Source organism: Chryseobacterium sediminis (genome assembly GCF_008386505.1).
Classification (GTDB): domain Bacteria; phylum Bacteroidota; class Bacteroidia; order Flavobacteriales; family Weeksellaceae; genus Chryseobacterium; species Chryseobacterium sediminis.
On the sequence record NZ_VUNZ01000004.1, the window covers coordinates 57,672 to 173,014 of the forward strand.

At 36.0% G+C, this 115,343-nt stretch carries 106 protein-coding genes and 17 tRNA genes (2 of these 123 cut by a window edge); 80 read left to right on the top strand and 43 right to left on the bottom strand.

What is annotated here, in order from left to right; genetic code table 11:
* Together mazG and FW780_RS18285 are read left to right on the top strand one after the other, a co-directional pair.
* Window positions 1-539, top strand: the 3' portion of a protein-coding gene (gene mazG, locus FW780_RS18280) for a nucleoside triphosphate pyrophosphohydrolase (protein WP_149835107.1). Its footprint begins 229 nt before the window's first position; only the last 539 of its 768 coding nucleotides appear in the window; its start codon lies beyond the left edge, outside the window; the stop codon is at window positions 537-539.
* 54 nt (window positions 540-593) lie between these two features.
* Window positions 594-1,466, top strand: coding sequence for a hypothetical protein (locus FW780_RS18285; RefSeq protein ID WP_149835108.1), 873 nt, complete (start codon window positions 594-596; stop codon window positions 1,464-1,466).
* 90 nt (window positions 1,467-1,556) lie between these two features.
* On the opposite strand, the gene FW780_RS18290 is transcribed toward FW780_RS18285, so the two are convergent.
* On the bottom strand, window positions 1,557-2,276 hold the full coding sequence (locus FW780_RS18290; RefSeq protein WP_149835109.1) for a hypothetical protein: 720 nt from the start codon (window positions 2,274-2,276) through the stop codon (window positions 1,557-1,559).
* 300 nt (window positions 2,277-2,576) lie between these two features.
* A complete protein-coding gene (locus tag FW780_RS18295; protein WP_149835110.1) occupies window positions 2,577-6,293 on the bottom strand; it encodes a metallophosphoesterase in 3,717 nt (1,238 codons plus the stop codon).
* A 26-nt stretch (window positions 6,294-6,319) separates the two neighbouring features.
* On the opposite strand from FW780_RS18295, the gene FW780_RS18300 reads away from it, so the two are divergent.
* Window positions 6,320-7,495, top strand: coding sequence for a Pycsar system effector family protein (locus FW780_RS18300; RefSeq protein ID WP_149835111.1), 1,176 nt, complete (start codon window positions 6,320-6,322; stop codon window positions 7,493-7,495).
* 165 nt (window positions 7,496-7,660) lie between these two features.
* Here the strand turns inward: FW780_RS18300 and FW780_RS18305 are convergent, their stop codons facing one another.
* The 18 genes from FW780_RS18305 to FW780_RS18385 form a co-directional block, all read right to left on the bottom strand.
* Complete coding sequence (locus FW780_RS18305; RefSeq protein WP_149835112.1) at window positions 7,661-9,973, bottom strand: GAF domain-containing protein; 2,313 nt, start codon at window positions 9,971-9,973, stop codon at window positions 7,661-7,663.
* Between the two features lie 284 nt (window positions 9,974-10,257).
* Window positions 10,258-11,637 carry an NADH-quinone oxidoreductase subunit N gene (locus FW780_RS18310; RefSeq protein ID WP_149835113.1) on the bottom strand — a complete coding sequence of 460 codons (1,380 nt, stop codon included), beginning with the start codon at window positions 11,635-11,637 and terminating at the stop codon, window positions 10,258-10,260.
* A 151-nt stretch (window positions 11,638-11,788) separates the two neighbouring features.
* The gene (locus FW780_RS18315) at window positions 11,789-13,282 is read right to left on the bottom strand and encodes a complex I subunit 4 family protein (protein WP_047423980.1); all 1,494 of its coding nucleotides are present in this window, start codon (window positions 13,280-13,282) and stop codon (window positions 11,789-11,791) included.
* 2 nt (window positions 13,283-13,284) lie between these two features.
* Window positions 13,285-15,198, bottom strand: coding sequence for an NADH-quinone oxidoreductase subunit L (gene nuoL / locus FW780_RS18320; protein ID WP_149835114.1), 1,914 nt, complete (start codon window positions 15,196-15,198; stop codon window positions 13,285-13,287).
* A 2-nt stretch (window positions 15,199-15,200) separates the two neighbouring features.
* A complete protein-coding gene (nuoK, locus tag FW780_RS18325) occupies window positions 15,201-15,530 on the bottom strand; it encodes an NADH-quinone oxidoreductase subunit NuoK (RefSeq protein WP_002983557.1) in 330 nt (109 codons plus the stop codon).
* A 4-nt stretch (window positions 15,531-15,534) separates the two neighbouring features.
* Window positions 15,535-16,032, bottom strand: coding sequence for an NADH-quinone oxidoreductase subunit J family protein (locus tag FW780_RS18330; RefSeq protein WP_149835115.1), 498 nt, complete (start codon window positions 16,030-16,032; stop codon window positions 15,535-15,537).
* Window positions 16,032-16,589, bottom strand: a complete 558-nt coding sequence (locus tag FW780_RS18335; RefSeq protein ID WP_047382163.1) for a NuoI/complex I 23 kDa subunit family protein — start codon at window positions 16,587-16,589, stop codon at window positions 16,032-16,034. Before FW780_RS18335 ends, FW780_RS18330 begins: the two co-directional genes overlap by 1 nt.
* Window positions 16,590-16,740: 151 nt before the next feature.
* Entirely contained in the window at window positions 16,741-17,805 is a 1,065-nt protein-coding gene (gene nuoH, locus FW780_RS18340; protein ID WP_142719848.1) for an NADH-quinone oxidoreductase subunit NuoH, read from the bottom strand.
* A 179-nt stretch (window positions 17,806-17,984) separates the two neighbouring features.
* Complete coding sequence (locus tag FW780_RS18345; protein ID WP_047382170.1) at window positions 17,985-18,983, bottom strand: 2Fe-2S iron-sulfur cluster-binding protein; 999 nt, start codon at window positions 18,981-18,983, stop codon at window positions 17,985-17,987.
* 41 nt (window positions 18,984-19,024) lie between these two features.
* Window positions 19,025-19,936 carry a hypothetical protein gene (locus FW780_RS18350; RefSeq protein WP_174774476.1) on the bottom strand — a complete coding sequence of 304 codons (912 nt, stop codon included), beginning with the start codon at window positions 19,934-19,936 and terminating at the stop codon, window positions 19,025-19,027.
* Window positions 19,937-19,941: 5 nt separating this feature from the next.
* Window positions 19,942-21,300, bottom strand: coding sequence for an NADH-quinone oxidoreductase subunit NuoF (nuoF, locus tag FW780_RS18355; protein WP_047423995.1), 1,359 nt, complete (start codon window positions 21,298-21,300; stop codon window positions 19,942-19,944).
* A 95-nt stretch (window positions 21,301-21,395) separates the two neighbouring features.
* Window positions 21,396-21,905, bottom strand: coding sequence for an NADH-quinone oxidoreductase subunit NuoE family protein (locus FW780_RS18360; RefSeq protein WP_047423997.1), 510 nt, complete (start codon window positions 21,903-21,905; stop codon window positions 21,396-21,398).
* 91 nt (window positions 21,906-21,996) lie between these two features.
* Window positions 21,997-23,220, bottom strand: a complete 1,224-nt coding sequence (gene nuoD, locus FW780_RS18365; RefSeq protein ID WP_047096007.1) for an NADH dehydrogenase (quinone) subunit D — start codon at window positions 23,218-23,220, stop codon at window positions 21,997-21,999.
* A 74-nt stretch (window positions 23,221-23,294) separates the two neighbouring features.
* Window positions 23,295-23,789 (bottom strand): NADH-quinone oxidoreductase subunit C, encoded by a 495-nt coding sequence (locus tag FW780_RS18370; RefSeq protein WP_047424001.1) that lies wholly within the window; start codon window positions 23,787-23,789, stop codon window positions 23,295-23,297.
* A 6-nt stretch (window positions 23,790-23,795) separates the two neighbouring features.
* Window positions 23,796-24,356: an NADH-quinone oxidoreductase subunit B gene (locus FW780_RS18375; RefSeq protein ID WP_002983540.1), complete on the bottom strand. Its 561-nt coding sequence runs from the start codon at window positions 24,354-24,356 to the stop codon at window positions 23,796-23,798.
* A 92-nt stretch (window positions 24,357-24,448) separates the two neighbouring features.
* Window positions 24,449-24,820: an NADH-quinone oxidoreductase subunit A gene (locus FW780_RS18380; RefSeq protein ID WP_047377762.1), complete on the bottom strand. Its 372-nt coding sequence runs from the start codon at window positions 24,818-24,820 to the stop codon at window positions 24,449-24,451.
* A 252-nt stretch (window positions 24,821-25,072) separates the two neighbouring features.
* Window positions 25,073-25,249, bottom strand: coding sequence for a hypothetical protein (locus FW780_RS22500; protein WP_167510753.1), 177 nt, complete (start codon window positions 25,247-25,249; stop codon window positions 25,073-25,075).
* A gap of 56 nt (window positions 25,250-25,305) precedes the next feature.
* Window positions 25,306-26,436 (bottom strand): GNAT family N-acetyltransferase, encoded by a 1,131-nt coding sequence (locus FW780_RS18385; protein WP_149835116.1) that lies wholly within the window; start codon window positions 26,434-26,436, stop codon window positions 25,306-25,308.
* Window positions 26,437-26,541: 105 nt separating this feature from the next.
* Between FW780_RS18385 and FW780_RS18390 the strand changes: the two genes are divergently transcribed.
* Window positions 26,542-27,252 (top strand): zinc metallopeptidase, encoded by a 711-nt coding sequence (locus FW780_RS18390; protein WP_142719845.1) that lies wholly within the window; start codon window positions 26,542-26,544, stop codon window positions 27,250-27,252.
* Here FW780_RS18390 and FW780_RS18395 read toward each other — a convergent pair.
* From FW780_RS18395 to rbfA, 9 genes are all read right to left on the bottom strand, one after another.
* Window positions 27,249-27,854, bottom strand: a complete 606-nt coding sequence (locus FW780_RS18395) for an IMPACT family protein (protein WP_149835117.1) — start codon at window positions 27,852-27,854, stop codon at window positions 27,249-27,251. The genes FW780_RS18390 and FW780_RS18395 overlap by 4 nt on opposite strands.
* A 120-nt stretch (window positions 27,855-27,974) precedes the next feature.
* Complete coding sequence (locus FW780_RS18400) at window positions 27,975-28,157, bottom strand: bacteriocin-like protein (RefSeq protein ID WP_149835118.1); 183 nt, start codon at window positions 28,155-28,157, stop codon at window positions 27,975-27,977.
* Between the two features lie 34 nt (window positions 28,158-28,191).
* Window positions 28,192-28,356 carry a bacteriocin-like protein gene (locus tag FW780_RS22505; protein ID WP_167510754.1) on the bottom strand — a complete coding sequence of 55 codons (165 nt, stop codon included), beginning with the start codon at window positions 28,354-28,356 and terminating at the stop codon, window positions 28,192-28,194.
* Window positions 28,357-28,418: 62 nt separating this feature from the next.
* Window positions 28,419-29,444, bottom strand: coding sequence for a bifunctional diaminohydroxyphosphoribosylaminopyrimidine deaminase/5-amino-6-(5-phosphoribosylamino)uracil reductase RibD (gene ribD, locus FW780_RS18410; RefSeq protein ID WP_149835119.1), 1,026 nt, complete (start codon window positions 29,442-29,444; stop codon window positions 28,419-28,421).
* 63 nt (window positions 29,445-29,507) lie between these two features.
* On the bottom strand, window positions 29,508-31,310 hold the full coding sequence (locus FW780_RS18415) for a DUF349 domain-containing protein (RefSeq protein ID WP_149835120.1): 1,803 nt from the start codon (window positions 31,308-31,310) through the stop codon (window positions 29,508-29,510).
* A 74-nt stretch (window positions 31,311-31,384) separates the two neighbouring features.
* Window positions 31,385-32,122 carry a shikimate dehydrogenase family protein gene (locus FW780_RS18420; protein WP_149835121.1) on the bottom strand — a complete coding sequence of 246 codons (738 nt, stop codon included), beginning with the start codon at window positions 32,120-32,122 and terminating at the stop codon, window positions 31,385-31,387.
* 62 nt (window positions 32,123-32,184) lie between these two features.
* Window positions 32,185-33,975 carry an endonuclease gene (locus tag FW780_RS18425; RefSeq protein WP_149835122.1) on the bottom strand — a complete coding sequence of 597 codons (1,791 nt, stop codon included), beginning with the start codon at window positions 33,973-33,975 and terminating at the stop codon, window positions 32,185-32,187.
* A 79-nt stretch (window positions 33,976-34,054) separates the two neighbouring features.
* On the bottom strand, window positions 34,055-35,260 hold the full coding sequence (locus tag FW780_RS18430; protein ID WP_149835123.1) for an ABC transporter permease: 1,206 nt from the start codon (window positions 35,258-35,260) through the stop codon (window positions 34,055-34,057).
* Window positions 35,261-35,263: 3 nt separating this feature from the next.
* Window positions 35,264-35,623 carry a 30S ribosome-binding factor RbfA gene (rbfA, locus tag FW780_RS18435; protein ID WP_047377769.1) on the bottom strand — a complete coding sequence of 120 codons (360 nt, stop codon included), beginning with the start codon at window positions 35,621-35,623 and terminating at the stop codon, window positions 35,264-35,266.
* Between the two features lie 93 nt (window positions 35,624-35,716).
* Here rbfA and mce point away from each other — a divergent pair, with 93 nt between their 5' ends.
* The 3 genes from mce to FW780_RS18450 all read left to right on the top strand — a co-directional run bounded on the left by mce (window position 35,717) and on the right by FW780_RS18450 (window position 38,164).
* Window positions 35,717-36,115, top strand: a complete 399-nt coding sequence (gene mce / locus FW780_RS18440) for a methylmalonyl-CoA epimerase (protein ID WP_126653567.1) — start codon at window positions 35,717-35,719, stop codon at window positions 36,113-36,115.
* Window positions 36,116-36,177: 62 nt separating this feature from the next.
* Window positions 36,178-36,251 (top strand) — tRNA-Ile (locus FW780_RS18445).
* A 197-nt stretch (window positions 36,252-36,448) separates the two neighbouring features.
* The gene (locus tag FW780_RS18450; RefSeq protein ID WP_149835124.1) at window positions 36,449-38,164 is read left to right on the top strand and encodes a helix-turn-helix domain-containing protein; all 1,716 of its coding nucleotides are present in this window, start codon (window positions 36,449-36,451) and stop codon (window positions 38,162-38,164) included.
* Window positions 38,165-38,235: 71 nt separating this feature from the next.
* Here FW780_RS18450 and FW780_RS18455 read toward each other — a convergent pair whose 3' ends face one another.
* Window positions 38,236-38,739 (bottom strand): hypothetical protein, encoded by a 504-nt coding sequence (locus tag FW780_RS18455; protein WP_149835125.1) that lies wholly within the window; start codon window positions 38,737-38,739, stop codon window positions 38,236-38,238.
* A 223-nt stretch (window positions 38,740-38,962) separates the two neighbouring features.
* On the opposite strand from FW780_RS18455, the gene FW780_RS18460 reads away from it, so the two are divergent.
* The 4 genes from FW780_RS18460 (at window position 38,963) to FW780_RS18475 (ending at window position 44,304) form a co-directional block, all read left to right on the top strand.
* Window positions 38,963-40,714, top strand: coding sequence for an alkaline phosphatase D family protein (locus FW780_RS18460; protein WP_149835126.1), 1,752 nt, complete (start codon window positions 38,963-38,965; stop codon window positions 40,712-40,714).
* A gap of 156 nt (window positions 40,715-40,870) precedes the next feature.
* On the top strand, window positions 40,871-41,515 hold the full coding sequence (locus FW780_RS18465) for a hypothetical protein (protein ID WP_149835127.1): 645 nt from the start codon (window positions 40,871-40,873) through the stop codon (window positions 41,513-41,515).
* A gap of 147 nt (window positions 41,516-41,662) precedes the next feature.
* The gene (locus FW780_RS18470) at window positions 41,663-43,243 is read left to right on the top strand and encodes a Na+/H+ antiporter (protein ID WP_149835128.1); all 1,581 of its coding nucleotides are present in this window, start codon (window positions 41,663-41,665) and stop codon (window positions 43,241-43,243) included.
* 11 nt (window positions 43,244-43,254) lie between these two features.
* On the top strand, window positions 43,255-44,304 hold the full coding sequence (locus FW780_RS18475) for an MBL fold metallo-hydrolase (RefSeq protein WP_149835129.1): 1,050 nt from the start codon (window positions 43,255-43,257) through the stop codon (window positions 44,302-44,304).
* Window positions 44,305-44,624: 320 nt separating this feature from the next.
* Here the strand turns inward: FW780_RS18475 and FW780_RS22675 are convergent, their stop codons facing one another.
* Complete coding sequence (locus FW780_RS22675) at window positions 44,625-45,464, bottom strand: DUF4822 domain-containing protein (RefSeq protein ID WP_241676943.1); 840 nt, start codon at window positions 45,462-45,464, stop codon at window positions 44,625-44,627.
* A gap of 270 nt (window positions 45,465-45,734) precedes the next feature.
* On the opposite strand from FW780_RS22675, the gene FW780_RS18485 reads away from it, so the two are divergent.
* The 7 genes from FW780_RS18485 to FW780_RS18515 all read left to right on the top strand — a co-directional run bounded on the left by FW780_RS18485 (window position 45,735) and on the right by FW780_RS18515 (window position 49,767).
* Complete coding sequence (locus FW780_RS18485; protein ID WP_167510755.1) at window positions 45,735-46,448, top strand: DUF434 domain-containing protein; 714 nt, start codon at window positions 45,735-45,737, stop codon at window positions 46,446-46,448.
* A gap of 3 nt (window positions 46,449-46,451) precedes the next feature.
* Entirely contained in the window at window positions 46,452-47,102 is a 651-nt protein-coding gene (locus tag FW780_RS18490) for a hypothetical protein (RefSeq protein ID WP_149835131.1), read from the top strand.
* Window positions 47,103-47,261: 159 nt separating this feature from the next.
* Entirely contained in the window at window positions 47,262-48,626 is a 1,365-nt protein-coding gene (locus FW780_RS18495; protein WP_149835132.1) for an SDR family oxidoreductase, read from the top strand.
* A 10-nt stretch (window positions 48,627-48,636) separates the two neighbouring features.
* Window positions 48,637-48,707 (top strand) — tRNA-Ser (locus FW780_RS18500).
* An 8-nt stretch (window positions 48,708-48,715) separates the two neighbouring features.
* A tRNA-Gly gene (locus FW780_RS18505) sits at window positions 48,716-48,787 on the top strand.
* Between the two features lie 3 nt (window positions 48,788-48,790).
* Window positions 48,791-48,864, top strand: a tRNA-Val gene (locus FW780_RS18510).
* A gap of 117 nt (window positions 48,865-48,981) precedes the next feature.
* The gene (locus FW780_RS18515) at window positions 48,982-49,767 is read left to right on the top strand and encodes a TatD family hydrolase (RefSeq protein WP_149835133.1); all 786 of its coding nucleotides are present in this window, start codon (window positions 48,982-48,984) and stop codon (window positions 49,765-49,767) included.
* 60 nt (window positions 49,768-49,827) lie between these two features.
* Here FW780_RS18515 and deoD read toward each other — a convergent pair whose 3' ends face one another.
* Window positions 49,828-50,538: a purine-nucleoside phosphorylase gene (gene deoD / locus FW780_RS18520; RefSeq protein WP_149835134.1), complete on the bottom strand. Its 711-nt coding sequence runs from the start codon at window positions 50,536-50,538 to the stop codon at window positions 49,828-49,830.
* Window positions 50,539-50,615: 77 nt separating this feature from the next.
* A complete protein-coding gene (locus FW780_RS18525) occupies window positions 50,616-51,488 on the bottom strand; it encodes an AraC family transcriptional regulator (RefSeq protein ID WP_149835135.1) in 873 nt (290 codons plus the stop codon).
* A 109-nt stretch (window positions 51,489-51,597) separates the two neighbouring features.
* Between FW780_RS18525 and FW780_RS18530 the strand changes: the two genes are divergently transcribed.
* The 32 genes from FW780_RS18530 to FW780_RS18690 all read left to right on the top strand — a co-directional run bounded on the left by FW780_RS18530 (window position 51,598) and on the right by FW780_RS18690 (window position 74,613).
* Complete coding sequence (locus tag FW780_RS18530) at window positions 51,598-52,740, top strand: acyltransferase family protein (RefSeq protein WP_149835136.1); 1,143 nt, start codon at window positions 51,598-51,600, stop codon at window positions 52,738-52,740.
* Between the two features lie 6 nt (window positions 52,741-52,746).
* A complete protein-coding gene (locus FW780_RS18535) occupies window positions 52,747-53,136 on the top strand; it encodes a VOC family protein (protein ID WP_149835137.1) in 390 nt (129 codons plus the stop codon).
* A 349-nt stretch (window positions 53,137-53,485) separates the two neighbouring features.
* Window positions 53,486-54,142, top strand: coding sequence for a hypothetical protein (locus tag FW780_RS18540; protein WP_167510756.1), 657 nt, complete (start codon window positions 53,486-53,488; stop codon window positions 54,140-54,142).
* Complete coding sequence (locus FW780_RS18545; protein ID WP_149835138.1) at window positions 54,129-54,710, top strand: DUF4919 domain-containing protein; 582 nt, start codon at window positions 54,129-54,131, stop codon at window positions 54,708-54,710. The genes FW780_RS18540 and FW780_RS18545 overlap by 14 nt, the downstream gene beginning before the upstream one ends.
* Before the next feature lie 12 nt (window positions 54,711-54,722).
* Complete coding sequence (locus tag FW780_RS18550; RefSeq protein ID WP_149835139.1) at window positions 54,723-55,856, top strand: AAA family ATPase; 1,134 nt, start codon at window positions 54,723-54,725, stop codon at window positions 55,854-55,856.
* A complete protein-coding gene (locus tag FW780_RS18555) occupies window positions 55,829-56,575 on the top strand; it encodes a hypothetical protein (protein WP_149835140.1) in 747 nt (248 codons plus the stop codon). The genes FW780_RS18550 and FW780_RS18555 overlap by 28 nt, the downstream gene beginning before the upstream one ends.
* Window positions 56,566-58,944 carry a hypothetical protein gene (locus FW780_RS18560; protein WP_149835141.1) on the top strand — a complete coding sequence of 793 codons (2,379 nt, stop codon included), beginning with the start codon at window positions 56,566-56,568 and terminating at the stop codon, window positions 58,942-58,944. Before FW780_RS18555 ends, FW780_RS18560 begins: the two co-directional genes overlap by 10 nt.
* The gene (locus tag FW780_RS18565) at window positions 58,934-60,631 is read left to right on the top strand and encodes a nicotinamide mononucleotide transporter (protein ID WP_149835142.1); all 1,698 of its coding nucleotides are present in this window, start codon (window positions 58,934-58,936) and stop codon (window positions 60,629-60,631) included. The genes FW780_RS18560 and FW780_RS18565 overlap by 11 nt, the downstream gene beginning before the upstream one ends.
* Window positions 60,624-61,646 carry a soluble NSF attachment family protein gene (locus tag FW780_RS18570; RefSeq protein ID WP_149835143.1) on the top strand — a complete coding sequence of 341 codons (1,023 nt, stop codon included), beginning with the start codon at window positions 60,624-60,626 and terminating at the stop codon, window positions 61,644-61,646. Before FW780_RS18565 ends, FW780_RS18570 begins: the two co-directional genes overlap by 8 nt.
* Before the next feature lie 276 nt (window positions 61,647-61,922).
* On the top strand, window positions 61,923-62,051 hold the full coding sequence (locus tag FW780_RS18575) for a penicillin-binding protein (protein ID WP_149835144.1): 129 nt from the start codon (window positions 61,923-61,925) through the stop codon (window positions 62,049-62,051).
* A gap of 576 nt (window positions 62,052-62,627) precedes the next feature.
* Window positions 62,628-62,695: transfer RNA gene (locus FW780_RS18580), tRNA-His, on the top strand.
* Between the two features lie 8 nt (window positions 62,696-62,703).
* A tRNA-Lys gene (locus tag FW780_RS18585) sits at window positions 62,704-62,780 on the top strand.
* A 3-nt stretch (window positions 62,781-62,783) separates the two neighbouring features.
* A tRNA-Arg gene (locus FW780_RS18590) sits at window positions 62,784-62,857 on the top strand.
* Window positions 62,858-62,924: 67 nt separating this feature from the next.
* Window positions 62,925-62,996: transfer RNA gene (locus FW780_RS18595), tRNA-Pro, on the top strand.
* A gap of 6 nt (window positions 62,997-63,002) precedes the next feature.
* Window positions 63,003-63,077, top strand: a tRNA-Glu gene (locus FW780_RS18600).
* 2 nt (window positions 63,078-63,079) lie between these two features.
* A tRNA-Ile gene (locus FW780_RS18605) sits at window positions 63,080-63,153 on the top strand.
* A gap of 4 nt (window positions 63,154-63,157) precedes the next feature.
* Window positions 63,158-63,229, top strand: a tRNA-Asn gene (locus FW780_RS18610).
* Between the two features lie 221 nt (window positions 63,230-63,450).
* Window positions 63,451-63,532, top strand: a tRNA-Cys gene (locus FW780_RS18615).
* Window positions 63,533-63,726: 194 nt separating this feature from the next.
* Window positions 63,727-63,810 (top strand) — tRNA-Tyr (locus FW780_RS18620).
* Between the two features lie 81 nt (window positions 63,811-63,891).
* A tRNA-Glu gene (locus FW780_RS18625) sits at window positions 63,892-63,963 on the top strand.
* Window positions 63,964-64,335: 372 nt separating this feature from the next.
* Window positions 64,336-64,411: transfer RNA gene (locus FW780_RS18630), tRNA-Leu, on the top strand.
* Window positions 64,412-64,499: 88 nt separating this feature from the next.
* Window positions 64,500-64,572 (top strand) — tRNA-Phe (locus tag FW780_RS18635).
* A gap of 165 nt (window positions 64,573-64,737) precedes the next feature.
* Window positions 64,738-64,808: transfer RNA gene (locus FW780_RS18640), tRNA-Trp, on the top strand.
* A 77-nt stretch (window positions 64,809-64,885) separates the two neighbouring features.
* Window positions 64,886-65,371, top strand: coding sequence for a ribonuclease H-like YkuK family protein (locus FW780_RS18645; protein WP_047377788.1), 486 nt, complete (start codon window positions 64,886-64,888; stop codon window positions 65,369-65,371).
* Window positions 65,372-65,494: 123 nt separating this feature from the next.
* Window positions 65,495-66,271: an ATP-grasp domain-containing protein gene (locus FW780_RS18650; RefSeq protein WP_149835145.1), complete on the top strand. Its 777-nt coding sequence runs from the start codon at window positions 65,495-65,497 to the stop codon at window positions 66,269-66,271.
* Window positions 66,272-66,282: 11 nt separating this feature from the next.
* The gene (locus tag FW780_RS18655) at window positions 66,283-66,654 is read left to right on the top strand and encodes a cyclic-phosphate processing receiver domain-containing protein (protein ID WP_149835146.1); all 372 of its coding nucleotides are present in this window, start codon (window positions 66,283-66,285) and stop codon (window positions 66,652-66,654) included.
* Window positions 66,654-67,217, top strand: coding sequence for a DinB family protein (locus tag FW780_RS18660; RefSeq protein WP_149835147.1), 564 nt, complete (start codon window positions 66,654-66,656; stop codon window positions 67,215-67,217). Before FW780_RS18655 ends, FW780_RS18660 begins: the two co-directional genes overlap by 1 nt.
* 6 nt (window positions 67,218-67,223) lie before the next feature.
* The gene (locus tag FW780_RS18665) at window positions 67,224-68,240 is read left to right on the top strand and encodes an RNA ligase, Rnl2 family (protein WP_149835148.1); all 1,017 of its coding nucleotides are present in this window, start codon (window positions 67,224-67,226) and stop codon (window positions 68,238-68,240) included.
* Window positions 68,241-68,444: 204 nt separating this feature from the next.
* The gene (locus FW780_RS18670) at window positions 68,445-69,389 is read left to right on the top strand and encodes an MBL fold metallo-hydrolase (RefSeq protein ID WP_149835149.1); all 945 of its coding nucleotides are present in this window, start codon (window positions 68,445-68,447) and stop codon (window positions 69,387-69,389) included.
* A 17-nt stretch (window positions 69,390-69,406) separates the two neighbouring features.
* Window positions 69,407-69,958, top strand: coding sequence for a 3'-5' exonuclease (locus FW780_RS18675; protein ID WP_149835150.1), 552 nt, complete (start codon window positions 69,407-69,409; stop codon window positions 69,956-69,958).
* Between the two features lie 611 nt (window positions 69,959-70,569).
* Window positions 70,570-73,266, top strand: coding sequence for a DUF6493 family protein (locus FW780_RS18685; RefSeq protein ID WP_149835152.1), 2,697 nt, complete (start codon window positions 70,570-70,572; stop codon window positions 73,264-73,266).
* 3 nt (window positions 73,267-73,269) lie between these two features.
* Entirely contained in the window at window positions 73,270-74,613 is a 1,344-nt protein-coding gene (locus tag FW780_RS18690) for an SWIM zinc finger family protein (protein ID WP_149835153.1), read from the top strand.
* Between the two features lie 90 nt (window positions 74,614-74,703).
* Here FW780_RS18690 and FW780_RS18695 read toward each other — a convergent pair whose 3' ends face one another.
* Window positions 74,704-75,078, bottom strand: coding sequence for a helix-turn-helix domain-containing protein (locus FW780_RS18695; protein WP_167510757.1), 375 nt, complete (start codon window positions 75,076-75,078; stop codon window positions 74,704-74,706).
* A 147-nt stretch (window positions 75,079-75,225) separates the two neighbouring features.
* On the opposite strand from FW780_RS18695, the gene FW780_RS18700 reads away from it, so the two are divergent.
* Window positions 75,226-75,972: a hypothetical protein gene (locus FW780_RS18700; RefSeq protein ID WP_149835155.1), complete on the top strand. Its 747-nt coding sequence runs from the start codon at window positions 75,226-75,228 to the stop codon at window positions 75,970-75,972.
* A gap of 327 nt (window positions 75,973-76,299) precedes the next feature.
* On the opposite strand, the gene FW780_RS18705 is transcribed toward FW780_RS18700, so the two are convergent.
* Window positions 76,300-76,746: a VOC family protein gene (locus FW780_RS18705; RefSeq protein WP_149835156.1), complete on the bottom strand. Its 447-nt coding sequence runs from the start codon at window positions 76,744-76,746 to the stop codon at window positions 76,300-76,302.
* A 309-nt stretch (window positions 76,747-77,055) separates the two neighbouring features.
* On the opposite strand from FW780_RS18705, the gene FW780_RS18710 reads away from it, so the two are divergent.
* The 4 genes from FW780_RS18710 to FW780_RS18725 all read left to right on the top strand — a co-directional run bounded on the left by FW780_RS18710 (window position 77,056) and on the right by FW780_RS18725 (window position 81,197).
* On the top strand, window positions 77,056-78,573 hold the full coding sequence (locus FW780_RS18710; protein WP_149835157.1) for a TROVE domain-containing protein: 1,518 nt from the start codon (window positions 77,056-77,058) through the stop codon (window positions 78,571-78,573).
* A gap of 150 nt (window positions 78,574-78,723) precedes the next feature.
* Window positions 78,724-79,251 (top strand): DUF6584 family protein, encoded by a 528-nt coding sequence (locus FW780_RS18715; protein ID WP_149835158.1) that lies wholly within the window; start codon window positions 78,724-78,726, stop codon window positions 79,249-79,251.
* A 342-nt stretch (window positions 79,252-79,593) separates the two neighbouring features.
* Window positions 79,594-79,815, top strand: coding sequence for a phosphate ABC transporter substrate-binding protein (locus FW780_RS18720; protein ID WP_149835159.1), 222 nt, complete (start codon window positions 79,594-79,596; stop codon window positions 79,813-79,815).
* Window positions 79,816-80,357: 542 nt separating this feature from the next.
* Entirely contained in the window at window positions 80,358-81,197 is an 840-nt protein-coding gene (locus tag FW780_RS18725) for a hypothetical protein (protein ID WP_149835160.1), read from the top strand.
* Between the two features lie 443 nt (window positions 81,198-81,640).
* On the opposite strand, the gene FW780_RS18730 is transcribed toward FW780_RS18725, so the two are convergent.
* Together FW780_RS18730 and FW780_RS18735 are read right to left on the bottom strand one after the other, a co-directional pair.
* Window positions 81,641-81,943: a helix-turn-helix domain-containing protein gene (locus FW780_RS18730; RefSeq protein WP_228460201.1), complete on the bottom strand. Its 303-nt coding sequence runs from the start codon at window positions 81,941-81,943 to the stop codon at window positions 81,641-81,643.
* Window positions 81,944-81,987: 44 nt separating this feature from the next.
* Complete coding sequence (locus tag FW780_RS18735; RefSeq protein WP_149835162.1) at window positions 81,988-82,416, bottom strand: transposase; 429 nt, start codon at window positions 82,414-82,416, stop codon at window positions 81,988-81,990.
* A gap of 625 nt (window positions 82,417-83,041) precedes the next feature.
* Between FW780_RS18735 and FW780_RS18740 the strand changes: the two genes are divergently transcribed.
* Window positions 83,042-84,580, top strand: coding sequence for a SulP family inorganic anion transporter (locus FW780_RS18740; RefSeq protein WP_149835163.1), 1,539 nt, complete (start codon window positions 83,042-83,044; stop codon window positions 84,578-84,580).
* A gap of 158 nt (window positions 84,581-84,738) precedes the next feature.
* Here FW780_RS18740 and fusA read toward each other — a convergent pair whose 3' ends face one another.
* Entirely contained in the window at window positions 84,739-86,805 is a 2,067-nt protein-coding gene (gene fusA / locus FW780_RS18745; RefSeq protein WP_241676944.1) for an elongation factor G, read from the bottom strand.
* Between the two features lie 625 nt (window positions 86,806-87,430).
* On the opposite strand from fusA, the gene FW780_RS18750 reads away from it, so the two are divergent.
* From FW780_RS18750 to FW780_RS18795, 10 genes are all read left to right on the top strand, one after another.
* Window positions 87,431-88,099, top strand: coding sequence for an HAD family hydrolase (locus tag FW780_RS18750; RefSeq protein WP_149835165.1), 669 nt, complete (start codon window positions 87,431-87,433; stop codon window positions 88,097-88,099).
* A gap of 8 nt (window positions 88,100-88,107) precedes the next feature.
* Window positions 88,108-88,932, top strand: a complete 825-nt coding sequence (locus tag FW780_RS18755; protein WP_149835166.1) for a phosphoribosyltransferase family protein — start codon at window positions 88,108-88,110, stop codon at window positions 88,930-88,932.
* Window positions 88,922-89,479, top strand: a complete 558-nt coding sequence (locus FW780_RS18760; RefSeq protein ID WP_047377805.1) for a TerD family protein — start codon at window positions 88,922-88,924, stop codon at window positions 89,477-89,479. Before FW780_RS18755 ends, FW780_RS18760 begins: the two co-directional genes overlap by 11 nt.
* Before the next feature lie 2 nt (window positions 89,480-89,481).
* On the top strand, window positions 89,482-90,657 hold the full coding sequence (locus FW780_RS18765) for a toxic anion resistance protein (RefSeq protein WP_174774477.1): 1,176 nt from the start codon (window positions 89,482-89,484) through the stop codon (window positions 90,655-90,657).
* A 16-nt stretch (window positions 90,658-90,673) separates the two neighbouring features.
* A complete protein-coding gene (locus tag FW780_RS18770) occupies window positions 90,674-91,621 on the top strand; it encodes a hypothetical protein (protein WP_149835167.1) in 948 nt (315 codons plus the stop codon).
* A gap of 68 nt (window positions 91,622-91,689) precedes the next feature.
* Window positions 91,690-92,298, top strand: a complete 609-nt coding sequence (locus FW780_RS18775) for a TerD family protein (RefSeq protein ID WP_149835168.1) — start codon at window positions 91,690-91,692, stop codon at window positions 92,296-92,298.
* A gap of 85 nt (window positions 92,299-92,383) precedes the next feature.
* Window positions 92,384-93,427: a TerC/Alx family metal homeostasis membrane protein gene (locus FW780_RS18780; protein ID WP_149835169.1), complete on the top strand. Its 1,044-nt coding sequence runs from the start codon at window positions 92,384-92,386 to the stop codon at window positions 93,425-93,427.
* A gap of 372 nt (window positions 93,428-93,799) precedes the next feature.
* Window positions 93,800-94,327, top strand: a complete 528-nt coding sequence (locus tag FW780_RS18785) for a TetR/AcrR family transcriptional regulator (protein ID WP_149835170.1) — start codon at window positions 93,800-93,802, stop codon at window positions 94,325-94,327.
* 3 nt (window positions 94,328-94,330) lie between these two features.
* Window positions 94,331-94,741, top strand: a complete 411-nt coding sequence (locus FW780_RS18790) for a nuclear transport factor 2 family protein (RefSeq protein ID WP_149835171.1) — start codon at window positions 94,331-94,333, stop codon at window positions 94,739-94,741.
* A gap of 151 nt (window positions 94,742-94,892) precedes the next feature.
* Window positions 94,893-96,287, top strand: coding sequence for an RCC1 domain-containing protein (locus tag FW780_RS18795; RefSeq protein WP_149835172.1), 1,395 nt, complete (start codon window positions 94,893-94,895; stop codon window positions 96,285-96,287).
* Window positions 96,288-96,343: 56 nt separating this feature from the next.
* On the opposite strand, the gene FW780_RS18800 is transcribed toward FW780_RS18795, so the two are convergent.
* Complete coding sequence (locus FW780_RS18800; protein WP_149835173.1) at window positions 96,344-97,351, bottom strand: catalase family protein; 1,008 nt, start codon at window positions 97,349-97,351, stop codon at window positions 96,344-96,346.
* A 297-nt stretch (window positions 97,352-97,648) separates the two neighbouring features.
* On the opposite strand from FW780_RS18800, the gene FW780_RS18805 reads away from it, so the two are divergent.
* From FW780_RS18805 to FW780_RS18830, 6 genes are all read left to right on the top strand, one after another.
* The gene (locus FW780_RS18805; RefSeq protein WP_051934256.1) at window positions 97,649-98,083 is read left to right on the top strand and encodes an FKBP-type peptidyl-prolyl cis-trans isomerase; all 435 of its coding nucleotides are present in this window, start codon (window positions 97,649-97,651) and stop codon (window positions 98,081-98,083) included.
* Window positions 98,084-98,226: 143 nt separating this feature from the next.
* A complete protein-coding gene (locus FW780_RS18810) occupies window positions 98,227-99,177 on the top strand; it encodes a hypothetical protein (protein ID WP_149835174.1) in 951 nt (316 codons plus the stop codon).
* A 65-nt stretch (window positions 99,178-99,242) separates the two neighbouring features.
* Entirely contained in the window at window positions 99,243-99,653 is a 411-nt protein-coding gene (locus FW780_RS18815; RefSeq protein ID WP_149835175.1) for an Rrf2 family transcriptional regulator, read from the top strand.
* A 59-nt stretch (window positions 99,654-99,712) separates the two neighbouring features.
* Window positions 99,713-100,366 carry an NAD(P)-dependent oxidoreductase gene (locus tag FW780_RS18820; RefSeq protein WP_149835176.1) on the top strand — a complete coding sequence of 218 codons (654 nt, stop codon included), beginning with the start codon at window positions 99,713-99,715 and terminating at the stop codon, window positions 100,364-100,366.
* A gap of 15 nt (window positions 100,367-100,381) precedes the next feature.
* On the top strand, window positions 100,382-101,554 hold the full coding sequence (locus FW780_RS18825; protein ID WP_149835177.1) for an MBL fold metallo-hydrolase: 1,173 nt from the start codon (window positions 100,382-100,384) through the stop codon (window positions 101,552-101,554).
* 149 nt (window positions 101,555-101,703) lie between these two features.
* Window positions 101,704-102,384, top strand: a complete 681-nt coding sequence (locus FW780_RS18830; protein WP_149835178.1) for a hypothetical protein — start codon at window positions 101,704-101,706, stop codon at window positions 102,382-102,384.
* A gap of 81 nt (window positions 102,385-102,465) precedes the next feature.
* Here the strand turns inward: FW780_RS18830 and FW780_RS18835 are convergent, their stop codons facing one another.
* On the bottom strand, window positions 102,466-103,488 hold the full coding sequence (locus FW780_RS18835) for a M23 family metallopeptidase (protein WP_149835179.1): 1,023 nt from the start codon (window positions 103,486-103,488) through the stop codon (window positions 102,466-102,468).
* A gap of 225 nt (window positions 103,489-103,713) precedes the next feature.
* Between FW780_RS18835 and FW780_RS18840 the strand changes: the two genes are divergently transcribed.
* The 4 genes from FW780_RS18840 (at window position 103,714) to FW780_RS18855 (ending at window position 107,874) form a co-directional block, all read left to right on the top strand.
* The gene (locus FW780_RS18840; protein WP_149835180.1) at window positions 103,714-104,754 is read left to right on the top strand and encodes an NAD(P)H-dependent glycerol-3-phosphate dehydrogenase; all 1,041 of its coding nucleotides are present in this window, start codon (window positions 103,714-103,716) and stop codon (window positions 104,752-104,754) included.
* Between the two features lie 276 nt (window positions 104,755-105,030).
* Window positions 105,031-106,536, top strand: coding sequence for a malate dehydrogenase (quinone) (gene mqo / locus FW780_RS18845; protein ID WP_149835181.1), 1,506 nt, complete (start codon window positions 105,031-105,033; stop codon window positions 106,534-106,536).
* A 67-nt stretch (window positions 106,537-106,603) separates the two neighbouring features.
* Entirely contained in the window at window positions 106,604-107,002 is a 399-nt protein-coding gene (locus tag FW780_RS18850; protein ID WP_149835182.1) for a hypothetical protein, read from the top strand.
* Window positions 107,003-107,007: 5 nt separating this feature from the next.
* Window positions 107,008-107,874, top strand: a complete 867-nt coding sequence (locus tag FW780_RS18855) for an AadS family aminoglycoside 6-adenylyltransferase (protein ID WP_149835183.1) — start codon at window positions 107,008-107,010, stop codon at window positions 107,872-107,874.
* A 2-nt stretch (window positions 107,875-107,876) separates the two neighbouring features.
* Here FW780_RS18855 and FW780_RS18860 read toward each other — a convergent pair whose 3' ends face one another.
* Window positions 107,877-109,457: a GMC family oxidoreductase N-terminal domain-containing protein gene (locus tag FW780_RS18860; RefSeq protein WP_149835184.1), complete on the bottom strand. Its 1,581-nt coding sequence runs from the start codon at window positions 109,455-109,457 to the stop codon at window positions 107,877-107,879.
* A gap of 131 nt (window positions 109,458-109,588) precedes the next feature.
* Between FW780_RS18860 and FW780_RS18865 the strand changes: the two genes are divergently transcribed.
* The 4 genes from FW780_RS18865 to FW780_RS18880 all read left to right on the top strand — a co-directional run bounded on the left by FW780_RS18865 (window position 109,589) and on the right by FW780_RS18880 (window position 114,343).
* Window positions 109,589-110,206, top strand: a complete 618-nt coding sequence (locus FW780_RS18865) for a DUF1684 domain-containing protein (protein ID WP_149835185.1) — start codon at window positions 109,589-109,591, stop codon at window positions 110,204-110,206.
* Between the two features lie 4 nt (window positions 110,207-110,210).
* Window positions 110,211-110,684 (top strand): GNAT family N-acetyltransferase, encoded by a 474-nt coding sequence (locus tag FW780_RS18870; RefSeq protein ID WP_241676945.1) that lies wholly within the window; start codon window positions 110,211-110,213, stop codon window positions 110,682-110,684.
* A 73-nt stretch (window positions 110,685-110,757) separates the two neighbouring features.
* On the top strand, window positions 110,758-111,567 hold the full coding sequence (locus FW780_RS18875) for a glucose 1-dehydrogenase (RefSeq protein WP_149835187.1): 810 nt from the start codon (window positions 110,758-110,760) through the stop codon (window positions 111,565-111,567).
* Between the two features lie 106 nt (window positions 111,568-111,673).
* A complete protein-coding gene (locus tag FW780_RS18880; protein WP_149835188.1) occupies window positions 111,674-114,343 on the top strand; it encodes an MGH1-like glycoside hydrolase domain-containing protein in 2,670 nt (889 codons plus the stop codon).
* A 12-nt stretch (window positions 114,344-114,355) separates the two neighbouring features.
* Here FW780_RS18880 and recO read toward each other — a convergent pair whose 3' ends face one another.
* Window positions 114,356-115,042 (bottom strand): DNA repair protein RecO, encoded by a 687-nt coding sequence (gene recO / locus FW780_RS18885; protein WP_149835189.1) that lies wholly within the window; start codon window positions 115,040-115,042, stop codon window positions 114,356-114,358.
* Between the two features lie 3 nt (window positions 115,043-115,045).
* Window positions 115,046-115,343 carry the 3' end of a type IX secretion system anionic LPS delivery protein PorZ gene (porZ, locus tag FW780_RS18890; RefSeq protein WP_149835190.1) on the bottom strand. The gene runs 1,967 nt beyond the window's last position, so the window shows 298 of its 2,265 coding nt (coding positions 1,968-2,265); the start codon falls outside the window, past its right edge — the gene reads right to left on this strand; it ends in the stop codon at window positions 115,046-115,048.

Sequence of the window (115,343 nt, forward strand, 5' to 3'; positions counted from 1 at the left end):
GTTCAGAAAAAGAAAGTTTTGATATCGCAGATGTAATCAATTCTCTTAATGAAAAGCTGATTTTCCGCCATCCTCATATCTATGGTGATATTGAAGTGAAAGATGAGGAAGAGGTGAAACAAAATTGGGAAAAATTAAAACTTAAGGAAGGAAATAAATCCATTTTAGGAGGAGTTCCGAAAAGCTTGCCGAGTTTGGTAAAAGCCTATAGAATCCAGGATAAGGTAAAAGGAATTGGTTTTGAATTCCATGATGCCGAAGATGCTTGGAAAAAAGTAGATGAAGAGATTCAGGAGTTTCATGCTGAAACTGATTTGGATAAAAAAGAACAGGAGCTTGGGGATGTATTTTTCTCTTTGATCAATTATGCCAGAATCTCCGGAATTAATCCCGATTCAGCTTTGGAAAGAACGAATCTGAAGTTTATTTCAAGATTTCAAAAGATGGAAGGACTTGCCGAAGAGCAGGACTTAAAACTTGCCGACATGTCTCTGGAAGAAATGGATGTTCTTTGGGAAAGGGCCAAAAAACTCTCATAGATCCTGATTGGAACAATTAATGCTTCTTACTTCAATTAAAAAAAATAAAAAAATATGTTACGCTTTCTTATATTACCTGCCTTGCTTTTATTGAGCTGCAATCCAAAAGCTCAGAATTCTCCAACTAATGAGGATGAATTAAAAGTTCAGTTTTCCTTACCGAAAAAGTTAAAGGAAGTCTCTGGAATTGCTTTGTCAAAAGATAAGAAGACTATCTGGGTGATAGAAGACAGAGGGAATAAAAATGCAGTATATGGCATCAATGATAAAGGTGAAATGTTGGCAAAAGTACCAGTGGAAAATACAGAAAATACAGACTGGGAAGACATTATATCAGATGCTCAGGGGAATATTTATATTGGAGATTTTGGTAACAATGATAATAACCGTACCGATCTTGCAATTTTAAAAACTGATCTTACCAACAGTACACAGACAACAACAAAAGTTGTTCAGACAACAAAATTCCATTATCAGGGCCAGACGGAGTTTCCACCAAAAAAATCAAACCTGCTGTACGATTGTGAAGCTTTTGTAGAAATGGATGGTAATTTTTACTTATTCACAAAAAACAGGAGTAAAGGTTTTGACGGAACTTTCCTTGTATTCCAGGTACCGAATAAAGAAGGTGATTTTGAAGCAAAGTTAATAGGAACTCTAAAACTTCAGGGTGGTTATAATGATGCAGCCATTACTTCAGCTACGATCAACAGTACAAAGGATAAAATTGTATTGCTGACGCATAAAAATGTACACGTTCTTACAGGTTTTACGGCCAATGATTTCAGTTCCGCAAAAATTCAGAAAATTCCATTGAATCATAATTCCCAGAAGGAGGCTATTGTTTTTCTTGATGATAAAACAGTAATGATTGCAGATGAAAAAGGGAAAGATGAAGGGGGGAATGTGTATACTTTTTCATTGTAAGCTTATTACTATATGAAATAAAACCCCACAGAGAAATCTGTGGGGTTTTTGAATATATGAATGTATTGAAGTGATTGACGTTTTTACAGCTTATGGAGTAAGGTAAGAAATATGAATATTACCACTCGATAAACGGAAGTCCTGCGTATAACGACAGCGTATTCTGAAGGTTTCTCCTGTATTAAAAAAATTAATGGATGAAAGATTATGATTCAATCCTGTAGTGCGTTCTCCATGTCCTGTAGATATTCCTGCAAGGGTTGTAAGTGCAGGAGAGACTTTTTGAATATAAGAATTGGCTGTTCCTGCAGTTTGTCCTGATGGATTTAAATTAAGATCATAGGTTGCATAAGGAACAATATTATAGAACCCCGGTTTTACTACTGTGAAAAGGCCTGTTGCTGAGTTATAAGTAAGATAAGCAGTATCAATCTTATTGCTTACATTGAAAACATAGGTTTGTGAATAGCTTTCGTGAGTACTGACAGGAGTAGAATGTGTGCCTGTATAGCTACCGCTGGATGGACTGATGTCTGTTTTATTTCCTACATACACTACTTTTAAGAAGTTTTCAGATTCGATCGTTTTCCATACCGGAGTATTTCCTGCTCCGTTTGACATTAAGACTTCACCTTTGTTTCCTGAATTTCCTTTTGTTCTGTCATCACCGCCTATATTCAGGTCTTTAACAACCTGTAGTGAACCGTTGACATGTAATGTATGTTGAGGTGTTGGTGTTTTAATCCCTATCTGTGCATTTATATGAATAAACATAACAAATAATGCCATATACAATAGCTTTTTTTTCATCACTTGTTGATTTTTTGTTGCAGCAAATATAAAATGTTTTTAAAATGTCCTTTTTTTAAAGAATTGATAAACATATAGAACTATGCATAGTGTTGACTTATATAGCTGAAAATATGGCTTTTATTTAAAAGCCATATTTGTTTTATTAATGAAAAATGTAAGCTGAAAATTAGAAATATTAAATTTAATTAAAATTGATTTTTTTTGAATATTTAATTAAAATTAACTTTAATGGTTTGTTAAACAGTATTTTATGTCTGCTTTTTTGAAAGGTGACAGTGATGATATAAATTGAATTGCTTAAAATTTCATTCCTATCCCTGCAGAAAGTCTTCCACCATCTGAACCATAGAAATAATTCAGTCTTGCAGACATCATTTCTACAATACTTAACCAAACGCCCGCACCGGCAGATTGATGCCATTTTCTGGAGGTTTCACTGTCGTTCCATACACGGCCGATGTCATATCCAATAAGGATTCCCATATTCGCAGGGATAATATTGTTTCTCACTCTCCCGAAATCCCATCGTATTTCTGAGTTATTGGTAAAATAAGATCTTCCTGAGAATCTTTCGTTTCTGAAAGCTCTCATTCCATTGTTGCCCCCAATAGCAGCAGCCTGATAGAACTCAAAATTATTGTTATTGATCCACATAACATTACTGGAATTGGCAAAAACAAACTTTCCTTTCTTATCAATTCTGTGATCAATGGCAAGCTTTCCTTTTACCGTCAGGAAGTTTTTATTAAAATCTGAAAGAGTGGCTTTCCAATCGGCATTAAGCATAAATTCCAGCCCAAGGGTAGGGAAGGCTGTATTATCAGCATTCTTATAACCAAACGTATAATTAGCTCCTACAAACTGCTGACTGTCAAAAACGCCTGGTCTTACATCGGGTGACTGATTGATGAAGCGGTCAGCTTTTCTCTGAACTTTATTATCTTCAAAAGTCAATTGAAACTGATGGCTCAGATTCATCCAGCTCTTCTGAGAGATAGAGGGTGCAAAGTTGAATTTTGAAATTCTGGCTCTGTTGTATTCTCTTTCTGTACTTTCTTTGTCATATTCACTTTCATTAGACAGGCCAAAGAAGTTTTGAGAGAATCTCGGAGTTGTATAAAATGCATCCAGATTGAAATCCCAACCTGAGATTGCCTTTTTAAACACACCCTTATAAGTAAGACTGAATCCTGCAGTGGCAGTATAAAAATTAGCTTTTAAGCTGTGTCTTTGAGTATAAGGATCACGGATGAAATTATTAACTGTATAATTGGCCAGAACACCTACAATGACCCCATCATCCGGGTTGTAGTCAAGGTTTGGATACCCAGCGAAGGAATTGTATTTCGGGTGTTTATAATTATAGCTGTTGATATCATAATCGTCAGTAATGTTTTTGGTTGCATTGCCAGCGTTATAGGTGTTTTTCTGAGATTTAAAGTCATAAATCTTCACTTTTCTTCCATCAGCAACATTATAAGTATCATGATTATATCCACCAATCAGTCTGATGTTCATTTTAGGATTTCCGGTTCCTGCCACTTCATAGATATCATCATCTTCCAGCCCGTAGATCCACAATTCTTTTGTTTTTGAATCATGATAGGTTTTTTCAAAAACCAGTTCATTCTGATCTTTATTCTTGCCCAGTTTATATTGCTGAACCAGTACTGAATGTCCGTTTTTGGTGATGACAAACTTATCAGGATTTACAGTTCCTGCCAGAGGTACTTTTTTCTGCAATACATCATAATACTGAGCAGCATAGCTCTGAAGTTTTGTTTTTCTTACTTTCAGTTTTCTCTGAATTTCAGCAATGGTATCGTCCTGTACCTCTTTCGGAAGATTATGGAAAGCATCATCAATATCCGCATCAGTAAGATGCTCCTGAATATATTTTGCCTGAGTTTCCCATTCTGTCTGATCAGAACCTTTTAAAAAGACAAGATCCATCGGATAGGGTTCCATAGCAAGCCACTTAACACTGCTGATGTCTTCTGTGAAGGTTTTCATATGGCGGATCGCGGGAACATTCATAATAACTTTAAAAGCCGCACCATCATATTTGCTGAATGCCTGATCTCTGTCCTTAGGGATTGGCTTGTAAACTACTTGGTCACCCACTTCATATTCTGCCCATTTCCACTGATCTGAGTGTCTGTCCCAGTCACCGATAAGCATGTCAAATAATCTTGCTCTGATGTAGGATTCTCTGTCAACAGAATATTTATTGCTTTTGCTGAGGTTTTTTAATACATCATCCGTAGACACAATATCCTTTGCATTGCCGAGATAAGCCAGTGTTTTAGGATCAGAAGAAAAACGTTCTTCAATCATATACATTTCATCTCCGTAATTCTCGTTATATCTCCCTAAGGCCTGTTGTTTAGGAATATAATACAGCTTTGGATTACTGTGTAAAATATTCAGTTTCTCTGACATATTTCCAATCGTAAACGGAGTAAACGGGTGATTGGTAGTATAAAAATCCAATAAGAATTTTTCGGGGAATGTATCTGCAAGTTCTTCTCCCAATGTACTTTTCTGAAAAGCCATATTGTTAAGAAAACGGATAGCGCTTTTTTTAACTCCACGCATCACGAACTCCTGTCCGTCCGCTGATTTCAGTCGTAAACTGTTGGACTGGTTTCCTCCACCTTCTCTGAAAGGGATATATCCGCCGTTTAATTCTGAAAGATTGGCCGTTGGAGCCTCAATCGGAATTCCGTAATAGTTTCTGTAATGATCTCCCCATAGCCAGCGGTAAAATTTTCTTTTTTGAGTAAGCTGTACCGGATAGATGGTTGAAGAAAATGTCTGAGGAAAAGAATTAGGAAAATTATTGACAAATACATCCGGTTTGGAAATTACTGAAATATGAGTCAGTTTTTGAAGTTGCGCATCTTTTGTAGAAAAATACTCAACATCTGTACTTTCGTCTTTTCTGAAATTTAAAACTGCAAAACCACTTCCTCCATAAGAAAAATCTGTTTTTTCTATAATGGTAGACGGGTCTGTTTTAGAACCTGCGCCACTGATGATCTGTCTCAAGTTTCCATCTTCGTGGTATTGAAGATTATGATCATGTCCGGAAACGAAAATAATATTTTCCTTATCCTGAACAATACTTTTCAGTCTGTTGGCCAGATCTGCATAATGCTGGTTATTGATATCTTCAGGACTGGCTCCCGAAGAACTTCTTAAAATATTGGCTACACTGGCAACAATCGGAAGAGGAACCTTACTGTTGAAGGGATAAAGATGTGATTTTGCAGCAGTGAAACCAGCATGAGTTCCACTACTGATAATGGGGTGGTGTAAGGCAACAATGATTTTTTTACCCTGATTTTTAATGATCAGATCTTTAAACTCGGTGAAAAAATCCTCGCGGGTTTTGATATTACAGTTTTTATTGATTCCGGGGTAGTTGTCCCAGTTTGCAATAACCCATTCTGTATCCACAGCAATAAGCTTAATGTCTTTAGAAACGTTGATGTCATCAATAGGGCATCCGTTTTTAGGCAGAAAAGCCTTTTTGTCGTCGAGGTATTTTTTTACCAGTGCTTCCTGGCTGTTCAATCCTTCCAGTCCGTTATACCAGTCGTGATTTCCGGGAATTACCAATGTTTTACCCTTGAAATTTTTGGTTATGGCAAGTTGATTTTCCAGTTTATCTTTAGCAGATGCATAGTCCTTATCTGTTTCTTTAGGCATGCCACTAGGATAGATATTATCTCCTAAAAAGATCAGCATAGAGTTACTGTCGGCAGAATCCAGTTTGCTTTTCAGTAAACTCAGTGTTTTTTGTGCCTGAGGTTCATCTGCATTTCCTGCATCTCCAATCAGAAAAAGTTTAAAATCATTTTCAGATTTTATCTCAGAATCTTTTACTTCAAATAAGTTTTTGCCCTTTTGTACGTTATAGGTAGCACAGGAATAAAGCACTCCTGCGGACATTACGGTTCTAAGAACAATAGAAGTATTTTTTAGATGAGTTTTAAAGGATAAATTCATAAATTTACATTAACAAAAATTCAGGAATGAGCATTCTACAAAAAGCCAAAAATTATGTTGAAATCTTATTCAAAGATAAGTTATCTTCAGTATATTTTTATCATAATTTTATCCATACTGCCTATACGGTCAATAAGGCTGAGGAAATCATGAAAAATACCCCTGTTTCTGAAGAGGATCAGGAGAAAGTACTCGTAGCATTATGGTTTCATGATACCGGGTATATAGAATGTGCCCTAAACCATGAAGAGAGGAGTGTGGAGGTAATGAAAGCCTTTTTACAGCAGGAAAACTATCCGGAAAATTATATCACGGATATTGAAAAACTGATTCTGGCTACGAAAATAAATTATGAACCGCAGAATTTACTTGAAAAAATTGTAAAAGATGCAGACTTCAGTCATTTTGCAGGTCATGATTATAATGATATTTCCGATGCTTTAAGAAAAGAATGGGAGCTTACTAATGTAAAATGTTTTTCTAATGAAGAATGGAATGCCGGAAATCTGGATATGCTGAAAAATAAGCATACTTTTTATACGGATTACGCAAAAGAAAACTGGGAACCGCTGAAAAAGAAGAACATTAAAAAGATAGAAAAGAAGCTGGAAAAAGAAGAAGAGAAAAAAGAAGACAAAAAGGAAAATTCAGAAGGTAAAAAGGACAAAGAAAAATCTGACAGAAGTGTAGATACTTTATTCAGAGTAACACTTAACAACCATACCAGACTGAGTGATATTGCAGACAGTAAAGCCAATATTTTGTTATCCGTAAATGCCGTGATTATTTCGGTTTGTCTTTCTGTACTCGTTCCCAAGCTGGATACCCCGAAGAATGCCCATCTGATCCTTCCGAGTTTTATTCTGCTGCTGTCCAGTGTACTGACGATTGTCTTTGCGATATTATCTACCAAGCCAAATGTTACCAAAACAACTTTCACTGCTAATGATATTGTCAACAGAAAAGTAAATCTGCTTTTCTTTGGAAATTTTCACCAAATGCTATTTGATGATTATCACAATGCCATGAAAGATCTGATTAAAGACAGAGACTATATTTATGATTCTATGGTAAAAGATCTGTATTATCTTGGAAAGGTTCTTGATCGGAAATATAAGCTTTTATCAATTACTTATAAGGTTTTTATGGCAGGAATTATCATTTCCGTTTTGTCTTTTGGATTTGCTTTTCTTAGCCTTTAATTAAAAAATAAACAGATAGATTTTAGGGAAAACCTAAGCTATGATAAACTATCGTAATATTTTTATGGTTGATTTTATCATGGCATCATTTGTCGTACCAAGAATTTTCCGTTTTTTGAACAGACCAGAATTTAAAGAAGCCAGATGCTTATTTTGTAAACTGAATTATTCCTGTGGAAGAGTAAAAGATACCCGCAGCGCGAGTAATCCTGTAATTCCCTGAAGATCCTCTACTTTTAAAAATTCTACATCATGCTGTAAAACTCCTTTTTTCTGGAGTTTGGAAATGTAGTCGAGGTATTCTTTCTGGTTTTCCATTCCGAAATAGACGATAGTGATCTTTCCGGGAGCGGTGATGCGTTCTGAAGAATCTTTCACATGTGCTTTATCCAGACGTTTTTTGATGATCTCATAATAAGAATTATAGGCACCGTCTACATCAAAACGTTTTTCATCCATTCGGAAACGGATGTCTATTTTTTCATTATATACAAAAATCAGTGAGGCAATATCCAGCTGTACAGGAAGCTGCTTTTTGAACGACTGAAACTCAAGTTCCATTTTACAGATGGTTTTCAGCTGCCAGTATCTCAGTTTATGAACCACTTTTGAGGTATAGTGCAGCTCAGGAGCAATGGTATGACCAATATACAGATTATGCTCCACACCATCAGACTTAAATCTTTCATAATAATGTGGGAAAATTTCCTGTGCTTTTATCTGGCTTTCATCCAGTAAATCTGCCAGTTTTCGGTTGACCAGAGTGATAGAATCATCAAGGTTTTTTCTGTGATGATAAAACAGATCGGTAGGTGCAAAGATGTGTGAAAAATAATCTTTGATCTTTGCTTTTATTTCTCTGGAGGTTCTTATTTCCAGTTTCCCCTGTAAAAAAGGATGGATTTCTTCCCTTAATAATCTTTGAAAACGTTGTTCTGTATCTGCTTTGATTTCATTGTTCAATTCATTCTCAAAAATATCAAGTGCAAGTAAGAATTTTTCAGAATCAGAGTTCGTAAGTACAAAAATCTCATTCAGCCATTCAATTTGTTGATTAAGATCCTGCAGCATAAGATTAAAACGCTTTTCTGAAGAAGAACGGATATCAGAAACCCCGAATAACGGAGTAAGGTTTTTAAAGGAAATCTGCTTTAATGTATATATTTTCTTTCCCAGTGATGCGGTGAAGTACTTTTCAGCTTCATTCCTGAACTTCCATACCACACTGTCGTGGATGGTAGTGTATTCACGCTGGATGATAGCTTCTATCTGATAATTTTTCTCAAAGTAGAATCTGTTCAGAGAGAAAAGAACCATATCGGTAAAAAACTCCAGTTTTTTGAGCTTTAAACCATTGAAACTGCCGGCAATAGGAGAGGTGAATTCCATGATTGCAAGGAGTTCGCCATCTTTCATGATAGGGATTACCATGAAACTGTTGACATTATTATCCTTTAAAATACTAAAGGAAGGAAGCTGTTGAACATTTTCATCCAGGTTGTTTACATTGGAAACAACAACGGGTTTTGAATTATGATTTAAATTATTAAATGTATTCTTACGGGTTTCTTCATCAAAAGTATTGATCCAGAAATCCAGAATATGATTGGTCAGAAGACTGTCGTAAATAGGAAGTTTGTCCAGTTTCTGTTCCTTTTTGTTGAAAGTCATCAGTCCGAAACTGAGTTCGGGAACATCAAAATAAGATTTGAAAATTTCGGTCAGATTTTCATTGGGATTTAAATCTTCAGGATCAATCTCAATCATGCTTGATTTCAGGTCAGAAAGCGCTACTTCAGAGGTACAGTCTACCAGTGAAATAATAGTAAATCCTTTCAGTATCCAGGACTGTGATGGAAAATGTTTTTTCCACAGTTTAAAATCATCCAGATTTTCCAGCAGCATATCCAATACATCATCAGACGGAATTTTTGCGTTTTCTGTAGGAGTGATTTCCGTAAAATCTGAGTTGACTGTTATCTTATAATGTTTCATGATTCCCTGTTTGTTGGGGATATCATAATAGAACGGAATCGTACTTTTAATATCTTTTTTAAAGTAGCTTTGGAGAATAAGACAGCAGCAGAAAACATAAAACTCATTATCTGAAATATTTCTGAGTTCTATTTCAAAGTCTTTTCCGGCATCTTTAAGGATATCCTTAAATCTTTCGGTATAATTGAAAGTAATGTTTGAAAGAGGAATACTAGCCGCTTTAATCTCATTTCTGGTAAGTCCGGTTGGGAAAAGATCCGCAAGCAGCATTCTGATGAGGTCTTCATACTTTTCAAGAAGTGTAGTATCCTGAAACCCTTCTCTGAGTTCTTTGAAATTTCTGATGCTCTCTATCAAAGATTCCGCATAGTTAACTCTATATTCCAATCTGTCATTATATCGGATATGTTCCAGAACATCCAAATATTTTTTGAATGATATATAAACCTGGAAAGGAGAGTCTTTTTTATAGAGATTAGCCAAAAGCTGAAATTTAAAGTAAAGTTATGAAAAAAGCAGAATATTGATAGGGTGAAAAGTTTATTTTATTGTATAATATTTACTTGTGTCTTCGGAGATTTTGTAAGATATTTTATAATTCATTGCTCTTTTTCGGAAAGACAGATTATTGGATTATTGATTAATAAATTGTATTGCTTTTTAGATGAGTCAGAATTTTTTTCTCTTCTGTTTTCATTTTATATTCCAGTTATATAACAAAAAAGCACAACTGAAAAGTTGTGCTTTTTATATTTTAAATTCAGATTTTACAATCCGAACATTCTTGCAAACAGATCCGGGAAAACTCCAAGGACGATAATCAGTGCAATAACAACTACTGCAATGATGTTGTAAGTAAGCGTTACTTTTTCTGAAGATTTGAATGTAGATTCTTTAAAGAAAAACATTGCGATGATCAGTCTTAAATAATAAGCGATAGACAGGGCAGAACCCAATACAGCTACCAATACTAAGAATGCTGCACCGTTCATAGCCTGAGAGAATAAAGCAAATTTCCCCATGAAACCAGCCGTTAGCGGAACCCCTGCCATTGAAAGCATAGAGATTGCTGCTGCTGTTGCCAGTAAAGGTTCAGTTTTTGCCAATCCTTTGAATGCTCCGAAAGAGGTTTCTCTCTTTAACTTCTCTACCCAGATCAGACACATGAAAACTCCTACTGTAGATAAAGAATATGCGAATAAATAAAAAGCAAGGTTATAAGTAGAAAGGCTTGTCATTCCGAAGAATACCAATCCGATATATCCTGCATGAGAAACTGAAGAGTAAGCCAGCATTCTTTTTGCGTTTGTCTGAGCAAGACCCATAACGTTTGCCAAAAGTAAAGTAATAATTAAGAATACTCCTAAAACATTAATCCATTCGTGAGTAACCCCCGTGAAACCAAGAGTCATAAGTCTGAATAGAGCAAAGAATCCGGAGATCTTTACCACACTCGCCATGAAAGCTGTGATCAATGAAGGAGAACCTGCATATACATCAGGGCTCCACATGTGGAAAGGTGCTAAAGCTACTTTGAATGCCAATGCACAAAGAATCAGTAATACTCCTAAGATGAACATTACATTCCCTGAATTAGCTACTCCAAAATCATGAATCTTGTACAGATCAAAACTTCCTGCACTTCCATAGATGAACGCAATCCCGAACAGTAAGAAACCTGTTGCGAATGCCCCCATTAGGAAATATTTGATAGAAGCTTCATTGGATCTAAGATCAGTTTTGTTAGCTCCAGCCATTACATATAATGGAATAGAAAGAATCTCAACTCCTAAGAACATCGTCACCAGATTCTGGTATCCGAAAAGGATGATTCCTCCACATAATGCAAATAGCATCAATGCATATAATTCTGACTGGTGGCTTCTGTGATTGCTGAACGCAAAACCTCCCAGGAAGAATAATAATAATGTTGTTACGATTGATATTTTAGTGAATAATGCAGTATTACCACTGTACTCATACATATGCTTGTAATGATCGAAGAACGAACATTCCGGCATAAAACTTACGTACAATGCGATGATTAATCCCAAAATCCCAATGTATCTTGCGAATTTTCCTTGTTCAAAAACTCCTGAAAATAACGCAATAACTGCCGTTAGGAAAACAATAATTAAAACACTCATAATATAGATTTGAGATGCGAGATTTGAAGTTTAAAGTTTCAGTTCAAAGTTTAGAATTTCAGGGTAAATATCCCTTGTTTTCATTTCTTTGTCTGTTTCTTTTACTCTTCTCTAATCTCTTAATTTTTTAATTTTTAAATCTTTTAATTTTTTAGTTAGCCATCGCCATGTAGATAAACTTCACTGAACTACTCACCATGTCGATTACCGGTTGTGGGAAAATACCTAGTAAAATCACAAAAACCGCTAAGCTTGCCAATACAGAAAATTCTACTCCTGACAAATCTTTTGCTGTACTTAAAACGGCTTCATCTCCTTCCCCAAACATTGCTTTTCCGTAGAATCTCAATAAATATACAGCACAAAGAATTACCGTAAGACCAGCAATTACTGCTGCTGTCCCGTTAAAATCATAAACAGATTTCAATAAAATAAATTCTCCAATGAATCCATTTGTTAACGGAACTCCCATTGAACCTAATATAATGATCAAGAACAATACAGCAAACTTAGGTGCTACTTTAGCTAAACCACCCATTTGTCTGATGTCTCTTGATTTAAATCTTTTGTATAAAATATCACAACAGTAGAATAATCCCACTACGTTGATACCGTGAGCGAAAGTCTGTACCAAAGCTCCCTCGGCACCTTCCACATTGAAAGTTCCTCTTAGCGTAACTACTGCTGAAGCAAAGATACCAGCCACCATCAATCCTACGTGAGAGAAAGATGAATACGCAATGATTCTCTTCATATCCGTCTGGATGATTGCAATTAAAGCTCCGTGAACAATGCCCACGATTGCCAGAATAATCACAATCTGTCCTGAAATTCCTGCTATCGGAAGCGGAGTGATTGGAAGTAAATAACGCATTACACCATATACTGCCATCTTAAGCATAATCCCTGATAATAACATGGATCCCTGAGTAGGAGAGTAGGTATAAGTATCAGGCTGCCATGTATGGAAAGGGAATACCGGTAATTTCACAGCAAAAGCAAAGAAAATAAACCAGAATACTACAGTCTGCTGTACTTCATTCAGTTGTGCATTGTATAGATCCGTTAAAGCGAATGATGCAGAGTGGTTGTACACATAGATCAATCCGGCTAACATAAATAATGATCCTACGAATGTATATACGAAGAATTTCGTAGTGAATTCAAACCTTTTATTCTCTTGTCCCCAAAGTCCGGCAATGAACCAAATTGGAATCAAAGTTACTTCCCAGAAAATGTAGAATAATAATCCGTCTAAAGAAGTGAACACTCCTACAAGCCCGAACTGCATCAGCAGAATCAAACCATAGAATGTATTTCTGTAGTTTACATTTTCATTAAAAGATGATAAAATAATAATTGGCGCCAGAATGTTGGTCAATAATAAAAGAAGCATGCTCATCCCATCGATACCGAAGTGAAGAGAACTCTTCATAAATTGTGACCAGGGATAATTGATCTCGTGCTGCAATACACTATCTACCGTCGGAGTAAAATCGAAATCCGAAAGTATATAAAATGTAAGAAGCATTTGTACCAATGCAATTCCCAGTGCCAAATATTTGCTGGAATTACTCTTCCACGCAAAAACTAATCCCGAACCTACTAGAGGTAATAGTAATAATGTTAATAATAAACAAGACATTATTATTGTAATAAAAAGTTAACAATTAATATAATTCCCACAGCTAAAGACATGATAAGAATATACGTCTCTACATTTCCGTTTTGAACACGCTTCATAGCTTTTCCGCTGTCTTCAGCACCATCACCTACAAAGTTTACAAAACGGTCTAAGATACCCTTATCAAACATCTTTCCTCCGCGTCCTAATCCTTCAACAGTTTTTACAATCAATGCGTTGTAAAGTTCGTCAACATATAATTTCTTAGCAGAAAGTTTTTCCCATCCGGTATAGCTTTCTTCTGCAATGGCCATTTTTTTCTTCTTCACATAAGTATTTCTAACGATGAACCATACAGAGAAGAACATAAGAATTGTTGCTGCTAATAAGATCATTTCAGTATTGAAAGGTACTCCTGAAAGAGTAGCTTCCATCTGGCTGTAGCTTTGTTCCGTAAGAACTGGCTTTAACCATTCCATCAGTTTAGCATAATGCCCGTGACCGATGAAGTGCGGCAGGTTGATAAAACCTCCAACTACAGAAAGGATAGCCAATACGATCAATGGTAATGTCATATTTGACGGACTTTCATGTAAGTGGTGTTTTTGCTCTTCAGTACCTCTGAATTCTCCGTGGAATGTCAAATAATACAGTCTGAACATATACGTTGCAGTCATTGCCGCTAAAACAAATAAGATTACCCAGTAAACAGGGTTTTTAGCGAAAGCTGCTACTAAAATTTCATCTTTAGAGATCATCCCGGATAGTAAAGGGAAACCTGAGATTGCTAATGTTCCGATAAGGAATGTAGCGTGCGTAAGAGGAATATATTTTTTAAGACCTCCCATGAAACGCATATCCTGTTCGTTGCTCATTGCGTGGATTACAGAACCTGCACCCAAGAATAATAAAGCTTTGAAGAATGCGTGTGTCATTACGTGGAACATCGCTGTTGTATACGCTCCAAGACCTAAAGCAATGAACATAAATCCAAGCTGTGAAACGGTAGAGTAGGCTAATACTTTTTTGATGTCGTTCTGACGAAGTGCATAGAATCCAGCCAAAGCAGCTGTTAAGAATCCGATGAATAAAATTCCTCCCTGTACAGTAGGCGCTAAAGTAAATAAGAAGTTTGATCTTACTACCAAATAGATCCCTGCCGTTACCATCGTTGCCGCGTGGATCAACGCTGATACAGGAGTTGGTCCGGCCATCGCATCCGGTAACCATGTATATAATGGAACCTGAGCAGATTTACCGGTAGCACCGATGAATAAACTCGCTGTGATAAAGATAATCACTGTTCCGTCTAATTCAAATTTTGAAGCGTTTTCTGCTACAGAAAGATAATCTACAGCATTGGTCTGAGAAGCAATCATGAAAATACCGATCAATAACGCAAGGTCACCAATTCTGTTCATAATGAAAGCTTTTCTTGCCGCTTTACCGTATTCTTCATTAGTATACCAGAATCCGATCAACAGGTAAGAACAAAGTCCTACACCTTCCCATCCGATGAATAAGATAAGGTAGTTGCTTCCCATTACTAAAAGTAACATAGAGAAGATGAAAAGATTCAGATAAGTAAAAAACTTGTAGAACCCTTTATCATGACTCATATATCCGATAGAGTATAAGTGGATCAGTGAACCGATACCCGTAATGATCATTACCATCATTAAAGAAAGCTGATCAATCTGGAATCCAAAATTGATTTGAACTCCATTTACTCTAAACCATTCAAAAGCTTTTACGATTACAGGCTGGCTTTCTGAATTGAAATTCATGAAAAGACTTACAGCGATACAGAATGATCCGAAGACCATTGCCGTAGCCAAAGATCCTACCAAAATTTTTGGAAGATTTTTCCCGAATAAACCGTTAATAAGAAACCCTAAAAGTGGTAAAAGTACTATTGCATATACTAGATTCTCCATTCTTATCCTCTTAATTTATTAAATATACTCACATCTACAGAACGGGTATTTCTATATAGCATAGCAATAATTGCTAAACCTACTGCCACTTCAGCAGCAGCCACTACCATAATGAAGAAAACTAAAAGCTGTCCGTCGCCGTTGCCTTTATATGCTGAAAAAGCTGCCAATAAAAGGTTTACAGAATTCAGCATAAGCTCTACACAGCCCAGAATCACAATAGCATTTTTTCTAAGCAATACTCCCATTACTCCCAAACAGAACAATACTGATGAAAGAATGATGAAGTAGTCCAAAGGGATGCTTTGTATAAATGTATTTACTTCTCCCATAATTTTATAAATCTTTTTTACCGATTAATACCGCGCCTACAATACCTGCCAAAATTAGGATGGAAGCAAGCTCAAACGGTAAAACATATTCATTAAACAAAAGTCTACCCAGATTTTTCGTAAGACCCACACCTCTGTCAACATTTTCAACAACAATGTGGTTGTCCTGAATTCCTCTGAATACCCCTAAAACTCCAATTAATAAAAGACATGCTGTAAAAACTCCAACAAACTTTAAAGTATTGTTCTTCTTACTTTCGTCTCCTTTATTAAGGTTAAGCATCATAAGGATGTAAAGGAAAAGTACCATGATGGCACCTGCGTACACTATGATCTGGATAATTGCAAGGAACTGTGCATTTAAAAGAATGTACATCCCGGCAATTGAAAACATTGTAACAATTAATGACAAAATAGCATAGAGAGGATTTCTTGCAAATACAAAATAAACTGCACTTGCCACTGCTAAAAACGCCACCAAGAAAAATAAAAACTGATCCATTATTTTACCGCATTTTTTTGTTTCTCGGATTGTCTTGTCGTAATATCAATCCTTTCATTTATTTTTTCAACTAGTTTATCTTTTCCGTAAATGAAAGAACCTCTGTTAGTTTCTACATCTACTAATCTATCAGTAAGATAGATTGCAGATTTAGGACAAGCTTCTTCACACATACCGCAGAAAATACATCTTAGCATATTGATTTCATATACTGAAGCGTACTTTTCTTCTCTGTAAAGTCCTTTTTCCTCTTTAGTTCTTTCAGCAGCAGTCATTGTAATGGCTTCTGCAGGACAAGCTACCGCACAAAGTCCGCAAGCAGTACATCTTTCTCTGCCTTCTTCGTCTCTTTTCAAGACGTGCTGACCTCTCCAGATGGTAGTTCTTGGCTTTTGTACTTCCGGATACGAATATACTGCGGGAGCCCCCTTTACCACGGTTCTTACAGCATGCTTAAGTGTAATCCCCATCCCTGTAAGGATTGCAGGAATGTAGATCTTTTCAGCAAGGGTCATTTCTTTATTGGAAACAACTTTTGATCTGTTTGTAAGTTTCATTTAATTATAGATATTAGATGTTAGACACCAGATTTTAGACTAATCTTGTCTGCTATCTTAATTATTTAATATTGATGATTGAATATGATAGGCTAAAGATAAAACTTTGATTTCATTATCAAATTTTCAAATCAGCTCATTTTCAAATTTTCTAGTTTGCAAATGCTAAAATTACAGCGCCTGTAATTAATAGGTTTACCAATGCCATTGGGATTAATGTTTTCCATCCTAAGTGCATTAACTGATCGTATCTGAATCTTGGAAGTGTCCATCTGATCCACATGAAGATCAGAATTCCGATTACAGTTTTCGTTAAGAATGCTACAATACTCAAGATTCCTGCAGTGTTCTCACCCCAGTTCTGAGTTACCCATTCAATACCAGGATAGTTATAACCTCCGAAGAAAAGAACTACCATAAAAGCATTGGAAATAAACATGTTCACGTATTCCCCGAACATATATAACCCTAACTTCATGGAAGAGTATTCTGTAGAGTATCCTGTTACCAATTCAGATTCACACTCAGGTAAATCGAAGGGGTGTCTGTTGGTTTCTGCCAAAGCTGCTACAAAGAAAACAAGGAAAGCAATCGGTTGGTAGAAAATATTCCAGTTCATTCCGGAACCCCAAGGAATAACGCCCCATAATTTTCCAGTAGTCTGACTTTCAGTAATTTCTTTTAAGTCTAAACTTCCTGTCATCATAATGATAGAAAGAAGTGCTAATCCCATTGCCAATTCGTAAGAAATCATCTGAGAAGAAGCACGGATAGCACCTAATAATGAATATTTGTTGTTGGAAGCCCAGCCTCCGATCATAATTCCGTAAACCCCAATTGAAGCCATTCCGATGATGAAAAGTACACCAACATCAATGTTAGCAACCTGAAGATCAAAAGAAGTACCTGCAATATTTAAACTTTTACCCCAAGGAATAACAGCTCCTGTAATCAATGAAATAAACATTACCAAAGCAGGTCCTAATACGAAAAGGAATTTTTCTGCATTGGCTGGCGTAAAGTCTTCTTTAAAGAAAAACTTTCCACCATCAGCAAGAGGCTGCAGTAATCCGAAAGGTCCGGCTCTGTTGGGACCAATTCTATCCTGCATGATAGACGCTACTTTTCTTTCTGCCCAGGTAGAGTAGGCGGCAATCGTAAGCGATAGCAGGAAAAGCGCTAGTACAAGTATAAGTTTAAATGTAAGTAAATCCATTTTTTATTTTAAATGTTTGAAGATGGGAGCTGGAAGCTGGAAGTGTATTACATCGTGGCATCAACTCTTCATCACATTACCAATTTATTTTATTTTTTAACGATATTAAAGTTAAAAGTAGAAGTGAAATATTTTTAAGGTTACAAACCTCCATCTTTCAGCTTCAGACGTCCGACTTTTTATTTTTCGTCTTTTTCACTGATTTCTTTAGCCATAGGATTGTCTAAAACTCTTAGTTCATCCTTAGGTTTTTCGTAGTGGTTCAATGAAATTACAGAGTGTCTGTCGATATGTCTCGGACCTTCGATGTTCCAGTCTGATAATGCTTTTCTTTCAAAACGGCATGTATCACAGATGAATTCTTCTACTTCACCCCACTGATCTTTTCTTGCAGTTACTCTTACTATTTCATCACCTTTCATCCATACTACAGCTTTTCCGGAACACTTATCACATTTACAAGAAGCGTTCATTGGTTTTGTAAACCATACTCTGCTTGCAAAACGAGCTGTTCTGTCTGTTAATGCTCCTACAGGACAAACGTCGATAACGTTTCCGATGAAGTCATTGTCTAAAGCTTTATTTAAATAAGTTGAAATTTCAGCGTGATCTCCTCTGAAAAGAATACCGTGTTCTCTTGTTTCTGTAAGCTGGTTGGCTGTCAATACACATCTTGCACAAAGAATACAACGGTTCATGTTCAATTTGATGTTCGGTCCAAGATCATCAGCTTCGTAAGTATTTCTTTCAAATTCTGTTCTTGTACTGTCTACACCATGCTCATATCCTAAATCCTGAAGATGACATTCTCCTGCCTGGTCACAGATAGGGCAGTCCAGCGGGTGATTCACCAATAAGAACTCGGTAACCGCTTTTCTTCCTTCCTGAGCTTTCTCAGAAGTAAGATTTTTTACTTCCATCCCGTCCATTACATTAGTTCTGCAGCTTGCTACTAATTTTGGCATAGGACGAGGATCTGCTTCAGACCCTTTAGAAACTTCTACAAGACATGTTCTACATCTCCCTCCACTGGTTTCTAACTTGCTGTAGTAGCACATAGCGGGAGGTACAGATTTTCCACCGATTTGTCTTGCTGCTTCCAGAATGGAAGTACCAGGCATCACTTCAGTAGTCTGTCCGTCTATAGTTATTTTGAATTTTTTAACTTCTTCGCTCATATGATATGCTTTAAGCTTTATGCGTTAAGCAATAGGCTTTGTTATTTATATTTCTTAGTATTAAATGTATATCCAATTCCTCCCAGAACCTGTCCGAAAACAAAATCCTGGCGTGCTTTATCAGGTTTGTTATTTAATGTAGTTTTAATATCCCACATATTAATATAACCGGCTTTTCCTTCTACTCTCAGCATCCAGTTTTTCCAGAAAACTAAGTTAAGACTGGATCTGATATCAGTTCCCATACCTGCAACGTGAAAACGGTCACTTCTTTCATTTCCGAAAAGTTTTACATTACTTTTAGGAAACATAAACCCGATTCCTGCTCCATAAGACCATACTAAATCTATATTTTTCTTATGTACAAGATTTTTGTATTTCTCAAGACCTAAGTTTTCATAGTTAAGTCCGTCTGTATGTTCAAAAGTAAGGAACTTCTCATCTGCAAGGTTAACCTGCCCGTTTTGAACCATTGCTGCATATTCAGGATCTGAAATATGACCTTTGAAACCTACCGTCTGGTTCTGATCCATTACATATTTCATATGGTCTATCCCAAGTACCAATGCTAAATTGTCTTTAATAAAATATCCTATTCTGAAATTATACTGTGTTACAGTAAACCAGCTTGGATCAAAATAGACAATTCCAAATTTTGTAGGTCTGTCCTGTGCCGTTACATTATTCAGCTGAAAATCGTAACCGTTTCCGGTAAAATGGATATCAGAATTGCTATAAGCCGCTCTGTTCCATCCATAAAATACGAAAACCTGACCTTTCTTGCTTAATGGTAAAGGTTTTTCCTTTTTCTCAGCTTTAATCTGCTGTTTCTCACTCACTAAATATGACAAGTCCTCTTCAACGGATCTGTTATAATTTGCAGTATCTGTTTTCTTATTCTGTGCAAATACAAAATTCGACATCATTAAGCCGACAACCAATAATCTTTTCATTTTACCTATGCATTCTTTTCAACAGCCGGAATAGGATCTGCATAATGTGCCAATCCATAGTTTTGTGTTTGGGACAACTCTGGGTTTTTCACGTGCCACTCAAATTCATCTCTGAAGTGACGGATTGCTGCTGCAACCGGCCAAGCTGCTGCATCACCCAACGGACAAATCGTATTTCCTTCGATTTTTCTCTGGATATCCCAAAGTAGATCGATATCTTCCATTTTTCCTTCTCCTTTCTCGATTTTCTTTAAAATCTTGTACATCCATCCTGTTCCTTCACGGCAAGGAGTACATTGTCCACAGCTTTCGTGATTGTAGAATCTCGCTAAAGTCATAGTATGCTCTACAATACACTGGTCTTCATCCAAAACGATGAAACCTCCTGAACCCATCATGGTACCGGTAGCAAAACCACCATCTGCCAATGATTCATAGTTCATATATCTTGGCTCTCCATTCACTGTTCTCAGCAATAAATTAGCTGGAACAATAGGAACAGAACTTCCTCCCGGAATACAAGCCTTTAATTTTTTTCCGTCTTTAATACCGCCGCAATACTCATCAGAGTAGATGAATTCTTCTACGGTGATGGTCATATCGATTTCATATACCCCTGGTTTGTTGATGTTTCCACAAGCAGAAATTAATTTCGTACCTGTAGATCTTCCAACTCCGATTTTAGCATATTCAGCACCTGTAATATCAATGATTGGAACAATTGCAGCAATAGATTCAACGTTATTTACTACCGTTGGTCTTTCCCAAAGTCCTTTTACAGCCGGGAATGGCGGTTTTAATCTTGGGTTACCTCTTTTTCCTTCTAGAGATTCAAGCAATGCAGTTTCTTCACCACAGATATATGCTCCACCACCTCTTTGAACATAAATTTCACAATCGAAACCTGTTCCCAGGATGTTTTTACCTAAAAACCCTGCTGCTTTAGCTTCTTCAATAGCTTCTTCAAGGATATCCGGAATCCATGAATATTCTCCACGGATGTAGATATAAGAAACATTAGAACCTAAACAGTAAGATGAGATCAGCATTCCCTCGATCAATACATGAGGAAGGAACTCCATTAAATACCTGTCCTTGAATGTTCCAGGCTCAGATTCATCCGCATTAACAACAAGGTGTCTTGGAACTCCTTCAGGCTTTGCCAAAAAGCTCCATTTCATCCCTGTTGGGAATCCAGCTCCACCACGTCCTCTTAGTCCCGAAGCTTTTACTTCTTCAAGAATTTCGTCAGGAGTCATCTTCAAGGCTTTTTCAGCTGCTGTATAACCTCCCTGTTTACGGTACGTTTCAAAGTAGCGAATACCTTCTATATGTGCGTCTTTAAGTAAAAGTTTTTTACTCATTGTTTATTATGCTTTTAGCTATTGGTTTGTCACCGTTAGCTTTTATAATTATTTTAAAAATTAACTGATTTCAAATCCGGGATTCAAAATCTTTATTAGTCCAAAGCAAGTTGTCCCTGTCTGCAAAGCTCAAGGATTTCGTCTACTTTTTCTATTGTTAAATTTTCATGAAAGAATTTCCCTAACTGCATCATTGGTGCATATCCGCATGCTCCAAGACATTCAGCTGGTTTTAGTGTAAACATACCGTCTTCAGTAGTTTCTCCGTCCTTAATATTCAGTTTGGTTCTGATATGGTCAAGGATTTTTTCGCTTCCACAAACCATACAAGGTCCTGTTCTGCAAACTTCCAAAACATATTTACCTACCGGCTTCATATTAAACATGGTATAGAAAGTAGCCACCTCATATACCTCAATCGGTTGGATACTTAGTAGTTCGGCAACATAATCCATCACAGGAACATCTAACCATCCTCCGAATTCTTTCTGTGCTAAGTGAAGTACAGGAAGAAGAGCAGATTTTTGTCTTCCTTCAGGATATCTTGCGATAATTTTGTGTACCTGTGCTAAACTTTCCGGTTTAAAAGCTATTGTTTCGCTCATTTTTGAAATTTTAGATTTTAGATTTTAAATTCTAAATGAATAACGGTCTAAAATCAATTTATAATTTATAATTCAAAATTTATAATTCCAGTTATGCGTCTAATTCTCCCGCAATAATATTCATACTACACATCGTTACAATGGCATCTGAAATTACAGAACCTGTAATCATTTCAGGATATGCCTGATAGTAGATGAAACATGGTCTTCTGAAGTGAAGTCTGTAAGGGCTTCTTCCTCCGTCGCTCACAAGATAGAATCCTAATTCTCCGTTTCCTCCTTCTACAGCGTGGTAAACTTCTCCTTTCGGTACATCAGTTTCTCCCATTACAATTTTGAAATGGTAAATTAATGCTTCCATTTTCTGATATACATCTGCCTTTTCAGGAAGATAGAAGTCTGGAACATCCGCATGGAATGGTCCTTCCGGAAGATTTTCGTATGCTTGTTTGATGATTTTAATAGATTCCCAGATTTCTTGTTGACGAACCATGAAACGGTCGTAAGTATCTCCTGAAGTTCCTACAGGAATAATGAAGTCGAAATCTTCGTAGGAAGAATAAGGCTGTGCAACTCTTACATCATAATCTACTCCTGCTGCACGTAAGTTTGGACCTGTGAAACCGTAGCTTAATGCTCTTTCAGCAGAAATAGCTCCTGTACCGATGGTTCTGTCCATGAAAATTCTGTTTCTTTCTAATAAGGTACAGAATTCTTTGAATCTTGGTGGGAAAGTTTTTAAGAAGTCTTTTAATAACTCATGAAACTTAGGAGTGAAATCTCTTTCAAAACCTCCGATTCTTCCCATATTGGTTGTCATTCTAGCTCCGCAGATCTGCTCATACATATCATAAATACGTTCTCTTTCGATGAACATGTAGGTAAGACCTGTAATAGCTCCTGAGTCCATTCCGGTTACCCCGTTACAGATCAGGTGGTCACCGATTCTTGCCAGCTCCATTAAGATAACACGCATATAGTCTACACGTTTTGGAACTTTAACGCCAATCAGTTTCTCTACTGTCATGTGCCAGCCTAAGTTGTTGATCGGCGCAGAACAGTAATTCATACGGTCAGTAAGGGTAGTGATCTGAGAGTAGTTTCTTCTTTCAGAAATTTTCTCAAATGCTCTGTGGATATATCCTACCGTTTGCTCAGCGTGAAGAATTCTCTCTCCGTCCATCGTTAAGATATTCTGGAAAATCCCGTGAGTAGCAGGGTGGGTAGGTCCTAAATTGAGGGTATATAATTGTCCGTCAATCTGTTCCTTACTTTCGTACTGGTTTAGTATATTAGATAATGAGTTATCTTTCATAATTTAAATGCTTTAGGCTATAGGCTTTAGGCTTTAAGCATATCGCTTACTGCTTACTGCTTATTGCATTATTTTTATCTTCCGAACATATTATCGTCCTTATCGGTTCTGGTACCGTCTTCAAGGCGATATTCTTTCAACATTGGGTGGTATCCAAGATCTTCCATATTCAAAATAGGTCTAAGATCCGGGTGTCCTTTAAATTTAATCCCATAGAAATCATACGTTTCTCTTTCCATCCAGTTTGCCCCGGCATATAGTTCCGTAAGAGAATCTACTTCAATATTTTCTCTGGACATGAATATTTTCAGACGTAATCTGAAATTGGCCATCATATTATGCAAATGGTATACAACGCCTATTTCCTTTTCAGGGAATTCAGGGTAATGAATACCACAGATATCTGTAAGGAAGTTAAATTCCAAAGATGAATCTTTAAGATAGTGAATGATCTTCTTGATATCTTCTTTCTTTACTTCAATCGTCAGCATCCCATAAGGTTCTGAGCTTGAAATAACAGACTCCGGAAATTCTCTTGTGATTGCTTCTAATACAAATTCGTTTGTCATTTCCGTTTAGTTGCTTATGTTGTAAGAATCTAACAATTTCTGATATTCAGGCATATCTCTTCTTCTGATGCTTTCGCTTTCTGCAAGAGCCTGTACCTGCATTACTCCTTCAATGATCTGTTCAGGTCTTGGAGGACATCCAGGAACATATACGTCTACCGGAATAATCTTATCAATTCCCTGAAGTACAGAATACGTATCAAAAATACCACCGCTGGAAGCACAAGCTCCAACTGCTACTACCCATTTCGGCTCTGCCATCTGAGTATAAACTTCTTTCAGGACCGGTCCTAATTTCTTTGATATAGTTCCGCAAACCATTAGCATGTCTGCCTGTCTTGGAGAGAAAGAGTTTCTTTCCATACCAAATCTTGAAGCATCATACGTTGGGTTTAGGGTAGCCATAAACTCAATACCACAACAAGAGGTAGCAAATGGTAATGGCCAAAGTGAAAACTTTCTTGCCATCCCGATTACACTGCTCAGTTTTGTTGCGAAAAACCCTTCTCCTTCATATCCTTCGGGAGCAGGTGCATCTGTTCTTATTACTGGTTTTTTATCTGACATTTTCTTTTGTTAAATATTTAAAGATCAAAGCATTTAAAATGGATCATTTCTGATTTTTAATGATTAAACGCTCAACCTTTTAATGTTAAAATTTATTTATCCCAATCCAGCGCACCGCGTTTCCAAACATAGAAAAACGCTACGAAGAAGATCGCAACGAACGTAAGTACAGCAAGGAATCCTTCCATGCCGAATTCTCTAAAGTTTACTGCGTAAGGATAAAAGAATACGATTTCAATATCGAATAGTACGAACAATACCGCAGTCAGGAAGTACTTGATAGAAAACGGTGTTCTAGCATTTCCTTCTACAGGAATCCCGCATTCCCAGCTTTGGTTTTTTACAGAGTTTCCTTTTTTCTGCTGTGGCCCCAAGAAATGTGCCCCAAGCAAAGAAACAGCTACAAATCCTACTGCTACACCAGCCTGGATAAGGATTGGAATATAACTTTCAGGTAAATTCATTTTTGCATTATTATCTCAATTTGCAAATTTAGCGAATAAACAAGAAAGCATGAAATTTATCAGCTTAAAAGTAGGATGAAAATGAGCTAAATCGGTAATTTAGAATCAATAAAAATTAGCTTTTGGGGATTGTTTTTTTTATGGATTTTTCCCCTTTTTTTGTAGCTGTCATCAAAAAAATGTTTCTCATCCTGTGTATTGAAGATATTTTAGCTGAATTATATACAGGCTCAATAAAGCTGGTTGGGTATTTTATTTTTTCATTTTCCTTAGAACCGAATAGGCCATAAAAGAAATATACCCGAAGAGAATACTGGCAAAAAGGATGTTGATGACCGTATTTGTTCTATCATCCTGTGATTGGAAAAAGAAGTTATAGCTGATAAATCCAGCGATTAGAATAGCGAAAATAATAAGCTGTGGTTTCATAAAATTTAGAATTTAAAGTTGTTGGGATTACTTCTTACATTGTATAAAATACAGCATCATTTATTCACATCCATAGAATAGGTTCTTCTTCTCTTATGATTTACCGGATTGTAATCCTGCCATAAAAGTTGGATACTTTTATTTTCTTCCAGTTCTGGATTGGTTTCAAGGAATTTAACTCCTTTTTTTCTGAAAATATCCCAGATTTCCTTAAAAATAATAGAAGTAACTCCTCTTCTCTGGTAGTCAGGATGAATTCCGATCAGATAGAAATTAGCTCTGTCATTTTTCTTTCCTGCCTTTAAAAAGTGCCACCAGCCAAATGGAAGGAGTTTTCCTCCGGATTTTTGCAGCGCTTTGGAGTATGAAGGCATTGTAATGGCGAAAGAGACCAAATTGTTGTATTCATCAGCAATACAGACGATAAAATCTTTATCAATAAGCTTGAAATATTTTTCTTTGTAGGTTTTACGTTGCTCGTCAGAAATAGGAGTGTAAGTGGAAAGATGTTTGTAGGTCTCGTCCAGAAGATCAAACATTGGATCTACATACTGGATAATCTCTTCTTTTGTTTTGAATTTTAAAACTTTCAGCTTGTATTTTTCAGAAATAAGCTGGTTGAATTTATGGATTTTTTCAGGCAATGTTTCTGGGAAGATAATTTCAAATTCTACCCATTCTTTTTCCTTGGTCAATCCCAGGTTTTCAAGATGTTTTGGATAGTATTCGTTATTATAAATTCCAATCATAGTAGCCAGCTGGTCAAAGCCTTTTATCAGCATTCCTGCTTTATCAAGATTGGTGAAGCCCATAGGACCTTCAATTTTATCAATATTTTTTTCTTGTGCATAATCAACTGCTTTTTGAATTAATGCCTTTGAAACTTCAGCATCATCAATAAAGTCGATCCATCCAAAACGTACTTTTTTAATTCCTAATTCTCTCTCTTCCTTGTGATTGATCAGAACCGCAATTCTTCCTACGATCTTATTGTTTTTATAAGCCAGGTATTGTCTGGCCTCTGAATATTGAAGTGCAGGATTTTCATCAGCATTCCAAATGTTGATTTCGTCATTAATAAAAGACGGAACATAGTAGGGATTGTTTTTATACAAATCCATCGGAAACCTTACGAATTGCTTGAGCTGGCCCGCTGTTTTTACTTCAATAATTGAAATTGTAGACATGTTTTTTGAGGGGAATTAAAGGACAAATATAAATAATAATATCTTATACTTTGGCACAGTTTTTATATCATTATGGATAAAAATTAAACACAAAATCTATATAAAATGGCGGGTTATTATATCATTATTGGTATTTCAATGCTGGTGAGCTGGTGGGTTTCGTCCAGGTTGAAATCGAAATTTGAATATTATTCCAATGTACACCTCAGAAATGGCCTTTCGGGGAAAGAAGTAGCGGAAAAAATGTTGAGAGATAACGGGATCAATGATGTTCAGGTAATATCGGTTCCCGGGCAGTTGACGGACCACTATAATCCGGCAGATAAAACAGTGAACCTTTCTGAAGGGGTTTACATGCAGAGAAATGCAGCTGCAGCCGCAGTAGCAGCTCATGAATGCGGACACGCAGTACAGCATGCCGTAGGATACTCTATGTTGAATTTACGTTCAAAACTGGTTCCTATTGTTAATATAAGTTCCAATCTGATGCAATTTGTCCTTATAGCGGGTATCGCGGTAATGGCTGCTTCAAGAACGATGGAAAATCCCAATGGAAATACAACAGTTCTTGCCATTGGTGTTGCGATGTTTGCCGTGACAACTCTCTTTGCTTTTGTAACACTTCCAGTGGAATATGATGCAAGTAACAGAGCGATGAAATGGCTTAAAGATACAGGAACTGTAACAGCAGAGGAATTTGTAGGAGTACAGGACAGTCTGAAATGGGCCGCAAGAACTTACGTGGTGGCAGCCTTAGGATCGCTGGCACAACTTCTTTACTGGGGTTCATTACTTCTTGGTGGAAGAAGGGATTAATCATTAAATTCAAATGAAACATATTGCATCTCGGAGAGTTTTTCCGAGATGTTTTCTTTTTGTGCAAGCTTCAGTGAGGCTGTAAGGATACAGTTTTCGTTAGCATCAAAATTCAAAACCTTGGCATCAAATTTTGAAAGCAGGGTGAATATTGTATTCTGCTGATTAAAATTAAACTGAATCTCTATCTCTGTTTCCAGCTCACGGGTAATGATCTGCGCTTCTTCCAATGTGATCTTTGCAGATTCCTTATAAGTCTTTACCAAGCCTGAAACCCCTAGTTTGGTTCCTCCATAATAACGGACAACAATCACAAGAATATTGGTAACCTCATTCGCTAGCAGCTGATTATAAATAGGTAATCCTGCACTTCCGGAAGGTTCACCATCATCATTGGCACGGTAATTTTCACCATTTAATCCCATTCTGAAGGCATAACAGTGGTGAGTGGCTTTTGGATGCTCTTCTCTTATTTTTTCCAGTGCGCTTTTTAGTTCTTTTTCATTGGTTACCGGGAAAGCAAATCCGATAAACTTGCTTCCTTTTTCCTTTAAAAGAGTATTTTCTATAGGTTTTTCTATGGTTTTGTATTCAAACGTCATTGTATATTCCGGCTTTAATTATGCAAAAATATTAAATGGTTTAGTATTCTGCATCATGATCATAAATTAAGCCGTCAGAATTTGACGGCTTATCTATTTTTTAAATGTAAAATTATGCTCTTACATTACATCTCCGCACAGATCCATTGGAATCAGGCACATATAGCTTGTTGGTCCGCAAAAATCCTGAGGACAATTATCTCTGCATCTTGTAGGTTGCCCGGTAGGTAGTATGCATGTTACAAAAACACCTCCTTTGATGATTTTCATATTAGCTCTGGATACCTTTTTAAAATTTTTCATGATAATATTTTTTTGTTTGATTAATTTGATAATATTAGCATGGGAATGTTCCGTCTACCCAAGGTGGTGGACAGCTCATACTTGAAGGCGTTGCACAGCAATGCTGTAATGAAGGTGGGTAGAATGAGCAGCATTCAGGAGCATTTCCTCCGTTTACTTTCTTTAAACTCTGTCTTGAAACTTTCTTTAAATTTTTCATGGTAATTTTTTTAGTGAAACTAATGTAAAGAAATTATTTCATTAAGCGGTGATAAAGTGCTTTTATTTTAGTCTGAAGAAAGAAACTGTATTGTCTCTGAAATTTTCAATTGTAGTGGCCGTATGATTGAATTCTGGTGCTTTTGTTCCGTTTTCCAGCTTCAGATTTTCGTTTCTGATGACAATAGCTTCGTCCCAAAGATCAGCATTAATGAACTGTTGCAGTGTGAAAAGGCCGCCTTCAATAATCACAGACTGTATCTGCTCTTTATATAAAGCTTCCATAAGTTCAGGCAGAAAACTCTCCTTATTGATTTTAATAAATTGAATAGGCCCTTCATTACCTTCTTTTACACCATTTAAAACCAGTGTCCTTGCTTCATTATTGTAAATATTGAAATTGGAAGGAACTTTTAAATCAAAATCGATCAGAATTCTGACAGGGTTTGTTCCTTCTGCATTTCTTACGGTAAGACTTGGATTATCATTTAAAGCGGTTTGGGTTCCTACTAAAATAGCATGTTCGTCGGCTCTTAACTGGTGGACAAACTGATTCACGAGGGTGTTGGAAATAGCCGTTGGTTTAAAATCTTTATCCAAAAAACCATCACCGGATTCTGCCCATTTTAAGATGATGTAAGGTCTTTTCTTTTCATGGTAAGTGAAAAACCTTTTATTAAGTTCAATACATTCTGCTTCAAGAATTCCTGAAATGACTTCAATTCCTGCATCCTGAATGATTTTCTTTCCTTTACCATTGACTTTATCATGGGAATCCATAGCGCCAATAACCACTTTTTTAAATCCTAATTCTTTAATTTTTAAAGCACAAGGAGGTGTTTTTCCAAAGTGCGCACAGGGTTCTAAAGATACATAGATAGTGGATTCGGGAATAAGATTCTTATTTTTAACAGAATTGATGGCATTAATCTCAGCGTGGTTTTCTCCGGCTTTATGATGATAACCTTCACCAATAATTTCACCGTTGTGTACAATCACGCTTCCTACAAGAGGGTTGGGGTAGGTGTTACCAAGAGCTTTTTTGGCCAGCTCAATGCATCTTTTGATATAGAGTTCGTCGTTGTTCATATTTATAAAAAGAAAAAGCGAAGACAAATTGCTTTGCTCCGCCTTTATTTATTTTGTTATCTATTAATCTCCGCTGATAATGCTGTGAAGATTCTGCTTTAATGTTTCCAGATGGGCTTTTTTCTCATCAATAGTGTTGTAAGTGTCTCTTAAAAGAGGGTTTTCCCTTGATGGCTTGTTGAAGAAAGAAAGGTTGTTTTCCAGTTTTACAATTTCAGCTTCAAGATCAGAAATCTGGTTTTTGATCTTTCTGGCTTTGTCAGTAAGTTGGTTTTCAGACAGACCTTCTTCTTTCAGTTCAAGTTCGTTGATTTTGTTTATTTTCAATTTCTCTCTTAAGGTCTTATTGAATTCAGAGTTGATTGAAATTTTATCTCTCGGAACTTTCCCTATGTTGTTCCATGATGTTTTAATCTGCTCAATTCTTTCAATACTGCCTTCTTCATTGGAAACCAGTTTCAACTCATCAAGAAGAGCTTTTTTATTTTTATAATTTTCTTTCCAGTTATCGGTGGAAGTATTGCTTTTCTCTCTGTAGTTGTTGAAGAACGCATTACATGCATCACGGAATTCATCCCAGATTTTGTTGGTCATGCTCTTTGGAACGTGGCCAACTTTTTTCCAGTCTTCCTGCAGTTTTTTGAATAATGGAACTGAAATATCCCATTCTTCATTGTTCATATTGTCCTGTGCCGTCTGGATCAGTTTTAATTTCTCTTCAAGATTTGCTTGCTGCGAACCTTTCAACGATTTGTAATAGTTATTTTTCGTTGTATTGAAACCTCTAAGTGTTGTTTTGAAATCATTCCAGTTTTGATTGGATAATTTTCTTGGAACGCTTCCGGTTTTTAAGAATTCAGAACGCAGATCTTCAACTCTTTTGATGGCATTTTGCCAATAGTTGTGATTAGGAGTTTCTGATGGCTCAGAAAGCTTCTTGATTTCAGCGATGATCTCGTTTTTCTTTTCAAGATTTACAGTCTGTTCTTTTTCAATAGAAGCAGAAAGTTCGGATTTTCTCTCGTGAATTTTGTTGGAAATTTCTTTGAATTCTTCCCATGTTTTTTCACGGAATTCCTCTGCAACAGGCTCAGCTTCTTCTTTCCAAAGCTTATGAAGATACTGAAGTTCGTTTAAAGCCTTTTGGATTACCGGTTCGTTTTCCAGTTCTTTAGCACGGGCAATGATATGCTCTCTCTTTTCCAGGTTATGGCTGTATTCCTGCTCCAGAAATTCTTTATTCAAATCCAGCATCTGATAAAATTGATTCAGGTGGTGGAAGTAGTTGTTGTTAAGAATTTTGAATTCAGATTTTGCAACCTGTCCGGCTTTTGACCACTCTTCTTTAATTTCACGGATGGATTTGAAAAGATTGATCCCCGGTTCAGAATTAGTATATAGATTTTTAAGTCTTTCAATAATGCTTTGGCGGTGTTCAAGGTTTTTCTTCTGCTCTTCTTCCTGTCCTTTCTGGAAGCTGTCATGTTTTTCCTTGAAAATATTGACCAAAGCGGAATATTTAGTTTGAGAAGGATGTTCATAGCTGAAGTTTTCAGCAGGATTTCCGGCTTCTACATATTCGTGCTTTTTATCCTCCACTTCATCATGGATATAGTGACTTGCTTTTTCCTTCAGCAGGTTGAATCTTTTGAAATTCTCACCGGCGTTGGGAGTGTTGATGATTTTTTCCATTTCCTTTAAAGCATCAGCCAGGGAAACTTCTACCTCTTCATGTTCTTCCAGGTGTTCTGCATCCTCTTCATGTGGGTTTGCATCATGAGAAACTGTGTTTTCTGATGTGTCCTGAGATACTTCGTTAGGATTGTTCTTTTCTTCGTTTTCAGAAAGATTGTTTTCTGTAGTCATAGCAAATCTTTTATGTGAGTGGCGTTTATATCCTTTAAATATAGCTTTAAGGCCAATTAAAGCACTAATTTATGTTATTTTTTTTGAAAATTCCAAATTTCCCAAGCTTTTTCTGCTTGCTGTTCAAGCATATAATATCCGTTCACAGTCTTTGCTCCTTTTTCAGAGGCATTGATGATGAATTGGGTATAGTTGGGATTGTAAATCAGATCGATGATCAGATGTTCAGAAGAAAGCCCGTCAAAAGGAAAATTCAGACAGTCTTTAACATTCGGGAAAGTACCTACCGGTGTACACTGAATAATTATTTTGTGCTTAGCAACGGTTTCTTTATCAAGGTTTTCAAAATTGATTTCCGTATTTCTGGAAATGGTTATAGAAGGAATATTGTGTTTATCTAAAGCATATTTTACAGCTTTTGCAGCGCCGCCGTTTCCTAAGATCAGTGCTTTGTCTTGCGAAGGGGTTTTGTGTAAAAGAAGGGTCTTTTCAAATCCGTAAGCATCCGTATTGTAGCCTGTTTTTTTGCCATCCTGGATAAGAACACAGTTTACGGCACCTATTTTCTCTGCTTCATCGCTTAATTCATCAAGATAATCAATGATTTTTTCTTTGTAGGGAATGGTAACATTGAATCCTAAAAGATCCGGAGAAGCAAAAAGGTTTTCCACTTCATTGATTTCGTTCAGATCAAAAATATCATAGGAGAAGTTCTTTAGCATGAGCTTTTGGAACTTGTTTTCGAAGAATTTTTTAGAAAAAGAGTAAGAAATGTTTTTTCCTATCAATCCTAATTTTTTATTGGAATCCATAGATCAAATGTAAAAAAAAGACCGGATAAATCCGGCCTTTGGTTTTAAATATTTTTTAATAATTAATCTACGATAAATTTAGTAGAGAAATTATCTGTTTTCAGAATGTAAGTTCCTTTTACAACACCTTTAAGGTTGATTTTATTTGAATGTTTGAAAGGATTAGCGATCGTTTCAATTAATTTTCCTGAAAGATCATAGATATCAGCTTTTGAAATTTTGCTAAGATTTTCACCTTTTACAAATAATTCATTGTTTTTTACCGGGTTAGGGTAAATGGTGAATTCTGATTTGCCTTTTTGGTTTTCAGCAGTTCCTAATGTACCAAAACATGCCCAGCTCAGGTCATCCAGAGCAACTCTGTTGCTAGTAGAAGAGTTTGTCAGCTTAATAACAACATTTCCGCTTACGTTGATATTGTTAAGAGTAGTGGTAGTTACAACATTGCTGTAAGGAATACTTCCTACATTCACATCGTTTACAAAAACATTGATGGTTCCTGCGTTTCCAGAGAATTTCAGCTGAGTTGTTAAAGTTAAACTCTGGATTCCGCTTGAAAGTGTTGAACTTGTTAAGTTACCATTTCTGATTGTGATGGCTTTATTGTTGATGGTCTGGTCAACTCTTGAGTCTGTAGCCGTCCATGAAATTCCGTTATTCGTCCAGGTTGCTGTCAGATAAGTGTTTGCTGCACCTGTAATCATTTCAAAATCCTCTGTTCCACAGCTTCCGCCTCCGACAGGCGCGTCAAGAGTAGTTGCTGTAGCTGTTGTACTTTGTGGAGAAGAGTTTCCGAAAGCATCTTTAGCAATTACATAGAAAGTATATTGAGTAAGTGGAGCTAATCCTGATACAATGGTAGATGTTGTAGTACCGGAAACAGTTGCTTTTAAAGTGCCGTTAGCGTAAACCTGATAAGAAGTTACTCCTACATTATCGGTAGCGGCTGTCCAGCTTACAGCGATAGAGTTTGAAGTAGGGTTGTTGGCAACAAGGTTGGTTGCTGCAGTAGGTGCCTGGTTATCAATTACCGGAGATCCCCAGATTTGAGAAACATATTCAGGGTGATCAATGAAAGGGTTTCTGTTTCCCTGGTAAGTATAAGAAGCATTGTTTCTTGCAATTTCTTCAGCAGATACAGGATCCATTGCATTCCACGCTAAATATTGATTAAGCGCCCAAGGCTGTAGTCCTGGAAATGCTGTGTTGCCAAGCATGTCTCCGGAAGTGAAATTGGGAAGTTTGTCTTCATATCTTGTCACAAAATAAAAGAACATTCTGGCAATATCTCCTTTGAAGGCATCAATGGGCTCAAATACAGTACCTGAGTATCCTGCTGATACTGATGTACCTAATTTTGATCCGTTTTTAGAGATGAAAGAAGTAGCACCAACAACTCCGAAAGGGTAGTTGGATCTCATTCCGTTTACTTTTCCATCTGTAGCACGGATAAAATGAATATCAGCTACCATAGGAGAAGCACTGTTGAATAAGCTCTGAGGAATAACGTGTTCTCTGTTGTAGCAGTCGCCTTCATTAGAGTAGCCACTAGATCCACATTGATTAGTCCCCAGTGTGAAATTGTACTGGTCCGGTCCATTTGGATTTTCAGAATAAATATCCAGAATAGTTCCGTCATTTTCATAAAAATAATCACGGTCAGTGGTAGCATAGCCTGTCCACAAGCCACCATAGCCATTATCTACATGTCCATTGGTGATAATGTTCTTAAGAGCTGTTTTAAGAGCAGCACCTGTTAATCCTGCTGGCTGATTATAATATCCTGCCGGAGCCTGTGCTAAAGCGCTGATAAATGTTACGCTTAACAGAAAAAAAGATAAAATTTGTTTCATTTTTTAAAATTGGGGCGTAAAGGTACGAAAAAATGAAACCGAAGTATATTAACTTAATGTAATATACAAACTTAGTAGATTAATTTTTAGTGATGTATTCTTTGCTTATTTTTGAAAAGAACCATGAAATAGAGATTCCAAACAGAGAAGCTGTAAGGGCTACGATAAGGTAATTTTTGCCTACAATTTTTACCGGGAATGGCAGAACTTCATTGGCTCTGAAAAATTCTGTGTAAAGCTGGAAATAGCAAAGTGCTGTTCCAAGAATCAATCCGGTAATGACCCCGGACACAACAATAAGAAGTCCGGTGTAGAAATAGGTCAATCTTAAATGGCTTAAAGGAAAGCCGAGTGAAATCAATGATTTTGCCTGTTCCTTTTTATCAAGCTGAAGGATAATGATCGCTCCGGCAAGATTGAAAGTGGTAATAAAGATAACCAGTGCAAAAATCAGGTAGATAAAAAGTTTTTCAGTGTTGATCATTTTCCAGAAAGCGGCATTTTCCTCTTCCTTCGTTTTGATCTCAATATTTTTTCCGAGAGAAGAAAGCAGGCTCTGTTTTACAGCATCTGCATTTTCCGGATTTTTTAGTTTAATAACGATCTGATAAGCTGATTTTTTGGGAAGGCTAAGTAATTCTTCCGCAAGCTCAATAGGAGAGATAATATAATTGTCCAGCTGATCTTTCCCTGGAAAAACACCTGTTACTGAAATATCTCTTTTATTATAGATGTCTTCTTCTTTATTGATAATTCCTGTTCCCGGTTTGGGCATAAAAACTGTCGCATAATGGTTGGAAGAATCCACAGGAATTGATAGTCTGTTATCCAGACTATTTTCCATCAATACTTCATTAGAGTATTTGAAGCTAGGATAAGTTCCGTAGAAAACATCTTTATTGATGGGATTTACTTTGATGTAAGCAGAATCAACACCTCTTAAATAGGCAATATCTCCTTTTCCGTTGAAGCTGATGTATACTTTTTCTTCAATAATACGGGAGAAGCTGCTGACTTCCTTATTGGTGCTTAATACTTTATTAACGGTATCCAGATTTTTAATGGTTTTTCCGGAAGCGCTCTTTAAAGTAAGGTCAGCATGAAGATTAGAAATAAGATCTTTATTCAGATCCTCAAGACCTGAAAAAACAGAAATAATGACGAACATTGCAGCCACAGCAACCGTCATGGCACCTACGGCCAGCCACGTAATGAACGTAACAGCAGTACTCCCTTTTTTAGCCAAAAGGTATCTGGATGCTATGTAAAATGCAATATTCTTCAAGATTTATAAAACAGGATTGTCGCCTTCGCCTCTTAATTCTCTCTCCAGTTTTTCAACATCATCCAGAGCAGTGTCAAGGTAGAAGTTAAGCTGTGGAATGATACGTACCTGTTTTGACATTTTCTGTCCGATGAAATTTCTGTATTGAGGTTTGTTTTCTTCAATCTCTTTCATCACAGCGGTACGGAATTCCTGTGGGAAAATGCTTAAATAAATCTTAGCAATTCCTAAGTCAGCAGTTACTTTTACATCTGAAACAGATACTAAAATGCTCTGTTTACTTTCTGCAGCCTGTTTGCGGAAAAGCTCTGCGAAGTCTTCCTGAATAATCTGTGCTACTTTTCTTTGTCTGTTACTTTCCATAATTTCTGCAAATTTAGTACTTTTGTTTGAATTGATACTTTGAAATTCAACTGGAGTATCAAATTTACGATTTAATTATATTTATTAGTATTTATGAAGCTAGAACATATTGGTATTGCCGTAAAGTCTTTAGGAGTTTCTGATGAGCTTTTTGCCAAATTATTGGGAAAAGAATCCTATAAAAAAGAATCTGTAGAAAGAGAAGGGGTTGTAACTTCTTTCTATGAAACGGGTGAAAGTAAAATTGAGCTGTTGGAAGCCAGTAATCCTGAAAGTCCGATCTCAAAATTCATCGATAAAAAAGGCGAAGGCATCCATCATCTGGCATTTGGGGTTGAAAATATACTGGAAGAAGTGAAAAGACTGAAAAAAGAAGGATTTCAGTTTATCTCAGAAGAACCGAAAGAAGGTGCTGATAATAAATTAGTTGTCTTCCTACACCCGAAGTCTACAAACGGCGTGCTGGTAGAACTTTGCCAAGAAAAGCAATAAAAAATTTTGTAGTGAAAGAAATTTTACTATTTTTGCAAACACAAAATTTAACCAAGTTTTGAGGTCCTATAGCTCAGTTGGTTAGAGCACCTGACTCATAATCAGGTGGTCCCTGGTTCGAGCCCAGGTGGGACCACAGAAAATCAACCGCTTACGTTATGTGAGCGGTTTTTTTGTTTCCTTAAGGTGAATGTATAAAATTTTATTGATTATCTTCTGTTTTTACAATATTAAATGCTGTTTTGTCATTGATGATCAGATGTCTGTAGTCGATATATGATTAATATGTTTTCTTTAAAAAAATGAATATTTTTGTAGAGTATAGAAAAATTAATGAAACAGATATCCTTACTTTTATTTACATTTCTTTATAGTCTCTTTTTTACTCAAAATAGAATAGATAGTTTAAGACTATGGAATTTTGAAGAGTTAAAAAATAAATTTACCATTTATGATGAAGCTAACAAAAAGTTAGAAGCCAGAGCTGTTTCTCAATACTATCTAACAAAAGCAAAAAAGCAAAAAAATATCCTCGAAATTGCAGAAGGTTATAATCTTATTCATTTAACTGAAGATTTCCCATTAGCTTTAAAATATATTGATAGTTTGGCCATGATTACAAAAAATGTGAAAGGAGATGTATATCCTGCCAGAACATTTATCATAAAAGGAAATCTATATTATAAGTACGATAACTTAAAAGCCGCTCTTGATAATTATATTTTAGGTTTAGAATATTCGAAAAAGCATAAAAATCTAAAGCAGATAGCTTATGCAAATATGAATATTGCCTATTTAAATAGTTATATGGGAAGAAATAAAGAAGCTGCAAAAACTTTCAGATATCATTTATTGAATTCCCAAAATATAACAGATGAATATCAGCATGATCAAATGCGGGTAAGTCTAGTCTATTGCTATTTAAAGATAAATAAAATTGATTCTGCCAATTTTTTTATTCAGGAAGGGCTAAATTCTCCCTTTGTACAAAAGAATAAATATAATATGAATCAATATTTATATTTATCTGGTCAATTGAATCTTACAACTAAAAATTATCAGTTAGCTATTGCTGAGCTAACAAAGGCATATACTTACTTTTCGAGCATTAATGATAACAATCAAAATTATGTATTATACAGCCTTGGAAAATGTTATGAAGGATTGAATAATAAACAGGAGACCATAAAATATTTCACGCAAATAGATGCTAACATAAAAAAAACAAATATTACCTTTCCAGAATTAGGAGATGTTTATACTTTTCTAATAGATTATTATAGGGAAAGTGGTGATAAAGAAAAACAACTCTATTATATTGACCGTTTTCTAAAAGTTGACAAAAAACTTAATGAACAATTTAGATACTTATCAACAGAGCTGCACCAAAAATACGACACTCCAAATCTTCTACAAGAAAAAGAAGATATAATAAACGAATTAAAAAATAAAAAAACATTTTTGTATGTTTCTGTTAGTATTTTAATATTAATATTATTCTTTCTTACCTATTTTTATTATAAATCTAAAAAAGCTGAGAAAAAACATCAAAAAATAGCTCAGAATTTGATTCATTTAATTGAAAAAAGAAGTCCTGAAACAATTCAACATCAAAACGGAAAACAAATAGAAATATATCAGTCGATAAAAGATGAAAGCGGCAACAAAACAAATAAAACTATTCCTGAAGAAGTTGTTCAATCTATTTTAAAGGATTTAGATACTTTTGAAAATAAACTTCATTTTTTAAAAAATGGTATTACATTAACAAGTCTGGCAAAAAATATAAAAACAAATACTGGCTACCTGTCAGAAATCATTAATAACCACAAGGACAAAAATTTCACAACTTATCTTAATGATTTACGTATTGATTATGTTTTAGACCAACTTGTACAAGATAAAAAATTTCGTTCTTATAAATTACCGGTTATTGCAGAAGAAATAGGTTATAATAACGTACAGGCATTTTCGATTGCATTTAAGAAAAGGACAGGAACTACTCCGTCTATTTATATTAAAGAGATTGAGAAATCAATTTCGAATTGAAATAAAACATATATAGTTTTAGTATAGAACGTATTTTCTACATAATTCAAATATTTTTATTTAATAAAGATTTACTTAAGAATCAGAACCGGTAGATTGTACCTGTCAAACTGACTTATAATACTTAGAAATTGATTATGATCAACAGGAGTTGCCCAGCCAGTGACTCTATTCTGAATTCCTGGGTTTTTATCCAGAGAAATCTCACTTTCAAAAACCAATGTGTTGTTCGAGTAGACGTACATCTTACTTTGTATTGTTGAAACATCCGCACTGTTATATTTGAATTTACAATTAAGTAGATTTTCTATTACTGATGAATTACCAGATTGTAAAACTTTCCATTTTGGGATTGTGGAATCTATGTTTTTTCTGTCTTCATGGGCTAAGACAATATATACAACTACATTTTGAGAATTTTTTAATTCAGGAATATCCTTTAATTTAAATATCTGGTCAGGTTTAAAATTAATAGGTTCGGGATCTTTTATAGCTGCTAAGGATATTATCATTGGGTTATAGAAAAAATATCCTACGACTAAGAGGAATAGTGAAAGAACAATTTTTTTTGTCATACAATTTTATCACAATTATTAGTGTCGTGAATGTAATAAAAAACAGAATACCTTTTTAGAAACTGTATATAAATTTCCATTCTTATTTTCCTTAAAAGAGACATTCTCTGAATTTAAATTTCCTATGCATAACATTAAACATTTGTTTAAAAAACCATAAAATATAGTTAAAACTCAGTTAACAGCCTTCTTTCACAGATACCGTTGCTTTGCAAAAAAAGTAATGATGGAAAACAACAACCAATTCAACAGAAGAAGATTTCTTAAAAATTCACTATTAGCAGCCGGAGGAATTTTTCTTGCTCCTTTAATTGAAAGTTGCAGCGACGATTTTACTGAAAATGGGAATGCCCCCGATGATCTTAAAAACGGAGGCTTTGAATCCGGAGTAGCGAGCTTTGATCCAAGTGCAACGGGAATCATCATCTGGACAAGGTATTCTAAAGGTGCTGATGCGGAAATTACATGGGAAATCAGTAAAAACAGCAATTTTTCAGAAGTGGTAAGAAGAGGGCAGGCCAATGCAACAGGAGTGAATGACTTTACAGTAGCAGTGGATGTACAAAATATTTCTTCCAATACAAAATATTACTACAGATTCTATAATAGCAAAACCAAAGAGGTGAGCGTGACAGGAGAAACTCTTACTTTACCTTCAAAATCAGATGCTGTCAACGAAGTGAAGATGGCAGTGGTGTCTTGTTCTAATTTTCCGGCCGGACTTTTTAATGTCTATGGAGCGATTGCCAAATCTGATGCTGACGTAGTGGTACACCTTGGAGATTATATCTATGAATATGCTCCGGGACAATATGGCACAAACCCTTATACCAATCAATTAGGAAGAGCCCATCAGCCAGCTAAGGAAATTCTTAACCTCAGCGATTATAGGGAACGGTACAGACAGTACAGAGGAGATAAAAACCTTCAGCTTCTTCACCAGAAAAAACCTTTCATCTGTGTTTGGGATGATCATGAGTTTGCTAATGATACTTATAAAACAGGAGCAGAAAACCATCAGCCTAATGAAGGAGATTTTCAGGCAAGAAAAATGGCTGCTTTCCAGGCTTACAGTGAATATATTCCTCTTAAGACGGGGAAAGATATGAGAATTTACAGAAGTTTTAATTTCGGAAATATTGTTTCTCTTTATATGATGGATACAAGGGTAATAGCACGCGATAAACAAATGGATTACTCAGACTATCTGGATAATACAGGGAACTTTAACCAAATACAGTTTAAAACAGATTTCCTAAGTACCAGCAGAAAACTGATCGGAAACGAGCAGATGTCATGGCTGAGTTCTCAGATTAATGGTGATACTGCAAAATGGAAGGTATTGGGACAACAGATTTTAATGACTAAAATGATGGTTCCTGCAGAACTTCTGATGCTGCTGAACCAGATTTTAGCAGAGATAAAACAGCACGGAAGCGCACAGCCGGCAACGATGCAGGCTCTTCAGAATACGATCACTCAGCTGATTATTCTTAAAACAAGATATCAACAGCAGGATCCTACATTAACGCCACAGGAAATTGCCAGAATCACCACTACTTTACCTTATAATTTAGATGCATGGGATGGATATTTCATGGAAAGAGAACAGCTCTATTCTGTTCTTGCAGGAAAAAATGTAGTGGTATTGGCAGGAGATACCCATAATGCATGGTTGGGAAAACTAACCGATGCTCAAGGGAAATTTATCGGAACCGAACTGGCTTGCAGCTCCGTTTCTTCTCCGGGATTGGAAGGGTATCTGGGAATCTCCTCTGATCCTACAAAAGCAATAGAACTGGCTCAGGCATTTTCATTATTGATTGATGACCTTGATTATGCCAATCTCTATAAAAGAGGTTATCTGCATGTGAAATTTACAACGGGAAGTTCTGTAGCAGAATGGAGATTTGTAGACAATGTTATCTCAGATACGTATAATACAACTACAGAAAAAACATATACAATTTCATAGTTTCAATTTAATCATATCTTATTTTCAATTTGGTAAAAAGAGTCATGGTGTGCCACTGTGGCTCTTTTATATTATAAACTTTTTTCGTATCTTGAACAGATGCAAGAGGATGTAAGAAAAGATTTTTTGCCGTTAGTCTCTAAGTCATGGTGGTTCATGACCTGGTTAACCAGAACATTGGCTGTACTTTTATTATTGGTGATGTTTTTAGTGTTACTGGTATTACCTGTTATCATCTGTAAAAATATTACGTTGCTTGTTGTAGTATCGGTGTTATACTATCCGGCCTTAGGTTTTGGTTTATACCGTTTTATTATTTATCAGAAGACAGTCAGAAAAAAAGAAGTTAGACGGATTGTTGTGGATGATAAGGGAGTTCACTACGAAAGAAAAAATGGAACGATAGACAGAGTTTTTTACCAGGATCTGGAAAGATATAACCTTGCGGATGAATATGATGTAAGCCTTAGCCCCAGAAATAAAATCTATGTATTGAAGGTAAAATGCAATGAATCTGTAACATATGTGGACTTTGATGGAGTGGATGCCGGCTACAGTAGCTATATTGTAAATCTCAAAGCTTTACGAAGGAAATATATTCAGGGAATCGTTTACTTCAGGCCGGATCTGCGTATCAATCCCTCCGTTTATTCTGCGTACAATATCAATCCTGTAGATTTTACATTCGATAAAAAGACGTATTGGACGATGTTTGCAAAAACTTTAGCTGTATTGATTCTTTTATGTTCAATATTGGGAGGTATTATGCTAGGGTTGGCCAAATGGTTTTCTAATGATTAGATTCATTTAAACTAAGAATCATCAGTAAAAATTTTATCCTCAATCAAATTTATTTTCACATCTCAAAATCTTATGCTTATATTTATTTTTCTTTTAAATTTTGTTTTCAAAAAATAGAGACTTAATTTAAAATTAATAGAAAAAGCAATGGTGGAAAATTTTATTTATTATTTAGGTTTGGTCCTTGTTATTATCGGGGCCATTATGCTGGCTAACCGATTGAAAGTAGCATATCCTATCATACTGGTTATTGCAGGACTTCTTATCAGTTTTATTCCCGGATTGCCGGTGTTAAGAATTGATCCTGAACTGATTTTTATTATTTTCCTGCCCCCGCTTTTATACGAAGCCGCATTTGCCGTATCCTGGAAAGAAATATGGAAAATGAGGCGGATTATTACCAGTTTTGCCTTCATTGTAGTTTTCCTTACGGCAATCTCTGTAGCTTTTGTAGCGAACTCATATATCCCCGGATTTTCACTGGCGTTAGGATTTGTATTGGGCGGAATAGTATCACCACCGGATGCTGTAAGTGCCGGAGCTATTTTAAAATTTGTAAAAGTTCCTAAAAATCTGTCTACCGTTTTGGAAGGGGAGAGTTTATTCAATGACGCTTCCTCACTGATCATTTTCAGATTTGCAATGGTGGCGGTAGCTACAGGACAGTTTATATGGCAGGATGCAGCCACCAGTTTTGGATGGATGGTCTTTGGAGGTCTGGGAATTGGAGTTCTATTGGCTTTTGTATTCCTTAAAATTGAAAAGATATTTCCTACCGATGTTAATATGGATGCTATTCTTAGCTTGGTTGCTCCTTATGTGATGTATATTGCCGCAGAAGAAGTTCATGCATCGGGAGTATTGGCTGTAGTGAGCGGTGGGTTATTCCTTTCCGTAAGAAGACATCAGATTTTCAGAACTTCACAATCTAGATTAAGAGGTTCCAATGTTTGGGAAAGTTTCGTATTTCTGATCAATGGAATTGTTTTTTTACTGATCGGGCTTGATCTTCCGGAAATTATGGTAGGTTTAAACAAAGAAGGGATAAGCCTGTCCGATGCTGTCGGTTACGGACTGTTGATTACAGCAGTACTGATTATTGTACGTTTTCTGTCATCCTTTGGCGCTGTTTTTGTGACGTTGATTATGCGGAATTTTATCAATGTAGCAGACAGAGATCCGGGAATGAAAGCTCCGATATTAATGGGCTGGACGGGAATGCGCGGGGTAGTTTCTCTTGCAGCAGCGTTATCTATTCCTGTTGTGATGGAAAACGGTCAGCCTTTCCCACATCGTGATCTCATTCTCTTCATTACATTTATTGTGATTCTTGCCACGTTGATTATTCAGGGGCTTACATTACCTGCTTTAATTAAAAAACTCAATTTATCTGATGTAGGAAGAGGATATATGTCTGAAGAAGAATCTGAATATTTTCTGAGAAGAGAAATGCGGAGGGTAGCATTCAGACATCTGGATGAAAATTATAAAGAAAGAAGAAGCGAAAATGAATATTTTAGCAAACTGATGGACCGCTGGGAGCAGGAAGATAAAGAAGACTCTATTCACAAGCTTTCTGAAGAAGCGAAAACAATCTATTTTGAAACTATCGAACAGCAGAGAATCTGGCTTCGGGAAGAAAATAGACGAAACCCGAATATTGACGAAGAATATATAAGACATTATTTAACAAGACTGGACCTTGAAGAAGAAAGGCTCAGAATGTAAAAATCAAGGGAATGAGAAATTTAAAAAAGCAGCTCGGGCAGTTTCCCGATGAAAAAAGAAAGGAATATTTCAATACACTTCCCAATTATCTTAATGGGAGATTCCAGAATATATTAACAACACCTTCTTTACTGGAAGGAGAAAGCATGACCAAAGTACTTTTCCACACTCTATGTAAAGTGGAAAATACTTCACCAAAAACGGCGCTTCCTTTTGTAGTAACGGATTTAAAGAACCTTCAACCCGAAGAAAATGTTTTGGTATGGTTTGGGCACAGTTCCTATTTCATACAGGTAGATGGTAAAAAATTTCTGATAGATCCCGTTTTCAGCGGAAATGCTTCCCCAATGCCGGGTTCCATAAAAGCTTTTCAGGGAGCTGATTACTACAAACCGGAACACATGCCGGAGATAGACTTTCTGCTTATTTCCCATGACCACTGGGATCACCTTGATTATAAAACTATTCAGGATTTAAAAAATAAAGTAGGAAAAGTGATTTGTGGTTTGGGAACCGGCCAGCATTTTGAATACTGGGGCTGGGATTTTGACAAAATCATCGAAAAAAACTGGTGGGAAAGCATAGACATTGCAGAAGGTTTTAGAGTCACACTTACTCCTGCAAGACACTTTTCGGGAAGACTACTGAACCGTAATATCTCACTCTGGACTTCTTTTGTATTAAAAACACCCACGAAAAAACTGTTTTTGGGTGGCGACAGCGGTTATGGAAATCATTTTACAGAAATTGGAGATAAGTATGGACCTTTTGATTTAGCTGTGATGGAAAATGGACAGTATAATGAAAAGTGGCCATACATTCATACGTTGCCGGATCAGCTCATCACAGAAATAAAAGAACTGAAAGCCAATAATTTTATTCCGGTACACAATTCCAAATTTAAGCTGGCTCAGCACGCATGGTATGAACCTTTAGAACTTGCCTCAAAACATGCTGAAGAAAATAATATCCCCATTACCCTTCCCAAGATCGGTGAAAAAGTAGACCTGAACCAGTTGGGAACCATAAGCTGGAAAAAATGGTGGGAGGACTGTTGGTAATGAATTACAAACAGTGACTTTTTTATTTAAAAATGAAGCTTGATATTTATTTTAACTACAAAAGTCACAAAAGCTTTCATTTTAAAACACTTTAGCCTATTTAAGTAAGAAACGATTCCGCAGAAAAGCTCACATAAGATGAAAATCAAAGATTTTAACAAAGTTTAGGTGTACTTATTATGTATAAAGCTTGGCTCAAAAAAACTTAAGTGTTTAAAACTTTTGTGACTTTTGTGGTTTGTAAAGTTTAGCCCATTTTAAATTAAAAAACCTGCCTATTACTGAGCAGGTTTCTTCCTTCTTATCAAAAAAAATAATCACTACAAAGGTTCCTTATGGTTTACCTTCGTATGAATGATGTCGTAAAATACAGTTGGGTTGCTCGCATCAGGAGTAATTCTGTAGGTGAACGTTGTTTCGTTTAGAAGCAAAATATCCACAACACGTGTAAAAGTAGGAGTGGTAAGTGTTCTCTTCTTCCCATCCGGAGAAATAGACCATGTTCCTTCAGATCTCAACACATCGTTCAATCCGAAAATTTTAAAAGTTCCGTTAGCTTTAAAATAAGAATATCCCACAAATCCTGCGACACTCGGATCATTTAATGCAACATTATTTCCGCTTTTATCCTTAGCACCGGTTGTTTCCCATGGAGTGGAAGCTAAAGTAATTTGTCCGTTAGTTGGTTCCGTATGAGAAGTTCTTGTGTGAATGATGTCATAATACACAGAAGGATCACTTGAGTTAGGACGGATTCTGTACGTGAATTCATTTCTGTTCAAAACAAGAATTTCAACATCACGGGTGAAAATAGTAGTCCCATCAGGGTTCAATGCGGCAATAGTTCTTGTTTTTCCCTGCGCATCTACAGACCATGTTCCCATTGATCTCAATACATCAGTCAGATTATAGATGGCAAACTTTCCATCTGCCTTAAAGTATGCAAAACCTACATATCCGGCAACACTGGCATCAGTAAGGGCAACACTATTTCCACTTTTATCCTTCGCTCCGGTAGTTTCCCATGGAGTAGATGATAGTACCTGTGAGGGAGTCTGCTGTTCAATAATAATTTCATTGTCATCACTTGAACATGAAATGAAAGATGCTGATAACAATATAGCTGCAGACAGATAACATAATTTTTTCAGGGTATTCATAAGGGTATTTTTTAAGTCTTTGCAAACTTATTCCTAATAAATATCAAAACTTTGTACAAAACATCTCTTTTGTTGTAGAAAACATAACAGATCATAAACTAGAATGAAAGAAATGATATTGATGCTGATTTCTATTAATAATATCAATATTTATGACGAATATTAGTATTGAATGGTGTAATTCTCCTCTTCCGGAGGGGTGGTAAAAATTCAACGAATTTTTGACGGGGTGGTTTTAATATTCTCAGATAAAAAATTCTATTTTTGAGTATGAATAACAGAAACCGCGGAAAAAACACGGGTGATGATACCCTGTTCGGTTCAGAGAAGCAGATCAGTAAACTGAAGCTGGGCGTTGAGGATATGCGGTATCTTCTCACCAGAGAGTATCCGGAAAAAGCAGCTTCTGAACTTGTTGGAAATAGATACAGATTAAAAACCCGTCAGATACAGGCTTTACGGGGAGCATCAGCATCAGATTCACAACTTTACAACAGAGGGTTGAAACATGTGGAAACCTCAGATTTAAAGGGAAAAACGGTTTACCTCGATGGTTTTAATGTCCTGATCCTGTTAGAAAGTCTACTTTCCGAAGCTTATATATTTGAAGGCTTGGATGGATGTTTTCGTGACCTTTCCGGAGTTCATGGGACGTATAAAAGAGTAAATCAGACGTTAAGAGCGGTAGAATTGGTTGCTGCTTTTTACAGAAAGAATCAGCTTAATAAGCTTGTCTGGATCTTTGACAAACCGGTTTCCAACAGTGGAAGAATTAAGCAGATCATTCTTGAATTTGCAGAACAACACCAGCTCAATTGGGAAGGTGATCTGCAATATAATCCCGATAAATTTTTAGCGGAAAGTTCAGAAATCGTTATTTCCTCTGATGCCTGGATTCTGGATCACTGTAAAGAATGGTTTAACCTAATCGGTTATTTGATCAGAGAAGAAAAACTTCCTGTTAATCTGATTAAAATGATATAAAATATGAAGCTGTCTGCCTCCTGTATTTCCTTTTTTTCAGAAGAATGGAAAGACAAATACAAAGCGATTTTAGAACAGGAACATCTGGAAATCCTGGAAAAAAATATTCAGAAGTTTAAAGAGAACACTTTAAAATTGCATCTGCCGTATTTTAATGAAGAAATAATCATTGACAGACAGGAAAGTTTTGAAAAATTCATTACCATTCTTGAAAGTAATGATTCAGATGAGGTGAAAATAAAACTTTTGGAAGCAATTCCGTTTGAGCATTGGCTGAATATTTTGGGCCAAAGATTAACCTCAGCAAGCATCCGCGATGAAAATGCAGTTCCTCCTTTGAAATCAACCCTTATCAATGCCTGTCAGGAGCCTTTCAATAGCGAAATTACCATTGCACAAAGAGCATGGGAAAAACATATCGGAAGAATGGATGATGATTTTTGGGGAGAAATCAAAGGAAACAATCAGCATAAACAGGAAAAAGTAATGGTAAAAATTCATGATATCCTTGATAACAGAACCTGGTGGAATGTTTTCTTCCATTACAAGCATGAGCTGGTTTTTGAAGTCAGGGAAAAAGAAGGCCACGGCATTCGCTGGAGCCATGGAGGAACAAAATTAATCGGCTTTCTGGAAAAATTTATCAATGAATAATAAACCGTAAACATCTGCGAGATCTGTGGTGAAATAAAAACTCTCACAGATAGATTATAGTAAGCATACATCTGTATTTTTAATCTTTTTTCATTCTTTTTCTACTACGTAAAAACATTGCGTACTATGTTTCTTATTTTGCAGACATAAACAGAAGCTATGAACAAATCAGATCAACAATTTTCAACCGAAGAATGGGAAACATGTCTCAAGGTTCTGAATGCTCTGAAGGAAGAACCTTTCCTGAACCCTGATAATAAAACATTTTCAGGATTAATTACGAAGATTCATAAGAACGCCAAAAAACAAAGCCGTCATGAAAATTATTCTGAGATGAAGTCTCATGATCTGGCTGTAAATTCCAATTCTGTATTGATGCAGAAGGCATTGGCGGGAGTTTCTGCTTATTATGATAATGAAAAAGAAGAAATACAGTTCACAAAACTTCAGATTCCCAAAAACTGCTACTGCTGTAACCAAAGCTACCAGTATGCACACTCTTTTTATTCCAGATTATGTCCTGTCTGTGCTACAGAAAACTATGAAAAACGTTTTGAAACGGCAGATCTTGCAGGAAGAAACGTAATCCTGACAGGAGGAAGAGTGAAGGTTGGTTTCGCCACCGCATTGAAGGTATTGAGAAATGGGGCCAATTTGGTTTTGACAACCCGTTTTCCGGCACTCGCACTGGAATTGATGCAGCAGGAGGCAGATTATAGCAGCTGGAAAGACAGACTCTGGATATATGGTCTGGATTTAAGAAACCTAAAGGCGATTCAGGATTTTATAGACTTTTATAAATTTAATTTTGATACGCTGGATATTCTGATCAATAATGCGGCTCAAACAATAAAATATCCTGATGAATATTATCTTCCAATTATAAAACGTGAAAAAGAAAAACTGGTAGAATTTAAAAATATCCATACTCTGATTCCGAATCAGACGGAGATTTCCAGTGAAACAGCAAAACTCGAATATGCTCACAATGAAGAAACTCAGGTTGCGCTTAACCGTTTTGGGCAACCGGTGGATAACAGAGATAAAACAAGCTGGAATTCTACTTTGGAAGAAATTTCTATGTATGAACTGGTAGAGGTAAACCTCATCAATCATATTGCACCTTATTTCCTGATTAAAGAACTGAAACCCTTGATGAAAAGTTCGTCGTTTAAAGAAAAATTTATCGTTAATGTCACCTCATCAGAAGGAATTTTCAGCTATGGAAATAAAACAGTTTTTCATCCGCATACCAATATGACAAAAGCCGCTCTGAATATGATGACACTTACTTCTGCAAAAGAATTTGAAAATGACCAGATCTACATGACTGCGGTAGACGTAGGATGGATTTCTACAGGAGCTAAGGAAAGTCTCAGAAAAAAACAGTTTGAGATAGGTTACATTCCGCCGTTAGATTCTGTGGATGGGGCAGCCAGAATTCTGCACCCTGTTGTAGAAGGGATAAAAGGAAATTACTTGAGCGGAGTTTTATTGAAAAATTATAAAGTTCATACCTGGTAATATCCAGATGGAGATAATAGTATTAATTGGAAAAATACATTTTGCTAAAATGTGTTACGGGTTCGAATCCCGTTTATCTCCCAATCATAGAAACGGTAGTTCAAAGGAAGAATACTGGCCTTCCACGCGAGAGGTTGCGGGTTCGAATCCCGCCCGTTTCACAGGAGTATATAGTTCAAAAGGAGAAGAATACGTCCTCAACACGGCCGAGCTGCAGGTTCAAATCCTGCTGTACTCCCAATATAAACAATGGAGATAATAGTTTAAACGGAAAAATAATTCCTGCACAGAATTGTTGCGTGTTCGAATCACGCTTATCTCCCTAAGAAAATAATGTATAATAAAAATTAAAAAAATGAATACTTATATTGATATTGGCATTAATCTGACCAATAAACAGTTCTATAATGAACACGAAGAAATTATCAACCGCGCTTTGGACCAGGGAGTAGAACATATGATTCTCACCGGAACCAGCGTAAGAGGAAGCAAAGAATCTGCTGAAATAGCAGAAGAATATCCTGAAATTTTATATTCAACAGCCGGCATTCATCCTCACGATGCCAAATCTTTTACCGGAGAAAGTATTGGTGAACTCAGGAAATTATTAAAACAAGATCATGTGATCTCAGTAGGCGAGTGCGGACTGGATTTTGATCGGGATTTTTCTCCGAGACCCATTCAGGAAAGATGTTACAAAGCCCAACTGGAGCTTGCAATAGAAGTTGATAAGCCGCTTTTTCTTCATGAAAGATCTGCATTTAAAAGATTTAATGACCTCACAGATGAGTACCTTTCCCAATTACCAAAAGCAGTAGTACATTGTTTTACCGGAACATTGAACGAAGCAAAAACTTATCTGGATAAAGGATTTTATTTAGGATTTACTGGAGCAATCAGTGATGAAAAAAGATTTAAGCACCTCGAAGATGTCATAAAATATATTCCTCTTGACAGAATGATGATTGAAACAGATGCCCCTTTTATGCTGCCGAAAAATATGCCCAGAATGCAAAACAGGCGAAATGAACCCTCTTTTTTGCCCTTTGTAGCACAAACAATTGCCCATCTGAAGAAGATCAGCATTTCCGAAGTGGCAGAGGAAACCACAGAAACGAGCAGAAGTTTTTTCAGACTATAAAAAAGAGCTATACTGATGAAGTAAAGCTCTTTTTTTATAAACAGAATTGTTTTTTGTTTCTTATAAACTCTTTATTGCTGATTCCAAAGCCAGTTCCATCATTGGATTCAACGCTTTTTCTCTTTCATCAGCAGAGATCTTTTCATGGGTAGGAATGATATCCGTTACCGTAAGAATAGTCGCGGCATTTTTTCCTAAATGTTGAGCATTGGCAAATAAACCGAATGCTTCCATTTCTACTGCAGGACAGTTGTATTTTGTAGCAATTTCAGGAGTTGCAGGATCTTTTCTGTAGAAAATATCACTACTGTGAATGTTGATTGCCTTAGCATTCAATGATAATTCTTTAGCCGTTTCATTGATGGTGCTAAAGATATTCCCCTGATGAGGAAGAATTTCATCTTCAATTCCCCATGCATATTTGGCGTAAGTACTTTCGCTGGCTGCTTTATCAATATTTAAAATATCAAAAAGTTTAAGATCTGTATTGTAAGCACCACAAGTCCCGATTCTGATGATCGTATCTACTTCATATTCTGTAAACAGTTCAAAAGAATAAATCCCGATACTTGGGAATCCCATTCCACTAGCTCCTACAGTGATTTCCTTACCCTTATAAAGACCTGTATAATAAAAAATACCTCTGGTTTTGCTTACCAGTTTAGCGTTTTCTAAATAATTTTCAGCAATATACTGTGCGCGAAGCGGATCCCCCGGCTGCAATACTACTTTAGCAATTTCTCCTTTTTTTGCACTGATGTGAATACTCATAATGTTTTTTTGAATGGGACAAAGATAGCAAATATGTGAATAGTGAACAGACAATCCGGTATCATATCATTTTTTATCTATTGCATTTCGGAGGTACTGATGGGTTCTGCATTCTTCCTGAACTGTGTTGGAGGAATATTTTTAATTTTCTTAAAAACTCTGTTATAATAAGGAATATCACTAAACCCCGAAGCAATACAGATTTCTGCTACAGACAATTTTGTCTTCAATAACATTTGGCAGGAAGACTCAATTCTAAATTCTGTCAGATAGGTGAAAAAAGATTTTCCGGTCATTTTTTTGAAGAAAACACAGAATGAAGATTTTTGCATTCCTACAGATCTGGAGATCTCTTCCAGGGTAATATTCCGCTGAAAATTATTTAAAATGAAAAGATATATTTCCTGCAGCTTTTTTTCTTTTTTGTTTTCAGAAACAGGTCTTCCAACAATCTGCATTTTTTTACAATAAGAAATTAATTCCAATAATTGTATGAAAGAAGAAAGTCTTTCAATACTATTCTGTTCAATCATGGAAGTCATTAAGGTCTGAAGCCTTTCTAACAGTTCATTTTGAAAAGAAACCGCATTTTCATTGCTTTGAATTTCAGAAATACTGTTCATCAGTTCAGGGAAAATATTTTTGCAGTTTTCTAAAAAATCGTTTTCAAAAACAATTGTAATATTCTCAATTTTACCTTCGTTGTCATAAACAGATTCATCAAAAGACCAGCAATGCGGAATGTTGGGAGGAATCAGAATAATTTCACCTTTTGAAAAATTTTCCACAATATCACCAATAATTCTTACACCGCTTCCTGTTATAATATAAGACAATTCCCAGGTTTCCTGCTGGTGTAATGGGACCTGCTGATTCCATTTGATATGAACATGATCGAAATGAAAAGTATGGGTTCTTGCTTTTGGATAATATTTTAAATTTTGCTTCATTAAAAAAATAATAATCACAATAATGTAAATATAAGACAATGATTGGAAAATATAGAACAAACTTTTTGAAGTAAGACCTTCTATTTTTGCATCAAATCTTTATGAAAGTATGAATCAAACGTTATCTGTTTCTCAGTCTAAGCCTCATTATGAAATTCTTGACGGCCTCCGTGGTGTAGCTGCCATCATGGTTGTATTTTTCCATGTTTTTGAAACGTTTTCCAATGGAGATCATACAAAGCAGATTATTAATCACGGATATCTGGCAGTAGATTTTTTCTTTATGCTTTCGGGATATGTGATCAGTTATGCTTATGATAACCGATGGAACAACATGACGTTGAAAGACTTTTTTATCCGTCGTCTTGTAAGATTACAGCCGATGATCATTATTGGCTCTTTGGTAGGGGCAGTTTTATTCTATTTTCAACACTCTGAAGGTTTGGGATGGGGCGGGATTTCCGCTACTCCTGTTTGGAAATTATTATTGGTAATGTTCATTGGAATGACGGTTATTCCGGTAGGTAAAAGTCTTGACATCAGAGGTTGGAATGAAATGCACCCTTTGAACGGGCCGTCGTGGTCACTTTTTTTTGAATATATCGCCAATATTGTGTATGCTTTGGTGCTAAGAAGAGTTTCCAAAATCGTATTAGGAATTCTGGTGTTGATTTCAGCCGGGTTTACTATCTATTATGCATTTACAAACCCAAATGGCGATATCATCGGAGGCTGGTCTATTGATGATGCCACACAGATGAAAATAGGTTTTACAAGGTTAGCGTTTCCTTTTTTGATGGGAATATTTTTGGCAAGAGCAGTTTCATTGAAATTTACAAAAAATGCTTTTTTTACAACCAGTATTTTATTGATTGTTTTATTTGCATTTCCCCGTTTAGGAGGAACTACTGCTCATTGGCAGAATGCTTTTTATGAATGTTTTGTCTTAATGATTATGTTCCCGGTTGTTATTTTGCTGGGAGCAGGAGGAAAAGTTACCAATGAAAAAAGAAACCGGTTCTGCAAGTTTTTAGGAGATATTTCATACCCGATATATATCACCCATTTCCCATTGGTGTATGTCTATATGGCCTGGGTTGTAAATGGAAAACACACACTGGAAGAACCTCAATCATGGATTTTAGGATTCATAACTGTATCCATTTCAATGATTTTAGCATACTGTTTTATGAAATTCTACGATGTCCCTGTAAGAAAATGGTTAAACCAAAAATTAATTTCAAAAAAATAAAAAGAAATGAAAATAGAACATATTGCCATTTGGGTGAAAGACCTTGAAAAATCAAGAGTATTTTACCAGAAATATTTTGGAGCCGTTTCCAATGAAAAATACCATAATCCTGTCAAAAATTTTCAATCTTATTTTTTAAGTTTTAATAATGGCTGCCGACTTGAAATCATGACAAGACCGGATATCAGAGAAAGCGAAAACTCTTATGAAGCCCAACAATATGGAATTATTCATCTCGCATTTTCCGTAGACAGCAAAGAAAAAGTAGATGAACTTACGGAGAGGTTGAGAAAAGACAGATACACCGTTGCCGGAGAACCTCGTACTACTGGAGACGGTTATTATGAAAGTGTAATCCTTGATCCTGAAAATAATATCATTGAAATTGTAGCCTAGACTGTCATTGCGAGAAATTTCAGCAACCAAACAGTCTTCTCAGAATAAATGAACGGGTTGGAAACGCGAAGGCGCAAAGATATTAAACATTCCGCTGTTTTAAGGCGCAAGAACATTTCGACTTCGCTCAATGTAAGATTTCAGCAAAGATATTTCGTAATGATTTGCTTTATTAGAATTATAGTTCACTGTATTAAATTTTATCGAAGATAAAATCTTTGCGCCTTACTACATTGCATATATTAAATTTTGCGCCTTTGCGTTTTCCAACAATTTAATTCCACATTTAACATCAATCTTCCCCACAAAAATTTTATTCTCAGCGAAATAATTTTATTTTTGTTAGATCATGGAAACCAAGTCACCGTTTTTAGACACGATCTTTTTGCTTCGTAAGGAAGAATGTATTACTCTTTTCTCAAGCTTACAGCAAATCTCCCCTCAGGAAGAGGCGGAAGCAGGAGTGTATTTTGAAACAGAATTTGAAAAAGAAAGGCTTGAGTTTCTATCCGATCAACTGATCTGCAACAAAGAAACTGCCGTATGGGCCGCAAAAATTCTCTATCACAGCGCACAGCTTTATCTCATTAGAGAAAATACTGAAAAAAATATTGGAAATCTTATTCCTGAGTTTAAAGGAACAAGGGATATTTCTTCTGTCTTATCCGCAGACTTGTCACTAAGGTTTTTGCCACAGGTGATTGTTGCTTTAAATACAGTAGATCCCGAAGATACTCTGATCCCTATGCTGGAAAATATTCTCGTACAGTTTCACTATTCAGGAATAGGGTATGATCTTGACCTGAAAAATGTAAATTGGCAGGAAGAATTGAAGGACAAAACCTACAGAAAATTATATCTGGAAAGAATTGTTGAAAAAAAAGATTATAAATTGGCGGAAATTCCGTTCATTAATAAACTGATAACAGCCGAATTCGGAATACATAAAGACGCATTCTGGCGAGAACTAAAAACTATAACCGAAGACCATAATGAAAACGTATGACAATGTATTTGAATTTTTAACTGACCCTACAAAAGAAACCTTCCTGAAGTGTCGTGAACTGGTGATTAATGATCCCGAATATGACCCGTATTCGGAAGATATTGAAAACATACAGGATTTACTCAATGAAGGGAAATTTGAAGATGTTATCCAATATGTAAATGTCAATATTCTACTAAGTCCCAGAGCCCATATCTATAAATATTTTGCATACAAGGAATTGGGTGATGAAAAAGGAGGAAATATCGAGGTGGCAATCGCTCAGATTATTTTTGAATGCCTTGAAAAGACAGGAGACGGAACCAAAGATTCTCCGTATATTATTACCAGAATTTCCGATGAAAGGGATCTGATAAGACATCACCTCAATAAACAGGATGTATCACAGAATCTGGTTAAAGATGGAGATAAGATTATGGATGCACTTACACTCGATGATGGAACGCAGCTATACTTCGATATCAAAGATCCTTATCAGAGACTTGCTTTTTCATTCAGCAAAAGAAATGATCGGGAAGAAAATAAAGAAGAAGAGAAACCCCAAAAGAAAAAGTGGTGGAAATTTTAATTTTTTAAAACAATGAACCAGAATATCAATCAACTCAATACAGTTCTTAATTACGTAAAAGAAACTTTTGTAGGCAAAAATGATGTCGTAGATCTGTTGGGAATATGTCTTTTGGCAAGAGAAAATGCTTTTTTGTACGGGCCTCCGGGTACGGCAAAATCGGCTATTGTAAGAACCCTGGCGAAAACAGTAAAAGACGGAAAAAATTTTGAATATCTATTAACCCGCTTCACAGAACCGAACGAAATTTTCGGACCTTTTGATATCAGAAAACTGAAAGAAGGAGAACTTCTAACCAATACAGAAGGTATGATGCCTGAAGCTTCCATGGTGTTTCTGGATGAAATCTTCAATGCCAACTCTGCTATTCTGAATTCACTTCTGATGGCGCTCAACGAAAAAATCTTTAAAAGAGGAAAAGAAACAAAACATTTACCTGCACTGATGTTTGTAGGAGCAAGTAACGTACTTCCCGAAGATGAAGCATTGAACGCGTTATTTGACCGTTTTCTGGTAAGAATTAATGTAGATTACGTTAATCCGGAACTCTTACAACAAGTACTTTTAGCCGGAAGAAAACTGGAAAACGAAGAAGAAACGGAAATTCCGGAAATTCATGCTGATGAGATCAGACAGCTTCAGAATCTGTGCAGAACAATAGACCTTAAACCCATCTATGAAGTTTATCTGAATACCATTATGAGTCTTCGGAATACAGGAATTGCTATTTCAGACCGTAGAGCAGTGAAACTTCAGAACCTGATTGCTGCAAGTGCCCTGATTTGTGGAAGAAAAGAAGCGGTGCTTTCTGACCTTTGGGTATTAAAACACATCTGGGATACAGAAGAACAGATTGAAATTCTGGAAGGTATTATCAACAGGACCATAGAGAAAGATGATCACCCTGATTCCCATCCTCAGGCGATGCACAACAAAACTCCCAATCCTGAGGAAGTCATGAAAGATGTGACAATTCTTGTGGAAAAATGGAATGGCGGAATGTTGAGCTTTGAAGAACAGAATGTAATAAAAGATAAACTGAGATACCTGCAGACCCGTTGTGACTGGATCAGAAATCCGGAACAGAAGCAGTATATTCAGCAAGAAATTGAAACCTTATGGCAGAAGATCCTTCAAAGCGTTTAAAAGAATTCTGGGCAGAACTTCCCCGTGCTGATGAAGATTTTCTGGGCTCAATCCGGGACTGGAAAAACGTTCAGATCGCAGTGGATGAAGATACACTCTGGCTGAAGGGCTTTACCGATGAACAGACAGAAGCTCCGGAAATACAACAGCTGCCGGACTTTATTCTGTATGAACTTCGGGAGGGACTTTTATTCAGGAAAGAAGCTTTGGTTCCTAGTAAAAAAATGAGGACAGCATTGCTTTGGATACCTATAGACAAGGCATTACAGCTTACTTTTCCACCTTCCAATCAAAACTATTTTGGAATTCAGGAACAGATTAAAGTAAAATTAAAAGATAGCACTGAAGAGCAACCGGTTATCGCCTTATTAAGCAATATTGATGATATTAAAGAAAGTATCACAACATTACCTAAGTTTAAGCTGGAGAAAATAAAGTGGACTTTGCTGGGAGATAAAGCTCTGTTTTTAGGACTTCCCCTGCTAAGTTTTCCCGGGAAGACATATTGGACAAAAGATAACCATTTACTGCCGGCCGGTCTGGATTTTGAATTTAAAAATCTAAGTACGGTCTTACAGCAGAAATATAATAAAGAACAACCTGAAGGATGGTTGCTTTGGGATGAAAATGGAAACTATCTATTAATAAAAGAAACAGATTTCCGCCCTTTGTCCATAAGCTCGTTCCGTCTTACAGAAAAATCAAGAGAATGGAATTAAAGGCCTATTTCCAGTCCTATGAAAATTATTTCTGGGAATGGAAAACTGATGAAGATGTTCCCGGTGATTCCGGGTATCATGACAACAACCTTCTCTCGGTTCCGGGAGTGGGAGCAATAGCTTACAGGCCTTATGTGATGGAGATTCTCAAAGAGCTTCAGCCGCAGGGTTGGCCTCCATTTGGGGCATTGCTTATGGTATTGTACGCGATGCAGGACGGATATATTGATTTTGCCGGACCATTGAGACGTACTGCTGAGTTTTACAGCATTGGAAATTTTGATTTCAATGCAGAAAAAGAAATTGAATTTCTTGAAAAAATACAATCACTTCCCAATGTTTATAAGCAGAAGCAAAACAGAATTGTACTACTACAGACCTTATTCAGCAATGGCCACAACAGAATATCTTCAGTGAATGCTGAAGCGAATATCAGAATCTATTATAAGCGGCCACAAGAGCTGGCTTCCAGTGCAGAAAAACAACATGCTGGTCCATCTGTTTTAAACAAAGATTTAAGTGCTTTAAATCTGAATGAGAAATTTCCTTCAGTACAATCTATCATTGATGCGATGAAAGGTCTTGTTGATGAACCTGAGCTGGATGATGAGGTCATAGTAGAAGAAACAACGGCGGATACCGATAAAGATTTTATCAGAGAATTAATTGAAGAACCTAAGACATTTCAGGTGGGAAGCCTGATCAAAAGAATATGGAGCGGCCTGAAAATTCCAATGCGCCACCTGTCTCCCGGAGAACAGCCTATCGGAGGAATTTCAGATATGACCAACAAAGGTGATTTTCACAGGATGCTTCTTTCCGAGTTTGCCAATGAAGATGACGTCTTCATGAATCGGGTAGCCAATAATGAAGCGCTTTACATTCAGAGAGAAATTCCGCCTGAAGAAAATATTTTTGAAAGAATTATTCTGATTGATACCTCCCTCAGAAACTGGGGAACTCCAAAAGTGCTGGCTTTTGCCTCTGCAATTGCTGTTATCAAACATCCGAAAGCCCATTCTGAATGTAAAGTTTTTGCTTTAGGGCAGGCTGGTGTTCCGATTGCGCTTAACAAAGTGGAAGAAGTAGTTGAAAACCTTAATCAGGTGAGCCCGGTTCTGGAAGTTTCAGACGCATTGGAAAAGTTTTTTAATGAACACCATTCAGAAAAGGATATTGAAGTTTTCTTCATTACCCATCAGGAGAATATGAAGGATGAAAAAATTCAGAGGGTTGTACATCAGAACAGAGACAGACTTAAGTTTTTGGTGACTACAACATCAGACGGTGAAATTAATTTTTACAAACATCATAAAGGAGCCAGAAAACATATTCAGAAAATAAAACTTCCATTGCAGGAGCTGTGGGCCAATCCGCCACAACAAAAACAGTCCGTTCATAACTTCAATGGAAAGAAAACAGATCTTCCACAAAACTATCCGGTCTTATTTCCAACTCCGGTTAATAAGATCGCTAAGTTTTTATATGAAGGAGAATTTTTCATTCTGAGTTCCAAAAAGCAGTTATTGAAGACTTATCTTTCTGATAACTATTATGACAAACATTCTTATGATTACTATAAAACACATCATGGCTGTGAAGTTTTATTTGATAACATTTCCATAAAACCGAAAGGACAGTTTGCCCTGGCAAAAAACAAACAGCAGCACTTTATTCTGTGTCAGTATCAGTCTGAGCAAAAATTAATATCAAAACTTAATCTTAATACAAGAGAATATTCTGAGCAGAATCTTACAGGAATGAATATTCCGGAGTCCTATAAACTTATCTATTTTGGAGGTAGTTTTTATCTCCATCATCCGGACAATTCCACCCATTATAAAATAAACAGGGATGGAAATATTTCTGTAGAACCTATTACCGGAAAAGAAAAAGAATTTGAAAAAAATAATATAAAAGCCGAAGCCGAAGTTGCTAAACTGAAAGGAAGCGGATTGAAGATTATCAATAATTTCAACAAAATAGGAATCAATCAATATGAAAATCTGGTTATTTCCGGACATGAATTGTACAGTTCTTCAGAAAATACACTGGATTTTTCCAAAAACAAGTATGATATTAAAATTTTTGCTGAGCAGAACAAAAATAAATTTACATTCCCCGATGGAAGCGAAATTATCACCGATTCACGCGGAATGCTGACTTTCCGAAGCAGCAGCAAAAGTATTGAAGAATTTTTTATTCCTTCCACAGCTCATGGATTTCTCTCTTTGGCAACCTATACAGAATTCGGCGGATCAGAATATTATCTTCCGGAACATGCCCTGCTGAAAGTAAGAACAATAGATGATATGTGCGACAGGTTTTTAAAACCGTTTATAGAACAGATTTTGGATTATGGAGCTTAGAATAAAACCTTTCCCGAAAAATAATTATCCCAAAAAGGGGCTTTTGATCAGAGGCTCTTCACCTGTGGTATGGCTTCAGGAAATGGAAATCCTTGGAATTAATTTAAGCCAGGTAAGATCTTATGCAATTCCGGCAGACAGTCCCAATGTCTTGTACGGTTGTTTCCTTGTTTTTACTAATGATGCTCCGCAGGAAATAGGTAGGAACACTTATTTTCAATGTGTGGATAACAGACTTTTTATCCCTGAAAATACGACTTTTTACCCCAAAATAAATCCGGAAGACTGGGCACAGCTTGATTCCCGTTTTCTGGTAATGCATCCTGAATTCGGACTGGTAAAACTAACCGAAGAGATCGACTGGATTTCATTAATTCAACAGCCTGATATTATAGACGAAAACATCAGAAAACCACTGAATGGAGTTTCAATTCCTCAAAAAATTGAAAGCTATACCGTTGAAATAGATGACGAAAAAGTGATGGAAGCATTACAGCCAAAGCAAACCGAGGAAGAATGGATGAACAATCTACCATTTGACCTTAAAAAAGTGATGGCCGGAAATAAAAAAGAAATAGAAAAGTACTTACAATACATTGAAAAATATCCTGAAAGAGCAGTAGAACTGGGCGTTTCTCTGGATGTAATGGGAACATCAAGAGGAGATGGCTTTGGCAAGTTTACCTGGCTGGAAGGATTATTTGGAGGAGGTTCCGGAAGTAAAACAGAAAGTGCAGGAACAAAAAATTTTCGCAGAATATTCTGGGCAGTTATTATTGCGGCTATAGTTTTAAAGATTGCGTTGCCTTCAGATAAAAATAACACAGAACAGGAAGAAAATGCGGCCTCTTCCGGAAAAATTGAAAACAATGCTGCAAAAGCACCTTCCGATATGATTGCTTTCCAGTCCGGAATTTCGGAAATTGATCTGAAGATAGACTCTCTATATCATCAGGAAAGAAAAGAATTGTCCAAAGAGCTTATTCATGCCGGGATCATAGAATCCAAAACAAAAGAAGACAAAGAAAATTATAAAAAAGCCGGTGGAAGAGATGTAAGTGAAATAGGAAGAGACATCGGAAAGCTTGTGAATAAAGAAAAACAAAGCAGAGACTCTCTTAAAACCATTTATACCCAAAAGATCACAAAACATCTTGAACAAAACACCGAAAAACTGAAACGTAAAATTTCAGACTCCCTGAAACAATACACCAAAGGAAAACCTGTAAACGGAGAAGTCGTAAAATTCCTGCTGAAAAAGAGAAAAGCTTTGATGGCGGATTCCCTGGGAAAGCTTTACGGAACATTGGATATCATAGATCCTTCTTCTGCTTCCATCGACAAATCCAAAGTGAAAGGGATAGGTTCAGAAGGAACTCCATTGGAGAAAAAAGCCCCGGTTTCAGATATTATGTATATGGTTATCCTGATGATTGCAGGAGTAGGACTGTATTTGTTCTTATTTAAAAATAAATCGTTAAACCTTGGCGGTGATAATGTACCTGCATGGGTGAAATTTATTTTAATAGCAATCCTTGTAGCGATGCTGGTGTACCTATTTTATCCGTTGGTAAAAATGTTTGGCTACAACTGGTTTGTATGGGTTATGGTGATCTGTGTGATGCTGCTCCTTTATCGCTTGTTCAGAGAAGATAAAACTATTTTAAACTCCGATGATGATGAATAAACAGAAATTTATAGACAAATTTATGGCCGCATTTGTACTGCTGGCCATGTTTAAGGTCATCGGAATTGTTGCCCAGCTATTTCATGAAAGCTTCTGGAGTGTGGTTGGCACATTAGGCATTTTCTTAATTGTAGCCTTTATCATTCTTCTTGTGATCACTTCCTTAAAAGATAAAGAACAAAACAACAGACATTCAGCAGGAAGAAAAGGCAGTGGAAGCAGCAGTTTCTATCTTGAAAATTCACTTTTTGACAGAATCCGGAGCAAATACGAAGAACTCGCCGAAAAATATATTGCTGAAAACGATTATAAAAAAGCAGCCAGAGTTTATATGAATCTGCTCCAGGATAATTACAGAGGTGCAAAAACACTTGAAAATGGTGGATTCTACAACGAGGCAGCCGTAGTATATCTTAAGAAACTGAACAATAAATCTGATGCAGCAGTTTGCTATGAAAAAGCAAAGCAGTACAAAAAGGCAATCGACCTTTATAAAGAAATGGAGCAGAAAGAAAAAGTTGGTGACCTTTATAAAGAAATCAATGATCTTAAAAATGCCCACCATTACTATCAAATAGTGGCAGATGACTATACAATCAATAATCAGATGGTGAAAGCTTCTTTGGTATACCGTAAAAAAATGGAAAAAGCTGAAGAGGCACAAAAAGTACTACTGAAAGGTTGGGAAGAAGACAGAGATGCTTTCAATTGTCTGAATAACTATTTTGCCAATATCTTTGATGTTAAAAAACTGGAATCAGAAATACAGCATTTATATCAAAAAACTCCAACTCACAAAAAGATCACTTATCTGGAGGCTCTGAAATATGAATTCAAAAAAGATCCGAAATTGCAAACGGTAACCAGAAACATAGCCTATGAAATCATTGCTGAAAAAGTAGCCACCCGCTCAGAAATTGTTAATGAACTGAAATACTTTAACCCCGATGATGAGGTGATTCTGAAAGATATTTCGAGGTTCAAGACAGGAAGAAATAAAATGTTCAGGAATTAGTTTTTTGTTGGAAGACCGCAAAGACGAAGGTCTTATAAATTTGTGTATAATTTTAAGACACCCAAAAATCAAAGATTGTCAGCAATGATTTATTAATTATGGCATTATTCAGAACAATATTATTATCGGTATTAAATTTTATCGGAGATAAAATCCTCGCGCCTTAAAGTAGATTTTTTTAATAATATTTTGCGCCTTTGCGTATCCAAAACCTTCCAGAGATTGTGAATCTTATAAAATAATACCAAAAAAGATTTATCTTTGCCCTAGAAAATTATGACAATACAAAGAGCACATATCAATGCAGAACTATTCGGAAGTCCTTCTAATAAAGGATTATTCGGACGTGATGAGGTGATATGGAATGAGGCGAAATGTGCTGACTTTGGAAATTATTTACTGTAAACTTGTAAAAAATTAATCAAAATACAACAGAAACGCCTCGATTTTTCGAGGCGTTTTTTGTTTTTTAGGTCAGAAATTATTTAGAATGAAAAAAAATAACCATAAACATGAAAATTTTTTAATAAACAATGAAACTTTAATACGATAAAATAGAGTGATAAGCAACCCAATGAGAGACAGTCATTTAGGTAATTAGAATATCTGCAAAATATTGCGGACAGGAATTTTCTATTCCAAAAATTAAATATAATCAGTTGATTATCAATGGTTTAATTTGAAAATTTATTTGCGGATTCCAAAAATTCATATTTACTTTGCAACCGAAAATTGAAAGCAACAGGTTTTCAGGATTCAATTAAAAATAATTTAGAAACAAACAAAAATAAAATGAAACAGTTACACAACATATTCAATCGATATTCAAGACTATTCGGACAGGAGCCGACAGGTGTTGCGTGTATTCTTGAAAGTGAAATTGTGGATAAAAGGTGCTTATATACGTGGGTCAGCTAATGATCTCTTACGTTAAAATATATGAAAGCGCCTCCCGAAAAGAGGCGCTTTTTTTATGGTTTCTTTAGCTTATTTGGTAAAGCGCCGGTCTGTGGAACCGGAGAACAGGGTTCGATCCCCGGAGATACCCAAAATATAAAATCTCATAGCTCAATTGGTTAGAGCACCGGTCTTTTAAACCGGGGGTTGAAAGTTCAAATCTTTCTGGGATTACCAAGCGGTTCCGTAGCTCAACTGGATAGAGCATGGGTTTTCTAAACCCAGGGTTAGAGGTTCAAGTCCTCTCGGAATCACAGAAAGGTTCATGGAAACTTTCCAATCCGGCTGTCTCCCGGAAAAGAAACAGAAGTGAACCCAAAGCTGGAAAGATAACGGTGGTTGTTTACCCGTCTTGGACGCGGGAGGTCGCAAGTTCGAATCTTGCTTTCCAGACAATTTGTTCCATTAGCATAGTGGTAAGTGCATTCGGCTTTCTACCGAACGACAAGGGTTCGATCCCCTTATGGAATACCAATGATTTCGTAGCTCAAGTGGTTAGAGTGTCGGTCTGATACACCGAAGGTTGAAGGTTCGAGTCCTTCCGAAATTACAATGATTTTGTAGCTCAATGGCAGAGCATCGGTCTGTTAAACCGAAAGTTGAAAGTTCGAGTCTTTCCAAAATCGCAGGTAACTAATTGTTAATTGTTTCCGGAGAAAAAGTAAAAGTTTGTCGAGAGCAGAAGATCTTTACGCCAAACACGGAAAATACAGACAGGCTTTTCTTCTCTCCGGATTAATTAAAAATTAAAGAATATCATTTATAAATTTTTAGGTAAAAATAAAGTTTGTCAAGCGCAGAAGTTCTTATATCAAACAAATTAAGACAGACTTTATTTTTTTAATCTGATGGTTCGCCGAAGTGGAAGAGTCGGGGCGGTCTGCAAAACCGTTGTGTAAACTGAGTGGGTTTGAATCCCATAACCATCTCAATGTAAAAACTATAGAAGGTATAAGAATCTTTTATCAATGATCTTTTATCATCTATAGCAAAGAATATCCTTTATTAATAAAAGAAAAAGGCTGTCAAGCGCAGAAGATCTTTAATCAAACATTCAATAAAGACAAGCCTTTTCTTTTTTGAAAGGAAAAATGAGGAATTACTTATTGCTCATAAAAAATCCGGAAGTACGCCGAAGTTGGAGAGTCGGGGCAGACTGTAAATCTGTTGCTTCATTGCTGAGTAGGTTCGAATCCTACTACTTCCACCCAACCACTGATAATGTAATGGCAGCATGCAGGAAATGTACTCTTGTTGTTTAGGTTCGATTCCTGGTCAGTGGATTAAAGCTCTATTCGTCTAACGGTGAGGACGCCTGCCTTTCGAGCAGAAAACAAGGGTTCGATTCCCTTATAGAGTACTGGATGTGAATAGCTGGTCAATATTGAATTGATATAATACCATGAAAGTTCAGATTTTTTTTAAAAATTGACCAGTTACCATTCACATAAAAAAATGAAGAAAAGAGAAAAAGGTCTGTCAAGAGCAGAAGATCTTTAGTCAATAAAAATAGACAGCCTTTTACTTTTTTTAAACAAAATACATTAGGAAATGAGAAAGGTTTGTCAAGCGCAGAAGATCTTTACAAACACTAGCAGGCATAGTTTATAAACAGACAGAGCTTTCTCAAACCTAAACACAATACGATAAGTAATAAGCAATGAGAAATAAGTAATAATCAAAAGAGAAAATATTACTCATTACCAATTACTTATTATTTATAAAAAACGCTGCGGGAATGGTGGAATGGCAGACACTCTTGATTTAGGATCAAGCTTTTGGGGGTTCGAGTCCCTCTTCCCGTACCAAAATATAAACGATAAGAGATTAATGATAATTGATCAATGATTGCCAGGCAATTCATCACTTATCAATCATCGCTGATCAATGATAACCGGAAGAGTGGTGTAGAAGGTCTGCACGTTAGTTTGAAAAACTAAAGGTACAGGTTCAATTCCTGTCTGTTCCACAAAAATATAAATGATAAGAGATAAATGATAATTGATCAATGATTGCTGGGTAATTCATCAATCATCATTTATCATTTATGAAATTGATTCATAGTGTAATAGGCAGCACACAAGGTTTTGATTCTTGGAGTTTAGGTTCGAGTCCTAATGAATTAACAATACTTACTCTGATAGTGTAATGGCAGCATCTCAGTCTCCAAAACTGATGGTATTGGTTCGAGTCCGGTTCGGAGTGCAAAAGGTGAAACCACTGATGGGTTATCAATTATCAATTATCAATAATCATTTATCAATTTAAAATATGTAGAAAAAATGGAAACGCAACAACAAACATGGCAGAATATGAACGGAAAATTTTTCCAAAACTCTATCACACAGCTGGTAGAAGAAGCCATCATTCGCGAACAGGCAAACGGACACCGTCTGAAAGTATGTGTGGGATCAGACTCTCATGTATACGGAGATGCCATCAGTTATGCTACGGCAGTAGTATTTATTCGTGAAGGAAAAGGAGCGTTTACCTTTATCAGAAAAGAAAGAGAAATACAGAGTATCAGTATCAAAGAGCGAATGCTGAATGAGGTCAACAAATCCGTAGAAATTGCATATGCGATCTGCTCTGTGTTGGATACTTATGGGGTGGAAATGGAGGTACACGCAGACATTAATACAGACCCTGATTTTAAATCCAATGTCGCATTAAAAGATGCCATGGGATACATTCTGGGAATGGGATATGTGTTTAAAGCAAAACCTTATGCTTTCGCAAGTTCCAATTGTGCTGATATGATGGTATAATAAAGCTGGAAGCGGGATGATTGAAGCTGGAAGTTTTTAATAAGTATAAATATTAACCTCTTGCACTCTGTTTCCAACTTCCATTAAAAAAATAAATAAAAGAATCTTAAAAAATTAAAAACCATGTATTTTTTAGTTCAGGCTAATGTGTATTTAGATCCGGATCATTATAAAATTTTTGATGCATTGGAAGAGTTAAATATTGAGTATGACGTAATCAATATTCCTCCAACAGCAGAGAAAATAGAATTCAAAACAGACAGAAAAGATGTTTTTGTGTATGGTTCAGTGACAATTGCAAGATTGGCAAAACAAAATACAGACTGGTTTCCCGGTTCTTTTTACGGAGGCAATCATTTGTATGAAGTCTATTCTAAATATTATGGTGAAAACCTTCTTAATTATAATATTTCAGTTCATCAGATTTCTGAAGAATTGGGTTGGAAAAAAGATGAAATAAAATTCATTAAACCATACAATGAAGCGAAAATTTTTACAGGAAAAGTTTTTACAGAAACAGAATGGAAAGATTTTGTATTTGAAGCACTGGAAAGCCTGACTAATAGAATTACACAAGATTCTTTAATACAGGTTTCCCAAGCAAAACGAACGATAAAAGAAGCGAGGCTTTGGATTGTTGGTGGACAGATTATCGATGGAGGGTATTATAAATTCAATGATAATGCTCCTTTTGAAGAACAGGTTTCAGAAGACGGATTTACTTTTGCAAATGAAATGATCAGTCTTTTTGATCTTGAAGAAGCTTTTGTAATGGATATCTGCCTAACGGATGAAGGCTGGAAAATCGTTGAAATAAATTGTATCAACAGCTCCGGATTTTATCCAAACACTAATGTAAAAAGTGTAATCAAAGCATTAAGTATTTATTTTTCTCATTAAAAAATTAGGAAATGGAAAAAACAAAAAGATTATTATTTCTGGATGATATAAGATATCCTATTGAGGCGTATCATTACACCAAACAGAATATTTTCCTCAGAAATGACTGGCATATCGTTCGGAATTACGAACAGTTTGTCAATAGGATTTTGGAGAAAGGACTTCCGGAAATGATTTCTTTTGACCATGACCTTGCTGATGAACATTATTTCAAACAGGATTCCCAGGAATATGTTGAAAGAACAGGATATGATTGTGCCAAATGGCTGATAGAATATTGTATGGACAATTATTTGGATCTTCCAAAATTCTACTGTCATTCTATGAATCCTGTAGGAAAAGAAAATATTCTTAGCATTTTAAAAAACTTTAAAAAACTGTAATGGACATTTTTAGATATATTCAAGATATAAAAGTACACCTGAAACTCACATTTGATGAGGTGGACGAATGGTTCGGAAAAGATAAAAAAACGTTGAATCATCAGCCTTCAAACGGAGGCTGGACAATTCAGCAGATTTTAGAACATATTTATCTTACGAATTTTTACTTGCTGATCCTTATTGAAAAAGGTTCCAAAAAGGCAATGAAGAATTCTTTGAATCTTGACCTTGAATCCGAAATGGAAAACTACAGTTTCAATAAAGAAAACTTTGACAGGGTAGGTGAGCATGGCGCTTTTGAATGGATAAGACCAGAACATATGGAACCGAAAGGAAAAATGAGTCTGGATGAAGTCAAAAGCCTGATTACTCAGCAGTATTTTCAGTGTTTACAATATCTGGAAGTAATGAAGAATGGCGAAGGTCTCTTGTATAAAACAACAATGACGGTGAATGAACTGGGGAAAATTAATGTATATGAATATATTTATTTTCTGTCACTCCATGCCCAAAGGCATATTACCCAGATGAAGAAAAACGAATCAGAAATGATTAAAAACTAAAACAAAATGATTTTCAAAACATATAACTCTATAGAAAATGCTTACCAGACCCGCGTGATCGAGCAGATCAGAATGCAGGGTTTTGGGGATGAGGTTTTCATTGTACAGGAAAAAGTTCACGGGGCTAATTTCTCTTTCTTTACCGATGGAAAGGAAATTAAAATCGCGAAGAGAACTGCTTTCATCGAAAAAGATGAGAAATTTTTCAATGCACATCAAATTTTGGAACGCTACAGAAAGAATGTAATAGAAGTGTTTCAAAAAGTGAAAACCACCTACCCGGATGTAGAAACTGTAGTGATCTACGGTGAATTGTTCGGTGGCGGTTACAAACATAAAGAAGTGGAAGCCGTAAAAGATACTGTGAAGGTACAGAAAGGTATTGAATATGCCCCTCACAACGAATTTTACGCTTTCGATATTAAACTGAATGGAATTACCTATTTGGATACAGACGTTGTCAATCAGATTTTTGAAGAGACAGGATTTTTCTATGCTAAAATCTTGTTCCAGGGAACTCTTGAAGACGCTTTGAGGTACCCCAATGTTTTCAATTCAAAAATTCCGGCTTGGCTGGAACTACCTGAAATGGAAGACAATATGTGTGAAGGTACTATCGTAAAAACTTTGAAAACCAAATACTTTGGAAACGGCGCAAGAATCATTCTGAAAAATAAGAATGAAAAGTGGGTCGAAAAGTCCAAGATGGTTAAAAAAGAAGGTAAAACTGTTCAGAAACAGATTCACTTCAGTGAAAAAGCTCAGGAAATCTGGGACGAAATCCAAAAATATGCTACTGTCAACAGATTGAATAATGTTGTCAGCAAAATTGGTGAATTTGAACCTAAAATGATAGGGAAAGTGATAGGCCTTTTTTCACAGGATATTTTGGAGGATTTCCAGAAAGACTTCCCGACAGCTTTTACAAGTATTGAAAAAGAAGAGCAGAAAAGGATCAACAAAAAGTTGAATTCTTTAGTAATTGATTTTATAAAAGAAGAGTTGATGACTCTTAAAGTGTAGTTTCGGTATTTTTTTACCGAAACTTTTTTATGTATAAACCTAACCGTAAAAATCAGATAAGTATCAAAAATCTTTGATTTTCACTAAGCACCTAGTTTGTCATTCCGATAGGAATCTCGATAGATAAAAATGAGAATAGGGGTTAGATTCTTTCAGAACGACAGGCGTTATGGATAATTTTTATGGTTCAAAAAAAGAAAAAACATGTTACAGGCAGAAATAAAAAGTCTTTTAAAAGAAGACATCAGCATATTAATCAAAATTCCAAACTCAGGAAAACACTATTTGTGTGATTGTGGTGAAGCAAGTTTGCTAACCGTGAAAGAAGTACAGTCAATATCAGCCATATTCATCAGCCATACCCATATTGATCACTTTTCAAATTTTGATGGGATTTTCAGACATCAGATCGGAAGCGGAGAAAAGGTAGTGATCTGCGGGCCAAAAAATATTCATCAGCAGGTAGAGTCTAGGTTAAAATCCTACACATGGAATCTGATTGATGAAAAGGCAATTGAATATGAAATTCGTGAGATTGTTTCAGAAGAAGAAATTAATATCTACACCCTTCGTCCGCCACACTGGAATCTGGAGTTTATAAAGACTCAGAACTTCCTATTTGAAGACGAATATGTAAACGTTGATTTTGCTATTCTGGATCACAAAACAGATTCCATTGCTTATCTGTTTAAAGAAAAAGATTCAGTAAGCTTTAATGAAAATATTTCCGGTTTCAGAAAAGGGAAATGGATCAGTGAGTTGAAGACCGCTTTTGAAAACAATACTGCTGATAAGGAAATCGAGATTGAAGAAACTGTTTACAAAGCAGGAGATCTGTTTCATCTGTTGACCCGTAATGCCGGTTATAAACTTGGCGTAATCATGGATCATGCGGCAGACGAAGGCAATTATAAAAAAATCAGAACGGTATTTGGAGGAGCTGATAGGGTATATATTGAAAGCTTTTATAAAGATACAGATCAGGAATTTGCAAAGATCAATTATCACAGTTTTGCTTCTGCATCAGGACAGGTTATGAATGAATGTCAGGTGAAAGAAGCAGTCCCGATTCACTTTTCAAGAAGATATACTGAGAGTGATCAGACAGAAATAGAAACTGCTTTTTATAAAGCGTTTCGTAAGAATTAACAATTAAATTTAAACAAGTGAAAACAACAGAAAATATATTAATAGTAGACCTCGAAGCAACATGTTGGGAAAACCGCCCGCCAAGAGGTCAGGAAAGCGAGATCATCGAAATTGGAGTATGCATCATGAATGCAAAAACCGGCAAGATCTCTAAGAATGAGGGGATTTTAATAAAGCCTCAACATTCAAAAGTAAGTCCGTTTTGTACAGAGCTTACTACTCTTACCCAAAATATGCTGGATCATGAAGGAATCATGCTGGATGATGCATTCGATATCCTGAGAGCAGAATATGATTCAGAAGAACTGACGTGGGCAAGCTACGGAAATTACGATCTGAATATGCTGCAAAACCAGGCAACAAGATTCTACACAGATTATCCTATGAGCGATGATCATATCAACGTGAAAACATTATTTGGAGAAATTCATCCTACCATCAGGAAAAGTGTTGGGATGAACAGGGCTTTGGGTGAATTAGGTATGACTTTAGAAGGTACGCACCACAGAGGAGTAGATGATGCTAAAAACATTGCAAAGATTCTGCATTGGTGCCTGAAAAATTATTAAATGATATTGTATTTTCAACATTATCAATCCATCGACTCTCTTGAAAAAGGGAGTCTTTTTTATGTTGTTTTAGCTTTTTATCAATTAACTTTTATTCATATTATAGTTGCACCCACAGGTATTGCCGCCATCAATGCCTTTGGAGTAACAATTCACTCATTGTTTGAGATTCCTCAACAGATATATTTTAAATAAAATTAACGTATCTGTACAATAGAATGGTTTTAACATAATGGAACACAAATTCTGAAATTAAGACACTAAATAATGTGTAAATATCAAAGCGTAGAGTCTTTAGCTACTTTTTCACTAATATATCTTTAAACAGGGAATTGTTTTTATGGCACTAAAGTGATACTATCAGTTGCTTTATTAACTTAATATTTTGTTAAAAAATTCACTTTAATGGGATAATTTACTGTCTGTCAGTCATTTTTTTTTATTTTAGCTGATAAGAATGAATTTATGCTTATTGATGGGGATTTTAAGACAAAATATTTAAACTGTAAAATAAAGGAGATGGTTCCTTTTCTTAAAAAGCTTACACCAAAAGATAAAAAAAGTCATTACTCAATAACCTGAAATAAATTTATACATCAAATTAGAAGCACATGAAAGAAAGACTTTATGAGATCCTTAATGAGGAAAAAATACATGAGATTATCCCCTTTCTAAAAGAGCTTAGTATTGAAGAAAGGAAAACACTGGTGCCATCTATAAAGAAAATGGACAGAGAGATCAGTAAAATTGTAATGACTAAAAACTCTTATCATACGGCGGGATCTGTGAATCAGCATTCCATTATTGATATTGCTTCATTTGTCTGTATGGATAAAAAGAATTTCGGTAAAAATTACTGGAGTCTTTTCCGTAACGCAGAACAGACCGATCAGATTTTGGAGTGGGGCTGTCCGGAATGGTTTTCAGACTTTATCAATGAATCAGTAGAAGCCGAATTTACAGCATTTAGCTATAAGGATATTTTAGGATGGACAGAAAAAGGTTATGTACAACCCAAACCGGAATTGCTGGGGCATCATCTGAGCAATTATCCTGCTGAACTGGACCGTCATCCTGAAACCCTTAATACACACTTTTGGTATTTATGTGAATATCCTTCCAAGTCTTTACCCTTCCGTAAAGAATGGTTTCCTATCGTTCAGAAGCTGATCACAGAAAAAAAGATTGAAAGAAAAAGATTTTTGAAAGAATGTCTTTTGGCCTCCAACAGAAATTTTAATAAAAATGTCACTGGCTGGTTTATGGATGCATTTACTTCCTTAAAGCCAACAGAAGAAGAGCTGTCTGAACTGCAGGATGAATTACTTGCAGGGCTGGCTTCCTCCCAATCAAAAGCCGTAAATACCATATTATCACATTTGAAAAAAATTGTGGGAGTTCATGATTTTAAAAATGAAGAATTTTCCCATTATCTTCCGAATCTGCTGAGTTCAGAAGTAAAAACAGTGGTTGTTTCCAGCCTGGTACTGACCGAAAAAATATTCCAGAGAAAGAAAATAGATCCCGAAATGTTGGGAATGGCTTTAAGCACAGCATTTGTTAGCAAAGATGATGGCATACAGTCAAAAGCAGCGAAGATTATTCTTAAATATATTCCGGCTTCAGAAAACATGAGAGGGGCACTTTCCCATTATTCAGACAATATACTGACCAATGTACGTCCTCTTCTGATAAAATATATTGAAGAAACACAACCCGAACTGGTGGCAATAGCTTCGGAAAAATTATCCCTGACAACCGAAGAAAATGCTGTGAAAGTACTTCAGAATTTTGAAGATCTGATGTTTTATCTTCCTCTGGCCATGGATGACCCGTACAGCCAGCATTGTGATATCGCTTTGACAGGATTTATCCGTTTTGCAGGTGATGTAAACGCTGAGTCTGTGAAATTAATAGAACCGGTATTTTTGAAAGCCTGTAAAACAATTGCGAAATGGGAAGTTCCGTACCTGAACGTTTTACTGTGCAATGCCATTATCAATTATGGTTTAGATCTACTGGAAAAATATCCGATTCAGCTTAAAAATCTGGAAAAGATTTATCATAAAACTAAAGAGGAAGAAGCTGCAAGAGAATCTTACTCCAATTATCAGAAAAAATTAGGCCCGATTGAAAATGTCGGGGCAGATTGCCCTGCCAGAACAGCGTTTAAGGAGCTTGCTATCTATGCTTATGAAAAAATAAAATCAGGAGATAAGATTCCGTTATTGTTTCCGGTTACCCATGCTCCATGTTGGATTTCCCCTGTTACTCTGGTGGAAAGACTGGAGAGTTATCAGAATAATAATATTGAACCTCATCATCTGGATATTCAGCTGGCACTGCAGCGTTGTGCTTTAGACAATACTTCAGAAGCTATAATAGAGGCAGAAAAAAGTTTAAAAGGAGAATATAAAGAACTGTTACTTTTCTTCTTTGGTAAAAATGATAAGCCGGAAGGAAAATTTGAACATCCTTCATGGTGGATGACTGCGGGAATTACCCGTTCGCCGGAAACCGTGTTTGAGGAATTCAGCAGTTTCGGGTATGATGATATTCCTGTAGAGTTTTTTTCAGGGGCTTATAAGTGGAAAACCATTGATAATAAGAAAAACTCATACTATCCTGTAGAGCTGAAGATTGTTATTCCTAAATATCATCTTGCCAAAAGGAAAGAATCTTTATTTGTGGAATATTTCATTGCCGAACAGAAAGAGCTTATCGAAATTCCTGCTTTGATGCTGTGTTTTCCGAATACTCCGGCAAATGCTCTGGCAAAAGTAATTAAACACTGCCTTTTCTTTTCAGGCATTGCTGAAGTCTATGAAAGAAGCCTGGTTTTGAATACAGCAAATGCGCTTTATCAGATCAAAAAACCTTTGGACGAAATCGGGTATCTGTTCTTAGGAACTATTTTCCTGGACAGCGATAAAACCATTCGTGGTACGGCAGCTGAAATATGGCTGGAACACGTTTCATCCCAAATGATGGATAATGCATGGTTAGGAAGGGTGATCGGCCTGCATGAAAAGCTGGAATGGGCACCTGTTAAAAGATTGACAGATCTTATGCAGCATCATATGCTGAATGTCAGTAAGAATCATAATATTGCACTTGAAGAACTGATTTCTAATATATTGCTTCAAATGGAAGCTCCGGTTACCAATCTGAAAAAAATACTGGAAATCTACCATGAAGTATTGGCTTTGAATCACTCAGAAGCCCATCAAGAGATTATTGTAAAATTAAATAGCTGGAAAGAAAATTCGAGCCTGAAAAAAATCTGCAGTCTTCTTCTGAAAAAATAGGTTATGGAGGGTACGCTTATTTACAACTATTCAGGAGCATCCTCTTTAGTAAGGAGAGATGCGCTTGAAGAATTGTTTCTCGCCAAATACAGTGAGATACATAAAAATACCGATGCTCCCTGTTTTTTCTGGGGAAATGTTAGACAGCCCTTTATTTTAGCACGTTGTCTGATTACACTTTCTAATATTGTGAAATCAAGCTTTAGCCTGTCTCCGTTTCAAATGGCTCTCCTTAAAGATCCGATCGTAACAGCCGGTAATCACAGATTACGCTTTGAAGGATTTTCTCACTGCGCCGGAGTTTATGCAAGAATTGATGTGCTGCCCGATGGTCTGGAGGGAGAATTTCTGGAAAACGGAACTACAAATGTGGATTTTAACCAGCCTATGATAACCGCTCTGGGAAGTATCCGCCCAAATGAAAAAATTATACTTTCCGTAGGTGAAAAAGAAGTAGGCCTGTATAAAGAAGAGGAAAAAGTAATAGAAAGAAAAGTTCCTTTGCCGGCAAAATGGATCAAAGGGCTGGGAACTGTTCAGGTTTATTTATCAGAATCTGAAAGACGCTATACTTTCAATAAAATACAGACACAGCAGCTATTCCGGGGGATGCCGAAAGGAGTGGTAAAGTCAGATTATTATTTGATAGTGAGAGGAAATAAACCTATTTTTTCTCCGGTAAAATCAGCGGATGCTGTTTGTATAGGCGGGCTTCACAGGCTTCGTCTTTTAGAACCGCTGCTTCCTTATATTGATTATATGCAGGTTTTTTCACATTCTAATATGCAGTCTACAACATGGCAGCTTTATATGGGACCTATCAGATTCAGCTTTTCTTTGTCAAGAGAATGTTGGAGAGGCTTTTCGGGAGAAGGCGCTGTCTTGGAAAGCCTGATTTCGGAAGTTCCTGATGAGTGGATTGATGCTTTGGATAAGTATGCCTATGCCAATCAATCTTTTAATCCTGGCATGCTTACTCTGGAGGAAAATCTGAGTTCCGGTAAAGTAGATAATATTACAGGAAGACTTGCTGCAATGGGATTACTGGGTTATGACCTTGATGATCATGAATTTTTCTACCGTAGACTTCCTTTTAAATTAAGCCGTATTATTGGTCTCAATCCTCGTATAAAAAATGCTGAAAAGTTGATAGAAAGCGGAAAAGTAGAGATTTTAAACAGCAATAAGGAAAGAACGGAAGCCAGAATAGAAGGAACCGGTGTACATCATACGGTAATCATTGAAAAAGAAAAAGAACGTTGTACATGCGAATGGTTTAGTAAATATCAGGGAGAAAGAGGTCCCTGTAAACATATGTTGGCAGTGAAGAAACTGGTAAACGGATAAAAAAGAAAAAGGACAGGTATTACATTACCTGTCCTTTTTTTAATGTTGTTTTTTTTCAGTTCTTTTAGATAATAATAACATGGTATGCCATTATATTTTTAGTTTTTCTAATGTTTTTTTTAGTAACAGGTTTTCATGTTTCAAAAACTCCTTATCGTTTTTCAATTCCTGTATATAAGCAAGGTAAGTTTCCCTTTCTGTTGTAAAATATTCATTACCTCCGCCTGTAATTTTTTGCTGTGAAAAACTGTCAAGTACAAAATTATATGGATGGTCAATAATATCATCTGGTTTTACTTCTAGAAACTTAGCAATAGTAGTTACCTTTTCCAAATCTACTTTGCACCTGCCACTTTCAATCCTGGAGTATTGCGACTGTGAAATACCTAGAATTTCTGCCATATAGTCTTGCGAAAAGTCCTTGTCCCTCCTTTGTTTTCTGATTCTTTCAATGTTGATGTTCATGTTCATAGTTTTGGCAAAAGTAAAAAAAAAAACAAAAATATTGCATGCATTCTTTATGTGTCAAATACATATTTTCATTCACAATATTTTATCATATTTGCTGCGCAATAAAAAATTAATAACATTTTTAAAAATTCATTAAAACTTATGAAAAAGCTATTTTTAGCGTTAATCGCTTTAACATTTTCTACTTCAGCAGTGCTTTACTCTTGTGGTGAAGACACTACAGAGAATCCGTCAACTCAATTAGAACAAAAACAAAGATCAGAAAAATCAGCAGCAAGACAGGCAGGTCAAGATGACTTTGTTACAATAAAAGAAACGACTGATTTATTATCAGAAACAATTATGAACTTTGGAGCGAAGGAATTAATTAAAAATGATAATACTTATACATTCAGTACTTCTAAGGATTTGTATTTATTAGGAATGCGTGATAATTTAAAGAATTACAGTTTTGATTATATTGATAACACATTAAGCTTCACTAAAGATGAATCATATCAGATTTATTCTATAGACAATACATTTTATGTAGAAACTCCATACTTTAAAGGGCTTCTTGAAGATGTTGATCAAAAAAATTTAAATGAAGACAGAAAGTTAAATGTGCTTATGATCTTCTTAGGTGAAGTTACATCAGATCCTGTATTGAACAAAACTAAATTTGATGATTATTCATCCAGAATTGCTGGTGGAGGATGTTCTTTCTTCAACACAGTTTACAATGTTGGAGTAGGGATGAACGCTGCTGCTGCACAGGCAAATTTATTACATAACATTATTGCTGATGTTAATGATGGTGATTTGAAAGGCTGTAGAAGTCTTGGTTTATCAGAAAGTACAAGTTTAGGAGTAGTGCATTATGCAACTCAAGCTTGGTGCTGCCCATAAAAATAAACAGGTTATGTTAGTTACTCCTTATACCATAATATTTGCAGCTGTAGTTTCTATTTATATCTACATCCATTCAATTATAATATTGCAGAAAAAGAAATCAGGGATATTAGATTATCTTATCATCTTTTTTATTCCTTATATTGGACCCATTGCAATTATAATCTCTTATTATATTAAAAAGGAAAAATAATATAATTTATAAAAAGAACCATCCGGTATTTGGGTGGTTCTTTTTAATTCTTTATCAATTTCAGAAAACTAATAAACTTTATAAGTTTATATACACTACATTGAAAATAGGATATAATTTTTGCTGCTCTATTATTTATATTTCATCCATTCCTCATAGCTAAGCACACCCAATTCCGGTTTACTTTCACCTTCAAGAATAGAGATAAACTCAAGCTGGTTTCCATCCGGATCATTAAAATAAATAGCCAGTGCAGGCATCCACGCAAATACCATGGGTTCAACACTTCCATTTTTTAAAAAATTGTAGGGCTTTAAATCTTTATTTTCTAAAAACTCCACAGAATAATTCAAAATATCTTCCTTACTACTGGAAAAGGCAAAATGTCTGGTCTGGAGATTCTCCTTTTGTTCCCACAATCCCAGCATAAATTCTTTCCCTTCTCCAACCCATAAAAAAGCAATAGGTCTGTTTTCGTCTCTGTGAGCCAGTTTCAAGCCTAGCACCTCCGTATAAAATTGTATTGCATTTTCCAGATTGCTCACCTGAACATGAGTCTCATATATTCCTTTAATCATAGCTTAATTTTAATAAAAGCAAAGCTAGAAAACTCTTCCTGAAAAAAACTGTATTGCTTATTTCTTTAATGAAAATGAATGATAGAAGGATTTTATAATTATGAATTATGAATTATGAATTATGAATTATGAATTATGAATTATGAATTATGAATTATGTTGTTGTAAATATCAATATCAGTTTTCCATATAAAAAAAATCAAAGAAAAATTTCTACGCAAAAAGGTTGCGCAATACTGTTTTTACTTTGCATCAGAAATCAGAGAGGAACTATCAATTCTTCTATGTTTAACAAAAAAAACAGTAACCATGAAATTTAATTTTTTAAAAAAAGAAGCTAAAGTAGTACTGAACTACGAAGGTGCAAAAGCATATGCCATGACACCTGCAGAAGAATTGTATAGTGCTGTTGTTACAACAGGATTGTCAGATGCCAACTATGAAAATGGAAATGACAGATTGAAAAGAATCCAGTCTCTGATCAAAAAAAATGATCCTGAATTTGTAGCAAAACTGGCAGTATACGCAAGAAAAGATATGTACTTGCGATCCATTCCATTGGTGTTGACAACTGAATTGGCAAAACAGACCTCCGGTACAGATCTGGTAAGCAAAACTGTAGACGGGGTTGTTCAGAGAGCTGATGAAATCACAGAATTGCTGGCATACTACCAACTTGCGAATAAAAGAACAGATACCAAAAAATTGAATAAACTGTCAAAACAGATTCAAAAAGGTCTGGTAAAATCATTCAACAAGTTTGATGAGTATCAGTTTGCTAAATACAACAGAAAAGCAGAAGTAACCCTGAAAGATGCACTATTCCTGGTTCATCCAAAAGCTAAGGATGAAAACCAACAAGCTGTTTTCAACAAAATTGCTAACAATACATTAGAAACCCCATACACATGGGAAGTAGAGCTTTCCGTATTAGGTCAAACGAAATTTGCCAATGAGGCAGAAAGAAAGTTAGCTTTCAAAAACAAATGGGAAGAACTGATCTTCAGCAACAAATTGGGTTATATGGCAACCATGAGAAACCTGAGGAATATCCTTGAAGCGGGCGTGTCATCTGATGCCATGAATAAAGTTTGCAGATACCTTTCCGATGAAAGAGCTGTATCCAATTCAAAACAGCTTCCGTTCCGTTTTCTGGCAGCCTACAGAGAATTAAAAGCAATAGATTCTCCTTACCTGTCATCAGTATTGGAAGCATTGGAAGATGCTGTGGCGGTAAGTGCCAGAAATATCAAAGGTTTTGGATTTGATACTTCAGTGGTGATTGCTGCAGACGTGTCAGGTTCTATGCAGAAAGCTGTTTCCAGCAAAAGTAAAATATTGCTGTATGATATCGGTTTGCTGATGTCGATGATCCTTCAGTCACAGTGTAAAAATGTGGTGACAGGTATATTCGGTGACCGTTGGTTAAGAGTTCCAATGCCAAAAAACGGTATCTTAAGGAATGTAGATGCATTCTACAAGAGAGAAGGTGAAGTAGGATATTCTACCAATGGTTATCTGGTCATCGAAGACCTTATCAACAGAAAAGAACAGGTAGATAAAGTAATGCTTTTTACCGATACTCAGATGTGGAATAGCACTGGAAACAGAAACTCTTTTGAAGACGTTTGGAACAGATACAAAACGATCGCACCTCATGCAAAACTGTATATTTTTGACCTGGCAGGTTATGGTACACAGCCACTTGATGTCAGAAAAAATGATGTATATCTTATTGCAGGTTGGTCAGACAAAATTTTCGATGTACTGAATGCTTTGGAAGACAAGAAATCTGCAGTGAAAATGATTCAGAAAGTAGTGCTGTAACAGGCACTGCTTTTGAAATAAAACTAATAACCACTATATGAAAAACAAAAACCAATGTCGTTATCGTAAGAGTTCCATCATCAAACTTTTAATTTGAACAGAATCAAAAACTCTTACACATGGTTACTTGGTTTAAGTTAAAATAATACTATGGGTAATTTAATGTATAGAATTGAACAGGATCTTAAAGAAGGCCGAAAGAAAAAGGCATGCGACAGGCTAAGAAATATGATCAATCAATTTCCCAATGATATTACTCTGAGAAAAAAGTTAGGACAGATTTATTTTGAAGCAGGATTCCTTGATGAAGCAGGTAAATTTTGGATTCTATCTGCTCCAGAGAATAATGAAATGAAAAATGCTGTGGAGATTTACAGAAAATCATTAAGCAATTCAGGAAGTGCAATTTTAAAAGATATTGTTTTCAGAGGTGACAAAGACTGTCTTGATGAGTATGCAACAAATGTAATGGATGCCCTTGAGCAGAATAGTTTTAAAGTTACAAAACACATTCCTGTTTTTAAAGCTAAAAAAAGAGAAAAGGGAAATTATTCTGAAAATCAAACAGGTTTTCTAAGTACACTTGGAACTTTTTTATTCTTTGGATCAATTATTTTGATTCCTGTTCTCGGGATATATAAGCTGTTTGAATTGATAAAATCATTTTTTTTCCAATAAAAATAAAACTACGTAAAAAGATTGCGTACATGCGATATAATTTTGCAGTGTTAATACTATCGGTGCCGTTAGAAAGACATTCTTCGATTCTAAAAACAGACAGAGTCTTTCATATGATCGCCCAATAGCTAACCAATGCCGTCGATAAGAGTTTCATCGTCAACTTCCAATTGAATATCATTTACTCTTATTATTAATTTGCTTGGTTTTTAATAAAAAATAAAGTGCGTAAAAAGAATGCGCACTAGCTATATAAGTTTGCAAAAGATAAAACAAATAATCATGAATAACCATAAACCAAATCTGAAAGAAGCATTGTATTGAGGTTAATACTCAATACTTATGAAAAAAATTAAAACGTTAAGAAAGAAATTCGGAGTCAATGAATATGGATTGATTGACTTTCCGAAGAAAATTTCCGGTGTACAGATTTCAAGAATGATGTACGGAAATGATATGGGTTGTTCTTATTGCTTTCCACACGGTTATGAGGTGGTCAACGCAACGTATACAAAGTTTCAGAGAAACTGGAAGAAGTATAGAAGAACTCAATGGAAAAATTAAAATCAGGTGCCGTTTTGGAATCATACTTCGATTTACACCTTCAGATGCAGGTTCAATTCCTGCCTTTCCTGTTGTAAACGGAATGTAGCTCAAATGCTAGAGCAGAGGGAAAGAAAAAGGTTCCGCAATTATTGCCCTGATCATAAAAAGAGTGTCGTAGAGAAGGCTTACTTCGGTATAATATTGGTTCAACTGCATAACAGATTGCGAAAGTGATTTTGTAAAAGTTTTTTCAAACTTTGCCTCTTTTTAAAAACTAATAAATACAAAATAATCAAGTGTCGTCTTAGAATCATACTTCGAGATTGAATAAACATTGGGTCGCAGGTTCGAATCCTGCCTTTTCCCTCGAAAAGGAGAGGTAGCTCAGCAGGTAGAGCAAATGCACGGAAGATTCTGAAAAATATTACCTTGATTTATATAAAGAGTGCCGTAGAAAAGGCCTACTTCGGTTTAATTTGGTTCGACTCCAGAAGGTCATGAAAGTGATCTTGTACAAGTCTTTTCGAATCTTGCCTCTTTTATTTTAAAAACTAATAACAATGGATATACCAGTTAATCTGGCTGAATTTTTATACTGGGTCAAAGACCGTACTGAAAAACTATGGTCTGTAGATGATGAAAATTGTCCTAAAGGATTTTACGGAGCCAGATGGCAAGGGCTTTCTGAGGAACAGATTGATCAGGTTGAGAAAAAATATCAAGTCAGTTTTACTTCTGAACACAAGGCATTTCTAAAAATTCTTCATGCTATTGACAAAAAAGAAATTGTTGAATATGAAGATGAAGGAGAGTTGATTACAGAAGAATGTATTTTCTTTTATAATTGGCTTGAAAATGAAAAAGAGATTATCGCTCAGACAAAATATTTTTATAAAGGGATATGGAATGATGTAACCAGTGTTAATCATGTTTGGTTGAAATCTTGGGGAATCAAACCAAAATCAATCGAAAAAAAGAAACAGATTTTTGATGAATGGTTTTCAAAACTCCCACAATTACTGCCCGTTAGAGATTCAGCATATATTGTCAGTAATGAAAACTTAAAATGGAATCCTGTAATAGGTGGTAGTGGCTCGGGTGTTGTTATCTTAGGTTGGGATTTCAGAACTTACCTGCTATATGAGTTAAGAGAGCATCTTGACATTTATACAGATATATATGACGAAGAGGATGAAAGGTTTTATCCGGAGCTTATTGATGAGGTTCAAAAAATTAATAATGAAAACTTTAAGTATGATGAAACTAAAGATATTCCTTATTTGAAAGAAATGATTCTTTACTGGTCTTCCGGATGGAAAGGGTTTGGTTTAAATTATCACCCTGAAAGCGCCAAAGTTCATGCTATTGTCAAAACTTATATAGCTGAAGAAGAAAAATAAAATAAAATAAAATAAACAAGTGCCGTAGAAAAATGTTACTTCGCTCATCACGACGGGGTCGCGGGTTCGAGTCCCGCCTCTTCCACAACAAAAAAACACGTCTATAATAGGAAGAGTAGCTCAGTTGGTTAGAGCACGACTGCATTATTCGGCTGTTGCCTTGTATTTATAAAATAAGAAGCCGGAAGTGGGACGTTGAAAGAGATCTTTGTATTATAATTTTCTATAAAGTCAGATAGATTTTCAGACTTTACCTCTTTCTTCTTTCCACTTCCAGCTTCTTTATAGTATTATTGTAAAGTGTCGTTAGGAAAAAATTCATCGTAACACAATCATGGGAGGAATAGCGAAGCCGGTCACTTCGGCAAGGTTATCCGGTTCGACTCCGGCAGACGTACAGCCCGGTTTTTTCCTTATCATTACCTTTAAAAAGTGCCGGTAGATTATTTACCGGCACTTTTCATTGTATCAAGCTCTTCTTCAAACATGAGTTTCCATTTTGAAAGAGTAGTTCTGCTTATTTTATATTTTCTTGACATATAGCTTGTAGAATGACCATGTTTTTTCTGGTACTGCAGCAATTTTAGCATCGTCTGCCGGTCATATGTTTTGAGCTTTTGATTTTCTCTGGACTGCTTGAACAGTTTTTCATTGAACTTCAGAACATCCTCACTGGTATTTAGTTTTTCAAGAAGTTCTTTGATTTTCGGATCCTTTAGCTTTTCAGGATATTCCATCTTTAGCATATCCTGATAAATTTTTTTGTAATTGGGGCGCATGTTTTATCTGTTTATCCGTTTACATTATCGCTCTTCTGGAGCCATCTGTGAAGCGTACTTTTCGGAATAGAATATTCTTTAATAACTTCACTTTGGGTCATTTCACCGGAAAGAATTCTTTTCATAATAAAATCTTTAATTTCCTGAGTGTAAATGTTTTTCCTGAAATAAGGCGTTTTTTCGGACTTCTGCTGGTTTTTGTTGATAGCAGAAGGAGGAGCATATAAAATCAAATGTGAGCTGTAAAGTCTGAAAAAATCATATTCTAATAATTTGCTCCATCTTAGAAGAAGATCCGTATCCATCGATTTGTTGTCATACATTGCCTCGATCGCTCCTTCATCTTTGCCTAAAAATTTGCATATTCTTTCTATTGTTATTTCATTTTCATCTACCCTTTCCTTAATAAACTTTCCAATATGGATTTCTTTGTATAACATTTTTATTGAATATTATTCTTTTGTTTAAACTTATATATCAAAAAAACGAAAATAGAGTGTATAATATTATCTTATGTGGTAGAGAGTAGTTTACTTTAATTTGAAATTGATAAGAAATAGAAATTATGATATAAGAATGTTAAATCACGTTTAATAAGATAATGAGTCTTAAAAAACGAAACTGTAACTTACCAAATATTTTCAAAACAGGTGGGTAGGAATCACCTTAATGTACTTGGGATATATTCTTTATTTTCAATGGGTTTCCTCTTCTTCTCTTTCAAACTTCTCTTCCTGCCATTTGTGTAAATAATATACGACCTATTAAGGTTTTTATACAATTCTATGAGTTGAAGCTGTAGATAGATTGATATACAGCTTTTTACGCGTTGAATTTTTTAATTAGTACCAAATAATTGCTTATTCGCTTTCAAATGTAAACAAAAATAAGAAGTAAATAAAGTTAGAAATGCAAAAATCACACTTTATATACTTATTTTAATTAAAATTAACATATTATAACAATTAATGTGTGAATTACTTATAAATGATAGGCTTCATCGTAGAAAAATGATAAAAATAAAAAATTGTATACCACTGATACAGTCCATACCTTTGCAAATCAATGAAAAATACTTTAAGCTTATTCGACTTTTCGAAGAAAATAAATTATAAAAATGAGCTGCTGGCCGGTTTTACGGTAGCAATGACGATGATTCCCGAATCTCTTTCATTTGCTATCCTTGCCGGTTTGTCTCCACTTACAGGGCTTTATGCGGCATTTATGATGGGACTTGTAACAGCAATTTTTGGAGGACGTCCGGGAATGGTTTCCGGTGGAGCTGGTGCAACCATTGTTGTATTGATTGCCCTGATACAATCTCATGGCATAGAATACCTTTTTGCTACTGTAGCACTGGCAGGAATACTTCAAATGCTGGTAGGAATCTTTAAATTGGGAAAATTTGTTAGGCTGATTCCACAACCGGTTATGTATGGATTCCTGAACGGTTTGGCCATTATTATCTTTATGGCACAGGTGGAGCAGTTCAAAATTACAGACAGCAGCGGAGCCGTAAGCTGGCTGCAGGGAATGTCTTTGTACATAATGGCTGGCTTAACTGTCCTGACGATTGCAGTAGTCTACTTTTTTCCCAAAATAACGAAAGCAGTTCCTGCCTCTCTTGTGGCAATTATTATTGTCTTTGCGGTAGTTCTTGGATTTGATATACCAACCAAAACAGTAGCAGATATTGCTCATATCAGTGGAAATCTTCCAAGTTTTCACATTCCGCAGATCCCCTTTTCTCTGGAAACATTACAGATTATTTTTCCTTATGCCTTAATTATGGCCGGAGTGGGTCTTATTGAATCTCTTCTGACATTATCCATGGTGGATGAAATCACGAATACCAAAGGAAATACAAATAAAGAATCCGTAGCTCAGGGGCTGGCTAATATTACCAATGGCTTCTTTGGCGGAATGGGTGGCTGTGCTATGGTAGCACAGACATTGGTAAACCTTAATGCAGGTTCCAGAGCAAGACTATCCGGTATTATTGCATCTTTACTGATTTTAATAATCATTTTGTGTGGAGCGCCTGTGATTGAGAAAATTCCTATGGCAGCTTTAGTAGGTGTTATGATGATGGTTGCCATCAGTACTTTTCAGTGGGTTTCTATCAGAATTGTTAATAAAATGCCGAAATCTGATATCTTCGTGGGAGTTACCGTAGCATTGATTACCGTGATTTTACATAACCTGGCTTTGGCGGTTTTAATTGGAGTGATTATCTCAGCATTGGTTTTTGCATGGGATAATGCTAAAAGAATCAGAGCAAGAAAGAATGTGGATGAAAACGGAGTGAAACATTACGAAATATATGGGCCATTGTTTTTCGGTTCTGTAACGGCATTTACAGATAAGTTTGACCCAATGAATGATCCGGAGCAAGTGGTGATTGATTTTAAAGAGAGCCGTATTGTAGATATGAGTGCGATTGAAGCATTAGGCAAATTATCTAAACGTTATAAAGAACAAAATAAAACATTATTCTTAAGACATCTTAGCGAAGACTGCCGGAAAATATTGAAAAATGCCGAAGCAATAGTTGAAGTGAATATTCAGGAAGACCCAACGTATAAAGTGATGCCGGAAAAATAGGGGAGTAGTCAATAAGTGAATTTTGCTTCGCAAGTGAATAGTGAATTTTTGCAGTAAAAATATTGACGAGCGCCAGCGGATTTGCAATTGATCCTTCATAAAGAAGTATCCCATAACAACACAAGGACTGTAAGAAAAAATCTACAGCCCTTGCTTGTTTAGGTGATTAATGTATTGGCAATAAAATCAGGCACTAAAGCATAGTGCGACAATTTCATGCTGATGGAAGCTCTTCCGCTTGTGAGCGTTCTCAGATCAGAAATATATCCGAAAGTTGAAGCCAACGGAACTTCCGCCGCAAAAATCTTTCTTCCTGATCTTTCATCAATAGAAGTGATGATTCCTCTTCTTCTGTTGATATCGGCAGTGACAGCTCCCGTATATTCTTCGATACTTTGAATCTCAATCTGCATGATAGGTTCCATAAGCTTAGGACTACAACTTTTAGCTGCGGCTTTGAATCCTTCTCTTGCAGCAATTTCAAAATCAAGTGCCGCGGAATCCTGAGCGTGGAAAGAACCGTCCAGAAGAGTGACCTTCATATTTTCCAGAGGATACCCTTTTAAAGGTCCGTGTTCCATAGCTTCTCTGAATCCTTTTTCAACAGAAGGAATAAATTCAGTAGGAATAACTCCTCCTTTGATCATATTAACAAACTCCAATCTGTGTTCGTGGTCATTTCCTGGCCCAATTTCAAAAGTGATATCAGCGAACTGACCGCTTCCTCCATTTTGTTTGGAAATCTTTTCTCTGTGAACTTTGGTTTCCGTTAAGACCTCACGATAAGAAACTTTGGGTTTCCCCTGATTAACTTCAATACCATGATTCAGACGGATTTTTTCCAGTGTAACCTCGAGATGAAGCTCTCCCAATCCACTCAATAAAGTTTCCCCGGTCTGCGGATCTCTTTCAACGACTAAAGAAGGATCTTCTTCCTGAATTTTTGCCAGTACCAAACCGAAAGATTTCTCATCACCATTGGTTTTCGGCTCGATAGCTACTCTTATAACAGGAGTTGGAACTGTAATCGCTTCCAGTAATATTGGCTTCTCTGGAGAAGATAAAGAATCTCCGGTTTTGGCATCTTTTATTCCTGTTAAAGCAACAATATCTCCAGCTTTAGCTTCGTCCATAGATAACGTTTTGTCCGACTGCATTTTTAAAATCCTGGAAATTCTGAAACTTTCACCTGTTCTTACATTCAGTATGGTATCTCCGGATTGTATTACGCCGGAATATACACGAAGCATAGCCAGTCTTCCCATATGTTTATCAATCACAACTTTGAAAACAAGCCCTGAAAAAGAAGCAGTTTCATTTCTTGGCAATGTTACCGTTTCTTCCGTATGTGGATTTCTTCCCTGCAGGTCAGGAAGTTGATCAGGAGCCGGAAGATAAGTTACAACAGCATCAAGAAGAGGCTGAATGCCTTTATTTTTAAAAGCAGAACCACAAAGAACAGGCACGGCTGATCCGGATCTGCAGACTCTTCGTATAGTTTCTGAGATTATTTCAACAGTGACTTTTTGTTCATTATCCATATAGATATCAAAGAAAGGTTCATCGTATTCTGCAAGGGTTTCCAGTAACATCGTTCTGTACTCGGATGCTTCAGCAATAGAGTTATCGGGGACTTCTTTTTCCACAATGGTTTCTCCGTTTTCATCGGTCCAGTATAATGCTTTCATTTTAACAAGATCGATTACTCCTTCAAAATGGTTTTCAGCGCCAATCGGAATCTGAAGGGCAAGAGGAACAGCATTCAGTTTGGTTCTTATCTCATGAAGAACGGCGAAGAAATCGGCTCCAATTCTGTCCATTTTATTGATAAAACAGATTTTGGATGTTCCGTGTTTTTCAGCTTGAAACCAAACGTTTTCAGTCTGCGGCTGAACTCCTGATGAAGCACAGAAAACGGCGACAACACTATCCAGAACTCTTAGAGAACGTTCTACTTCCACAGCAAAATCAATGTGTCCCGGAGTATCAATAATGTTGATGTTATAAACTTTATCGTCCTTTTTCCATTGGGTAGAAACTGCAGCGGATGAAATGGTAATTCCCCTGTTTCTCTCCTGAATATCCTTATCCATAGTGGTATTTCCGTCATCTACATTACCAATTTTATGAATAAGCCCGGTGTAATACAGAAGCCTTTCCGATAACGTTGTTTTTCCTGCATCTACGTGTGCTATGATCCCTATATTTCGTGTGTTGTATTTCATTTTGTTTAATTTAAATTGTTGATTTTTAGATCTGTGTTGAGAAAATATTCTGAAAAATATGAGCACAAAATACACTCCGGACTTATGAAGCCGGCAAAACATTTTTGTATTTTGTATCAAAGGGAAATTTTCAGAGATCTTAACAAACAACAGAAGTTCTTTGAATTGTTAAAGTCTGAAAATAGGGCAGCAAAAAAGACCTATCTGAATAGACAGGTCTTCAATATATTTTTTAGTATAAAAGATCTATAGAACTATTCAGATAAATATTCAGTGCTGCCAAAGAACACAGCTCTGACAGGATTGCTTAACGTTATAATATTTATCATTTTTGTTGACATTGTTGATTTTTAATCGGTTGCGAAATTATAATTTTTTTTTGATTTTCAAAGAATTTTTGAAAATATTTTTTTTGAGCGGATGTTAAACACTTCGTAAATCACCTTCTGCGCAACTGTCAAATTCCAGGAATTTCATAAAAATATCTTAAAACAGATAACGAACGTAATGCTTTTATGATAAAAATTTTATCTTTGGGAAGAATAGTATCGTGAACACTTTTTGATGATTAGAAAATTTTAAATCTTTTTCAAGAAGCTAAATAAAAACTTTTAACTTAAAACAATTGAAAACAGAGATCGACATTCATAACCACTATCATTTTTCCTTTGACCTGTGGCTTACTTTAATCAAATCTCATCCTGAATTTAAAACAAAAAGAGTTGAGCTGTTCTCCTCATTTTTCAACGTAAATAAACCGATAGAAGAAGTTGAGAAAACCGTAAAATATTACGATGATCTTTGTAATAACATTAATGAAGTAACCGGAGGGAATATAGACACTTTTGAGATTTATCTGATGATTCTTGGTGCTTTGGATGTAGATGTAAAACTGTTGAATAAGGAAAAACTTAATGAGTTTTATGCAAAAAGTGAAGATTTATTTCTGGAATATAAACCAGTTGTGATTTTTGAGAATATTCATGAATTTTTTGAGGATATCAAAAACCAGGGAAAGACCATCAATATTCTGAGTAATACAGGATTCATCAAGGGAACAACAATGAGAAAATTTCTGATTCACGAAAACTTGGATCAGTACATAGATTTTCATATTTACTCTGATGAAATCAACTGTTCCAAACCGAACCCGCTTATTTTTCAGGAGGTGAAAAATAAGATTAAAGATCAGGATTTGCCAATGCATCAGATTCTTCATATCGGGGATAACCCGTTTGCTGATTATGAGGGGGCAAAAAATTTCGGTTTCAATGCACATTTACTTAAACACTAAAAATAAACATGAATAAAAGATATAGCTTACACCACATTCATTCTGCGGATGAGTTTACTTTCTCACCTGCGGAATACAGCTATTTCAAGTATGGCGATAAGTCGTATGCTGAAAAATTTGCAAGAGAATTATTCGACGGATTTATTTCCGAAAACGAATCGCTTTTAGATACTGATAAAGAAATTGTAGTGCTACCAAGTCCATACATGGCAATTCCTACCGCTTCTAATTTTTTATGCTTTTACTTTAAGAAACATCTGGATTTTTATCTGTTTCAAAAAGGAAAAAAGTCAAGTATTTTATCTAAAATAAATCGTAATCATACCTATATCACAGATTATGGGAATCTGAATTTTGAAGACCGTAAAAATCTAATCGCAAATGATACTTATTATATCGATAAGGATTTTTTGAGAGGAAAACTTTGTATTTTTATAGACGATATAAAAATCACGGGAAGTCATGAATATACAGTGAACAGAATTCTGGACGAATACAGCGTGGAGGCTGACTTTATGTTCATGTATTATGCTGAGCTGATGAATTTTGACCTTGATCCTAAAATTGAAAACTTTTTCAATTACTATGCGGTAAAAAATGTAAAACATGTTGCAGAAGTGATGAATAAAGAGAGTTTCCAGTTCAATACAAGGATTGTAAAATATATTTTAGGCCTGGATTCAAGTAATTTTGATTATCTTACGTCTAAAGTAAAAAAGGAACAGATGGACCTGCTTTTGGAGCTGGCTATCAGTAACAATTATCATTTAATAAAAGAATACGAAAATAACATCAATACTTTAACACAAACGGAATTATATTATGGCTATTAACTTACAAAAAGGACAAAGAGAAAACATTAACGCACCTAAATTTACTGTAGGTTTAGGATGGGATATCAATAATACTTCTACAGGAACAGGATTTGACCTTGATGCTTCTTTGTTTTTGCTTGGTGACGACAAAAAATTAGTTTCAGATAATCACTTTATTTTTTATAACAACCTTGAGTCTCCGGACAAATCTGTAATCCACACAGGAGATAACCTTACAGGAGAAGGAGCTGGTGATGATGAACAGATCAAAATTGATCTTACAAAAATTGACGATGCGATCAAAGAAATTACTGTAGTAGTAACGATTCACGAAGCAGATTCAAGAAAACAAAATTTTGGACAGGTAAGAAATTCTTTCATCAGAATTTTCAATACAGATACGAATGAAGAGATCTTAAAATATGAACTGGATGAAGATTTCTCAATCGAAACTGCTGTAGAATTCGGAAGAATCTACAACAGAAACGGAGAATGGAAATTTGAGGCTGTAGGGGCAGGACAGAGAGACGGCCTTGAGAAGTTTGTATCAATTTATCAGAAGTAATCATGGACAATCAGGAAAATCAACCCATAGATCCATTAGGATCAATAGAACCTCTTAAAACCTTTGAACCTACACCAATGGTTCCTCCAACTCCGGCTCAGCCTGTTCAAAATGCAGCGCCGGCAGTTCTTGTGGATAGAGAAGGAAATGTAAATCTGACACAATTGCAGTCAGAAGACCGTCAGAAATATGAAGTTCTGGCGAACTCTATTGATGAAGCGAACCCGGGTTCCATTGTAAATTTCGGAGCGGAGCTTCAGAAAACATTAACCAATCAGAGTGACAGCTTCTTAGGAAACGTAAGAAGATCCAATTCAGGAGAAGTAGGAGGGCTTATCAATGATCTTTTGGTAGAGCTTAACTATGTGGATGTAGAAGAACTTAACGGAAATAAAGTGAAAAGTTTCCTGAGCAAATTACCATTCATGAAAAAGGTAATGACTCAGGTAGAAAACTTGTTTGCAAAATACGATAAGATCATCAACAATATTGAACAGATCTCTTATAAAGTAAATGCAGGAATCATTACTTCTACAAAAGATAACGCTGTTCTTCAGACTATCTTTGAAAGCAATGTGAATTCTATCAAGCAGATTGAAGATCTCGTGATTGCAGGAAATATCAGAATGGAAAGAGCTGCTGTAGAGCTTGCTCAGATGGAAACTGCTCCTCAGAATTTTCAGGATTATCAGATTGCTGACAAAAGAGATTTTATCGCGAGGCTAGACAGAAGAATGGCTGATCTTAAAGTGGTTCGTGTAATTATGATGCAGTCGCTTCCACAGATCAGACTGGTACAGAATAACAACGTTTCCATTGCTGAAAAAGCGCAGACGATTCTTACTACGACACTTCCTGTTTGGAAAAACCAGCTTTCATTGGCTGTGGCGATGTACAGACAGCAGCAGAATATTGAAATTCAGCAGAAAGTATCTTCTACTACAGAAGAGATCTTAAGAAAGAATGCAGAGCGTCTTGGCCAGAACTCAATAAATGTTGCAAGAGCTAATGAGCAGACCATCGTGTCAGTAGAAACATTGAAAGAAACAACATCAATGCTTATTAATACATTGAATGAAGTGAAACAAATCCAGAAACAGGGAGCAGATAACAGAAGAAAACTGGATCAGGATCTTCAGACATTGGAGCATGAGCTTAAAGCGAATGTCAGAGGTTAATTTATAGAATACTAAGGTGGGGGATGATGCAGCAACCATATTGTCGCAAAGCAAAAGAAGATTAACAAAGCTTAAGCTTCTCGCTAATTTTTTTGAACATATTGATATCATATCAATATACATCAAAACAGATATTATCCACAATCTGTTTCAGGAAAATACGGCTTTAGATTACAATAAACTGGAACTTTTCCACCTGCAGTATACGGACAGTCTCATAGAACTTCTGACTAAAATTAAAAGACAGAAAGAAAATGATATGCTGGCTTTTATCAACGAAATTAACATCAATAATAAATATATTTCAGGTTTTGAGGAAAGACGGGTAGACAGCTTTCAGACGGACAGGAAAATGTACAGTGGTGTATTTTCCCAACATTTGAAAACTCTGTATAAAGACCTTACAGAAGATAGTTTTACAGCCAATTGGGATAATGTACTGTATTTTCATAAAAAATATGCTCAGGAATTTTATAGGACAGAAGTAGATGAAACACTACTGAAATCTGATTCTTTTCCGGCTTATCAGTATAAAGATTATTCTATTGAAAGAAAGCTGTTGGGAAGGCTCAATATACAAGGATTTAAAGTCCGGTTTGTATGTGGATACCTTATCGGAACGCGTGATTATGAACTTTTCAAAATCTTTCAGTCTGATGATTATTTTATTTTCAGTGTAGACGAAAAAAAAATGTATCTTTTTGACAAAGAATTGGATAAGCTGGATATCTCTGAAAATCAGTCTAACCAAAGTTCCATTATTGATCAGCTGAGAAGTAAAAATGAACAGCTGGAAAACAGTATGAACGAAAGAAAACGTGCTTTACCGGCTGAAGTAGAAGGAGTTTTGAAAGATTATATCAAAAACCTGGAAAATATGGATATTATGAGCAAAATATTTGATTTTGACGAAGAAACAAATATTCTGCGGGCAATGCTTAATTTGAATCTGAATAATAACTAAAACGAAATTTGTAAAGCAAAAAGGTTCACTTTTTTGCATAAAAGTAAATAACAACTAAACATAAAAAGATGGCTATCAACTTACAAAAAGGTCAGAGAATCAACCTTAAAAAAGAAAATGGAGCTGAACTTTCACAGGCTTGTGTAGGAATCAACTGGGGAGCAATTGAAAAAAAAGGATTTTTTGGAACTAAAAAAGAAGCAGTAGACTTAGACGGAAGCTGTATTTTATATGATTCAAACAAAAACGTTACGGAAGTAATTTATTTCGGAAATCTTAAATCCAGAAACGGATCCGTAAGACACAGCGGAGACGATCTTACCGGTGACGTAAACGGAGATGACGGATTGGATAATGAGGTGATTACTGTCGATTTCAGCCAGCTGGAGCCTAATGTAGAGCATGTAGCAATGGTACTGAATAGCTACAGAGGACAGGATTTCGGAACAATTCCTTTTGCTTCTATCCGTATTTATGAAGGCACACCTACCAATGTAAGAGAAGTTTTTGCAAAATATGATATTGCAAATGATGCTTCTTTCAGCGGACATGTTGCCATGGTAATGGGCGTTTTCTATAAAAGAAACGGAGAATGGAAATTCAACGCTATCGGAGACCCTACTGCAGACAAAAAACTGGAGCAGACGGTTCAGACGGTTCAGATGAATTACCTATAATCAATTGTAAATCAAAAGATAAATAAAATAGCAATATTTGTACTCTGTGCATCTATTGCTTTTATCATATAATAACATAACTCAAGTGGAACATCAAAGTATTTTAGAACTGCACCCAGGTCTGGTGTGGGGATTTGCAATAACAGTCGTTATTATGCTGCTCCTGGACTTAGGGGTATTTAACAAAAAAAGTCACGAAGTATCTTCCAAAGAAGCTACCATATGGTCTATCGTATGGATCTCATTGTCAATGGTCTTTTCGGGAGTGGTGTATTGGGTATTCAATACCGATGGAAGCCCTGAAAGCCATGCTTTGGCAATAGAGAAATTTACACAGTATCAGGCTGCCTATTGGATTGAAAAAGCCCTGTCTGTGGATAATTTATTTGTTTTTATCCTGGTTTTCGGATTCTTTAAAGTTCCGAAATATCTTCATCATAAGGTTCTTTTCTGGGGAATCATTGGTGCATTGATCTTCAGGGCTATATTCATCTTTGCAGGAGTAGGATTGATTAATCTGACTTATCTTCCTGAAATGAATATCTTCGGAGAAGCAGTAAAAATCAATGTTGTAATGACATTATTCGGGTTGTTCCTTGTTTATGCGGGAATCAAATCATGGGGTGATGGTGGCGATGATGACGATGAAGATTATAGCAATACAGCAGGTGCAAAGCTTATCAAAAGTTTCTGGAAGGTTTCTGATAATTATGATGGAGATAAATTCTTCACCATTCAGAACGGAATCAAAATGGCAACTCCTCTTTTAGTAGTGGTAGGGGTTATTGAATTTACGGACGTTCTTTTCGCTGTAGACTCTATTCCGGCTATTTTTGCGATTTCAAATGACCCGTTCATCCTTTATACATCGAATATCTTTGCTATTTTAGGATTAAGATCATTATACTTCCTGTTAGCGAACTTTATCCATATGTTCAGCAAACTTCCATACGGATTGGCCATTATCCTTTCCTTCATTGGAGTTAAAATGCTTATTGCACCATGGATTCATATTCCGTCTCCGGTTTCATTAGGAATTGTAGGAGGAGTATTAGTGATCTCTGTTCTTTTATCTATCATTTTTCCTGAAAAAGAAGAAGAGAAGAAAGAAGAATTGGAAGAAAAATAAAATAGTATTTAAATTTTAAATATATCAAAGCCTCCGGATTATAATTCTGGAGGCTTTTTTGTTGATGAAGTTTTGTTGGAAAACGCAAAGTCGCAAAGAGTATAATCATAATTCCTGCTTTTAAGGCGTAAGAAAATCAAAGATTTTCAGCAAGGATAATTACTTATATTAATTATTCACATTATTCAAAACCATATTATTAGCGGTATTAAATTTTATCTTCGATAAAATCCTTGCGTCTTAATACATTCTTATAAAAACTTTAGCTCCTTTGCGTTTCCAACAAAGCAAAAAAATATTTAAAAAACAAAACAGACAGACTGGTCTGTATGTTGTTTTTTTTCATACATTTGTTTCAGAAAAGAAAAGCATATGAAATCTCCAAGAGAAAGAATAATAGAAACGACCTTTCAATTGTTTGCCAGACAAGGGTACAATTCTACAGGAATCAACCAGATCATTTCCGAGGCAGAAGTAGCCAAAGCAAGCTTTTATCAATATTTTAAATCCAAAGAAGACCTATGTGTGGAATTTCTCAACGTAAGACATGAATACTGGTTCAGTGAACTCAATAACTTTTTAGCAAAGGAAAAAGATTCAAAATCTAAAATCACTAAAGCTTTCGATTTTCTGGTATATATGAATGGTAAAGAAAATTTCAGAGGATGTAGTTTCCTGAATATTTTATCAGAAATACCGATGGATAATGTTAAAATTCTGAGTGTCATTCAATCCCATAAAGCTGATCTCAGAAACTTTTTTTTAGAATTACTGAATAATGATTCCCTTTCCGATCATGTCTATATGCTTTTTGAGAGCAGTATTATTGAAAGCCAGCTTTTCAAATCCAATGAATTAATTGAAAAATCAAAAAAAATAGTCACCAATTTAATACAATAAGTTATGGAACAAAAACATCCGCTTCCGCCTTTCACCCTTGAAACGGCACTGGAAAAAATTCAATTGGCAGAAGATGCCTGGAACAGTCAGGATCCCGAAAAAGTTTCCAAAGCATATACCATCGACAGCGAATGGAGAAACAGGGATACATTTGTAAATGGAAGAGAAAATATTATAGTATTTCTGCAGAAAAAATGGGAAAAAGAACTCCATTATAAGCTTAAGAAAGAATATTGGGCCCACACAGACAATCGTATTGCCGTTCGTTTTGAATATGAATATCAAACAAAAGACGGAAACTGGTTCAGGGCGTATGGAAACGAAAACTGGGAGTTTGATGAAAACGGTCTGATGGCGAAAAGATATGCAAGTATCAATGATTTGGAAATCAGAGAAGAAGAACGAAAATTTTAACAATGAGGACTGTTGTAATAACAGTCTTTTTTATGCATAAAATTCATTTTCTTGTTTTATATTTGTTGAAAATTATTCGATACTTTAAACTAATAACCATCTGAATTATATACTCATCTGAAGATAATTCGGATAAAAAACTTAAATACAAATGAGAAAAAATCGATCAATCGAAAAAGTATTCTTACTTTTTTTGCTTACGCCGTTTCTGGCTTATTCCCAATGTTGGAAAGAAATATCTACAGGAAGATGGAACTCTGTAGGAGTTAAAAATGACGGAACCCTCTGGACTTGGGGGAATAATTGGTATGGACAGTTAGGAGATGGAACTACTGATTATAAAACAAGCCCCGTTCAGATTGGAAATGCCAACTGGAAAAGTATCATAACAACTCCGGCAGAAGACTATGTCCTGGCTATAAAATCTGATGATTCACTCTGGGGATGGGGAAGTAATTTTCATGGATTGATGGGAGGCGCTATCAATGAGAATAAAACGAGTCCTGTAGAGATAGGGAGTGCTGCTAATATAAAAAATATGTCTCCTGGGGAACATATATTAACAGTAAGAACAGACGGAACGCTATGGGCCAGAGGAGATAATACTTTTGGACAATTAGGAGATGGAACAATAACAGACCAAAACTTTAATTATATTCAAATAGGAACCGGAACCAATTGGAAAGCCGTTGGAGTAGGAGTATTTCACTCTATTGCTCTGAAAGCAGATGGAACACTCTGGGCTTGGGGCTATAATAGTACAGGACAATTGGGAGATGGTACGAATGTCTATAAAACGAGCCCGGTTCAGATAGGAACAGATACCAATTGGAAAAGCATATCCGCTGGACCTAATTATAACTTGGCATTAAAAACGGATGGTACACTTTGGGCATGGGGATACAATGTCAATGGGAAAGTAGGTGATGGAACTACCATAGATAAATTTGTTCCTACTCAAATAGGTACTTCTTCAGATTGGAAGAGTATTGCAGCTGGAGTTAATCATTCTTTGGCAATAAAAAATAACGGAACACTTTGGGCCTGGGGAGACAATAGCACAGGACAATTAGGGGATGGTACTTATCTTAATAAATTGGTTCCCACTCAAATTGGTGTACAAACCAATTGGAAAACTGCAGCAGGAGGATATAATCATACACTAGCCTTAAAAACAGATGGTTCACTTTGGAGCTGGGGTAATAATGGATCAGGTCAGCTTGGAGATGGTACCATTGTTGAAAAAATCATACCTACAGCTATTTCATGTCCTACAAGTTTAACTTTGCAGGTAAACGACAATGTTATAAAAAATGAAGGGATTGTACTGTATCCAAATCCTGCAAACACTTCATTTATGATTAAAAATCTTTCAGGAATTAAAATGGTAAAAGTATATAATGAAGAAGGAAGATTGATCGGTTCTTATACAAATATCAATGTTATTAACATACAATCCTTACAGCAAGGCATTTATTGGGTTAAAATAGAAGATTTGAAAGGGAATACAGTCATAAAAAAATTGATAAAGACCGAAGAAAAATAATAAAAAAAGGGGCTGTATTTATATTGCCCCTTTACTATTTATTGTAAGCTTTTAATCTAACTGTTTTTCCCATGCAGCAGCTTATTAATCTTTCTCCTCGTCTGTACAGACACTTTATAAGCTTCATCACGGAGTTTCTGTATTTTTCCTACAGGTTGAAAAAAGATCTTACTTTCAAAAGGATTGAATGATAGCAGCTCATTTGTACAATTGCGTGAATCCAGCAAGGAATCTTTGTTGATTCTGACTTCACCAATTTTAATATAAGGAGAGTCTTTCCACTCCACATTCAGTTTGTTGACCGGCTGGTCCTTTAAATCATAGCAAATCTGTATCATAACATCTGCCGTGAAATTATGAGTTTGAAGGTAGTTTGTCAAAGAATCTTTGACCTTCTGCTTCCTGCCTGTATTTTTATCAACAGATTTTGGACTTAGCTTTATTTTAATGATTTGATCTCCCAAGCGGTAAGCACCTACAGAATAATAATCAAAGGACAGAATAAAATCATTTCTTTTACCTATCAGCTGGATCATATTACGAAACATATCACCCGTCAATGCAGAAGGAATTACTTTAATTATCTGAATAAGCATAGGAAAGAGACTTCTCCACTTTTTAATGTAAAATTTATTGATAGCGGTAAAGAGTTTCAGAAAAGTAGACACAGAATTAATGGGAAACAAAGGAAAATTCACCAATGGATAGTTGGCAAGCAATCCACCGTTCTCATCCTTGATCTGTACAGCAAACCCATAAGCAGGAATATCTTTTTTTGAATTTTGAATTTTCAGCTGAGCATTGGAAAACCGGATGGTCAGATCAAATTTTTCCTTATCAAAATAGGGCTGCAGTGATTCCGGAATGTCAGGTTCAGTCCAGAAAGTTCCCTTTGCTACCGCATACGTTTTAGCATGGGCATTTCTTGTCGCATAATTGACGTCACTGATGGAAGAGGATTGTTCAACAAAATCCGCAATTGTTTTTTTATTGATTTCCAGAAGTTTTTTTTCCTCCTCATTCAGTTCATCAAACTTCTTATTATATTTTAATGGATTTGGCATTTAGTTTTTAAAATCCAATTATAACGCCAAGTTTCGGAATCTGTGTTAAATAAGTATTACAATTATTTGAATTTTGTTGAAAAGGAGCTTAGAAATAAAGAAATGTAAGACAATATGATTATTGTTTTTTAATTAATAATATATTTAACTTATTGATTATTAGTATTAATTTGTTTTAAATAAGAATAAATTAAAACGTTTTGTTGGAAATAGGAATGGCCTGGATTTTTAAACTTCCAGCCCCGGGCTTCCATCTTCCAACCTTAAAAAGCCTTATCTTTGTAAAAAATTTATAATATGGGAGTAGCAGATATGTTATTTAAACGTAAAAAAGAATTAGCAGAAAAGAACCTGAAAGATGGTAAAGAATATATGGAAGAGTATGGTAAGAGAGAAAGCGTTGTGCAGTTACCAAGCGGCTTACAATACGAAATCATTACCGAAGGAGATGGTGCGAAACCAGGACCTAAGTCTACTGTAAAATGCCATTATCACGGTACCACTATTTCCGGTAAAGTATTTGACAGCTCAGTAAAAAGAGGTACACCTGCATCTTTCCCTCTAAACAGAGTAATTTCAGGTTGGACAGAAGCGCTTCAGCTGATGCCGGTTGGAAGTAAGTGGAGATTGATCATTCCACCGCACTTAGCATATGGAGATCAGGAGATCAGCAAAGAAATCGGGCCAAACAGTACGCTTGTTTTTGAAGTTGAATTGCTGGATATTAAATAATCCTTCTTAAAAATAGATTAAAAATTTACCTGATTTCAGGTAAATTTTTTTATTTGTACTATATTCGTATTGTAAATTGTAAAGCAAAGGTGACAGAAAAAGATTTGTTTTATAATACTCTGGTAACACAAAAATATGACTGAATGAAAAAACTCTTCTACCTTCTTGCTGCGGTGAGCTTACTGGTATCCTGTGTTTCCAAAAAGAACCAGGCAATCCAGCAGAATATTCTTACCCTTAAGGACAGCTACTGTAAAGCACCCTTTAAGTATAATTACAATAATAAACTTCCGTCTTATAATTCGGATTCTATTTTAACGGCGAATAAAGAACTCAACGGAATGTTTACCGATCAGAGTATTTTAATTTTAAATGCTTTGGGTAATCTTGATGATGTTCACAAAATCATCGAGCTTAAAAAAGATTCTTCCCTCACCTCACAGGTAAAAATATTGCAGCTTAAAACCAAAATCAACAGCAGAATTACCATTGCCTTAACAGAACTGGATGCCGTAGCTGCAGAATTTGACTGTGAAGGAGAGCGAGTGGCTCAGATTGGAAGTTATGTGGATAATCTGAATGCCTCCAGAAATAATAAACTGATTTTATATTCTATCATTGCCGGAGCAGCCTCATCCATTGCGGGAGGAATTGTGAAAAGTGACGGCTGGGATAATGCAATTGGTATTGGAGGGGGGATTATAGGAGCAGGGTTTGGGTTGGCAACTCTTAATCCTAAAGGAAAAAAAGTAGAATTTATCCATCAGAGAAATCTTTTGAGGGATATCTGGAAAGAAAAGCTGGAGTCTCCAAACTTCCCACCTTTCATCTGGTATATGTATACCGAGAAAAAATTTTCCAACAAAGAAGAATTTTCCATCATAGGAAATATGAAACAGAGATGGCTTCATTATCAGTTTGATGATGTAAAAGAAGCTGCAGATAAGTCTGTGATCTTCAGCGACGGAGGATTTTACAGAGCAGATGATCTTAATAACCGTGCTGCCATGCTCAATCAGATGCAGTCAGCAACCCGTACCATTAATCAGAATATTAATTATCTGCTGCTTGATCTGGATAAATTAATCCTTTAAGAAAAATTTAACTGTAATAAATTTTGTTACAGTTAAAAAATGTTTATCTTTGCAGAGTAATTACAATGAACAATACAAGATTTGCTACGGCAATACATATTATGACCTTATTGGCGAAGAGCCCTCAGGAGTGGCTTACTTCCGAGTGGATTGCCGGTAGTATCAATGTAAATCCGGTGATTATCCGAAAGGAAATCAGCGTATTAAGAGAAGCAGGTATGATTATTAGCAGACAGGGAAAAGAAGGAGGAAGTCAGCTTGGAAAAAATGCTGAATTGATCACCATTTCGGAGATCTATAAAGCAGTAAAAAATACAGAAGTATTAGGTAAAAAAAACCAAAATCCCAATCCGGCGTGTAGTGTTGGAAAGGAAATTAACGTTCATTTAAATACATTATTTGAAGAAACAGATCAATTGGTAGTAAAGTTTTTAGGAGACAAGTCACTACAGGAATTCACAGACCAGTTTGAATAAAGATTTTTTAGCCTTAAATGTAACAAAATTTATTACAATTTAATTAAAAATAAAACATTATGAAAAAAGTAGCAGTAATTGGTGCAACAGGATTTGTAGGGGCACACGTCGTAACAGAATTAGCAGATAGAGGATATGCTGTAGAAGCATTGGTAAGAGATGCATCCAAAGTAAAATCACAGGAGAATGTAACAGCAAAAAGCGTTGATGTAAACAATGTAGATGAATTGGCTGAAGCATTAAAAGGAAGTGATGCGGTAATCAGTACCTTCAATGCAGGATGGACGAATCCTAATCTTTACAACGATTTTTTGAATGGCTCTGAGAATATTCAAAAAGCAGTAGAACAGTCAGGCGTAAAAAGACTTATCGTAGTAGGTGGAGCAGGAAGCCTTTATACTCCGGACAATGTACAGATTGTAGACACCCCTGATTTCCCTGAAGCTTACAAGCCAGGAGCAACAGCAGCCAGAGACTATTTAAACAAGATTAAGGAAAACAACACTTTGGATTGGACATTCTTCAGCCCTGCAGTAGAAATGAACCAGGCTAATGTAGGAGAAAGAACAGGAAAATACAGAACATCATTAGAAACTCCCGTATTTGATGAAAACGGAAGAAGCCGTCTGTCTGTAGAAGATGTAGCCGTAGTTTTGGTAGATGAGCTGGAACAGAATAACCATATCAGAGAACGTTTTACAGCAGCATATTAATACAAAAGAACAGAAATGATACAAAAGAAATTATTGTCGTTATTAGCGCTGTTGGGATTTATCAGCATATTTGCCGGAAATCTCAAAGTGAAAGTATATAATCCGGGAACCAAAGCTATCTTTCCAATTACTTCCACCATTATTTACGGAGATAAAGATGCCATTCTCGTTGATGCTCAATTTCAGAAACAATATGCAGAACAGCTTGTGAAAGAAATAAAAGCAACAGGAAAGAACCTGAAAACAGTTTTTATTTCTCACAGTGATCCTGATTTTTATTTTGGACTGGATGTCATCAGAAAAGCTTTTCCTAAGGCAAAGATCATTTCAACAGCACAGACAGCTTATCTGATATCAGCTTCAAAAGATGATAAAATGGGAGTGTGGAAACCACAGTTGAAAGCAGATGCTCCATCAGAAATTATCGTTCCTGAAGCAGCCGTTTCAATTCCTGATCTTGAAGGAAACAAAATTGAAATCAGACAAAATCCTGAAGATCCGGCACACAGTTTTCTTTGGATTCCTTCCATTAAAACTATTGTTGGCGGGATTTCGGTTTCTGTAGGTTCTCATCTTTGGATGGCAGACACTCAGAATGCAAAGGCAATTGATCAGTGGATAGGGCAGATTGATGCAATGAAAGCTTTGAAGCCGGAGCAGGTAATTCCTTCTCATTTTGCAGAACTTTCTACCGCTCCACAATCTCTTGATTTTGTGAAAAGCTATTTGGAAAACTATAAACAGGCAGTGGCAGAAAATAAAACTTCGTCTTCTATTGTAGATTTTATGGTTAAAAAATACCCTGATCTTCCAGGAAAAGAAGAACTGGAAATGGGAGTGAAAGTTTATCTTAAAGAAATAGATTGGGATCTAAAATCACCTTATCCGGCAATCGGGAATAAAGTAGAAGTAGATTTTGGAGCGGTAAAATTCCTTCTGGATTTTAAAGATAACAAAACAATGACTTTCACCGGAACAGCCGGAAGTTCAAAAAACAGTACAGATACTGTAGAATATACGGTTGTAGAAGTCGCAAAGAATGTTTTTATGGTGTATTGGCATGAGCCACATCTTGGTTTCAATGTAACCCATATTCAGGATTATAACAAAAATATAGTATATTCAAATATTGCAGGTCCTGATGGTACATTTACTCATCCGAAAGGAACCCTTAAGATTTTGAAGTAATGATAAAAATCAAAAGTACATGTAAATTTCACATGTACTTTTTTATTATATTTAGTGATACCTTTAGGGGATAGAATCTTTCTGAAAATCTATGTTGAGCAAAGATTCCAAATCTATGAATGAAATTTTTACAATCAATTAATAACCAAATGAAATCAATTAAATTTTTGCCTTTATTATTACTATTGTCTATGTTCAGTTGTGGTAAATTGGCTACAACATCTGAGGATAAAAAATCTGTTGACGAAATTCTTAAGTTTTATGGAGGCTATGTTGAAACGATGAAAGGAGTGCAAACACTGAATGGAGAATCCGGTGATTTTTTTGAAGTGGAGATTAAAGACAGTAAACTGATCAATAGCCAGCCTCAAAGAGCTGTATCCAATGCTGCCAATATTGCATTTATAATTTTTCAGAATCAAAAACCTGGAGAATATGATGTTATTAAAACAAAATTACTTTTATCAGACGGGGCTAGTTTTACAAAATCATTCACTCAAAAAGAACTGCAGGAAGTAAAGGATCTGTATCCGGAAATTAATAAGATCAACTCATTGTTGATTAATAAAGATGACAACGGAATTCTTGAAATGTTTGAACCAAAATTTAAGCCTAAAAAGGAATTAGTCAAAGAAACAATTTCAAGAATGGATTCTCAACTAGGCCCGATTACAGAAATACAGTTTCAGGGATTTGAGTTTCTGGATAATCCCAATCTGGGACAGATAATCTTAATAAGAGAAGTAAGCAAAAGAGATAAGGTTTTCCCGTTTATCAATGTAGCATTTGACAGAAAGACTAAAAAAATGCTGAACATTGAATTTCCATAAGAATAAAATACACATAACGTATCCGGAATCTGGGTAATATCAAAATAAAAGAAGGCTGTTCATACTGAGCAGCCTTTCTTTTTATAGATTCATAAACAATTTCGGATTAATCGGAGTATTGTTTTTGTGTACTTCATAATGAAGATGAGGACCGGTAGAACGTCCGGAATTTCCGGATTTGGCAATCACCTGACCTACTTTTACTTTATCATTTACTTTAGATACAAGTTGAGATAAGTGTCCGTACAGCGTTGCCAGCCCGTTTCCGTGAGAAACAATTACACAGTTTCCGTAGCCTCCTTTCTGTCCGGAAAAAATAATTGTTCCGGCAGCCGCAGCTCTTACATCAGAACCGTAGGCAACAGCAATGTCCAGTCCTTTATGGAATTGCATCTGATCGGCTTCAGCAGGTGCATTGTTTTTTTCAGCAGTTTTAGCAACTGTAGTTCCAGTCACAGTTTTTGTAGTAGAAGGAGCTGATGTTGCTGCTACAGGAGCAGCTTTTGGAGTAACCATCACTTTTACCTCCCTTTTATTTCCATAGCTGTCTGTAAGTTCAACAATTTTTTCAACAGGTTCAGCTTTTACTTCAGGCTTTGGAGTTGCAGCCACTACTGGTTTTGCTTCCGCTGCAGCACTCGTTTTTACCGAAGCGAAAACAGTTTTGAATGGGATAGGATTTTTTCTCACTCCAAAATTAGAAGAAATATATCCGTCTGTAGGCATACCTAACGGAACCTGCATCAGTTTTTTCTGAAGATCCATCAGATATTGGCTGTACCGGTTTGCCTGTTTGGAAAGATAAATAGAATTTGAAATACTGTCCTGGTTGAGCATCATCAGTTTTTCGTTGGTAATGTCTTTGGACTTCAGGAAGGAGTTGAGTTGAGCCACAGTCTGATCTACGAGTGTAAGATCAGTTTTCATTTTTAGATAATCTACACTGTCTTTTTCAGTGTTTATTTTTACAAGATTGACTTCGTAGGTTTTGTCGTCTCTTTCAGAAAAGAGCTTTGCAATGAAGACACCTTGTGCAAAAACTACTAGCAAAAGTCCTCCCAGGAGAATGTTTACGTTCTTCTTGCTGTTTAGAAATTTTTTCATATTTCTTCTCTTAGTAAATTTAAAACGGTTTTGAAGCTGCAAATTTAATTAAAAATAAGCTTTGTGGGTTATTTTTATTTAAAATTCAGTTTTTTCTGTATTTAACGGTTAATTAGCTATTTAATTGTGTTGAAGTGTTAATTTTTTCAGAAAATGGCGTTTATCATAGTTTCAAAGCATTTGTTACGTCTTTGTTTTAATATCTTTGCAGTTCACATTCCAATTATGGCTAAAAAGAAAATTATTTCAGAATCTTCGAATCCAAAAAAGAATAAAAAGGATATTTCTGTAGGAGTTGTAGGGAGCGGAAGTTTTGCAACCGCTATCGTAAAAATGCTTGTTGAAAACTGCAAAGTTGTACACTGGTGCGTAAGAAGTGAATTTGTAAAAGGAGCTATCGAGCTTCGTGGGCACAACCCAACGTATCTTACAGCCGCTCACTTTAATCTGAAAAGCTTAAAATTAACAACGGATATCAATGAACTGGTTTCTGCTTGTGACGTTATTGTTTTGGCAACTCCGTCTATCTACCTGTCTGATACACTGGATAAGATGACCTGTGATTATTCAGATAAGATCTTTATCTCTGCAATTAAAGGGATTATTCCTAAAGTAAATGATGTGGTAGCTCATTATCTGCGTGATGAATTTAAAATCGGGTTCAGAAATCAGGCGGTTATCGCAGGGCCTTGTCATGCCGAGGAGGTAGCGATGGAAAGACTTTCTTACCTTACCATTGCGGCAGTAGAAGATGAAACGGCTGAAAAACTTGAAGGAATTTTCAGCTCAGACTTTATTAAAGTACATACAAGTAAAGATATTTTAGGAAATGAATACAGTGCCATTCTTAAAAATATTTTTGCAATAGGAGCGGGAATCGCAAGTGGTTTAGGGTATGGAGATAACTTTACCGCTGTTTTTGTTTCCAATGCAATCCGTGAAATGGAAGCGTTCCTGGAAGCAATCTATGAAGCACCGAGAGATGTAAATGAAAGTGCTTATCTGGGTGACCTTCTGGTGACTGCTTATTCACTTTTCTCAAGAAACAGAAACCTTGGGAATCTTATCGGGAAAGGGTATACCGTAAGATCTGCTATTCAGTCTATGAATATGGTGGCGGAAGGTTATTATGCAGCAGATTCTATTTATAAAACAGCAAAACAGAAAAATCTTAAACTGCCAATTATAGATACTGTTTATGCCATTCTTTATGAAGGTAAAAATGCCGAAAAACAGTTTAAAAAACTGACTGCAAAATTGAACTAAAATAATAGGCTTTATTAATAAAAACCTGTCTGTAAAATAAAATTAACTGAAACTTAAGCATTCCAATGCTTAAGTTTTTTTTATGTCATTTAATGATTTAGGAGGTATAATGATCTAATATTATCAATCATTTCAATGATGTTTTATTGAAATTTTCCATAGCTTTTTGTTGTGTACTAAAGAAGTGTTTTTGAAGCAAAAAATAACGTGTTAAAATCGTTAAACGCGTTCCAGTTTTTAAAACTTTTCCCGAAATTTGAAGTAAAATTTAAAATTATGTCACAATCGCTTACAAGCAGAACACCGAAACCTAAATATGACGTTGTACTGATAGGCGGCGGAATCATGAGCGCCACTTTAGCAACGCTGCTTCATGAATTTGATCCAAATCTTGAAATCGCAATCTTTGAAAGACTCGGAAGGTTTGCCAAAGAAAGTACAGCAGCATGGAACAACGCCGGAACAGGGCACTCCGCATTTTGTGAGCTAAATTATACCCCGGAAAAACCGGACGGGTCTATTGATATCACTAAGGCAGAAAGTATTGCAGAACAGTTTGAAATTTCAAAACAATTCTGGGCGTATCTGCTCACCAAAGGTTATATTCATGAGCCCAAAGAATTTATCAATTCATGTCCGCATATGAGTTTGGTATTCGGAGAAAAAGATGCAGAATATCTTAAAAAACGCCACGATAAAATGGCTGAATCTGTTCTTTTCTCAGGAATGGAATTCTCTACAGATCATGAAAAACTGAGAGAGTGGATTCCTTTGGTAATGAGCAAAAGAAATCAGTCTGAAGTAATGGCTGCAACAAAGATGGATATGGGGACGGATGTAAACTTCGGAACGCTGACAAGAAAAATGGGGAGACATCTTCTGGAAGATTCCAATGTTGAGGTTTTCTTATACCACGAAGTGAAAGATATTGACGCAAGAGAAGACGGGAAGTGGGAAATGAAGGTGAAAGACAGAATCAACAGCCACAAACAGGAAGTGGTGGCAGACTTTGTTTTCATTGGTGCCGGAGGATATGCACTTCCGTTATTAGACAGTTCAGATATTAAAGAAAGTGAAGGCTATGGAGGTTTCCCGGTTTCCGGCCAGTGGCTGGTAAGTCATAACCAGGAATTGGTAGAAAAACACCAGGCCAAAGTATATACGCAGGCTACGGTAGATGCACCTCCAATGTCTGTTCCACATCTTGATCTTAGAATTATTGATGGTAAGAAAGCCCTTCTTTTCGGACCTTTTGCAGGGTTCTCCACTAAATTCCTGAGAGAAGGAAGTTATCTAGACCTTCCGGAAAGTGTAAACACCAAAAACTTAAAATCTCTTTTTGGAGCTTGGTGGCATAATATTCCTCTGACTAAATATCTTATCCAGCAGGTTGCAATGACGAAATCTCAGAGAATGCAGCACTTAAGAGAATTTGTTAAGGATGCCAAAGAAGAAGACTGGGAATTGAAAGTAGCCGGCCAGAGAGTGCAGGTCATCAAAAAAGATGAAAAAGAAGGAGGTAAGCTGGAGTTCGGAACTGAAGTGGTAGTGAATAAAAGCGGTACAATCGCCTCTCTGCTGGGAGCTTCACCAGGAGCATCTACAGCAGTATATGCCATGCTGAATGTACTGGAAAAATGTTTCCCTGAAAAATTACATGGAGAATGGAAAGGAAAACTGCTTGAAATGGTTCCTTCTTATGGACAAAAACTGGCTGAAAATCCTGCCTTGACCAATGAAGTGCGAAATTATACAAAAGAAAAATTAGAATTAGAATATTAATACCAATCATGAGCAATGAGTAGCAGTATCTATTACTCATTGCTTATGATTTATTACTTATTAAAAGGTGGAAGAAATAATTGTAAAACCTGTTATTGCCAAGGAAATTCTGGAATCTCTTAAGGCAAAAACGGAAGAGGAAAAACAGGTGATCGTACATTGTTGTTTTCCGGCATCACCGTTTTTAGGAAACCTGATCAGGATCTGGCATTCGACCTATCTTTTTGATAACCAGTCTGAGCATAGAAGCAAACTGATTCATGCAGAAAATATTTCAATTTCTCCCTATTGGACAGCGGTTCCTTTTATGAAAGATTTTTGGTTTACCCTGATATTTTCCGGACTTCCGAAAGACTGTAAAAGTTTTGATTTAAAAGAAGTAATTCCTGAAGAAGGCGGCTTCTTTGTAGAATCAATCAAGAGAAATTCTTCCGATGTGTATCGGGTAAAAATCTCAGAATCTTAATCACAATGAAAGTAAGGGAAGAAAAACTGAAACAGATTATTCATTGGGCTGAAAACAATCCTGATATCCGTGCTGTTCTTCTGACCAGTTCATTGGTGAACCCTTACGCTCCTGTAGATGATTTAAGTGATCTGGATGTAGAACTTGTTTTTGAAAACAGGACACACTATGAATCCGGAAATGAATGGATCAGCCTTTTTGGTGATCCTATTTCCATGATTGAAGAAGATGATAGTGTTTTTGAGGGAAAACATGCCATGAAAATGGTTTTGTACAAAGACCATGTGAAAGTTGATTTTAAACTGTATCAGGTAGCAGAATTTATTGAAGAAATTAACGAAGAAACACTTCCTGAAGATTGGGACGTAGGGTATAAAGTTTTAGTGGATAAAGATCATCTGACTAAAAATCTGAAACCACCAACGTATCAGTCAGTAATGATTCAAAAGCCGACGGAAAAAAAGTTTCATCAACTGATGAATGACTTTTGGTGGGATACAACCTATGTGGCAAAGTGCCTTAAACGCGGCGATATTTTTTACGCCAAATTTATGTCTGAAAATGTTCTGCGCACAGATTATCTTGTTCCTTTAATTGAATGGTATATTGCTGAAAATCACGATTGGAATAATATTACAACCAATAAACACGGAAGACTTTTCAAACAATATTTATCCCCGGAATTGTGGAATAAAGTAGAAGCTACTTTCTCCGGAAATGATATTGAAGAAAACTGGAAAGCTTTGTATACCTGTGCCGATCTGGTACATGAATTAGGAACTTCTTTGGCAGAAAAACTTCATTTTATCTATCCGGTAAAACTGGAAGATGATATCCGAAACTATCTTACAGAAATACAATCAATGCCCTGATTTCAGGCAAATTCATTCTGCCTGATGAGGTTTTCAATACAATATTCTGCAATAGCAGTAATGGTAACAAACGGATTCACACCAATAGTTCCGGGAATTAATGATCCATCCAGCACATACAGGTTTTCATGATTTTTTAATTTTCCATATTCATTGGTAGCCTCGCCCAGAACACATCCTCCAAGCGGGTGATAACAGATATCAGCCCCGAAACCATTATCGAAAAGCAGGTGGCTTCTTGTTCCGCCATTGGCTTTATTCATTTTCCGGATAAAATATTGGGCATTTTCTTTCATTTTGAGAGTGTTGCTTTCGTCCCAGTTCAAAGTCAGGGATTGACTGGCTTTATTATATGCAACTTCTCCCTTTTTATCAACTCTGTTGATCAGCAGATATAAAGCGGTAGCAACATCCATTCCCATTGGTAAGGGAGCAATTTCTGTGAAAAACGGATGCTCCGGATCTTCCCAGTTGTCAATTCCTCCTACCGGAATAGTAGATTGCTTGGCTCCCGTGCCGCCGGACAAAGGTTTTACCCAGTTTCTTCCGGTCATGAAATTTCCATTATTCCCCCATTTTTTTCCGATCTTTTCATGAACAGGAAAATTGTTTTCTGCATGAGATTGTAACAGAATCTGTAAAGTTCCCATTGTTCCTGCAGAAAGAATCAGCTTTTTACAGTTGAAAATTTTGTCAGCAACCATAATTCCTGAGGTATCAATCTGACGGACTTTTAATGTATAGCTTTTATCATCATTAAGTTGTATCGTTTGAACCTGATGAAGGTCCAGAATTTCTAAATTTCCGGTTTCCAGTGCTTTTCTGAGATAGGTTTTATCCAAACTGTTTTTCCCATAATTGTTGCCGTAGATAACCTCTGTATTTAGGGCGGAACGGGGAACCTCGTTTCGGAATTCTTTTTCCATATACTTAAAATCATACACATTCGGGACTCTCATGGTTTTAAAACCAGCTTTATGAGCCTCTTCTTCACCTACCCGTGTGAATTTATAATAAGGACAGTCTTTCAGAAACTGTTCATCAATCACATTTACCTTCAGTTCTTCCCGTACCAGAGGAAAGTAATGATTGTAAAACTTTTCGGCATCAAGATCAGGAAAAACTTCTTTGAAATAACTTTCTTTTGGAGTAACGGCAATACCTCCGTTCACCAGAGAGCCTCCACCAACGCCTCTTCCTACCCAGATATTGATATGTTCAAAATTCAGACGATCCAATATTCCGGTAAAAGGAGTCAAAGAAAAAATATTCATGAATGGCGCAATGCTTTTCTTTTTCAGCCAGGCCGAACTTTTTCCCGGTTTCAGAAGATTAGAAAACGGAATTCCTGCTTTTTCCCAGTTAAGACCCATTTCAAGCATCACTACCTTTTTTCCTGCTTCACAAAGGCGTAATGCAGATACAGCTCCTCCGTATCCGCTGCCTATGATCACAATCGGGACATCTGTATTTTCTGTTATCCGGCTGTTTTTTCTTTCTGCAGCCCGGAATAATTCGGATTGAAGAAAATAGAAACCTGATATCGCCAATGCGCTGGTTCTGATGAAATTTTTTCTGTCCATGAACTTTGCTTTTCAAAAAGTATGCTAGATCAGCCGATGCTTATTTTATTTAAAACAGATTGTGTTTTTTTATCAGAATTTTAACTTTTGTTGTTCCGAAAATTCATAGTTTTACTTATAATTTTATACTCATGAAAAAATATATAGTACTCTTTTTACTCCTTCCGTTATGGGCTTTTTCTCAGAAAACAGTTTCAAAGGAAGAGAAAGAGGTTCAGAAATTTCAGAAAGAACTCAATGCTGAATATCTCAATCCAAAAGAGACACCATTAAGGGGAGATAATTTTAAAAATTTTAAAGCGCATCCTTTCTTTCCTTTTGATGCCAAATACAGAGTAACTGCGAAATTCGTTAAGTCAAAAGATACAAAACCCTTTGAGCTTCCTACTTCTTCAGGGAAAACAAAAACGTATCAGGAGTATGGGAAAGCCACATTTATGCTGGATAATAAACCTTATACGGTCACTTTATACCAAAGTCTGACTTTAATCAAACAGGATAAATACAAGGACTATCTTTTTCTTCCGTTCCGTGATGCTACCAATGAAAAAGAAACCTATGGAGGAGGGAAATATATGGACTTAAAGATACCAAAAGGAAATACCATTGTGCTTGATTTTAATCAATCATATCATCCTTTCTGTGCTTATAATGCCTACGATTACAATTGTCCTATTGTTCCTGAGGAGAATAAACTTCCCGTGGAAATCCGTGCAGGAGTAATGTATGAGGATATTTACCATCATTAAGACTATGATACATTTAGAATTCTTTAAACCAGAAGATCTTGCCGGAGTCAGTTATGCTTTGGATGAAAACCAGATGCGCTTTACTGCGACTGCTCAACAGGCATTGCAAAGTATAAGCGAACGGGATGATAACGATGCATTTCCGGTGACTATATTTGAAAATGATCAGCCTGTCGGTTTTTTTGTACTTGATTTCGGAAAAGATAAATTTGAACTTACTGATGATGAAACATCAGTTTTACTGCGTTCTTTATCTGTAAACCCTCAGATGCAGGGGAAAGGAATAGGAAAAATGGCTATGCTGGAAGTAGGGAATTTTGTAAAAAACCACTTCAGAGATTGTAAAGAAATTGTATTGGCCGTTAATCAGAAAAATGATTCCGCGTATCATATTTACCTTCAGTCAGGCTATATTTTTGATGGTAAAACAAGAATCGGAAGAAGCGGTCCTCAATACCTGATGCATAAAAAACTTTAATAAAATTTTAAAATTATAATTTTTTATCTGCTGATATCTTTCCATAACTTTGAGTAACATCAAATTACAAGACATGGAAATATCACTTCAAAATCAGGTAGCTGTGGTTACAGGAGCCTCCAGCGGAATAGGTTCAGGAATTGCAAAATCATTAGCTGCTGCAGGGGCAACAGTCATTGTCAACCATTCTTCGGAAAGATCTGCAGAAGAAGCCAAAGCTGTTTTGAAAGAAATCACCGATGCCGGAGGAAAAGGAATGACCTATGCATGTGATGTTTCCCAAGAAGATCAGGTAGTCAAAATGTTTCAGGATGTTGTTTCTGAATTTCAAACTGTAGATATTCTGGTGAATAATGCAGGCATTCAAAAGGATGCGAAATTCACAGAAATGACTATTGACCAATGGAATGCGGTCATAGGTGTCAATCTTACGGGACAGTTTCTCTGTGCCAGGGAAGCTATTAAAGAATTTCTACGGCGGGGAATAGATACTTCACGTTCCGTCGCTTGCGGAAAAATTATTCATATCAGTTCTGTGCATGAAATTATCCCGTGGGCCGGGCATGCCAATTATGCATCCAGTAAAGGTGCCGTCAGAATGTTGATGCAGACCCTTGCTCAGGAATATGGTGCAGATAAAATCAGGGTTAATTCTATTTGTCCGGGAGCAATTCAGACTCCTATTAACCAAAATGCATGGAATACTCCTGAAGCACTCAATTCTCTTCTTACCCTTATTCCTTATAACAGAATCGGACAGCCGCAGGATATCGGAAATTTAGCCGCTTTTTTGGCCAGTGATCTCGCTGATTATATTACAGGAGCCAGCATTTTCGTTGATGGTGGAATGACTACGTTTGAGAGTTTTTCTACAGGAGGGTAGATGATGTAATTCAAAATTTAAAGTTCAAAGTTTAGGGTTTAAAGTTTTTGAGATTATTGTCATCAATACATGAATGCATTTTACAATTGTACAAAACATCTTATCTATGTTAGAAAAACAGAGAATTTCAGATATTTCATGGAAAAAATGGGGGCCGTATGTAAGTAACCGCGAATGGGGTCTTGTTCGTGAAGACTACAGTGAAAACGGAGATGCCTGGAATTATACCAGCCATGATACTGCAGAAGCCAAAACATACCGTTGGGGAGAGGAAGGGATATGCGGAATCTGTGATGACCTTCAGAAACTGGTATTCTCCGTCGGGTTCTGGAATAAAAAGGATAAAATGGTGAAAGAACGGTTATTTGGATTGACCAATGGACAAGGAAATCACGGTGAAGATGTAAAGGAATACTTTTATTATCTGGATTCTACCCCTACGCATTCTTACATGAAAATGCTCTATAAATATCCCCAAAATGTTTTTCCCTACGAAGATCTTGTAAAAATAAATGCCTTAAGAAGTAAAGATGAAACAGAATATGAGCTGATAGATACCGGAATTTTTGATAATAATGAATACTTTGACATCTTTATAGAATACGCAAAAGAAAGTCAGAATGATATTCTGGTTAGATTAACCATTGTCAACAAGTCTGAAAAAGAGGCTTCTCTTGTAATATTGCCTACAGTTTGGTTCAGGAATACCTGGAATTGGGGATATGATGATTATCAACCACAATTACATGCTGAAGATGCAGACCGCATTAAAGTAAATCATCAAGATATCGAAATTAAAAATGTGTATGCCAAGCAATCTTTGAAGACCCTGTTTTGTAACAATGAAACCAATAATGAAAGACTTTACCAGTCGCAGAATGGATCAAAGTTTTGTAAAGACGGGATCAATAATTTTGTAATGACGGGTGACTCTCAGTCCGTGAATCCAAAGAACGAAGGAACTAAAGCATCTTTTTTTATTGATGAAGATTTTAAAGCCGGAGAATCCAGAATATTTGAATTCAGAATATCGGATAAGGACTTACGAGAGCCTTTTAAAGACTTTGATACTGTTTTTAATCAAAGACAGAATGAAGCAGATGAATTTTATGCAGAAATACAGAAAGGAATTGCTTCGGAAGATGAGAGACTCGTACAAAGACAGGCTTTTGCGGGAATGTTGTGGAATAAAATGTTTTACCACTACAATGTTGAAAAATGGCTGAAAGGTGATCCTGCTGAAATGCCTCCTCCAAAGTCGCGGGAAAAAATAAGAAATTATGACTGGAAACATCTTAATAACGAACATATTATTTCCATGCCGGATAAATGGGAATATCCGTGGTATGCCACCTGGGATCTGGCTTTTCATACCATCAGTTTCTCTTTGATAGATCCTGATTTTGCAAAGCATCAGCTGAAACTTTTTCTGTTTGAATGGTATATGCATCCCAATGGACAGCTTCCCGCCTACGAATGGAATCTTAGTGATGTGAATCCTCCGGTACATGCCTGGGCGGTTTTCAGAGTATTTAAAATTGATGAATATTTAAAAGATAAACCCGACCTGGAATTTTTGGAAAGTGCTTTCCAGAAACTACTGATGAACTTTACGTGGTGGGTCAATAAAAAGGATACCAATGGCAACAACATCTTTGAAGGAGGTTTTTTAGGCCTTGATAATATTGGGGTTTTTGACCGGAATGCTGTTTTACCAAACGGAGAACAACTGGAACAGTCAGACGGGACAAGCTGGATGGCTATGTTTGCCCTTAATATGATGAGGATAGCCCTGGAACTGGTACTTTACAACAATGTCTACGAAGAGATGGCAATGAAGTTTTTTGAACATTTTCTGGCGATTGCCAATTCACTGGATAATATGGGGGACGAAGAATTCAGCTTATGGGATGAACAAGATGAGTTTTTCTATGATGCCATTGCTTCTAGTGACGGCACTCATATGTATTTAAGATTAAGGACCATCGTAGGGCTGATACCAATGTTTGCTGTTGAGGTTATAGATGATGAGATGATTGAAAATCTGCCCAATTTTAAGAAAAGAATGAAATGGGTATTAGATAACAAGCCTGAGCTGGCTTCTCTGGTTTCAAGATGGGAAGTCAAAGGTCAGGATTCTAAGCACCTTTTGTCTTTACTTCGCGGACACCGTTTGAAAAGATTGTTGAACAGAATGCTGAATCCGGATGAATTTTTAAGTGATTATGGAGTAAGAGCGTTATCAAAAGAATATGAAAATAATCCTTATACATTAACTCTGAATGAAACGGAGTATAGCGTGAAATATACCCCTGCAGAAAGTGACAGCGGACTGTTTGGAGGGAATAGCAACTGGCGCGGCCCGGTGTGGTTTCCTATTAATTTTTTGATTATTGACAGTCTTCAGCGTTTTTTCTTCTACTATAGCCCCGATTTTTTAGTGGAATACCCTACAGGAAGCGGAAATTATTTAAACCTTGATCAGATTGCAGATGCTTTAAATAAAAGGCTTGCCAAGATTTTTTTAAAGGATGAAAATGGAAAAAGGCCTGTTCATGGGCAGTATGAAAGATTTCAGACTGATCCGGATTTTAAAGATTATATCCTGTTCTATGAATATTTTCACGGGGACAACGGCCGTGGAGTAGGAGCTTCCCATCAGACAGGCTGGACGGGACTTATTGCCAAGATTTTACAACCAAGATTCTCTAAAAAAGAAATTGCAGAATCTGAAACTGAAATGCCTGAAGATGTTGAAAAGACAAAAGAACCATAAAAGAAAATCTGCCTATTCAAATATCTGCTGGATAATTTCCAATGAAGCAGGCGTTTTGAAGTCCGTGATATGATAATGATAGTATACCAGAAGGCTGTCGAGGAAATCTTTTCTTAATGAAGAGTGGATTTTTGTAGCATATAGATTTTCAGCACAAAGTGCTTCTTTCCATAATGTAGAAATTTCTTCATTGAATTGCTGATGACTGATCGCTAAGGAAAAAGTTCCTGTTTCCGGATCTAAAAATTTACCCTCACCCAACAGTGGAGCAACCCCCTGAATTTTTAAAAAAGCCAGTAAAAAAAGCAGATGAGCCTGATAATTTTTGTTTGTCAGTTCATTGATAAAATGGTCTATACCTGCATAGATAGGAATGTTTTTATCCTCATATTTAAGGATATGACTCAGGAAATCAGAAATAAAGAAAATAACGGTATTAACTTTTATATCCGTATAAATGTCATTGTTTTTTACCAGTTCAAACTTTGAAACAGTCGGTATACCATTGCCACGGAGCGGCTGTATTGAAAAATTCAGCTGAGTAAGTGGTTGCAGCAGGGCTTTCTTTTTGTTCTTTTTAGCATAAATTCCTTTTAGAAAATAGCTTTGAAAGCCCTCTTCTTCAGTAAAACAATGCAGTACAGCATCATTTTCTCCGTATTTTATAAACGAAAGTAAAAAACCGTTTTGTGAATTCATTAATTAATTGACTACTCCTATTTTGGCTGTAGCTTTATCAGATCCATCTTCATTGGTCATCAGAACAAAGTACATTCCTGATGCTACTCTTACTCCTTTCTGATTATTAAGATCCCATTCGTAATAGCCTCCCCTTGCTACTGCAGAGTGTACAACATTTCCTGCTGCATCTACAATTCTTATATTGGTTTTTTCCGCAAGACCTTTAAGAGTAACTTTTCCTTTAAAATTAGAATACACCACAGGGTTCGGATATACCACAACATCCCCGAAATTGGAAGTGACATCAGCCACATCACCC

What these genes read in the sequence shown, in the direction of transcription:
- FW780_RS18285 (WP_149835108.1), top strand. Translation starts at nt 594, where the DNA reads ATGTTACGCTTTCTTATATTACCTGCCTTGCTTTTATTGAGCTGCAAT.
- FW780_RS18290 (WP_149835109.1), bottom strand. Translation starts at nt 2,276, where the DNA reads ATGAAAAAAAAGCTATTGTATATGGCATTATTTGTTATGTTTATTCAT.
- FW780_RS18295 (WP_149835110.1), bottom strand. Translation starts at nt 6,293, where the DNA reads ATGAATTTATCCTTTAAAACTCATCTAAAAAATACTTCTATTGTTCTT.
- FW780_RS18300 (WP_149835111.1), top strand. Translation starts at nt 6,320, where the DNA reads ATGAGCATTCTACAAAAAGCCAAAAATTATGTTGAAATCTTATTCAAA.
- FW780_RS18310 (WP_149835113.1), bottom strand. Translation starts at nt 11,637, where the DNA reads ATGAGTGTTTTAATTATTGTTTTCCTAACGGCAGTTATTGCGTTATTT.
- FW780_RS18315 (WP_047423980.1), bottom strand. Translation starts at nt 13,282, where the DNA reads ATGTCTTGTTTATTATTAACATTATTACTATTACCTCTAGTAGGTTCG.
- nuoL (WP_149835114.1), bottom strand. Translation starts at nt 15,198, where the DNA reads ATGGAGAATCTAGTATATGCAATAGTACTTTTACCACTTTTAGGGTTT.
- nuoK (WP_002983557.1), bottom strand. Translation starts at nt 15,530, where the DNA reads ATGGGAGAAGTAAATACATTTATACAAAGCATCCCTTTGGACTACTTC.
- FW780_RS18330 (WP_149835115.1), bottom strand. Translation starts at nt 16,032, where the DNA reads ATGGATCAGTTTTTATTTTTCTTGGTGGCGTTTTTAGCAGTGGCAAGT.
- FW780_RS18335 (WP_047382163.1), bottom strand. Translation starts at nt 16,589, where the DNA reads ATGAAACTTACAAACAGATCAAAAGTTGTTTCCAATAAAGAAATGACC.
- nuoH (WP_142719848.1), bottom strand. Translation starts at nt 17,805, where the DNA reads ATGGATTTACTTACATTTAAACTTATACTTGTACTAGCGCTTTTCCTG.
- FW780_RS18345 (WP_047382170.1), bottom strand. Translation starts at nt 18,983, where the DNA reads ATGAGCGAAGAAGTTAAAAAATTCAAAATAACTATAGACGGACAGACT.
- FW780_RS18350 (WP_174774476.1), bottom strand. Translation starts at nt 19,936, where the DNA reads ATGAAAAGATTATTGGTTGTCGGCTTAATGATGTCGAATTTTGTATTT.
- nuoF (WP_047423995.1), bottom strand. Translation starts at nt 21,300, where the DNA reads ATGAGTAAAAAACTTTTACTTAAAGACGCACATATAGAAGGTATTCGC.
- FW780_RS18360 (WP_047423997.1), bottom strand. Translation starts at nt 21,905, where the DNA reads ATGAGCGAAACAATAGCTTTTAAACCGGAAAGTTTAGCACAGGTACAC.
- nuoD (WP_047096007.1), bottom strand. Translation starts at nt 23,220, where the DNA reads ATGAAAGATAACTCATTATCTAATATACTAAACCAGTACGAAAGTAAG.
- FW780_RS18370 (WP_047424001.1), bottom strand. Translation starts at nt 23,789, where the DNA reads ATGACAAACGAATTTGTATTAGAAGCAATCACAAGAGAATTTCCGGAG.
- FW780_RS18375 (WP_002983540.1), bottom strand. Translation starts at nt 24,356, where the DNA reads ATGTCAGATAAAAAACCAGTAATAAGAACAGATGCACCTGCTCCCGAA.
- FW780_RS18380 (WP_047377762.1), bottom strand. Translation starts at nt 24,820, where the DNA reads ATGAATTTACCTGAAAGTTATATTCCAATCCTTATCCAGGCTGGTGTA.
- FW780_RS22500 (WP_167510753.1), bottom strand. Translation starts at nt 25,249, where the DNA reads ATGAAACCACAGCTTATTATTTTCGCTATTCTAATCGCTGGATTTATC.
- FW780_RS18385 (WP_149835116.1), bottom strand. Translation starts at nt 26,436, where the DNA reads ATGTCTACAATTTCAATTATTGAAGTAAAAACAGCGGGCCAGCTCAAG.
- FW780_RS18390 (WP_142719845.1), top strand. Translation starts at nt 26,542, where the DNA reads ATGGCGGGTTATTATATCATTATTGGTATTTCAATGCTGGTGAGCTGG.
- FW780_RS18395 (WP_149835117.1), bottom strand. Translation starts at nt 27,854, where the DNA reads ATGACGTTTGAATACAAAACCATAGAAAAACCTATAGAAAATACTCTT.
- FW780_RS18400 (WP_149835118.1), bottom strand. Translation starts at nt 28,157, where the DNA reads ATGAAAAATTTTAAAAAGGTATCCAGAGCTAATATGAAAATCATCAAA.
- FW780_RS22505 (WP_167510754.1), bottom strand. Translation starts at nt 28,356, where the DNA reads ATGAAAAATTTAAAGAAAGTTTCAAGACAGAGTTTAAAGAAAGTAAAC.
- ribD (WP_149835119.1), bottom strand. Translation starts at nt 29,444, where the DNA reads ATGAACAACGACGAACTCTATATCAAAAGATGCATTGAGCTGGCCAAA.
- FW780_RS18415 (WP_149835120.1), bottom strand. Translation starts at nt 31,310, where the DNA reads ATGACTACAGAAAACAATCTTTCTGAAAACGAAGAAAAGAACAATCCT.
- FW780_RS18420 (WP_149835121.1), bottom strand. Translation starts at nt 32,122, where the DNA reads ATGGATTCCAATAAAAAATTAGGATTGATAGGAAAAAACATTTCTTAC.
- FW780_RS18425 (WP_149835122.1), bottom strand. Translation starts at nt 33,975, where the DNA reads ATGAAACAAATTTTATCTTTTTTTCTGTTAAGCGTAACATTTATCAGC.
- rbfA (WP_047377769.1), bottom strand. Translation starts at nt 35,623, where the DNA reads ATGGAAAGTAACAGACAAAGAAAAGTAGCACAGATTATTCAGGAAGAC.
- mce (WP_126653567.1), top strand. Translation starts at nt 35,717, where the DNA reads ATGAAGCTAGAACATATTGGTATTGCCGTAAAGTCTTTAGGAGTTTCT.
- FW780_RS18450 (WP_149835124.1), top strand. Translation starts at nt 36,449, where the DNA reads ATGAAACAGATATCCTTACTTTTATTTACATTTCTTTATAGTCTCTTT.
- FW780_RS18455 (WP_149835125.1), bottom strand. Translation starts at nt 38,739, where the DNA reads ATGACAAAAAAAATTGTTCTTTCACTATTCCTCTTAGTCGTAGGATAT.
- FW780_RS18460 (WP_149835126.1), top strand. Translation starts at nt 38,963, where the DNA reads ATGATGGAAAACAACAACCAATTCAACAGAAGAAGATTTCTTAAAAAT.
- FW780_RS18465 (WP_149835127.1), top strand. Translation starts at nt 40,871, where the DNA reads ATGACCTGGTTAACCAGAACATTGGCTGTACTTTTATTATTGGTGATG.
- FW780_RS18470 (WP_149835128.1), top strand. Translation starts at nt 41,663, where the DNA reads ATGGTGGAAAATTTTATTTATTATTTAGGTTTGGTCCTTGTTATTATC.
- FW780_RS18475 (WP_149835129.1), top strand. Translation starts at nt 43,255, where the DNA reads ATGAGAAATTTAAAAAAGCAGCTCGGGCAGTTTCCCGATGAAAAAAGA.
- FW780_RS22675 (WP_241676943.1), bottom strand. Translation starts at nt 45,464, where the DNA reads ATGAATACCCTGAAAAAATTATGTTATCTGTCTGCAGCTATATTGTTA.
- FW780_RS18485 (WP_167510755.1), top strand. Translation starts at nt 45,735, where the DNA reads ATGAATAACAGAAACCGCGGAAAAAACACGGGTGATGATACCCTGTTC.
- FW780_RS18490 (WP_149835131.1), top strand. Translation starts at nt 46,452, where the DNA reads ATGAAGCTGTCTGCCTCCTGTATTTCCTTTTTTTCAGAAGAATGGAAA.
- FW780_RS18495 (WP_149835132.1), top strand. Translation starts at nt 47,262, where the DNA reads ATGAACAAATCAGATCAACAATTTTCAACCGAAGAATGGGAAACATGT.
- FW780_RS18515 (WP_149835133.1), top strand. Translation starts at nt 48,982, where the DNA reads ATGAATACTTATATTGATATTGGCATTAATCTGACCAATAAACAGTTC.
- deoD (WP_149835134.1), bottom strand. Translation starts at nt 50,538, where the DNA reads ATGAGTATTCACATCAGTGCAAAAAAAGGAGAAATTGCTAAAGTAGTA.
- FW780_RS18525 (WP_149835135.1), bottom strand. Translation starts at nt 51,488, where the DNA reads ATGAAGCAAAATTTAAAATATTATCCAAAAGCAAGAACCCATACTTTT.
- FW780_RS18530 (WP_149835136.1), top strand. Translation starts at nt 51,598, where the DNA reads ATGAATCAAACGTTATCTGTTTCTCAGTCTAAGCCTCATTATGAAATT.
- FW780_RS18535 (WP_149835137.1), top strand. Translation starts at nt 52,747, where the DNA reads ATGAAAATAGAACATATTGCCATTTGGGTGAAAGACCTTGAAAAATCA.
- FW780_RS18540 (WP_167510756.1), top strand. Translation starts at nt 53,486, where the DNA reads ATGGAAACCAAGTCACCGTTTTTAGACACGATCTTTTTGCTTCGTAAG.
- FW780_RS18545 (WP_149835138.1), top strand. Translation starts at nt 54,129, where the DNA reads ATGAAAACGTATGACAATGTATTTGAATTTTTAACTGACCCTACAAAA.
- FW780_RS18550 (WP_149835139.1), top strand. Translation starts at nt 54,723, where the DNA reads ATGAACCAGAATATCAATCAACTCAATACAGTTCTTAATTACGTAAAA.
- FW780_RS18555 (WP_149835140.1), top strand. Translation starts at nt 55,829, where the DNA reads ATGGCAGAAGATCCTTCAAAGCGTTTAAAAGAATTCTGGGCAGAACTT.
- FW780_RS18560 (WP_149835141.1), top strand. Translation starts at nt 56,566, where the DNA reads ATGGAATTAAAGGCCTATTTCCAGTCCTATGAAAATTATTTCTGGGAA.
- FW780_RS18565 (WP_149835142.1), top strand. Translation starts at nt 58,934, where the DNA reads ATGGAGCTTAGAATAAAACCTTTCCCGAAAAATAATTATCCCAAAAAG.
- FW780_RS18570 (WP_149835143.1), top strand. Translation starts at nt 60,624, where the DNA reads ATGAATAAACAGAAATTTATAGACAAATTTATGGCCGCATTTGTACTG.
- FW780_RS18575 (WP_149835144.1), top strand. Translation starts at nt 61,923, where the DNA reads ATGACAATACAAAGAGCACATATCAATGCAGAACTATTCGGAAGTCCT.
- FW780_RS18645 (WP_047377788.1), top strand. Translation starts at nt 64,886, where the DNA reads ATGGAAACGCAACAACAAACATGGCAGAATATGAACGGAAAATTTTTC.
- FW780_RS18650 (WP_149835145.1), top strand. Translation starts at nt 65,495, where the DNA reads ATGTATTTTTTAGTTCAGGCTAATGTGTATTTAGATCCGGATCATTAT.
- FW780_RS18655 (WP_149835146.1), top strand. Translation starts at nt 66,283, where the DNA reads ATGGAAAAAACAAAAAGATTATTATTTCTGGATGATATAAGATATCCT.
- FW780_RS18660 (WP_149835147.1), top strand. Translation starts at nt 66,654, where the DNA reads ATGGACATTTTTAGATATATTCAAGATATAAAAGTACACCTGAAACTC.
- FW780_RS18665 (WP_149835148.1), top strand. Translation starts at nt 67,224, where the DNA reads ATGATTTTCAAAACATATAACTCTATAGAAAATGCTTACCAGACCCGC.
- FW780_RS18670 (WP_149835149.1), top strand. Translation starts at nt 68,445, where the DNA reads ATGTTACAGGCAGAAATAAAAAGTCTTTTAAAAGAAGACATCAGCATA.
- FW780_RS18685 (WP_149835152.1), top strand. Translation starts at nt 70,570, where the DNA reads ATGAAAGAAAGACTTTATGAGATCCTTAATGAGGAAAAAATACATGAG.
- FW780_RS18690 (WP_149835153.1), top strand. Translation starts at nt 73,270, where the DNA reads ATGGAGGGTACGCTTATTTACAACTATTCAGGAGCATCCTCTTTAGTA.
- FW780_RS18695 (WP_167510757.1), bottom strand. Translation starts at nt 75,078, where the DNA reads ATGAACATCAACATTGAAAGAATCAGAAAACAAAGGAGGGACAAGGAC.
- FW780_RS18700 (WP_149835155.1), top strand. Translation starts at nt 75,226, where the DNA reads ATGAAAAAGCTATTTTTAGCGTTAATCGCTTTAACATTTTCTACTTCA.
- FW780_RS18705 (WP_149835156.1), bottom strand. Translation starts at nt 76,746, where the DNA reads ATGATTAAAGGAATATATGAGACTCATGTTCAGGTGAGCAATCTGGAA.
- FW780_RS18710 (WP_149835157.1), top strand. Translation starts at nt 77,056, where the DNA reads ATGAAATTTAATTTTTTAAAAAAAGAAGCTAAAGTAGTACTGAACTAC.
- FW780_RS18715 (WP_149835158.1), top strand. Translation starts at nt 78,724, where the DNA reads ATGGGTAATTTAATGTATAGAATTGAACAGGATCTTAAAGAAGGCCGA.
- FW780_RS18720 (WP_149835159.1), top strand. Translation starts at nt 79,594, where the DNA reads ATGAAAAAAATTAAAACGTTAAGAAAGAAATTCGGAGTCAATGAATAT.
- FW780_RS18725 (WP_149835160.1), top strand. Translation starts at nt 80,358, where the DNA reads ATGGATATACCAGTTAATCTGGCTGAATTTTTATACTGGGTCAAAGAC.
- FW780_RS18730 (WP_228460201.1), bottom strand. Translation starts at nt 81,943, where the DNA reads ATGCTAAAGATGGAATATCCTGAAAAGCTAAAGGATCCGAAAATCAAA.
- FW780_RS18735 (WP_149835162.1), bottom strand. Translation starts at nt 82,416, where the DNA reads ATGTTATACAAAGAAATCCATATTGGAAAGTTTATTAAGGAAAGGGTA.
- FW780_RS18740 (WP_149835163.1), top strand. Translation starts at nt 83,042, where the DNA reads ATGAAAAATACTTTAAGCTTATTCGACTTTTCGAAGAAAATAAATTAT.
- fusA (WP_241676944.1), bottom strand. Translation starts at nt 86,805, where the DNA reads ATGAAATACAACACACGAAATATAGGGATCATAGCACACGTAGATGCA.
- FW780_RS18755 (WP_149835166.1), top strand. Translation starts at nt 88,108, where the DNA reads ATGAATAAAAGATATAGCTTACACCACATTCATTCTGCGGATGAGTTT.
- FW780_RS18760 (WP_047377805.1), top strand. Translation starts at nt 88,922, where the DNA reads ATGGCTATTAACTTACAAAAAGGACAAAGAGAAAACATTAACGCACCT.
- FW780_RS18765 (WP_174774477.1), top strand. Translation starts at nt 89,482, where the DNA reads ATGGACAATCAGGAAAATCAACCCATAGATCCATTAGGATCAATAGAA.
- FW780_RS18775 (WP_149835168.1), top strand. Translation starts at nt 91,690, where the DNA reads ATGGCTATCAACTTACAAAAAGGTCAGAGAATCAACCTTAAAAAAGAA.
- FW780_RS18785 (WP_149835170.1), top strand. Translation starts at nt 93,800, where the DNA reads ATGAAATCTCCAAGAGAAAGAATAATAGAAACGACCTTTCAATTGTTT.
- FW780_RS18790 (WP_149835171.1), top strand. Translation starts at nt 94,331, where the DNA reads ATGGAACAAAAACATCCGCTTCCGCCTTTCACCCTTGAAACGGCACTG.
- FW780_RS18795 (WP_149835172.1), top strand. Translation starts at nt 94,893, where the DNA reads ATGAGAAAAAATCGATCAATCGAAAAAGTATTCTTACTTTTTTTGCTT.
- FW780_RS18800 (WP_149835173.1), bottom strand. Translation starts at nt 97,351, where the DNA reads ATGCCAAATCCATTAAAATATAATAAGAAGTTTGATGAACTGAATGAG.
- FW780_RS18805 (WP_051934256.1), top strand. Translation starts at nt 97,649, where the DNA reads ATGGGAGTAGCAGATATGTTATTTAAACGTAAAAAAGAATTAGCAGAA.
- FW780_RS18810 (WP_149835174.1), top strand. Translation starts at nt 98,227, where the DNA reads ATGAAAAAACTCTTCTACCTTCTTGCTGCGGTGAGCTTACTGGTATCC.
- FW780_RS18815 (WP_149835175.1), top strand. Translation starts at nt 99,243, where the DNA reads ATGAACAATACAAGATTTGCTACGGCAATACATATTATGACCTTATTG.
- FW780_RS18820 (WP_149835176.1), top strand. Translation starts at nt 99,713, where the DNA reads ATGAAAAAAGTAGCAGTAATTGGTGCAACAGGATTTGTAGGGGCACAC.
- FW780_RS18825 (WP_149835177.1), top strand. Translation starts at nt 100,382, where the DNA reads ATGATACAAAAGAAATTATTGTCGTTATTAGCGCTGTTGGGATTTATC.
- FW780_RS18830 (WP_149835178.1), top strand. Translation starts at nt 101,704, where the DNA reads ATGAAATCAATTAAATTTTTGCCTTTATTATTACTATTGTCTATGTTC.
- FW780_RS18835 (WP_149835179.1), bottom strand. Translation starts at nt 103,488, where the DNA reads ATGAAAAAATTTCTAAACAGCAAGAAGAACGTAAACATTCTCCTGGGA.
- FW780_RS18840 (WP_149835180.1), top strand. Translation starts at nt 103,714, where the DNA reads ATGGCTAAAAAGAAAATTATTTCAGAATCTTCGAATCCAAAAAAGAAT.
- mqo (WP_149835181.1), top strand. Translation starts at nt 105,031, where the DNA reads ATGTCACAATCGCTTACAAGCAGAACACCGAAACCTAAATATGACGTT.
- FW780_RS18855 (WP_149835183.1), top strand. Translation starts at nt 107,008, where the DNA reads ATGAAAGTAAGGGAAGAAAAACTGAAACAGATTATTCATTGGGCTGAA.
- FW780_RS18860 (WP_149835184.1), bottom strand. Translation starts at nt 109,457, where the DNA reads ATGGACAGAAAAAATTTCATCAGAACCAGCGCATTGGCGATATCAGGT.
- FW780_RS18865 (WP_149835185.1), top strand. Translation starts at nt 109,589, where the DNA reads ATGAAAAAATATATAGTACTCTTTTTACTCCTTCCGTTATGGGCTTTT.
- FW780_RS18870 (WP_241676945.1), top strand. Translation starts at nt 110,211, where the DNA reads ATGATACATTTAGAATTCTTTAAACCAGAAGATCTTGCCGGAGTCAGT.
- FW780_RS18875 (WP_149835187.1), top strand. Translation starts at nt 110,758, where the DNA reads ATGGAAATATCACTTCAAAATCAGGTAGCTGTGGTTACAGGAGCCTCC.
- FW780_RS18880 (WP_149835188.1), top strand. Translation starts at nt 111,674, where the DNA reads ATGTTAGAAAAACAGAGAATTTCAGATATTTCATGGAAAAAATGGGGG.
- recO (WP_149835189.1), bottom strand. Translation starts at nt 115,042, where the DNA reads ATGAATTCACAAAACGGTTTTTTACTTTCGTTTATAAAATACGGAGAA.